Source organism: Pseudomonas sp. PP3 (genome assembly GCF_905336995.1).
Lineage (GTDB): Bacteria > Pseudomonadota > Gammaproteobacteria > Pseudomonadales > Pseudomonadaceae > Aquipseudomonas > Aquipseudomonas reinekei.
Genome location: NZ_HG995459.1, coordinates 5609688 through 5723350, shown reverse-complemented (window position 1 = coordinate 5723350; position 113663 = coordinate 5609688). Strand labels below are relative to the sequence as shown.

At 61.2% G+C, this 113663-nt stretch carries 102 protein-coding genes (1 of these 102 only partly in view); 32 read left to right on the top strand and 70 right to left on the bottom strand.

Going from position 1 to position 113663, the window contains the following annotated elements:
- Nucleotides 1-15 precede the first annotated feature (15 nt).
- Nucleotides 16-1143, bottom strand: a complete 1128-nt coding sequence (locus KHO07_RS25985; protein WP_212625906.1) for a HAMP domain-containing sensor histidine kinase — start codon at nt 1141-1143, stop codon at nt 16-18.
- A 248-nt stretch (nt 1144-1391) separates the two neighbouring features.
- Here KHO07_RS25985 and KHO07_RS25980 point away from each other — a divergent pair, with 248 nt between their 5' ends.
- Nucleotides 1392-6632 carry a DUF6543 domain-containing protein gene (locus KHO07_RS25980; protein WP_212625905.1) on the top strand — a complete coding sequence of 1747 codons (5241 nt, stop codon included), beginning with the start codon at nt 1392-1394 and terminating at the stop codon, nt 6630-6632.
- A 363-nt stretch (nt 6633-6995) separates the two neighbouring features.
- Entirely contained in the window at nt 6996-7391 is a 396-nt protein-coding gene (locus tag KHO07_RS25975; RefSeq protein ID WP_212625904.1) for a DUF6124 family protein, read from the top strand.
- A gap of 70 nt (nt 7392-7461) precedes the next feature.
- Here KHO07_RS25975 and ureC read toward each other — a convergent pair whose 3' ends face one another.
- From ureC to cbiE, 24 genes are all read right to left on the bottom strand, one after another.
- Nucleotides 7462-9162 carry an urease subunit alpha gene (gene ureC / locus KHO07_RS25970; protein ID WP_212625903.1) on the bottom strand — a complete coding sequence of 567 codons (1701 nt, stop codon included), beginning with the start codon at nt 9160-9162 and terminating at the stop codon, nt 7462-7464.
- A gap of 165 nt (nt 9163-9327) precedes the next feature.
- On the bottom strand, nt 9328-9636 hold the full coding sequence (locus KHO07_RS25965) for an urease subunit beta (protein ID WP_212625902.1): 309 nt from the start codon (nt 9634-9636) through the stop codon (nt 9328-9330).
- The gene (locus KHO07_RS25960; RefSeq protein WP_212625901.1) at nt 9636-10169 is read right to left on the bottom strand and encodes a GNAT family N-acetyltransferase; all 534 of its coding nucleotides are present in this window, start codon (nt 10167-10169) and stop codon (nt 9636-9638) included. Before KHO07_RS25960 ends, KHO07_RS25965 begins: the two co-directional genes overlap by 1 nt.
- A 7-nt stretch (nt 10170-10176) precedes the next feature.
- Nucleotides 10177-10710, bottom strand: a complete 534-nt coding sequence (locus KHO07_RS25955) for a GNAT family N-acetyltransferase (protein ID WP_212625900.1) — start codon at nt 10708-10710, stop codon at nt 10177-10179.
- Between the two features lie 9 nt (nt 10711-10719).
- Nucleotides 10720-11022, bottom strand: a complete 303-nt coding sequence (gene ureA, locus KHO07_RS25950; RefSeq protein WP_034149685.1) for an urease subunit gamma — start codon at nt 11020-11022, stop codon at nt 10720-10722.
- Nucleotides 11023-11177: 155 nt separating this feature from the next.
- A complete protein-coding gene (locus KHO07_RS25945; RefSeq protein WP_150735736.1) occupies nt 11178-12017 on the bottom strand; it encodes an urease accessory protein UreD in 840 nt (279 codons plus the stop codon).
- Between the two features lie 162 nt (nt 12018-12179).
- Nucleotides 12180-12878: an urea ABC transporter ATP-binding subunit UrtE gene (gene urtE / locus KHO07_RS25940; protein ID WP_075947796.1), complete on the bottom strand. Its 699-nt coding sequence runs from the start codon at nt 12876-12878 to the stop codon at nt 12180-12182.
- A gap of 77 nt (nt 12879-12955) precedes the next feature.
- Complete coding sequence (gene urtD, locus KHO07_RS25935) at nt 12956-13825, bottom strand: urea ABC transporter ATP-binding protein UrtD (protein WP_075947797.1); 870 nt, start codon at nt 13823-13825, stop codon at nt 12956-12958.
- Nucleotides 13822-14901: an urea ABC transporter permease subunit UrtC gene (gene urtC / locus KHO07_RS25930; protein ID WP_212625899.1), complete on the bottom strand. Its 1080-nt coding sequence runs from the start codon at nt 14899-14901 to the stop codon at nt 13822-13824. The genes urtD and urtC overlap by 4 nt, the downstream gene beginning before the upstream one ends.
- Nucleotides 14901-16403, bottom strand: coding sequence for an urea ABC transporter permease subunit UrtB (gene urtB, locus KHO07_RS25925; protein WP_212625898.1), 1503 nt, complete (start codon nt 16401-16403; stop codon nt 14901-14903). The genes urtC and urtB overlap by 1 nt, the downstream gene beginning before the upstream one ends.
- 124 nt (nt 16404-16527) lie before the next feature.
- Complete coding sequence (gene urtA / locus KHO07_RS25920; RefSeq protein ID WP_057712186.1) at nt 16528-17793, bottom strand: urea ABC transporter substrate-binding protein; 1266 nt, start codon at nt 17791-17793, stop codon at nt 16528-16530.
- A gap of 225 nt (nt 17794-18018) precedes the next feature.
- Entirely contained in the window at nt 18019-19029 is a 1011-nt protein-coding gene (locus KHO07_RS25915; RefSeq protein WP_212625897.1) for an iron ABC transporter permease, read from the bottom strand.
- Entirely contained in the window at nt 19026-19976 is a 951-nt protein-coding gene (locus KHO07_RS25910; protein ID WP_212625896.1) for an ABC transporter substrate-binding protein, read from the bottom strand. Before KHO07_RS25910 ends, KHO07_RS25915 begins: the two co-directional genes overlap by 4 nt.
- A complete protein-coding gene (locus KHO07_RS25905) occupies nt 19973-20761 on the bottom strand; it encodes an ABC transporter ATP-binding protein (RefSeq protein ID WP_150735731.1) in 789 nt (262 codons plus the stop codon). Before KHO07_RS25905 ends, KHO07_RS25910 begins: the two co-directional genes overlap by 4 nt.
- Nucleotides 20762-20925: 164 nt before the next feature.
- Complete coding sequence (locus KHO07_RS25900; RefSeq protein ID WP_212625895.1) at nt 20926-22305, bottom strand: PepSY domain-containing protein; 1380 nt, start codon at nt 22303-22305, stop codon at nt 20926-20928.
- A 108-nt stretch (nt 22306-22413) separates the two neighbouring features.
- Entirely contained in the window at nt 22414-24531 is a 2118-nt protein-coding gene (locus KHO07_RS25895; RefSeq protein WP_212625894.1) for a TonB-dependent copper receptor, read from the bottom strand.
- Between the two features lie 101 nt (nt 24532-24632).
- Nucleotides 24633-25079 (bottom strand): DUF2946 domain-containing protein, encoded by a 447-nt coding sequence (locus tag KHO07_RS25890; protein WP_212625893.1) that lies wholly within the window; start codon nt 25077-25079, stop codon nt 24633-24635.
- 21 nt (nt 25080-25100) lie between these two features.
- Nucleotides 25101-25580 carry a copper chaperone PCu(A)C gene (locus tag KHO07_RS25885; RefSeq protein WP_150735727.1) on the bottom strand — a complete coding sequence of 160 codons (480 nt, stop codon included), beginning with the start codon at nt 25578-25580 and terminating at the stop codon, nt 25101-25103.
- Between the two features lie 48 nt (nt 25581-25628).
- The gene (locus KHO07_RS25880; protein ID WP_212625892.1) at nt 25629-26027 is read right to left on the bottom strand and encodes a DUF2946 domain-containing protein; all 399 of its coding nucleotides are present in this window, start codon (nt 26025-26027) and stop codon (nt 25629-25631) included.
- 98 nt (nt 26028-26125) lie between these two features.
- The gene (locus tag KHO07_RS25875; RefSeq protein ID WP_075947808.1) at nt 26126-26416 is read right to left on the bottom strand and encodes an addiction module antidote protein; all 291 of its coding nucleotides are present in this window, start codon (nt 26414-26416) and stop codon (nt 26126-26128) included.
- A 3-nt stretch (nt 26417-26419) separates the two neighbouring features.
- On the bottom strand, nt 26420-26722 hold the full coding sequence (locus KHO07_RS25870; protein WP_212625891.1) for a type II toxin-antitoxin system RelE/ParE family toxin: 303 nt from the start codon (nt 26720-26722) through the stop codon (nt 26420-26422).
- Between the two features lie 192 nt (nt 26723-26914).
- A complete protein-coding gene (locus KHO07_RS25865; RefSeq protein ID WP_212625890.1) occupies nt 26915-27643 on the bottom strand; it encodes a cobalt-precorrin-6A reductase in 729 nt (242 codons plus the stop codon).
- Nucleotides 27640-28737 carry a cobalt-precorrin-5B (C(1))-methyltransferase gene (locus KHO07_RS25860; protein WP_212625889.1) on the bottom strand — a complete coding sequence of 366 codons (1098 nt, stop codon included), beginning with the start codon at nt 28735-28737 and terminating at the stop codon, nt 27640-27642. The genes KHO07_RS25865 and KHO07_RS25860 overlap by 4 nt, the downstream gene beginning before the upstream one ends.
- Complete coding sequence (gene cbiE, locus KHO07_RS25855; protein WP_212625888.1) at nt 28730-29941, bottom strand: precorrin-6y C5,15-methyltransferase (decarboxylating) subunit CbiE; 1212 nt, start codon at nt 29939-29941, stop codon at nt 28730-28732. Before cbiE ends, KHO07_RS25860 begins: the two co-directional genes overlap by 8 nt.
- A 213-nt stretch (nt 29942-30154) precedes the next feature.
- Here cbiE and KHO07_RS25850 point away from each other — a divergent pair, with 213 nt between their 5' ends.
- From KHO07_RS25850 to KHO07_RS25820, 7 genes are all read left to right on the top strand, one after another.
- Nucleotides 30155-30910, top strand: coding sequence for a hypothetical protein (locus KHO07_RS25850; protein ID WP_150735721.1), 756 nt, complete (start codon nt 30155-30157; stop codon nt 30908-30910).
- A gap of 148 nt (nt 30911-31058) precedes the next feature.
- On the top strand, nt 31059-32381 hold the full coding sequence (cobG, locus tag KHO07_RS25845) for a precorrin-3B synthase (protein ID WP_212625887.1): 1323 nt from the start codon (nt 31059-31061) through the stop codon (nt 32379-32381).
- Nucleotides 32374-33000 carry a precorrin-8X methylmutase gene (locus KHO07_RS25840; protein ID WP_150735719.1) on the top strand — a complete coding sequence of 209 codons (627 nt, stop codon included), beginning with the start codon at nt 32374-32376 and terminating at the stop codon, nt 32998-33000. Before cobG ends, KHO07_RS25840 begins: the two co-directional genes overlap by 8 nt.
- Nucleotides 33000-33731: a precorrin-2 C(20)-methyltransferase gene (locus tag KHO07_RS25835; protein ID WP_212627692.1), complete on the top strand. Its 732-nt coding sequence runs from the start codon at nt 33000-33002 to the stop codon at nt 33729-33731. The genes KHO07_RS25840 and KHO07_RS25835 overlap by 1 nt, the downstream gene beginning before the upstream one ends.
- Complete coding sequence (cobJ, locus tag KHO07_RS25830; RefSeq protein ID WP_212625886.1) at nt 33731-35428, top strand: precorrin-3B C(17)-methyltransferase; 1698 nt, start codon at nt 33731-33733, stop codon at nt 35426-35428. The genes KHO07_RS25835 and cobJ overlap by 1 nt, the downstream gene beginning before the upstream one ends.
- A 183-nt stretch (nt 35429-35611) precedes the next feature.
- Nucleotides 35612-36382: a hypothetical protein gene (locus tag KHO07_RS25825; protein ID WP_212625885.1), complete on the top strand. Its 771-nt coding sequence runs from the start codon at nt 35612-35614 to the stop codon at nt 36380-36382.
- Nucleotides 36383-36443: 61 nt separating this feature from the next.
- Nucleotides 36444-37202, top strand: coding sequence for a hypothetical protein (locus KHO07_RS25820; protein WP_212625884.1), 759 nt, complete (start codon nt 36444-36446; stop codon nt 37200-37202).
- On the opposite strand, the gene KHO07_RS25815 is transcribed toward KHO07_RS25820, so the two are convergent.
- From KHO07_RS25815 to gcbA, 14 genes are all read right to left on the bottom strand, one after another.
- Complete coding sequence (locus KHO07_RS25815; RefSeq protein ID WP_150735715.1) at nt 37171-37767, bottom strand: MarC family protein; 597 nt, start codon at nt 37765-37767, stop codon at nt 37171-37173. The genes KHO07_RS25820 and KHO07_RS25815 overlap by 32 nt on opposite strands.
- Before the next feature lie 64 nt (nt 37768-37831).
- Complete coding sequence (locus KHO07_RS25810; RefSeq protein ID WP_150735714.1) at nt 37832-40609, bottom strand: hybrid sensor histidine kinase/response regulator; 2778 nt, start codon at nt 40607-40609, stop codon at nt 37832-37834.
- Between the two features lie 99 nt (nt 40610-40708).
- Nucleotides 40709-42004 carry a phosphoribosylamine--glycine ligase gene (gene purD, locus KHO07_RS25805; RefSeq protein WP_150735713.1) on the bottom strand — a complete coding sequence of 432 codons (1296 nt, stop codon included), beginning with the start codon at nt 42002-42004 and terminating at the stop codon, nt 40709-40711.
- A gap of 156 nt (nt 42005-42160) precedes the next feature.
- The gene (gene purH, locus KHO07_RS25800; RefSeq protein WP_150735712.1) at nt 42161-43768 is read right to left on the bottom strand and encodes a bifunctional phosphoribosylaminoimidazolecarboxamide formyltransferase/IMP cyclohydrolase; all 1608 of its coding nucleotides are present in this window, start codon (nt 43766-43768) and stop codon (nt 42161-42163) included.
- An 81-nt stretch (nt 43769-43849) separates the two neighbouring features.
- Nucleotides 43850-44170: a DNA-binding transcriptional regulator Fis gene (gene fis, locus KHO07_RS25795; RefSeq protein WP_015093301.1), complete on the bottom strand. Its 321-nt coding sequence runs from the start codon at nt 44168-44170 to the stop codon at nt 43850-43852.
- Nucleotides 44167-45177 (bottom strand): tRNA dihydrouridine synthase DusB, encoded by a 1011-nt coding sequence (dusB, locus tag KHO07_RS25790; RefSeq protein ID WP_212625883.1) that lies wholly within the window; start codon nt 45175-45177, stop codon nt 44167-44169. Before dusB ends, fis begins: the two co-directional genes overlap by 4 nt.
- A gap of 185 nt (nt 45178-45362) precedes the next feature.
- Nucleotides 45363-46625 carry a DUF3426 domain-containing protein gene (locus tag KHO07_RS25785; protein WP_212625882.1) on the bottom strand — a complete coding sequence of 421 codons (1263 nt, stop codon included), beginning with the start codon at nt 46623-46625 and terminating at the stop codon, nt 45363-45365.
- A gap of 30 nt (nt 46626-46655) precedes the next feature.
- Nucleotides 46656-47534 (bottom strand): 50S ribosomal protein L11 methyltransferase, encoded by an 879-nt coding sequence (gene prmA, locus KHO07_RS25780; RefSeq protein ID WP_212625881.1) that lies wholly within the window; start codon nt 47532-47534, stop codon nt 46656-46658.
- 328 nt (nt 47535-47862) lie between these two features.
- Complete coding sequence (gene accC / locus KHO07_RS25775; protein WP_034149716.1) at nt 47863-49221, bottom strand: acetyl-CoA carboxylase biotin carboxylase subunit; 1359 nt, start codon at nt 49219-49221, stop codon at nt 47863-47865.
- Nucleotides 49222-49238: 17 nt separating this feature from the next.
- The gene (gene accB / locus KHO07_RS25770; RefSeq protein WP_150735708.1) at nt 49239-49703 is read right to left on the bottom strand and encodes an acetyl-CoA carboxylase biotin carboxyl carrier protein; all 465 of its coding nucleotides are present in this window, start codon (nt 49701-49703) and stop codon (nt 49239-49241) included.
- A gap of 48 nt (nt 49704-49751) precedes the next feature.
- Nucleotides 49752-50204, bottom strand: a complete 453-nt coding sequence (aroQ, locus tag KHO07_RS25765; RefSeq protein ID WP_075947828.1) for a type II 3-dehydroquinate dehydratase — start codon at nt 50202-50204, stop codon at nt 49752-49754.
- A gap of 132 nt (nt 50205-50336) precedes the next feature.
- Entirely contained in the window at nt 50337-52085 is a 1749-nt protein-coding gene (locus KHO07_RS25760; protein ID WP_212625880.1) for a protein-disulfide reductase DsbD, read from the bottom strand.
- A gap of 162 nt (nt 52086-52247) precedes the next feature.
- Nucleotides 52248-54194 carry a methyl-accepting chemotaxis protein gene (locus KHO07_RS25755; protein ID WP_212625879.1) on the bottom strand — a complete coding sequence of 649 codons (1947 nt, stop codon included), beginning with the start codon at nt 54192-54194 and terminating at the stop codon, nt 52248-52250.
- 52 nt (nt 54195-54246) lie between these two features.
- Nucleotides 54247-55917 (bottom strand): diguanylate cyclase GcbA, encoded by a 1671-nt coding sequence (gene gcbA / locus KHO07_RS25750; protein WP_150735705.1) that lies wholly within the window; start codon nt 55915-55917, stop codon nt 54247-54249.
- Between the two features lie 404 nt (nt 55918-56321).
- Between gcbA and KHO07_RS25745 the strand changes: the two genes are divergently transcribed.
- From KHO07_RS25745 to KHO07_RS25720, 6 genes are all read left to right on the top strand, one after another.
- Entirely contained in the window at nt 56322-57389 is a 1068-nt protein-coding gene (locus KHO07_RS25745) for a DUF2333 family protein (protein WP_150735704.1), read from the top strand.
- A 3-nt stretch (nt 57390-57392) separates the two neighbouring features.
- A complete protein-coding gene (locus KHO07_RS25740; RefSeq protein ID WP_212625878.1) occupies nt 57393-57950 on the top strand; it encodes an NUDIX hydrolase in 558 nt (185 codons plus the stop codon).
- Nucleotides 57951-58126: 176 nt separating this feature from the next.
- On the top strand, nt 58127-58498 hold the full coding sequence (locus tag KHO07_RS25735; RefSeq protein ID WP_007914613.1) for a translation initiation factor Sui1: 372 nt from the start codon (nt 58127-58129) through the stop codon (nt 58496-58498).
- Nucleotides 58499-58717: 219 nt separating this feature from the next.
- Nucleotides 58718-60631, top strand: a complete 1914-nt coding sequence (gene speA, locus KHO07_RS25730; protein WP_150735702.1) for an arginine decarboxylase — start codon at nt 58718-58720, stop codon at nt 60629-60631.
- 232 nt (nt 60632-60863) lie between these two features.
- Nucleotides 60864-62180, top strand: a complete 1317-nt coding sequence (locus KHO07_RS25725; protein ID WP_212625877.1) for a contractile injection system protein, VgrG/Pvc8 family — start codon at nt 60864-60866, stop codon at nt 62178-62180.
- A complete protein-coding gene (locus KHO07_RS25720; RefSeq protein ID WP_212625876.1) occupies nt 62177-62980 on the top strand; it encodes a DUF4123 domain-containing protein in 804 nt (267 codons plus the stop codon). Before KHO07_RS25725 ends, KHO07_RS25720 begins: the two co-directional genes overlap by 4 nt.
- 43 nt (nt 62981-63023) lie before the next feature.
- Here KHO07_RS25720 and KHO07_RS25715 read toward each other — a convergent pair whose 3' ends face one another.
- Both KHO07_RS25715 and KHO07_RS25710 read right to left on the bottom strand, forming a co-directional pair.
- Nucleotides 63024-64370, bottom strand: a complete 1347-nt coding sequence (locus KHO07_RS25715) for an MATE family efflux transporter (RefSeq protein ID WP_212625875.1) — start codon at nt 64368-64370, stop codon at nt 63024-63026.
- 161 nt (nt 64371-64531) lie between these two features.
- Nucleotides 64532-64825 (bottom strand): hypothetical protein, encoded by a 294-nt coding sequence (locus KHO07_RS25710; RefSeq protein ID WP_075947838.1) that lies wholly within the window; start codon nt 64823-64825, stop codon nt 64532-64534.
- 169 nt (nt 64826-64994) lie between these two features.
- Here KHO07_RS25710 and KHO07_RS25705 point away from each other — a divergent pair, with 169 nt between their 5' ends.
- The 5 genes from KHO07_RS25705 (at nt 64995) to KHO07_RS25685 (ending at nt 69367) form a co-directional block, all read left to right on the top strand.
- Nucleotides 64995-65297 (top strand): MazG-like family protein, encoded by a 303-nt coding sequence (locus KHO07_RS25705; protein ID WP_056852476.1) that lies wholly within the window; start codon nt 64995-64997, stop codon nt 65295-65297.
- Nucleotides 65297-66046 carry a methyltransferase gene (locus tag KHO07_RS25700; protein WP_150735697.1) on the top strand — a complete coding sequence of 250 codons (750 nt, stop codon included), beginning with the start codon at nt 65297-65299 and terminating at the stop codon, nt 66044-66046. The genes KHO07_RS25705 and KHO07_RS25700 overlap by 1 nt, the downstream gene beginning before the upstream one ends.
- A gap of 12 nt (nt 66047-66058) precedes the next feature.
- A complete protein-coding gene (locus KHO07_RS25695) occupies nt 66059-66682 on the top strand; it encodes a DUF4136 domain-containing protein (protein ID WP_150735696.1) in 624 nt (207 codons plus the stop codon).
- A gap of 54 nt (nt 66683-66736) precedes the next feature.
- Nucleotides 66737-67294 (top strand): DUF4136 domain-containing protein, encoded by a 558-nt coding sequence (locus tag KHO07_RS25690; RefSeq protein WP_150735695.1) that lies wholly within the window; start codon nt 66737-66739, stop codon nt 67292-67294.
- Between the two features lie 213 nt (nt 67295-67507).
- Complete coding sequence (locus tag KHO07_RS25685; protein WP_212625874.1) at nt 67508-69367, top strand: pilus assembly protein TadG-related protein; 1860 nt, start codon at nt 67508-67510, stop codon at nt 69365-69367.
- On the opposite strand, the gene KHO07_RS25680 is transcribed toward KHO07_RS25685, so the two are convergent.
- Nucleotides 69352-72105 (bottom strand): ATP-binding protein, encoded by a 2754-nt coding sequence (locus KHO07_RS25680; protein WP_212625873.1) that lies wholly within the window; start codon nt 72103-72105, stop codon nt 69352-69354. The two genes, KHO07_RS25685 and KHO07_RS25680, sit on opposite strands and share 16 nt — an antisense overlap.
- Nucleotides 72102-72542, bottom strand: coding sequence for a TadE/TadG family type IV pilus assembly protein (locus KHO07_RS25675; RefSeq protein WP_150735692.1), 441 nt, complete (start codon nt 72540-72542; stop codon nt 72102-72104). The genes KHO07_RS25680 and KHO07_RS25675 overlap by 4 nt, the downstream gene beginning before the upstream one ends.
- A 75-nt stretch (nt 72543-72617) precedes the next feature.
- Here KHO07_RS25675 and KHO07_RS25670 point away from each other — a divergent pair, with 75 nt between their 5' ends.
- Both KHO07_RS25670 and KHO07_RS25665 read left to right on the top strand, forming a co-directional pair.
- The gene (locus KHO07_RS25670; RefSeq protein WP_212625872.1) at nt 72618-73088 is read left to right on the top strand and encodes a prepilin peptidase; all 471 of its coding nucleotides are present in this window, start codon (nt 72618-72620) and stop codon (nt 73086-73088) included.
- Between the two features lie 115 nt (nt 73089-73203).
- A complete protein-coding gene (locus KHO07_RS25665) occupies nt 73204-73995 on the top strand; it encodes a response regulator transcription factor (protein WP_212625871.1) in 792 nt (263 codons plus the stop codon).
- A gap of 210 nt (nt 73996-74205) precedes the next feature.
- On the opposite strand, the gene KHO07_RS25660 is transcribed toward KHO07_RS25665, so the two are convergent.
- From KHO07_RS25660 to cpaB, 8 genes are read right to left on the bottom strand one after another with little or no spacing between them, the layout of a single operon-like run.
- Nucleotides 74206-74481: a DUF3613 domain-containing protein gene (locus KHO07_RS25660; protein ID WP_212625870.1), complete on the bottom strand. Its 276-nt coding sequence runs from the start codon at nt 74479-74481 to the stop codon at nt 74206-74208.
- A 12-nt stretch (nt 74482-74493) separates the two neighbouring features.
- A complete protein-coding gene (locus KHO07_RS25655; protein ID WP_150735688.1) occupies nt 74494-75207 on the bottom strand; it encodes a tetratricopeptide repeat protein in 714 nt (237 codons plus the stop codon).
- 10 nt (nt 75208-75217) lie between these two features.
- A complete protein-coding gene (locus tag KHO07_RS25650) occupies nt 75218-76108 on the bottom strand; it encodes a type II secretion system F family protein (RefSeq protein WP_212625869.1) in 891 nt (296 codons plus the stop codon).
- On the bottom strand, nt 76105-76989 hold the full coding sequence (locus tag KHO07_RS25645) for a type II secretion system F family protein (protein WP_212625868.1): 885 nt from the start codon (nt 76987-76989) through the stop codon (nt 76105-76107). Before KHO07_RS25645 ends, KHO07_RS25650 begins: the two co-directional genes overlap by 4 nt.
- A gap of 10 nt (nt 76990-76999) precedes the next feature.
- Nucleotides 77000-78280 (bottom strand): CpaF family protein, encoded by a 1281-nt coding sequence (locus KHO07_RS25640; protein WP_150735685.1) that lies wholly within the window; start codon nt 78278-78280, stop codon nt 77000-77002.
- Entirely contained in the window at nt 78277-79464 is a 1188-nt protein-coding gene (locus KHO07_RS25635; RefSeq protein WP_150735684.1) for a pilus assembly protein, read from the bottom strand. The genes KHO07_RS25640 and KHO07_RS25635 overlap by 4 nt, the downstream gene beginning before the upstream one ends.
- Nucleotides 79461-80723: a type II and III secretion system protein family protein gene (locus KHO07_RS25630; RefSeq protein ID WP_212625867.1), complete on the bottom strand. Its 1263-nt coding sequence runs from the start codon at nt 80721-80723 to the stop codon at nt 79461-79463. The genes KHO07_RS25635 and KHO07_RS25630 overlap by 4 nt, the downstream gene beginning before the upstream one ends.
- Before the next feature lie 22 nt (nt 80724-80745).
- Nucleotides 80746-81693: a Flp pilus assembly protein CpaB gene (gene cpaB / locus KHO07_RS25625; protein WP_212625866.1), complete on the bottom strand. Its 948-nt coding sequence runs from the start codon at nt 81691-81693 to the stop codon at nt 80746-80748.
- Nucleotides 81694-82017: 324 nt separating this feature from the next.
- Here cpaB and KHO07_RS25620 point away from each other — a divergent pair, with 324 nt between their 5' ends.
- Both KHO07_RS25620 and KHO07_RS25615 read left to right on the top strand, forming a co-directional pair.
- Nucleotides 82018-82215: a Flp family type IVb pilin gene (locus KHO07_RS25620; protein ID WP_212625865.1), complete on the top strand. Its 198-nt coding sequence runs from the start codon at nt 82018-82020 to the stop codon at nt 82213-82215.
- Between the two features lie 85 nt (nt 82216-82300).
- Nucleotides 82301-82714: a response regulator gene (locus tag KHO07_RS25615; RefSeq protein WP_150735680.1), complete on the top strand. Its 414-nt coding sequence runs from the start codon at nt 82301-82303 to the stop codon at nt 82712-82714.
- A 596-nt stretch (nt 82715-83310) separates the two neighbouring features.
- Here KHO07_RS25615 and KHO07_RS25610 read toward each other — a convergent pair.
- The 4 genes from KHO07_RS25610 to KHO07_RS25595 all read right to left on the bottom strand — a co-directional run bounded on the left by KHO07_RS25610 (nt 83311) and on the right by KHO07_RS25595 (nt 89223).
- On the bottom strand, nt 83311-84981 hold the full coding sequence (locus KHO07_RS25610; protein WP_212625864.1) for a ShlB/FhaC/HecB family hemolysin secretion/activation protein: 1671 nt from the start codon (nt 84979-84981) through the stop codon (nt 83311-83313).
- 138 nt (nt 84982-85119) lie between these two features.
- Complete coding sequence (locus KHO07_RS25605) at nt 85120-86658, bottom strand: collagen-like triple helix repeat-containing protein (RefSeq protein ID WP_212625863.1); 1539 nt, start codon at nt 86656-86658, stop codon at nt 85120-85122.
- A 355-nt stretch (nt 86659-87013) separates the two neighbouring features.
- On the bottom strand, nt 87014-87868 hold the full coding sequence (locus KHO07_RS25600; protein WP_212625862.1) for a MaoC/PaaZ C-terminal domain-containing protein: 855 nt from the start codon (nt 87866-87868) through the stop codon (nt 87014-87016).
- A 2-nt stretch (nt 87869-87870) separates the two neighbouring features.
- Entirely contained in the window at nt 87871-89223 is a 1353-nt protein-coding gene (locus KHO07_RS25595; RefSeq protein ID WP_150735676.1) for a 3-oxoacyl-ACP reductase, read from the bottom strand.
- A 262-nt stretch (nt 89224-89485) separates the two neighbouring features.
- On the opposite strand from KHO07_RS25595, the gene KHO07_RS25590 reads away from it, so the two are divergent.
- Together KHO07_RS25590 and KHO07_RS25585 are read left to right on the top strand one after the other, a co-directional pair.
- Nucleotides 89486-90763 carry an acetyl-CoA C-acetyltransferase gene (locus tag KHO07_RS25590; RefSeq protein WP_212625861.1) on the top strand — a complete coding sequence of 426 codons (1278 nt, stop codon included), beginning with the start codon at nt 89486-89488 and terminating at the stop codon, nt 90761-90763.
- Nucleotides 90764-90954: 191 nt separating this feature from the next.
- Nucleotides 90955-91746, top strand: coding sequence for a helix-turn-helix transcriptional regulator (locus tag KHO07_RS25585; RefSeq protein ID WP_212625860.1), 792 nt, complete (start codon nt 90955-90957; stop codon nt 91744-91746).
- A gap of 119 nt (nt 91747-91865) precedes the next feature.
- On the opposite strand, the gene KHO07_RS25580 is transcribed toward KHO07_RS25585, so the two are convergent.
- Entirely contained in the window at nt 91866-93812 is a 1947-nt protein-coding gene (locus KHO07_RS25580) for a methyl-accepting chemotaxis protein (protein WP_150735673.1), read from the bottom strand.
- A gap of 457 nt (nt 93813-94269) precedes the next feature.
- On the opposite strand from KHO07_RS25580, the gene KHO07_RS25575 reads away from it, so the two are divergent.
- Entirely contained in the window at nt 94270-95163 is an 894-nt protein-coding gene (locus KHO07_RS25575; protein WP_075947864.1) for a PA4780 family RIO1-like protein kinase, read from the top strand.
- Between the two features lie 148 nt (nt 95164-95311).
- Here KHO07_RS25575 and cueR read toward each other — a convergent pair whose 3' ends face one another.
- From cueR to KHO07_RS25560, 3 genes are all read right to left on the bottom strand, one after another.
- The gene (cueR, locus tag KHO07_RS25570) at nt 95312-95725 is read right to left on the bottom strand and encodes a Cu(I)-responsive transcriptional regulator (protein ID WP_212625859.1); all 414 of its coding nucleotides are present in this window, start codon (nt 95723-95725) and stop codon (nt 95312-95314) included.
- On the bottom strand, nt 95722-98115 hold the full coding sequence (locus KHO07_RS25565) for a heavy metal translocating P-type ATPase (RefSeq protein ID WP_212625858.1): 2394 nt from the start codon (nt 98113-98115) through the stop codon (nt 95722-95724). Before KHO07_RS25565 ends, cueR begins: the two co-directional genes overlap by 4 nt.
- 117 nt (nt 98116-98232) lie before the next feature.
- Nucleotides 98233-98616 carry a hypothetical protein gene (locus tag KHO07_RS25560; RefSeq protein WP_075947867.1) on the bottom strand — a complete coding sequence of 128 codons (384 nt, stop codon included), beginning with the start codon at nt 98614-98616 and terminating at the stop codon, nt 98233-98235.
- Between the two features lie 160 nt (nt 98617-98776).
- On the opposite strand from KHO07_RS25560, the gene KHO07_RS25555 reads away from it, so the two are divergent.
- Together KHO07_RS25555 and KHO07_RS25550 are read left to right on the top strand one after the other, a co-directional pair.
- A complete protein-coding gene (locus KHO07_RS25555; RefSeq protein WP_212625857.1) occupies nt 98777-98974 on the top strand; it encodes a cation transporter in 198 nt (65 codons plus the stop codon).
- Nucleotides 98975-99064: 90 nt separating this feature from the next.
- On the top strand, nt 99065-100261 hold the full coding sequence (locus KHO07_RS25550; protein ID WP_212625856.1) for a multidrug effflux MFS transporter: 1197 nt from the start codon (nt 99065-99067) through the stop codon (nt 100259-100261).
- A gap of 7 nt (nt 100262-100268) precedes the next feature.
- Here the strand turns inward: KHO07_RS25550 and KHO07_RS25545 are convergent, their stop codons facing one another.
- The 3 genes from KHO07_RS25545 to KHO07_RS25535 all read right to left on the bottom strand — a co-directional run bounded on the left by KHO07_RS25545 (nt 100269) and on the right by KHO07_RS25535 (nt 101951).
- Entirely contained in the window at nt 100269-100442 is a 174-nt protein-coding gene (locus tag KHO07_RS25545) for a hypothetical protein (protein WP_191635286.1), read from the bottom strand.
- 169 nt (nt 100443-100611) lie between these two features.
- On the bottom strand, nt 100612-101625 hold the full coding sequence (locus KHO07_RS25540) for a zinc-binding alcohol dehydrogenase family protein (RefSeq protein WP_212625855.1): 1014 nt from the start codon (nt 101623-101625) through the stop codon (nt 100612-100614).
- 32 nt (nt 101626-101657) lie between these two features.
- On the bottom strand, nt 101658-101951 hold the full coding sequence (locus tag KHO07_RS25535) for a putative quinol monooxygenase (protein WP_212625854.1): 294 nt from the start codon (nt 101949-101951) through the stop codon (nt 101658-101660).
- A 114-nt stretch (nt 101952-102065) separates the two neighbouring features.
- Here KHO07_RS25535 and KHO07_RS25530 point away from each other — a divergent pair, with 114 nt between their 5' ends.
- Nucleotides 102066-102995, top strand: coding sequence for a LysR family transcriptional regulator (locus KHO07_RS25530; protein ID WP_150735666.1), 930 nt, complete (start codon nt 102066-102068; stop codon nt 102993-102995).
- A gap of 314 nt (nt 102996-103309) precedes the next feature.
- Entirely contained in the window at nt 103310-104044 is a 735-nt protein-coding gene (locus KHO07_RS25525) for a helix-turn-helix transcriptional regulator (protein ID WP_150735665.1), read from the top strand.
- Nucleotides 104045-104107: 63 nt separating this feature from the next.
- Here KHO07_RS25525 and KHO07_RS25520 read toward each other — a convergent pair whose 3' ends face one another.
- From KHO07_RS25520 to KHO07_RS25510, 3 genes are all read right to left on the bottom strand, one after another.
- Complete coding sequence (locus KHO07_RS25520; protein ID WP_150735664.1) at nt 104108-105061, bottom strand: adenosine deaminase; 954 nt, start codon at nt 105059-105061, stop codon at nt 104108-104110.
- An 83-nt stretch (nt 105062-105144) separates the two neighbouring features.
- Nucleotides 105145-106110: a 2-oxoglutarate and iron-dependent oxygenase domain-containing protein gene (locus tag KHO07_RS25515; protein ID WP_150735663.1), complete on the bottom strand. Its 966-nt coding sequence runs from the start codon at nt 106108-106110 to the stop codon at nt 105145-105147.
- A 70-nt stretch (nt 106111-106180) separates the two neighbouring features.
- Complete coding sequence (locus KHO07_RS25510) at nt 106181-107263, bottom strand: BMP family ABC transporter substrate-binding protein (protein ID WP_212625853.1); 1083 nt, start codon at nt 107261-107263, stop codon at nt 106181-106183.
- Between the two features lie 286 nt (nt 107264-107549).
- Between KHO07_RS25510 and KHO07_RS25505 the strand changes: the two genes are divergently transcribed.
- Nucleotides 107550-108641, top strand: coding sequence for a calcium:proton antiporter (locus KHO07_RS25505; RefSeq protein WP_150735661.1), 1092 nt, complete (start codon nt 107550-107552; stop codon nt 108639-108641).
- Nucleotides 108642-108762: 121 nt separating this feature from the next.
- Here KHO07_RS25505 and KHO07_RS25500 read toward each other — a convergent pair whose 3' ends face one another.
- The 5 genes from KHO07_RS25500 to KHO07_RS25480 form a co-directional block, all read right to left on the bottom strand.
- Nucleotides 108763-110121, bottom strand: coding sequence for an 8-oxoguanine deaminase (locus KHO07_RS25500; RefSeq protein ID WP_212625852.1), 1359 nt, complete (start codon nt 110119-110121; stop codon nt 108763-108765).
- Between the two features lie 193 nt (nt 110122-110314).
- On the bottom strand, nt 110315-111004 hold the full coding sequence (locus tag KHO07_RS25495) for an SDR family oxidoreductase (RefSeq protein ID WP_212625851.1): 690 nt from the start codon (nt 111002-111004) through the stop codon (nt 110315-110317).
- Between the two features lie 104 nt (nt 111005-111108).
- Nucleotides 111109-112035: an ABC transporter permease gene (locus KHO07_RS25490; protein ID WP_075947880.1), complete on the bottom strand. Its 927-nt coding sequence runs from the start codon at nt 112033-112035 to the stop codon at nt 111109-111111.
- A complete protein-coding gene (locus tag KHO07_RS25485; RefSeq protein WP_150735658.1) occupies nt 112035-113141 on the bottom strand; it encodes an ABC transporter permease in 1107 nt (368 codons plus the stop codon). Before KHO07_RS25485 ends, KHO07_RS25490 begins: the two co-directional genes overlap by 1 nt.
- Nucleotides 113142-113152: 11 nt before the next feature.
- Nucleotides 113153-113663: the 3' portion of an ABC transporter ATP-binding protein gene (locus KHO07_RS25480; RefSeq protein WP_212625850.1), read on the bottom strand. It continues 1055 nt past the right edge of the window; the window shows 511 of its 1566 coding nt (coding positions 1056-1566); its start codon lies beyond the right edge, outside the window; the stop codon is at nt 113153-113155.

Below are 113663 nucleotides of genomic sequence, written 5' to 3'. Positions count from 1 at the left end.
CCAACCGTAAAGGCGTTACACCTTCCGTGGCAACACCACCGTAAACAACGTCCCATCCTCTTCGCTCGAGGTGACCTCAATCGTCCCCTTATGCGCGTTCACCACTTCCTTGACGATAAACAACCCCAACCCGAGGCTGGTTGAAGGCTGGCCCAGTTCTTCGTCGGCACTGCGCACCAGGGGATCGAAGATCGTGGCCATGGCGTCTTCTGGAATAGGCGCGCCGAAGTTATGCACTGTCAGGCGCACCGCCTGCGGTTCGCCCTTGAGGGTCACCGTCACGTCGCGTTTGTTCGAACCGTGCTGCAAAGCGTTGCCAATCAGGTTCTGCAAGAGCTGAGCGAGTCGCCCGGCATCCCACACGCCGCGTGTGTCACCGTGTATTTCCAGGGTCGGGTCGCATGCAGGGTTGCCGGCGCACGCTTCGGCAATCGCCGCATGGGCCACTTCGGCCAGGTCCGTGGGCGTCGGCTCGATCGGCAGGCTCTTGCCCAGGCGGCTGCGTACCAGCTCCAGCAAATCACCGACCATCACCGCCATGTGCCGCGTGCCCCGCTGGATGTGGGTCGCGCAGGCCAGCGCATCACCCTCCAGGGCCGTTTTGCGCAGCAGGAGCTCGATGGACATGCTGACCGCTTGCAGCGGCGCGCGCAGGTCGTGGCCGAGGATCGCGAGGAAGATGTCTCGCGAGCGATTGACTTGCTCGGCATAAGCCGCCGTGGATTCGGCCAAGGCTTCATCAACGGCTTCATTGAAGCGGATCATGTCCTGGAAATAAGCCATGTCCGGGGATTCCAGGCTGTCGACCCACAGGCGGATCACGCAAGCGCGCAGATGGCGAAATTCGCTGGTCATCTGCACCAGATCAAACCCTACGGTGTGGCGCAGTTCGCCGTGGCTGGCACCGGCCTCGTCCAGGCTCGGGGTTTTTTCCGGGCCTTCCCCCTTGGCCTTGGCGGCTTGTTCACTGGGCGTTTGCGGTTTGGACATGTCCCGCGAGGCAGCCAGCAGAATCGCCTTCGCGTGGTCGCGCAATGCGGCACTGTCCATGGATTCGGCGGCCGGGGTGATGGTTTTGGCGAACTGCTCCCACTCATCGACGATGCGATCAACGTTTGCTGCGATGAATTCGGAAAGACGCATAGTGGATACCTGAGCATGAATCGAAGGACCGCGATTCGAATAGTAGTCCCTTTGACGGGAAAAACACGACCACTCATACAGCGGCATAAAGCCCGGCTGCCGTGGCGGTAATTATGTATTGGCGGCTCTTTGATTTTCGAACGGACCGAGCGCTTTAGCGCGCTGGTTGAACAGTAATTTGCTCTTTTGTTTCGGGCGTCGGTGGATAAGTCTGTTGTCTCCTTTCCTGTCACCAAGGTGATTGAACAGTGTCTGATTTGCATGGAAGCAACTCGCTGGAAACGCCCGCCCAAACCAACGGCGTTCATTACGATCGTGTACTCGGCGCCCTCCCTGGCGCCATAAAAAATGCCTCGGTAGCGAGGTTGAAAACCCTTGAAACACTTCAGCCCGAGAGCCCCGGGTGGTACAGCGGCACCCGGGAACTCGACCGCCAGTACCTGAAAGAACTGATTGAAGAGCATGGACGCTTGCAAGGCGCACTGGACAAGACCCTGGGTGCCTTGCAGCACGACATCAACGCATTTGCCGAGCCACTACTGAGTGCGGCGCTGACGACGGAGTTCAATGGCGTCGAGAATATCGACACGCTCAGCGTACAACTCGTCGTGCCCAGCAAAATTGGCTTTGTCATTGATTCCGGGGCCAGTCACGTTCGACAGTCCACGCTACTGGAAGCGGCGCTGCACAATTTCGACGCGTCGGAAACCAACGACGATGCCTGGCGTAACAGCTCCGGCATCTACCGCAAGGATGCCCACGACAACCTCGCGCTTGAATCCGCCATCTCCTTGCCCGGGTTTGCCTCGATGTGCCGCCGCCTCGACATTGGCGGACAGTTCCAGCGGCATATCAAATCCATCCTGCTGCCGGCGACGGCTCAAGCGCGACGCGCCTTGCAGGACGAGTCGGTGTCCAGTGAAAAAGCCGCGTTTCAGCTGGCGTCACTGGTTGCCCGATTGAAAGGCGATATCAGCGACCATGCCTACGGCAAACTCGGGCAAATACGCGAGAGCCAGGCCAATACCACGCTGTACGACCGGCCGCTGCAATGTCACCGATTGTCGCTGATGGGCTTTCAATTGACGGGCATCGTGTTGTTCAGTGCCGTCAGCGAGCCGTCGCAGATCAAGCAGGCGATCGATGCCTTGACCCCCGACTCAGTGAAGTTCTGGAGCGAGTGGTCGCAGCGCCTCTCGATATTGCCGGGTACGGAGTACGAGCGATTCAAATTGCTGCAGGCGTTTTTTGCCAATGGGCCGCAGGGGCTCAACGATGAGCTTTTGCGCCGCGACGACATCTACCATCAAAGTCGTTTGTCCGGTCACGTGATCGCCTATGTGCCGGATGATCCGGAACATCCGCTCAAGGAATACCCCTCGCTCGCCGCGTTCATGAAGACCCTGATCGGTCAGCTGCGAGACACGCCATACCAGACTTTTTTCAGCCGGTTCGTGGCGCAAAAGGACAAGGGGCTGTTTTTCAGCCGGGTCAACGAACGCCTCAAGACGGTGACCTGGCAGCAACGCGAGCCATTGGACATGGGGCCATGGTGGCGTGAAACCGCGGTCGAGAATCCCGATGCAGAACCCATCACCAATCAGATCACGGGCGACCTGTGGGCGACCTTGTTCGTTGAGCGCCGCGACAAGGCCATCGCCGATGCCCGACGCATCGCGGTGCCGACCGACGATGAAGACGCCAGCGCCCGCTTCAAGCGCCTGACCAGTTACCTGAACATCGGCTGGAACGTGTTCAATTTCGCCGCGATGCTGGTGCCCGGTCTGGGCGAAGCGATGCTGGGCATCATGATTGCGCAGATGCTCGCCGAGGTGGCCGAAGGCATCGAAGATTGGAGCAAAGGCGACAAGGAGGAGGCCTCTGCCTACTTCAACGGGGTGCTGATCAATTTTGCGCAGTTAGCGCTCATGGGGGCGGCCCATGGGTTGCCTGGCAGGCCACTGACGCCGATAAAAGTCTCGCCCTTTGTCGAAGGGCTCAAGCCTGTGGAGGTCGCTGGCAAGCAACGTTTGTGGAATCCGGACCTGACGCCGTATCAACAATCGGTCACCTTGCCCAAGGAGGGCGTCGTTGGTGAAAAAGGCTTGTACCGGCACCTGGATCAGGACCTCCTGCGCCTTGACGACAAATGCTACGAAGTCAAACAGGACGCGGACACTGGTCAGCATCGCCTGCAACACCCTACGCGAGCCAATGCCTATCAGCCCTTGCTGGAACACAACGGCGCCGGCCAGTGGAAAACTGAACTCGATCGACCGCTGGAGTGGGATCGGCGTCAATTGCTCCAGCGTCTGGGCGCCTCGGTCGATGGGTTTAGCGATCAAACGCTGGAGCAGATCCTGACCGTCAGTGGTATTCACGAAAACGCATTGCGCCGGTTGCACGTGGAGCACGAAACCCCGCCCGCGCTGCTGACCGATACCCTCAAGCGCTTCAAGGCGTACGCCGACGCCGAGGCCTGTGCCGAACAGGTCCTGGCCAATCGGGTCGACCGGGAATGGGCCGATCTTGCCGTGCGCTTCATGACTGAGTTGCCGGGCTGGCCCGAGGGCAAGGCCATCGAAGTATTCGAGGAGCCAGGCCTGGCGGGGGCGGCTTTCAAGGAGGGATATGCCGACGCGTTGCCCGCCAATACCTTGCAGATGACCTGGCAGGATTTACTCGCCGGTGCGCTGCCTGCACGTGTGGTCGGGTTCCTCGATGAACCGGCCCTTCGCGAGATGCTTGGGCAATGGTTTTCCGCCGACTCAACGGCGCGCACCAAGGCCTTGCGCAATTGCCTTGCCGAACAGGCGCGGGGCAGTAAAAGGCGTTTGTTCGACAAGCTTTACGAGCGCCGCGAGCGTACAGACGACGCCCGTGTGAGCTTGCTCAAAGGGCACGAGCCGTCGCTTTCGACCCGTGTGGCACAAGCCCTTGTGGAGCACGCGCAACCCTCGGACCTGCAACATTTGGCCGAGAAAGAACGCGTGCCCCTGAGACTTTCCCAACAGGCGGCGGATGCGGCGCAGCAGCTACGCATGGCACGCGCGTATGAAGGCCTGTACCTGGGCGAGCTGCACAACAGCGACACCGAGCGCCTGGAGCTGCACTCCCTGGCCGCCCTGCCGGGCTGGCCCTCGGACCTGCGTCTGGAGATTCGTGAACGTTCTTTTTCAGGGACGCTGCACGACAGCGTCGGCGCTGAAGAGGCACCCATCCGCAAAGTATTGATCCGGGGCGGAGATGGCCGATATGAAGCGCGGGACGCGGGCGATGAACACCTGCACGGCGCGGACAATCTCTATGCCGCCGTGCTGCACGCATTGCCCGATTCACAGCGCGTCACCCTGGGTTTTGACATTCATGACGCGGCAGGCCTCGAGCAGGCGGTCAAGACAGCGCCACTGGATCGAGCTGTGTTCGAGCCGATCCTGCGCGACAACCCGGTGTTCAAACCGTCCTACGACCCGAGCGTCATGCGCTTGCGCGGCGGCATGCCAGGTTATGCGCAGGCCCCGCGCGGCATGGGATTGCGCCGGCGGGTCCGCTCGCTGTACCCGGCCTTCACCCCGGAAGAAGTCGAAACGCTGTTGGCCGGGTTCAGCCAGAACGGTGGCTCGGTTCATGAACGCCTGACTGCGCTGGAGGCCGAGTTCGATCAGTTGAACCGCACGATGCAAAACTGGATGAACTCATCGACGGCGTCCTGGCGTTTCACGCCGTCAGGGATTGCCGAATTGCGTGCCCGTGAGCGCTTCTGCAAGGCGATCCGGCAGAGCTGGCAACGCACCGGACCCGAGGGCATGCAAGGGGCGGGTGCGGTGCGTCCGCAATGGCTGAAACTCGACGATTTTCCCTTGATCCGTCGGCTGCTTGAGACGCTGCCGAAACTCGAGGCCAATTTCGACCATGTCACCAACCTGAGCCTGCGCAGCGGCGAATTGCGTAATGAGCATCTGTCGTTTCTCGCTGCGTTTCGCCGGTTGCGTTACCTCAACCTGCAGGACAACCTGCTGACCGCCATCCCAGAGGTGCTCGGTGAGATGAATCATCTCAGCGACCTGTCCCTCAGTGAAAATCGTATCGAGCTGGATGAAGTGGCGGTCGATCGCCTGAAAAGGCTGGTGCATCTGCGTTCGCTGGGCTTGCGTGGCAACCCGTTGAAGCTCATGCCGAACATCAGCCGGATGCCGCAGTTGCAGGTCATCCTGCTCAACGAAACCGGCCTGGACAGTTGGCCTGTCGGGCTGTTTTCCCAGTCGCGGCCGCGCAGTATTTACCTCGATCTGCGACACAACCCGATCACCCGCATCCCGACAGTCGCGCCGGGTTCGTTCCGCGCCGAATTGCTCGCGCGAACATTGATCAGCCATGAGCCGCGCTGGATTTCCCCGGAAAACCTCGAAACCCTCAAGTCTTACATCGAGTCGGTCGGCATGGATCCCGACCGGCCGTACCCGCCACGCGGCACGCTCGACAGCGCCGACTGGTGGATGGGCATGACCGAGCGCCAGTGGCAGGAAAAGAAGGAAGTCTGGAATCAGGTCGAGGACGAGTTCGACTCGGTGCCGTTTTTCGATGAAATCCGCAAGCTCACGCAATCCGCCGACTTCACGGCGGGCGGCGACTACAAGGTGGACCTGACCGGCAAAGTCTGGCGCATGCTCCAGGCCATGGCCAAAGACAGCGAGCTGCGGGTCAAGCTGTTTAACGAAGCCACAACGCCTACCGCGTGTGTGGACGGCAGTACGCAACTGTTCAATGCCATGGGCCTGCAAGTGCTGTTTCATGAGGCCCATGCGCTGGGCAGCGCGGACCTGATCGAGGCGCGATTGCTGGAGTTGGCACAAGGCAAATCGCGCATTCGTGAACTGGATGCAATCGCCCGTCGTCGGGTCGCCGCGCGAAGGGCAGCGGGGGAGCAGTTTCGACGAGTCGATGAGCAGGGCAATGTCACTGGCACCATTGATGAAGTGGAAGTTCACCTGGCCTACATGACCGATCTGGCTCAGCGCCTGGATCTGCCGTGGCAGGCGCGGGGCATGCAGTTTCGCAAGATTGCCGGGGTGACCAAGGAGATGATTGAAGAGGCGTACACCTATATTGCGGCGCTCGAAGAAGGGGAGTTGCTTGCGGACCGGATCCTCGAACAACCCGAATGGAGAGCCTGGCTGGAGTCTTCCAACCGCGAAGCACTGAGCGATTTACGGCGGCAGATCGATGCCACCACGGATTTGCAGGAGGCGTTGCAGCGTCGATCCGAGGCCGTGGAACCGGCCGCCAAGGCGGCTTTGGAAGCGGAAATAAAATCCCTGTGTGGTGAATTGGGCAAAGACGAAAAAACGTTCGCCGAGGGGCAGGTCATGAGTGATGAGGACTATGCACAGACACTGGCTGAGATCGCCCGACAGATCGATCAAAAATTGAAATCGTTAACACAACAAGCGATCGAGCGTGCCCGGTTGCGGCGGCTCCAACGTCGTTGATTAAACGGCATTTGCCCGGGCCTGTTTAACCGCTGTCAGGGTTACTTCCCGAAAGCTACAAAACCTTGTGCCATTGCCTACAGGTGCGCCAGAATCCGCCGGCTTGTGCGCCTTGCGGCCACTCGGTAGCTTGATTCGCGTCACTGGTTGTCAGTGATCGGGTTTAGTAGCCCGTGGTGTTATCAGCAAGGTGCAGAGGCTCTGTCAGTCAGGTATCCCATCCCTGAACTTGATGGCAGCTGTGCGCAGGGCGCTTCGGCGCGCCGGTAAATGCTGATCTCCCCGGTCTACTAACCTGCGTACAGCCGCCACCCTTCTTTTAGTAGGGAAGTGTTGGCGGCTCCATTCAGGAGAAATCAGCGTATGTTCAAAGTAACGCCAAACCCGCCAGACACCGATCTCGCATCGCCCTACGATTCCCTCGATTCCAGCAAACTCCACGAAGCCGCCGAACGCGCCCTCGACCACCACTTCCCGCCCGTACAAAAGAAACCGCCGAAACGTGCAGGCCAACTCTTCAGCGTCTGCCCGGACGTCAACACTGAATCACTCCTGGCCAATGCCTCGGAGGATCTGCTGTCCATCAGCGCCATCGCCGCCGACCTCGCCGAACATGTGCAGGGCTCAAGCCGCTCCGTTGCCCTGGCACTCAGCCGCATGGCCGACAGCGTGCATTTGTTGGTGGACAAAGCGCTGGATCATCTGGATGAACCGGAAATGGCGGCGATAGTCGCCAGACAACAACGTCGAGCCAGTTGATTCACAACGCATGAAAAACCCGATGGCAGTCAACCGCCATCGGGTTTTTCTTTGGGCAATACGCAGGCACTCAGAACAGGAAATACCGCTGCGCCATCGGCAGCACATCCGCCGGCTCACACCACAACAAAACGCCGTCAGCCTTGACCTGATAGGTCTGCGGATCGACGTCGATGTCCGGCAGGTAGTCGTTGTGGATCAGGTCGGTTTTCTGCACGTCGCGGCAGCCTTTGACCACGGCGATTTTCTTCTTCAGGCCCAAGGCTTCGGGCAGGCCGGCTTCCTGCGCCGCCTGGCTGATGAAGGTCATGCTGGTGGCGTGCAGCGAGCCACCGTAGCTGGCGAACATCGGGCGGTAGTGCACCGGTTGCGGGGTCGGGATCGAGGCGTTGGCATCGCCCATCAAACTGGCGGCGATGGCGCCACCCTTGAGGATCAGCGTCGGTTTGACACCGAAGAACGCCGGGCGCCACAGCACCAGATCCGCCCATTTACCCACTTCCACCGAGCCCACCTCATGGCTGATGCCGTGGGTGATCGCCGGGTTGATGGTGTATTTGGCGATGTAGCGTTTGGCGCGGAAGTTGTCGTTGCCTGCGCCGTCACCGGGTAGCGGGCCGCGCTGTTTTTTCATTTTGTCGGCGGTCTGCCAGGTGCGGGTGATGACTTCGCCGACGCGGCCCATGGCCTGGCTGTCGGAGCTGATCATCGAGAACGCGCCGAGGTCGTGGAGGATGTCTTCGGCGGCAATCGTTTCGCGGCGGATGCGGCTTTCAGCGAAGGCCACGTCTTCGGCAATGCTTGGGTCCAGGTGGTGGCAGACCATCAACATGTCGAGGTGTTCGTCGATGGTGTTGCGGGTGAACGGCCGGGTCGGGTTGGTCGAGCTCGGCAGCACGTTGGCAAAGCCGCAGGCCTTGATGATGTCCGGCGCATGACCGCCCCCGGCACCTTCGGTGTGGTAGGTGTGGATGGTGCGACCCTTGAAGGCGGCGAGGGTGGTTTCGACGAAGCCCGATTCGTTGAGGGTGTCGGTGTGGATCGCCACTTGTACGTCGTACTCATCGGCAACGCTCAGGCAGTTGTCGATGCTTGCCGGCGTGGTGCCCCAGTCTTCGTGCAGTTTGAGGCCGATGGCGCCGGCCTTGACCTGTTCGATCAGCGGTTCCGGAAGGCTGGCGTTGCCTTTGCCGGTGAGGCCGATGTTCATCGGGAAGGCGTCGGCGGCTTGCAGCATGCGCGCCAGGTGCCACGGCCCGGAGGTGCACGTCGTGGCGTTGGTACCGGTGGCCGGGCCAGTGCCGCCGCCGATCATGGTGGTGACGCCGCTCATCAGCGCCTCTTCGATCTGCTGCGGGCAGATGAAGTGGATGTGGGTGTCGATGCCGCCGGCGGTGAGGATCATGCCTTCACCGGCGATCACTTCGGTGCTGGCGCCAATGGCGAGGGTGACGCCCGGTTGCACGTCCGGATTGCCCGCCTTGCCGATGCCGGCAACACGTCCGTCCTTGAGGCCGACGTCAGCTTTGACGATGCCCCAGTGATCGATGATCAGTGCGTTGGTGATCACCGTGTCGACCACTTCGGCGGCCAATAATTGGCTTTGGCCCTGGCCGTCACGGATGACTTTGCCGCCGCCGAATTTCACTTCTTCGCCGTAGGTGGTGAAGTCCTGTTCCACTTCGATCCACAGTTCGGTGTCGGCCAGACGGACCTTGTCACCGACGGTGGGGCCGAACATGTCGGCGTAGGCCTGACGGGAAATTTTCATTTCAATTCCTTGCACAAATTTATTGTGGCGAGGGAGCTTGCTCCCGCTGGCTGCGTAGCAGCCCCAAAACCTGCCAATGATTTCTTTCAGACATACCGCGTTCCCCGGGTGTGCGAGCGCTGCGCACTCGAGCGGGAGCAAGCGCCCTCGCCACAGGGGATCATTTCAGTCGAGGTCACCCATGATCCGCCCGGCAAACCCGAACACCCGCCGCTGCCCGGCGTAATCCACCAACTCGACCTCGCGACTCTGCCCCGGCTCGAAGCGCACGGCGGTGCCGGCAGGAATGTTCAGGCGCATGCCGCGGCTGGCGGCGCGGTCGAAGTTCAGGGCGTCATTGGTTTCGAAAAAGTGGTAGTGCGAACCGACCTGAATCGGCCGGTCACCGCTGTTGGCCACCGTCAGGCTGATCGTGCGGCGGCCGGCGTTGAGTTCGATGTCGCCGGGCTGGATCTGGTATTCACCGGGAATCATCAATGAGCTCCTTGGAGAATCTTGTAGAAGAAGGCTGTGGGTTTGTAACGACCACTCGGGTCGCAGGCGTAATCGGGAATTTCCCCGGCGCGGGTGTAGCCCAGGGCTTTGTAGAAATCTTCAGCGGGCGAGCCTGCCTCCGTGTCGAGGAAGAGCATGCCGCGCTTGTGTTGCAGGGCGGCCTGTTCCAGCGCACTCATCAACTGTTGGCCCAGACCACGACGCCGGGCATGCTCGCGCACCAGCAGTTTCTGCACTTCGCCGCGGTTCAATCCGTTGGCCTTGCGGCACAGGGCCAATTGCACGCTGGCTTGCACCTGTTCGTCCTTGACCACCACCCACAGCAGCACATTGCCCTTGATCAGATTGTCCTGAACCTCATCGAAATAGGCGTGGGCCTGCGTCGCATCGAGATCGGCCATGAAGCCGACGCTGGCGCCATAGCCGACGGCGTCGAGCAGCAGATCGATCAGGCCCTGACGGTAGTGCGCGAAGCTTTCTACGTTGACGCGTCGCAGTTGGGCGGGGTTCATGGGGCGATCACTCCTTGTTGGCGGCAGGTGGTTGTGCGCCAGGATTGAGGGTCAGTTGCATGAAGGTCAGGTCCAGCCAGCGACCGAACTTGGTGCCCACCTGTGGCATCTGCCCGGTGGTGATAAAACCGATGCGTTCATGCAGGCGAATCGAGGCAGCGTTGCCGCTTTCGATGGCCGCGACCATGACGTGTTTGCCACAGCCTCTGGCGCGCTCGACCAGCTCGTCCATCAGCTTTGGCCCCAGGCCATTGCCGCGTTGATCGCTGCGCACGTAGACCGAATGCTCGACGGTGTGGCGGAAGCCGTCGAACGGACGCCAGTCGCCGAAAGAGGCGTAACCCAGCACGGTGTTGTCTGCGTCGACGATCACCAGGATCGGATAACCCTGGGATTGCCGGGCGCTGAACCAGGCCTGGCGGTTGCCAAGGTCCACGGCCTGTTCGTTCCAGATCGCGGTGGTGTTGAGCACGGCGTCGTTGTAGATGTCGCGGATCGCCGGCAGGTCGGCATGCACCGCATCGCGGATGGGGTAAGTCATGGCGTGACCTCAGGCGATCGGTTGGTGGACGGTGACCAGTTTGGTGCCGTCAGGAAACGTCGCTTCGACCTGGATCTCCGGAATCATTTCCGGGATGCCGTCCATCACTTGTTCGCGGCTGAGCAGGGTGGTGCCGAAGTGCATCAGTTCGGCCACGGTCTGACCATCGCGCGCGCCTTCGAGCAGCGCCGCGGAAATGTAGGCCATGGCCTCCGGGTAATTGAGTTTCACACCGCGAGCCAAACGCCGCTCGGCGACGAGGCCGGCGGTGAAGATCAGCAGCTTGTCTTTTTCGCGTGGGGTCAGGTCCATTGTTGGAATCCATCTGGGCAGATAAAAAGTTCGGAACTGTTAATACATCACCTGTAGGAGCCGGCTTGCTGGCGATGGCGGCGTATCTACCGACATCGATATTGCCAGGCCCACCGCGATCGCCAGCAAGCCGGCTCCTACAGGGGGGATTGTGTTCAGGTGTTCCAGATTCGCGGTGGCATGGCTTCGCGGCCAAGCAGTGTCGGGCGCAGCAACCTCCATAAATCAATCAGCCAGCCACGGGCCAGAAGCGCCTCGCTGGCCAGGCACCGGGCGACCAACAGCCCCGGTAATTGCGTCAGATCCCCGCGCACATCGTTGGGCAATGAACGGCAACGCTCCAGCAAGTCACTATCGATCTCCCCGGTCACCAGCAAGGTGGCAAACACCGGTTGCCCATCCAGCCCAATCGGCGAGTCGAGCAAACCGTCAGCCCCGACAATGCGCTGGCGTTCGTGCCAGAGCAACTGGCCGTTGCGGCGGATATCCAGTTGCGCCTGAAAATGCCCGAGGTCGAAGCGCTCGCCACTGGCCGGACGGCCCAGGGCCACGACGTCCCAGTAGAACAAACGGGCATCGCCTTCAAGGTCGATAGCGGTGCTGAGTTCGGCCTGCGCCGCACTGAAAATGATCGTCTCCTGGGGCAGCCATTCCAGTGTCGCACCGGCTGCCACCTGCAAGCTCAGCCGCTGCCAGGCGGGGCCGGCCGCGCGGTACCATTTGGCGGCTCCGGGGCTGGTGATCTGCGCCCAGGCGTCGGTGCCGACGCTGGCCGAGATGTCCAGCCGGTCACCGCCGGCAATCCCGCCTGGCGGGTGGACGATGATGTGCTGGCAGACTTCAGGCCCTTCGGCATACAGGTGCTTTTGCACCCGCAGCGGGCCTTTGTGTCGACGCTGGACCGGGCGAGTGGTGTTGTCGAATCGGGCGTAGCCCAGTTCCAGTTCGGCATGCCAACTGGGGGTAAACAAAACGCCGGATGCAGGAAGAGTCATGGTCAGTGCTTATCGAGGGGGGCCTCAGGAGGGTTGCAAAGGCTGTGCCGCAGGGCATTGGCGGCAGCAGGGGGCTATGAACCGTCGCCGCGCACCAGTTGAGAGCACGGCGTGGAGGGTGGTGCGACAAATTGGTGCCTGGGGCCTGCCATCAACAAAGACTCAGATCGTGACCAGCCCGCGCACCCCTTCAGCTTCCATGTTCTCGCCGCGGCCCTGTTGCACGATTTCGCCCCGGGACATCACCAGGTATTGATCGGCCAGTTCGGCGGCGAAATCGTAGAACTGTTCCACCAGCAGAATCGCCATGTCACCACGGGCGGCGAGTTTCTTGATCACCGCGCCGATCTCCTTGATCACTGAAGGCTGGATGCCTTCTGTGGGCTCATCGAGGATCAGCAGACGAGGGCGGCTGGCCAGTGCGCGACCGATCGCCAGTTGCTGTTGTTGGCCGCCGGACAGGTCACCGCCCCGACGTTGCTTCATTTGCAGCAGCACCGGGAACAGCTCGTAGATGAACGCCGGGACTTCTTTCGCCTCGCTGCCGGGAAAGCGCGAGAGGCCCATCAGCAGGTTTTCTTCCACGGTCAGGCGGCCGAAGATTTCCCGGCCTTGGGGCACATAGGCGATTCCGGCGTGCACGCGCTGGTGTGGCTTGAAGGCGGTAATCGCTTTGCCTTCCCAATTGACCGCGCCTTCTTTGGCCGGCAGCAGTCCCATCAGGCACTTGAGCAAGGTGGTCTTGCCCACGCCGTTACGCCCGAGCAGGCAGGTGACTTCACCGACCTTCACGTCAAACGTCAGGCCGCGCAGGATGTGGCTTCCGCCGTAGTATTGGTGCAGTTTTTCGACTTGCAGCATTCTCAAATTCCTTCTGTTCCACACAGAACCCTGTGGGAGCTGGCTTGCCAGCTCCCACAGGTTTTGTATTTGCAGAGCTATCGACCGAGATAAACCTCGATCACCCGCTCGTTATCCTGCACCTGTTCCAATGAGCCTTCGGCCAATACGCTGCCCTGGTGTAACACGGTGACGTGGTCGGCAATCGAGCCGACAAAGCCCATGTCGTGTTCCACCACCATCAGCGAATGTTTGCCGGCCAGGCTTTTGAACAGTTCGGCGGTGAATTCGGTTTCGGCGTCGGTCATGCCCGCCACCGGTTCGTCGAGCAGTAGCAGTTGCGGGTCCTGCATCAGCAACATGCCGATTTCCAGAAACTGCTTTTGCCCGTGGGACAGCAAACCGGCGGGGCGATTGACCGAGGCGGTCAGGCGAATGGTGTCCAGTACTTCGGCGATGCGATCCTTCTGCTCGCCATTGAGCCGCGCCCGCAGGCTGGCCCACACCGACTTGTCGGTTTTCTGCGCCAGTTCCAGGTTTTCAAACACGCTCAATGCTTCGAACACCGTCGGCTTCTGGAACTTGCGACCGATGCCAGCCTGGGCGATCTGCACTTCGCTCATCTGCGTCAGGTCCAGGGTTTCACCGAACCAGGCTTTGCCATGACTGGGCCGGGTCTTGCCGGTGATCACATCCATCAGCGTGGTCTTGCCCGCGCCGTTGGGGCCGATGATGCAGCGCAGTTCGCCGACGCCGATGTACAGGTTCAGATTGTTCAGGGCCTTGAAGCCGTCGAAGCTGACGCTGATGTCTTCCAGGGTCAGGATCGTGCCGTGCCGAGTATTGAGGCCTTTGCCGGCACGCTGGCCGAGGCCGATCGTGTCGCGGCTGGTGCCAGCGTCCTTGTTGGGCTCCACGGGAAAAAACGCCGGTTCGAGCATGAACTCAGCGGTCGCAGTGGTTCTCATTGTTCACCTCTTTTCTTCAGCAAACCGATCACACCCTTGGGCAGGTACAGGGTCACGACGATGAACAGCGCGCCGAGGAAGAACAGCCAATACTCGGGGAACGCCACGGTGAACCAACTCTTCATGCCGTTGACCACACCGGCGCCGAGCAAGGGGCCGATCAAGGTGCCGCGTCCGCCGAGGGCCACCCAAACAGCCGCTTCGATGGAGTTGGTCGGCGACATTTCGCTCGGGTTGATGATGCCGACTTGCGGCACATACAACGCACCGGCCAAGCCGCATAGCACCGCGCTCAACACCCACACAAACAGCTTGAAACCGCGCGGATCGTAGCCGCAGAACATCAAGCGGTTTTCCGCATCGCGCAGTGCGGTCAGCACCCGGCCAAACTTGCTTTGCGCCAGACGCCAGCCAATGAACAGGCTCGCCACCAGCAACAGCACCGTGGCGAAAAACAGCACCGCGCGGGTGCCCGGTTCGGTAATGCCGAAGCCGAGAATCGTGCGGAAGTTGGTGAAGCCGTTGTTGCCGCCGAAGCCGGTTTCGTTGCGGAAAAACAGAAGCATGCCGGCGAAGGTCAGGGCCTGGGTCATGATCGAGAAGTACACGCCCTTGATCCGCGAACGGAAGGCGAAGAAGCCGAACACCAACGCCAGCAAGCCCGGCGCCAGTACCACCAGGCACAAGGTCCAGAGGAAGCTGCTGGTGCCGGTCCAGAACCACGGCAGTTCGGTCCACGACAGGAACGTCATGAACGCCGGCAAGCCATCGCCCGAGGCCTGGCGCATCAGGTACATGCCCATCGCATAGCCACCGAGGGCGAAGAACAGGCCATGGCCCAGGGACAGCAGCCCGGCATAACCCCAGACCAGATCCAGTGCCAGGGCGACGATGGCGTAGCAAAGAATCTTGCCCACCAGCGTCAAGGTGTAGGCGGACACATGCAGTGTGCTGTCCGCCGGTAACAGTGACAGCAGCGGCAGCGCCAACAGCAGCACAAGGATCACTGCACCGATGGCTATCGAGATTGTCGGGCCGGCTTTCTGTGTAGCGGTAACGAGCAGGGGCTGGTTCATCAGTCGATCACCCGTCCTTTGAGCGCGAAGAGGCCTTGCGGACGTTTCTGGATGAACAGAATGATCAGCGCGAGGATGAGGATCTTGCCGAGCACGGCACCGATTTGCGGCTCGAGAATCTTGTTGGCGATCCCGAGGCCGAACGCGGCGAACACGCTACCGGCCAGTTGCCCGACACCGCCGAGCACCACCACCAGGAACGAGTCGATGATGTAGCTCTGGCCGAGGTCCGGACCGACGTTGCCGATCTGGCTCAGGGCCACGCCGCCAAGGCCGGCGATGCCCGAGCCAAGGCCAAAGGCGAGCATGTCCACGCGTCCGGTGGGCACGCCGCAGCAGGCAGCCATGTTGCGGTTCTGGGTGACGGCGCGCACGTTCAGGCCCAGGCGCGTTTTGTTCAGCAGCAGCCAGGTCAGCACCACCACAAACAAGGCGAAGGCGATGATGACGATGCGGTTGTACGGCAGCACCAGATTGGGCAGCACTTGAATCCCGCCCGATAACCACGCAGGGTTGGCCACTTCGACGTTCTGTGCGCCGAACACCAGTCGCACCAGTTGAATCAGCATCAGGCTGATGCCCCAGGTGGCAAGCAGGGTTTCCAGCGGACGGCCATAGAGGTGGCGAATCACCGTGCGCTCCAGCGCCATGCCGATGGCGGCGGTGACAAAAAAGGCCACTGGCAGCGCGATCAGTGGATAGAACTCGATGGCCTGCGGCGCGTAGCGTTGAAACATCAGCTGCACGACATAGGTCGAGTAGGCACCCAGCATCAGCATCTCGCCGTGGGCCATGTTGATCACGCCGAGCAGGCCGAAAGTGATCGCCAGGCCCAATGCCGCGAGCAGCAGAATCGAGCCCAGGGACATGCCGCTGAAGGCCTGGCCCAAGAGCTCGCCGACCAGCAGTTTGCGTTTGACTTGAGCCAGGCTGGTTTCGGCGGCGGTGCGGACTGTGGCATCGGCTTCGACGCCAGGGTCGAGCAAGCCTTCGAGACGGGTGCGGGCCAGCGGGTCGCCGGTCTCACCGAGCAGGCGTACGGCGGCAAGGCGCACGGCCGGATCGCTGTCGACCAATTGCAGGTTGGCCAGGGCAAGACTCAGGGCGCTGTGGACGCCTTCGTCCTTTTCGCCCGCCAGTTGCTGGTCGAGGAATTTCAACTGTGCCGGTTTGGCACTTTTCTGTAGTTGTTGTGCAGCGGCCAGACGCAGCTTGGCGTCGGCGGCGAGCAGTTGGTGGCTGGCGAGGGCGGTGTCGATCAAGCCCCGCAAGCGGTTGTTCAGGCGCAAGGTTTTCGGCTGGCCGTCGACGGTCAATTGGCCTTGTTGCAGGGCGTTGATCAGTTCGACGCGGGCCGGATCGGGCTGCGCGGCCCAGGCTTCCAGCAGCTTGGCTTGCTGCACGGGATTGGCCGCGACGAAGTCTTCGGCGTCGCCGGCGTGGGTGGCCATCGGCAACAAAAGTGCGATGGCGAGGATGAAGCGGTAAAGGGCAGTGGGCATATCGAACGTCCTGGTCATACGCGGACCCTGTAGGAGCTGGCTTGCCAGCGATGGCGGTCTGTCAGACAGACCGCGTGATGCGGATCGCCAGCACGCCGGCTCCTACAAAGGTGTTGTGTCGCGCTTAGTTGCTCTTCATCGCGTAGTCCGGCTTCTTGTCGTTACCCGGGATGAACGGGCTCCACGGCTGGGCGCGGATCGGGCCTTCGGTCTGCCATACCACGTTGAACTGACCGTCCGCCTGGATCTCGCCGATCATCACTGGCTTGTGCAGGTGGTGGTTGGTCTTGTCCATGGTCAGGGTGTAGCCGGACGGCGCGGCAAAGGTCTGGCCGCCGAGGGCTTCACGGACTTTGTCGACGTCGGTGGACTTGGCTTTTTCAGCGGCCTGCGCCCACATGTGGATGCCGACGTAAGTGGCTTCCATCGGGTCGTTGGTCACCGCTTTGTCGGCGCCCGGCAAGTTGTGTTTCTTCGCGTAGGCTTTCCAGTCAGCGACGAATTTTTTGTTCGCCGGGTTCTCGACCGATTCGAAGTAATTCCACGCCGCGAGGTTGCCCACCAGCGGTTTAGTGTCGATGCCGCGCAGTTCTTCTTCGCCCACCGAGAACGCCACGACCGGCACGTCGGTAGCCTTCAGGCCCTGGTTGGCCAGTTCTTTATAGAACGGCACGTTGGAGTCGCCGTTGACAGTGGAGATGACCGCCGTCTTGCCGCCGGCCGAGAATTTCTTGATGTTGGCGACGATGGTTTGATAGTCGCTGTGACCGAACGGGGTGTAGACCTCTTCGATGTCCTTGTCGGCCACGCCTTTGGAGTGCAGGAACGAACGCAGGATTTTGTTGGTGGTGCGCGGGTAGACGTAATCGGTGCCGAGCAGGAAGTAGCGCTTGGCGCTGCCGCCTTCCTCGCTCATCAAATATTCAACGGCCGGGATCGCTTGCTGGTTCGGCGCAGCGCCGGTGTAGAACACGTTCGGCGACATCTCTTCGCCTTCGTATTGCACCGGGTAGAACAGCAGGCCATTGAGCTCTTCGAACACCGGCAACACCGATTTACGCGACACGGACGTCCAGCAACCGAATACCACGGCGACCTTGTCCTGGGTCAGCAGCTGACGGCCCTTTTCGGCGAACAACGGCCAGTTGGACGCCGGGTCGACGACCACCGGTTCCAGCATCTTGCCGTTCACGCCGCCCTTGGCGTTGATCTCGTCGATGGTCATCAGCGCCATGTCTTTGAGCGACGTTTCGGAGATCGCCATGGTGCCGGACAACGAATGCAGAATACCGACCTTGATGGTCTCGGCGGCCTGGACAGTCCAGGTCATGCCCATCGCGGCAATCGATGCCGAGAGTGTGAAAGCCTTGATCAAACTGCGACGCTTCATTGTGCGATCTCCATGAACTTATGAATTTTCTTGGTGGCAGATGCGGACTACTGAAGGGTCTTTAGCAAGGGCTGTGCCCGGTCGGGCAAAGGCAGGGAAATGTCGTTCTAGAGCGGTTGCACAGTTGGACGGCGCACCATGAAGGGACGTGTCTGGCGCATTGGTGCGTCGTGCTGCGCCAGATTAGGGCGAGCAGCGCCGCTCCCACATTTTGATTGGGGTGAGTCAGCGGCGGCGCATCAGGCCGATGAAAAACAGGCCGCCGATGGCCGCGGTGGCGACGCCGATGGGCAGGTCTTCGGGGGCGATCAGCGTCCGGGCGGCGACGTCGACCCACACCAGAAACACGCTGCCAAGCAACACGCACACCGGCAGCAATCGGCGGTGTTCCGCACCGACCAGCCGCCGCGCAATGTGCGGCACCATCAACCCGACAAAACCGATTGAACCGCTGATCGACACCAGCACCCCGGTCATCAGCGAGGCGATCACAAACACCCGCAAGCGCACCGATCGCGCATTCAACCCCAGGGTCACCGCCGTCTGTTCGCCCGCCATCAACGCGTTAAGCGGTCGCGCCATGCCGAGCAGCAGCGCCAAGCCGAGCAACACACTGGCGGCCGGCACCGCGAGCAACTCCCAACGCGCCAGCCCGAGCCCGCCGAGCATCCAGAACATCACCGCGGAACTGGCGCGATGGTCGCCCATGAACAGCAGCAAGTTGGCCACCGCCATCATCACGAACGACACCGCCACGCCACACAGCAGCAGGCGATCACTGTCCAGGCGACCATGGCGGCTGGCGATCATCAGCACCACCAGCATGCTCAGCAATGCACCGATGAACGCGGCAAACGGCAGCGTCAGCAAGCCAACGATTTCACCAACGTGCAACACCACGATCACCGCACCCAAGGTTGCGCCGGAGGTGACCCCGAGCAAATGCGGATCGGCCAGCGGATTGCGCGTCACGGCTTGCAGCACCGCGCCGATCAACGCCAGTCCAGCGCCGACCAGCGCACCGAGCAACATGCGCGGCACACGGATCAGCCAGACGATATGTTGCTGCCCGGCGCTCCAGTCCGGCACACCGAAACCGAACAGTTTGTGCAGCAGAATCCGCCACACCACGTCCACCGGCACCCGCGCCGGGCCGAAGCCCAGCGACACCACGCACGAAACCAGCAACAGCGCGCCGAGGGCAATCAGCAACAGGGCGTAGCGACGATTGATCATGCGCCGTGGAAGCCCTTGGCCAGGGTTTCAACCGCCAGCACGTTATCGATCCCGGGCGTGGCCTGCACGTAGGGGATGACGATGAAGCGCTGGTGCTTGATCGCGTCCACCGATTGCAGCGCCTTGTTGCTGCGCAGGAATGCAATTTTCTGTTCGGCAGTGACTTCGCCGTAGTCGACGATCACGATCACCTGCGGGTTGCGCTCGACCACGTTCTCCCAGTTGACCCGGGTCCAGCTCGCCTCGACATCGTCGAGAATGTTGCGCCCGCCCGCGGCGTCGATCAGCGCTTGCGGCATGCCCAGGCGACCGGACGTCATGGCCCGGTCTTCACCGCTGTCATACAGGAAAACCCGGGGTTTATCGGTCGGCAGGTCTTGGCGAACCTTGGCAACTTGCACCTGCATCTGACTGATCACGGCATTGGCGCGATCCTGCACGTCGAAGATTTTGCCGAGGTTACGCAGGTCGTTGTAGGTGTCTTCAAGGCTGGCCGGTGGACGCTTCATCACAAAGGCGCAGGACTCGGTCAGCTCGTAGACATTGATGCCCAGCGGTTGCAGGGTTTGTGGCGTGAGGTCGCCGCCCACGCGCATGCCGTAATCCCAACCGGCGAAGAAGAAGTCGACGTTGGCGTTGAGCAGGGTTTCCACCGACGGGTATTTGGCCGCCAGCTCCGGCAAGCCATCGAGGATGCTCTGCATCTGGGGCGTCACCGCTTTCCAGCCACTGACACCGCTGTAGCCGACCATCTGCGGCTTGAGGCCGAGGGCGAGCATCATCTGGGTCATGTTGATGTCGTGGCTGACCGCGTGTTTCGGCGCCTGCTGGAAGATCACTTCGCGGTTGCAGCTCTGGATCGTCAACGGGTAGTGCGTCGCCTGGGCAAATGCCTGGGCGCTACCCAGCAACAGAACGAGGAAAAGACTGGAGCGCAGCAGATTCATGGTTGGGTTATCCAGGTCATTCGAGGGTAGCCGTGCAAGGGGTGCTCATCGATCAGCGCTTCGACGCCGAAGACGTTGCGCAACAACGACGCATTGAGGACTTCTTTGGGAGTGCCGCTGGCCACGATGCGGCCGTGATTGATCACGTACAGGCGATCGCAGAATGCGGCGGCCAGGTTGAGGTCATGGATGCTCGCGAGGGTGCCGATCTTCAAGCGCTTGACCAACTGCAACAACGCCAGCTGATAGCGCGGGTCGAGGTGGTTTGTCGGCTCGTCGAGGATCAACAGTTGCGGTTGCTGGGCCAGCGCGCGGGCCAGGATCACCCGCTGTTTTTCGCCGCCGGAAAGGGTGGTGAACGCGTGGTCTTCGAAGCCCTTGAGGCCGACTGATTCCAGGGCCTGGCAGGCGAGGTTTCGATCCTCGGCCGTGTCGCCATCGAACAGGCCTTTGTGTGGCGTGCGGCCCATGGCGACCACTTCTTCGACGGTCAGGCCGAAGGCATCGGGAAACTCCTGCAGCACCACGGCGATACGTTGCGCACACCAGCGTGAAGATTGCTTCCAGACGTTTTGATGGTCGAGCCGGACCTCGCCGCTTTCCGGTTTGCTGAAGCGCCAGGCACAACGCAACAGGCTGGTCTTGCCGCTGCCGTTGGGGCCGATCAACCCGACAAACTCACCGGCGGCCACGTGCAGCGAGGCATCACGCAGCTGGAACTGGTGGTGACAGTGGCCGTGACCGAGGGGTGTCCAGGCGAGGTTTGTGAGGTTCAGCGAGGTCATGCAATGGCTCTGAAGGTGAAGCTAATGGCGCCATCGCTGGCAAGCCAGCGCCTACAGGGGACGTGCACTTCCTGTAGGAGCTGGCTTGCCAGCGATGAGGCCCGAAAAGGGTGATGAGCGGGGGGAAGTCTACATGGCTGATCCTCCCGCGCATCTCAGCTGCTTCAAGATGATGATGAAGCCGACTCAGTTTGTCGGGTGAAGCGCGACAGCACCAGTCGATCGAGCAACCACACCACCACCAGCGAAGCCCCCACCAACGGGAATGCGACCGCCAGCGCGAACATGATGACCATCGCGGTTTTCCACTTCGGCAGGTCGTGGCGCAGCGGCGGCACACCGAGCTTGCCTTGCGGGCGACGCTTCCACCAAATCACCACGCCGCTGACGGCGCTGAGCAGGATCATCAGGCAAATCAGCAGCACGATGATCTGGTTGACCACACCGAACATCTTGCCCTCGTGCAACATCACGCCGATTTCCGTGGCGCGGGCGACGGCGCCGTATTGCTCGTAGCGCACGTCGGCAAGGACCTTGCCGGTGTACTGGTCGACGTGCAGGGTGGCGTCGTTGCGAGGGTCGTCGGCGAACACGGCGATGGTGAAGACGCCGGTGGCGGTGGTCGGGAAGGTGATGCTGTAACCCGATTCGACCTTGCTCCGGGTGGCGATGTTTTGCACGTCTTGCAGGCTGATGGTCGGCGCGGCCGGGCCGGCGTGTGCACCGCCATGGGCCATGTGTTCGGCGTGATCGCCGGACATCGGCATCGGCGTGTTTTCCATCGCCCAAGGCACGGTCTGGCGGGTGGCGCTGTTGAGGCTGCGCGCTTCGACGTCGGACTTCGGTACGTCATTCCACATCGCCGCCGGAAAGACGTTCCACACCGCCGCGTATTGCTGGCCCCAGAACCCGGTCCAGGTCATGCCGCTCAACAGCATCACCAACAGCAGGGACGCGCCCCAGAAACCGGTGACAGCGTGCAAGTCGCGCCACAGAATGCGGCCGCGACTGTTCAGGCGTGGCCACAAGATGCCGGCCGCCTGACCCCGCGGCCACCACAGGAACAATCCGGAAACCACCAGCACTACGCCCCACCCGGCAGCCAGTTCCACCAGCCGGTCACCGACGGTACCGATCATCAGCTCGCCGTGGATCGCCCGGGCAATGGCTTGCAGGTTCTTCTTGGCATCCTGATCGCCAAGGATGTCGCCGTGGTACGGATCGACGAACACATTCAGCTCGGTACCGTCATTGATCACGACAAACTGGGCGCTGCGTTCGGCGCTGACCGGTGGCAGGTACTGCTTGATCGTGGCTTGTGGATATGCCGCTTTCACCCGGTTGAGCAGGTCATCGGCCGGTACCGTGTGATGCCCCGCCGGGACATTGAGCAGGCTGCTGTACATCAGCGAGTCGAGCTGCGGCTTGAACAGGTAAATAGTGCCGGTCAGAGCCAGCATCACCATGAATGGCGCAACGAACAATCCGGCATAGAAATGCCAGCGCCACGCCAGGTTGTAGAAATTCACTTTGGGCTGTTTCATCACGTGTGCTCCGCGAGGCTGGATCTTTTCGTTGTTGGTTTGCGGTTGCCGCGCAACCGATCGCGAGCAGGCTCGCTCCCACAGGGGAGCGGGCTTGCCGCGGTGTTCTTAAAAGCTCATGTCCACCTTGGTCCAGAGCGTGCGCCCCGGCTCCTTGATGGCTTGCGGGTCATTGGCCGGATAGCCGAAACCGGCGTTGCCGGCCAGGTTCAAGTGTTCGGCGTAAGCCTTGCCGAACAGGTTGTCGACGCCGCTGCTGACCTTCCAGTGCTGGTTGATCCGATAGGCGCCGTTGAGGGAGAACACGCCGAAGCCCGGCGTTTTGTCGAAGTCCTTGCCGACCACGTTGCCCTTGTTCTGGTCGATACGGTTTTGCGCGGCGACCACTCTCCACAGTGCGCCGGCGCTCCAGTTATCTTCGCTGTAGGTCAGGCCGAAACGTGCATCCAGCGGTGGCATTTGCGGCAATGCACTGCCATCGCTGCTGTTCTTGCCCCAGGCGTAGGCCAGGGTCGCATCGGCTTTCCAGTGGTCGGTGAAGTTGTAGGCGGCGCCCAGTTCGCCACCCATGATTCGCGCGTCGATGTTCTCGGCTTGCGAGGTCATGCCCATCATGCCGGGCGTGTAGTTGAACAGGATGTAGTCGCGGACCTGGCCGACATAGCCCGAGGCCCAGGCTTCGAGGGCTTCGGTCTTGTATTGCAGGCCGAAGTCGAGCTGGGTGGTTTTTTCCGGTTTGATCGAGTCGAAGGCATTCACCGATCCGACAGGGCCGGAATTGGGCGAAAACAGCTCCCAGTAATCCGGGAAACGCTGGGTGTGTCCGACGCCCGCGTACAACGTGGTCGGGCTGTCAGCCAGGTCGTGTTCGTAGCGGACGAAGCCGCTGGGCAGCGTGTCAGCGCGGGTGTCATCGGCAGTCGGGTTCGGGCGGGTCATCATTCCCGAGCCGGTGGTCTGGCGAAAATCCTTGGCTGAAGCGCGATCCAGGCGTGCACCGCTGATCAAGCGATCACGCTCGGCGGCGTACCAGGTCAGTTCGCCGAACACCCCGTAGTTATGGAAGTCGGCATCTTTGGTGTAGGGCAGGTCCTTGTAGGTATCGACGCCCATGGCACTGCGCTGACGGTGTTCGTTGGTCTGCGCATCGATGCCGCTGATCAACTGCACATCGGCCCAGCGCCAGGTGCCCTTGATTCGCGCGCCGAGGGTACGGCGGTCGACGCTGGACGCCATAGGCCCGGCCATCATCCCGGTGCCGGACGGCGTGCGCAGGGTGTAGTTGTCCATCACATGGTCGGCGTAGCTGTAGTAGACCTGCGCCTCGAGTTTTTCCAGCACATCGCTGATGTTGGATTTCTCGAATCGCAGGCCCAGGCTTTCGCGCTTGAATTGCGAGCCGTCCATGCCGCGACCGGCGTACCGTGCCTCGCCGTCGCCCTTGCCGGCGGTCAGCTCCAGCAGGGTATCGGCGTCCGGGGTCCAGCCCAGTGCGACGTCGCCGTTCCATTTGTCATAGCGCGAGGCGACGGTGTCGTTGTTGCCGTCCTTGTAATCGTCGGCCTGGGCGGTGTTGCCGATCACCCGCACGTAACCCAATGGCCCGCCCGCAGCGGCGTCCACCACTTTGTCGAAACGGCCATTGGAACCGGCCAGCACGCTGGCGTTAACCCGCGTGCCGAGTTCGCCGAAGCTTTCCGGCTCGCGGTCGAAGAGGATGGTGCCGGCCGAAGCGCCCGGGCCCCAGAGTACGGTTTGCGGGCCTTTGATGACGGTCAGTTTGTCGTAAGTCTCCGGCGAGATGTACGAGGTGGGTGCGTCCATCCGGCCGGGACAAGCGCCGAGCATCATGCCGCCGTTGGTGAGGATGTTCAGGCGCGAACCGAACATGCCGCGCAGCACCGGATCGCCGTTGGTACCGCCATTGCGCACCTGGGCGAATCCCGGGATGGTTTTCAGATAGTCCGAGCCATCGCTGGCCGGCACCGGTTGGCGCGGGTCTTTCGGGTTGGTGACGATGGTCAGCGGTGAACTGGGGGCAATGGCGGTGATGACCGTCGGGCTCAGTTCTTCAGGGTGACCGGCGTGTTCATCGGCCAGCACCGAAGGTGTCAGCAAGGCCCCGCACAGAATGGCGGTGGCGTGCCGGAAACGAATGCTGGATTCGTTTTGGGTAAAAGAGGCTTGGGCAGGGCTCAAGCGTGTGTCAGCAGAAAACCTGGACATGACAATTTCCATCGAACAGTCGTAAACGACACGGCGGACAACCGATGCAATCCCTGTGGGACCGGTTGTCTTGCGGACCGTGTGAAATCAGCGGTGGCTGTTTACGTGACGATGGGCGGGGCGCGGGTGCGGGCGCCGGGGAAGAAGGTTTGCCGGGCATGGCCCAGGCGCGGGGAGGGTGTGGTGAACGTGATGACGGGCGGGATATTGAAGGCGACGAAGGACCCGCCGCCGGTCAATGCCGGGCAATTGAACAGCAGGCTGCAATAGCCGCATTTTTCCCAGATCGCATGGTGCCCGGACGCTGGCGGGCAGTGTTCGGCGGTCGGTTGTGCACCGTGGTCGGCGTGGTCCATCGCCGACATGTCCATGCTCATGTCCATCGACATGCTCATCGACATCGGGGTGCTCTGACCCATCGGCATCGACTGAGAAATCAGTGGACCGATAAAGATCATCAGCATGGCAAACAGGCTGATCCAGCTGCCGCGCGTCAGATTTGATAGCTGACGACGGTGTGCGGATGACCTGGCGCTTGGCGGGCGCATGGACGGATTCGGCTCAGCGGGTTACTGAGCGTGAGCGTGCTGTTGCATGCTTTCGGGCGGCTGCTTCTGTACCGCCACTTCGACCGTCACGTCACCGGACTTCTCGAAATGCAGGGTCATCGGGAAGCGCTTGCCGTCGACGAGCAGGCTACGGTCTTTCAAGTTCACCAGCATCACGTGGTAGGCCATCGGTGCAAACGAGACGTTGCCACCGGCAGGGATATCCACGCCAGGAACCGGCTGCATTTTCATCAGGTCGTTTTGCATCACATGTTCGTGCAGCTGCGCTTCACCCGCGATCGGCGAGTCGACGCTGAGCAAGCGGTCGGCGGTTTTGCCCGCGTTGTGAATGACGAAATACGCGGCGACGGTAGGGGCGTTGGGCGGCAGCTCCTGCGACCACGGGTGAGCGATTTCCAGTGCGCCGACTTTGTATTCGTGGGCATTGGCAAAGCAGGCAGGCAGCAGCAACGCGGCCAGAACGATGAGTTTGTTCAACATGGCAGTTCTCCAGAGCGATTCAAAACGCAGGTCAATTGCGAGAAGGAATCACACCAGAGGGGAGGCACGGGGATTGAGGCTTGGCCATTGCTGGCGCGGTGTCGGCGTGCTGAGCGCCGAAGGTGGCAGGCTTCGATTGAACTCGAACTGCGCAAAATACAGTTGTGGCTCATGGCCGGGCAACGCCACCAACGGGGCGGAGCCTGAGCAGCACCAGCAGTGCTGCATGTTGGAATGATCGTCGTTTTGCGGAGCTTTCTGTTCGATGTCGCCCAGGGAAATCGCCACCATCCTGGTGCCGCTGGACGAGCAGAAACTACCCCACAACAATTGTTCGGCCGGCGATTTTGCCGCCTGCGCCATCGCACCGGTCATCGGCATGGCGAGCATGTTGAACAGCACTGCGAAGCAGGCGATCCAGGCAATTGCGAGCCGTTGTCGGGACATGGGACAAAATCCGGTGGGTGGGCGATCAGGCGCGAGCTATTTAGCCTGATCAGGGCCGATAAGTAAAAAGAGTGCGTGCGGTGTGGTGTCGCATCTCATCAGACAACAGTGGCATGCAAACGCAGACCGAGCGCCTTCATAACCTTCATGATAGTCGCGAATTCCGGATTGCCAGTGCTGCTCAGAGCTTTATATAGACTCTCACGTCCCAAGCCGGCATCACGGGCAATTTGTGTCATGCCCTTTGCTCTGGCGATGTCGTTGAGAGCCGCTCGAATCAGGACGCCGTCACCGGCATCTTCTTCAAAACAGGCATCCAGATAAGCCGCCATTTCTTCCGGAGTCTTGAGAAACTCGGCGGCATCAAAACGGGTGAATTGTTCGGCCATGATCTACTCCTCATTACCGATGTTTTGTGCCATTTGAATGGCACGTTTGATATCTCTTTTTTGAGTCGACTTGTCTCCGCCTACCAGCAGCAGATAAACCCTTTCGCCTTTGCGTGTGAAATAGATCCGATAGCCGGGACCATGATGCACGCGCATTTCATAGACCGTTGCACCAATGGAGTCACAGTCACCAAAGTTTCCATGTTCGGCAGCGCGGAGTCTGGCAATGATGCGAGCCTTGCCAAGGGTGTCCCTCAGTGAGCCGAGCCAATCGGCAAATATTTGGGATCGTTTGAAGTCGATCATGTCTGAATCGTATTCCTTGGGATACAAACTGACAAGCGCCGCTTTTCTCTGGATGAGGCTGGCCACCCACTGTGAATGTCGGGCTTGTACTTGCTCGGATTAAAGGAGCTTGAATATGGGCTTGAGATATAGAGAGGAACAGCCAGCATTTTCCTGGAATATTGCCAGCAAATTCGTAGGTTTCTGCAGTCCTTAGGAAAGGTCCGGCAGGGATAGGTTTTCCAGTAGTTGTCGGACCGATTCAAACTCCCGCTCAACCCCCGGCAACACCGGCCGCTTCAAAACAATCACCGGCACCCCACGCTCGCGCGCCACTTCCAGCTTCGGCTCTGTCGCGGTGCTGCCGCTGTTCTTGCTGATCAGCACGTCGATCTGCCGACGTTCAAACAACGCTCGTTCATCGTCGATCAGGAACGGCCCTCGTGCGCCGATCACTTCGCAGCGTGCGTTGCCGGGGTAAACGTCGAGTGCGCGCACGGTCCAGAATTGTTCAGGGGGAATTTCGTCCAAGTGTTGCAACGGCTCGCGGCCGAGGGTGAACAGTGGGTGGCGGAAGGGTTTCAAGGCTTCGATCAGTTCGGCCCAGTCGCTGACTTCGCGCCAGTCATCGCCAGCCTGCGCTTGCCATGCCGGACGTCGCAGCGCCCAGCAGGGAACCCCGCTCAAGTGCGCTGCAGTCGCGGCGTTCTGGCTGATTTGCGCGGCGTATGGGTGAGTGGCGTCCAGCAACAGACCGATGCCCTCATCGCGAATGAATTGCGCGAGCCCCTCGGCACCGCCGTAACCGCCGACGCGAACCTGGCATTGCAGATCCGTCGGCACGCGGCCGATCCCGGCCAGGCTGTAAATGTGCTCCGGCCCCAGCGTGCGGGCGATGGCCAGCGCCTCGGTGACGCCGCCGAGCAGCAGAATGCGTTTCATTGAAAAGCTCCCGCATGCCCGACGATCCCGCCCTGGCGGTCGATGGCAAACACTTCGACCTGAACCTGCGCCGGGACAACGCTGCGGGCGAACGCCAGGGCGTGCTGGCACACCGCGTCGCCGAGGGCGATGCCGGCGGCGCTGGCCATGGCCAATGCCTGCTGGCTGGTGTTGGCCTCGCGGATGCCGTGCTGCAACGCGGCATCGGCACCCACCGCAGCGGCCCATTCGGCCAGTTGCGGCAGGTCGATGCTCGAATGCCGGCTGTGCAAGTCCATGTGCCCGGCGGCCAGTTTGCTGATCTTGCCGAAGCCGCCACAGAGGCTGAGTTTATCCACAGGCACCTTGCGCAGATGCTTGAGTACCGCGCCGACGAAATCGCCCATCTCGATCAGGGCGATTTCCGGCAGGTTGTACACCCGGCGCATGGTGTCTTCGCTGGCGTTGCCGGTGCATGCGGCGATGTGCAGGTAACCGTTGGTTTTCGCGACATCGATGCCTTGGTGGATCGAGGCAATGTAGGCCGCGCAGGAAAACGGCCGGACGATGCCGCTGGTACCGAGGATCGACAGGCCACCCAGAATTCCCAGGCGCGGGTTCATGGTTTTCAAGGCCAGTGCTTCACCGTTTTCGACATTGACTGTCACCTCGAAACCGCCGCTGTAGCCGTGCTCTGCAGCGAGTTGGGTCAGGTGATCGCCGATCATTTTGCGCGGCACCGGGTTGATCGCCGGTTCGCCGACGCCCAGGACCAGCCCGGGGCGGGTGACGGTGCCGACGCCGCGTCCGGCATTGAAGCGCACGCCGGGCTCGCCGAGCAGTCGCACCTGGGAGTAGAGCAGGGCACCGTGGGTGACGTCGGGGTCGTCCCCGGCATCCTTGATCGTGCCAGCCTCCGCACCGTCGTCCGTCAGTCGACAGAACTCAAGACGCATCTGCACCTGTTTGCCCTTGGGCAAGATAATTTCCACCGCGTCCGCCGCCGTGCCTGTGAGCAACAGGCGGGCCGCCGCGAGGCTGGTCGCCGTGGCGCAGCTGCCCGTGGTCAGGCCACTGCGCAGGGGGGCAGGTTGTTCGGCCGTTTCGTCACGCATCGAGAGGTTTCGTCGTGTCCAGTAACGTAATCGGCAAGGCTTGGCGCCAGGTGTCGAATTCACCCAGCGGTTGCGCCTGGGCGATGTGGATGCGCGTCAGTTCCCCGCCGCGCTGTTCACGCCATGCCATCAGGGTCATTTCACTTTGCAGCGTGACCGCATTGGCGATCAGCCGGCCACCGGGTTTAAGGGCAGCCCAGCAGGCGTCCAGCACGCCTTCGCGAGTGACGCCGCCACCGATGAAAATCGCGTCCGGGCGCTCGAGGCCTTCAAGTGCTTGCGGCGCACGGCCTCGGATCAGTTGCAGGCCGGGCACGCCGAGGGTGTCGCGGTTGTGCTCGATCAATGCCTGGCGCCCCTCATCGGCCTCAATGGCCAGTGCCCGGCAGCTGGGGTGGGCACGCATCCATTCGATGCCGATCGAGCCGCTGCCGGCGCCGACATCCCACAGTAATTCGCCGGGAGTCGGGGCCAGGCGTGCGAGGGTGATCGCCCGGACGTCACGCTTGGTGATCTGACCATCGTGCTTGAACACCGAGTCTGGCAGGCCGGCCAGTCGTGACAGGCGAAGCGTGGTCGGTTCGGCGATGCAGTCGATGGCGATCAGGTTCAAATCGGCGATGGCCGGGTCGGTCCAGTCGCTGGCGATGCCTTCGATACGCCGCTCGGCTTCACCGCCCAAGTGTTCCAGAACAGTCAGGCGGCTCGGCCCGAAACCGCGCTCACGCAGCAGCGCGGCGATGGCGGCGGGGCTGTTTCCATCATTGCTCAATACCAGCAGGCGCACGCCGCTGAATAATTGCGCGCTGAGTGCGGCGATGGGGCGGGCAACTACCGACAGCGTGACCACTTCCTGCAATGGCCAGCCCATTCTGGCGGCGGCCAGCGAGCAAGAAGAGGGCGCGGGCAGCGTCAGCATTTCTTCGCCGGGCAAGTGCCGGGCGAGGCTGGCGCCCACGCCGAAGAACAGTGGGTCGCCGCTGGCCAGCACACAGACAGGCTCGCCGCGCAGGGCCAGTACCGGCTGGATGGAGAACGGGCTCGGCCAGCATTCACGCTCGCCGCGAATGCACGGCGGCAACAAATCCAGGTGCCGTTGGCCGCCGAAGATCCGTGAGGCACGCAGCAGCGCATGCCGGGCGTTCTTGCCCAGACCTTTGAAACCGTCTTCACCGATGCCTACTACTGTCAGCCAGGGCGACATGCCTGCTCCTTGATAAATTGCCCCATGACCGGGTTCGGGACTGGGCGCAATGATACCGCGCCGCTGCGGTTTTTTACGCATTCCACGCAGCTCGAGCCGCGACCGTTACATATCCTGTGTTACTCGGCAGATTGTTGGTCGGGCCGGCATCTGCTTAGTTGTCCTGGTGGGTTGACGCTGGATCAACCCAACCAACATACAAAAAGGAATTTTATGTTCGAGACACCTATCGATTTTCCGGCGCTGGAGCAGCGCCTGGCCTTTCTTGGATTGACCGCTGCCGCGCCGGTCACTGCACGCTTGCAGACCGTCACTTTGCCGCTCAGTCAGCCCGCCCCTGTCCGGGCCGCCATCGCTGGGAGCAGCATTGTTTCGGTGGCCGAGGGGGTATCGGCAGACGATGAGCAAGATGCCCTCGACTGCGCGCTGTACCTGGAGCAATACACCGACACGCGTTACGACCGGCAAACCCAGTGGTACGAGTGGTTGCAACATTTCACCTTGGGGCTCTGGCATTTTGGCTGGATTCATCAGCGTCCGGTCATGCTCGACAGTCGGCATATCGAGCTGCATGAACCCATTTCCAGTGCGATTCTCGAAACGCTCAGGCCCAATGTCAGCGACAGCCTGTACAGCGCCGCGATGTATGCTTTCGAGGCGTTGAAAGACAACCTCCAGGCATCGATGCTGCTGGCGCAGAAAAGCGCAATGGAGCGTGGACGGCAGTTTCAAACGATGCCTTGCGCCTACGATGCCAACGGGCGACTGACCCTCATGCTGATCCACTCATGGTATGTCGCTGCCGTTAACCCGGCGCAGTTTCTGTTTCTGAAGTGGCTGGATCACGATGTCACGCTGATTCAGCATTACGGGACATTCACCCTGGACAGGAAACGTTTCGACCCGTTGGCGGCGGCCATGCGCGACAAAATCACCGAGCGCAGTCGCGAGTATCTGCTGCGCCTGTGAGGCGTGGGGCGTTCGTTCGAGCGTGTCGGACTTCTGCAGGGGTTTACCTTCCCGTCGTCCGACAAGCTTTTCATCCCCCGTTGCAAAGCAGGCATAATACCGCCCGCTTCGCCCGCGAAGTGCCTCGCCACCTGAACGGGTCATCCCCTTGAACGAACGCCCAGTATCCTCTGCCTTACGCCCCTCGGCCTGTCCGGGGTTGCTGCGTATCGTTTCGGCACTGGATGGCGGGATCTGCCGGATCAAACTCAGTGGGGGTTCGATCAGCAGTGCCCAGGCCAATGCCGTGGCGGATGCCGCCGAGCGCTTCGCCAGCGGTGCGATCGAGGCGACCAATCGCGCCAATCTGCAAATCCGCGGCATCGGCCTTGAGCCAGCGGCATTGATCGAGCGCTTGCTGGACGCCGGGCTCGGGCCGCAAAACGCGGCGGGCGATGATGTGCGCAACCTGATGCTCAGTCCGGGGGCCGGGATCGATCGCAAGATGCTGCTCGACACCCGTCCCTTGGCCGGGCAGATTCTCGCCACGCTGCAAAGTCACCCGCCGTTCCACGACCTCAGCGCCAAGTTCGCCGTCCAGCTCGATGGCGGCGAGGCATTGGCGATGCTCGAACATCCCCACGATCTGTGGCTCTCGGCGTATGCGGGTGACGGCGACGTGCGGCTGGCCTTCGGCCTCGCGGGTTGCCCGCTGGGTACGCCTGAAGGTTCGGTGTCGCTCGACGATGGCCACCGCCTGGTGGTGGCGGTGCTTGAGTTGTTCCTGGAGCTGGCACGTCCTGAGCAAACCCGGATGCGTCATTTGCTCTGCGAGTACTCGGTCGAAGATTTCCTGGCGCGACTGGCTGGCCGCGTCTCCATTCAGGTCATGACCGGTTGGCGGCGCACCGCGGATTCGAGCGTTCTGCACATCGGCGCACACCCCCAGGCTCAGGTTGATCTTGTCTACGTGGGCGCCGTACCGCCACTGGGACGGCTTGACCCGACGATGCTGCGGGGCGCGGCACAACTGGCCGATGAGTTCGGCGACGGCAGCCTGCGGTTCACCCCGTGGCAAACGCTGTTGTTGCCCAATGTCCGTAGCGAGCACGCCGCTGAAGTCACCGCACGCCTTGGACAGCTGGGCCTGTTGTGTGACGCCGGGCATTCGTTGAGCCGGTTGATTGCCTGCACCGGTTCCAACGGCTGTGGCAAAGGCCTGGCCGAGACCAAAGGCGATGCCTTGCAACTGGCCGCTTTGCTGCAACGTCACGGGCACGTGCTGAATGTGCACTTGAGCGGTTGCCCGCGTTCCTGTGCCGCCGCGCACAAGGCGCCAGTCACATTGCTGGCCGTCACCCACGGTCACTACGATCTCTATTTTCGCGATGCCGCGCAGCCCGGTTTCGGCGCGCTGCACGCACGCAACCTTACTATTGAAGCGGTCGCGACCCTGCTCGACGCCCGCTCACGGAGTCCCCTTGATGCTTGATTACATCCGCGACGGTCAGGAGATCTATCGCAACTCCTTCGCGATCATCCGCGCTGAAGCCAACCTGGCGCGAATCCCTGCCGATCTGGAAAAACTCGCGGTTCGGGTGATTCATGCCTGCGGCATGGTCGAGGCCATCGACGGTTTGCAGTTTTCCAAAGGCGCGGGCAAGGCCGGGCGCGATGCGCTGGCTGCTGGCGCGCCGATCCTGTGTGATGCGCGGATGGTGTCCGAAGGCATTACCCGAGCGCGCCTGCCGGCGAACAATCAGGTGATCTGCACCCTGCGCGACGAGAGCGTTCCGGAACTGGCTCGTGAATTGGGTAACACCCGTTCAGCCGCTGCGCTGGAGTTGTGGCGCCCGCATCTGGAAGGCAGCGTGGTGGTCATCGGCAATGCGCCGACCGCACTGTTTTACTTGCTGGAAATGCTCGACGCCGGCGCTCCGAAACCGGCGCTGATCCTTGGCTTCCCGGTAGGCTTCGTCGGTGCCGCCGAGTCCAAGGCAGCGTTGGCGGCGGACAGCCGTGGCGTGCCTTTCGTCATCATGCAAGGTCGCCTGGGCGGAAGCGCCATGGCCGCCGCGGCCGTCAATGCCCTCGCCACGGAGATCGAATGATGCACAAACCAGGACGTTTGATCGGCCTTGGCGTGGGGCCCGGTGATCCGGAACTGATCACCGTAAAGGCCCTGCGCCTGCTGCGCGAATCGCCAGTGGTGGCGTACTTCGTCGCCAAGGGCAAAAAGGGCAATGCATTCGGCATCATCGAGGCGCATCTGCAAGCAGCGCAGAACCTGTTGCCACTGGTTTACCCGGTGACCACCGAGGCGTTGCCGGCGCCGCTGTCCTATGAACAAGTGATCAGCGACTTTTACGATGACGCCGCCGCCGAACTGGCGACGCATCTCGATGCCGGTCGCGACGTGGCAGTGATCTGCGAAGGCGATCCGTTCTTCTACGGCTCCTACATGTACCTGCACGACCGGCTCGCCGAGCGCTATCAAGCCGAAGTCGTCCCAGGCGTGTGCTCGATGCTCGGCGGCGCCTCGGTACTGGGTGCGCCGCTGGTGTATCGCAATCAGAGCCTGTCGGTGTTGTCCGGCGTGTTGCCCCACGACGAGCTCAAGCGTCGCCTGGCCGATGCCGACGCAGCGGTGATCATGAAACTGGGGCGCAACTTTCCCAAGGTTCGTCAGGTGCTGGAAGAACTCGGTCTGGCCGAGCGTGCGTTGTACGTCGAACGCGCGACCATGGCCAATCAGAAGATTGTGCCGCTGGATCAGGTGGAGCCCATGTCTTCGCCGTACTTCTCGCTGATCATCGTTCCTGGCGAAAGGTGGCAAGGCTGATGACCCGATCCGATCCGGCGATTGTCATTCTTGGCAATGGCAGCCTCGCCACCGCGCGCGTGCTTCAACAGGTTTACCCCGGCGCCCTGATCCATGGGCTGGCCGAACGGGTCGATGGCGCGGACCGTGTCTATCACGACTTCGGCGCGACCCTGCGCGAGCTGTATCAACAGGGCACGCCGATCATCGCGTTGTGCGCGGCCGGAATCGTGATCCGCACACTGGCGCCGTTGCTGCTGGAAAAGGGCGCCGAGCCACCGGTGCTGGCCGTGGCCGAGGACGGTAGCGCGGTGGTCCCGTTGCTCGGTGGCCTGGGCGGCGTAAACGTGATGGCGCGAGAGATTGCCGCGCATCTCGACGTCGCGCCGGCCATCACCACCAGTGGAGAATTGCGTTTCGGCACTTGCCTGCTCAACCCGCCCAGTGGCTATACCTTGGGCGATCTGGAACTGGGCAAGCGTTTCGTTTCCGATCTGCTCGCCGGCGAAACGGTGCGCATCGAAGGTTCGGCGCCCTGGCTGGCGCAAGCGCAATTGCCCGAGGATGCACAGGCGCGGCTGGCGGTGCATGTCAGCCATGCCGAACGCAGCCCTGCGGCCAACGAATTGCTGATCTATCCACGCAGTGTGCTGGTGGCGGTCAGTGCCGACGTAGCCGATGTGCCGAACGTGGTGCGCGAGGCTCTGCATCGGTCCAAAATCGCTGTGCAGTCGCTGGCGTGCCTGCTGGCTCCCGACAGCGCAATGGCCAGCCCGGCGCTGCGTGAGGCTGCACTCGAACTGGGTGTGCCGGTGCGTTTTGCCGCTGCTGTTGGCGGTGCCTGCGAACTGGCGCGCCAGGCTATCGGATCGGGTGTTTGCGTCGTGGGTGATGATGCCGTTGCCGTTGCACTGGCCGAGCAGCCACTGGACCCGATGCACATTGGCCGTGCGCGCGGTCGCCTGGCGGTGATTGGTCTGGGGCCGGGTGCTGCCGAGTTGATGGTGCCGGCGGTGAAGACCGAACTCGCCCGCGCCAATGATGTGCTGGGTTACGAAACTTATGTGCGTATGGCCGGGCCCTTCCGTGCGGATCAGGTGCTGCATTGCACTGACAACCGTGAGGAAATGCAGCGAGCACGGCACGCGTTCGAACTGGCGGCCCAAGGGCGATCAGTAGTGGTGGTGTCGTCTGGTGACCCGGGTGTGTTCGCCATGGCTGCCGCGGTGCTCGAAGCGCTTCATGAATCCACGGATGCTCATTGGCACAGCGTCGACCTCGAGATCCTGCCGGGCGTATCGGCGTCGCTGGCAACCGCGGCCCAGGCCGGTGCACCCTTGGGTCATGACTTTTGCGTGCTGTCGCTATCGGACAACCTCAAGCCGTGGTCGATCATCGAGAAACGCCTGGACCTGGCCGCTCAGGCGGACCTGGCGCTGGCGTTCTACAACCCGATCTCCCGTTCACGGCCGTGGCAACTGGGGCAAGCCCTGGACATCGTCGCCCGGCACCGCGTGCCTGAAACACCCGTGGTGCTGGGGCGCGATATCGGTCGTCCGGGGCAGACACTGCGGGTGACGACGCTGGGGCAACTCACCCCGGATCAGGTTGATATGCGAACTATGGTGCTGATTGGCTCGTCGACGACGTGTGTGTTTGCTCGAGCAGATGGCGGAACTTGGGTTTATACGCCTCGCTGGTACGGTAATAAGCCGTAAGTTGGATAAAAGGCCGGCGCAATGCCGGCCTTTTAGTTTGTTTGGTTTTCTTTGATTGAAGTGCGGCGAATTAGTCTTTCAATATCTTGTGGTTCTTTCTGGTTTGACCGATTTTGGTCTGGTTGCTAAGTTTTGTTCACCTGCAGGAAGCAGGCTCAACTAAATGACAAGGAAGTCAATTATATGAATATCAATGAAGTAATGGACGATTCGTTCGACTATGCCGCTCAGCGGGAGTATTTCAAGTCGGCTGAGATATTTCAGCCGAGGGCGCGTATGGCGCGAATGAGTCTGGCCTCGGAACAACAGGGTAGCGATTCGGCTGCGGTGCTGGGGACAACGGTTGCTGCCTATGATGAGGAACTGTCATATGAGGATCGCGAAGCCTTCGACGACACGATTCTTTATGCGGAAATACGTGCGGACAAACTCTTCTATCGCGAAACCCAGCGCCGCGAATGGTATGCCGAATACAGCAAGGCACTGACCATGTGTGGCTGGCCGACCATGAGCGACCCTTACAAGGAGTTCATCAGCCGGGAGCTGAACTTCACTTTGGATGAGGCTGCATTGCAAATCATCGCCCTGGCCGCCGGTGCCGACAAACTGAAGGTTTTGCCGCTGATCTCCGCAGCCTTCAATTCGCTGGAAAAGAACGACGGGGCTCTAAAACTGATAGAGCTGAAAAGTAAACAGAATAAGTCCGGCAACTTTCAGGCCACTCCCTGTCTGTTGTTGGGTGGGCGGGCAACTATGATTGCGTGTGCCATACAAATGGAAGCCAAGGAGTTTATTACAAAAATTTTATTCTTCAAGTATCGAGGTGAGGAAGTCAGGATCTACAATGCAGCTACTCGGCGCGTATTGAATCGACGTGCTTACAATGTCGTTAAGGATGTTGTTCAGGCGGCAGTCGATAAAGCCCGTCTCAATTACTTTAAAACACCGCTGTAAATATTCTTGAGAACTTCCACGCTGGAAGTTCTCTTTTTTTATTCGAGTTGCAAGGTGAAACATGGAAAGTTTTCGTCAGGAATCATTTGTCGACTCCGGGCTTCTCGGTGTCTTGTCGCTTTCATTGGATCAGCAGATGAAATGCGACACTTTGTATTCTTTGCTGGCTGCTCGGGTGATGGCTTCAAACAGTTTTCCCGACGTCGGTGACTTCCCGCCATGGCACAGCAGGTTTGTCCAGGCCCTCGAGCGATGCGGGTGGACGCTCAGGCGTGAGCAAGACCTGAAACCCGTGTTTGATCAGCCATCCACGGTGACGCTGCACAATGTGTTTGCGCATGCGATGGCCGGCGAGGCGCTGCAGGAACCGTGTGAGCTTGCGCTCGAAGCATTGGATGCTTTCGCGCAGCTGTCGACGGATGCGCCACCGGCGGTGCGCTTTCGCGAGCGGTCGTTCAGTCAGCGCAGGGTGAAGGTAGAAGATGGAAAGGAAGAGCAACGCTTCACCGTGCATTGGCTTCTGGCAGTGAGCGTCCGAAAAGCCTGCATCGATCTGTTCCATCTTGAGTTTGAAACGACCCAATGCGTGGATGAGCAATTTCTGCAGCAGGCCTTTCTGCCGTCCAGCTTCACTTCACCCGTACTTGTGAAGCATCACGCGTTCGAGATGGCGGCGAGGGCATTCGCCCGAAGCAGGGCGCAAATCGTCGCTTTTGTGCAGGGGCATCAGCTGATGCCAATCAAGCCCGGTATCGGTTTGACACCGGCGAGCCTGGCCTGTGGCGCCGTCATGGCACCAGATAACCCTTCACTCCGGTGAAAATAATCTGCGCCGCCAATGCACACACGAACAACCCCATCAATCGGCTGACGATTTGCAAACCCTGGTCGCCGAGAATGCGCTCGATGTGATTGGACAGGTACAGCACAACGCCTACGGTGAAACTGGCCAGGGCGATGCTGACGATGGCGGTGAGCTTGTCGTCCCAGTGCGGCTGGCTCACGCCCATCACCAGCAATGCACCGATGGTGCCGGGGCCGACCGTCAGCGGAATGGTCAGCGGAACGATGGTCACGTCCTGCTGCACGTTGTCGGTCTGTACCGCCGACTTGCCTTGGGCCATGCCCAGCGCCGAGATGAACAGTACGCTGCCGGCGCCGATGCGAAATGCATCCACGGTGATGCCGAAGACACTGAAAATCACCCGGCCAAACAAGTACAGCAACACGCTGGAGACCAGCGTGGCAATGGCCACTTTCCAGGCCAGCCGCCGTTGTTCCTTGCGTGAGTAACCGCGGGTCAGGCTGATGAAGCAGGACAACACGAAGAACGGGCTGTAGAGCACCAGCATCTTCAGGTAAACGCTGAACAACACGTGGAGCATGGTGCAGGCTCACTGGCGAGGGAAGTCGAGGGGGAGTCTATCAGGCGTCGCAGCGTCTGTCGGCTCAGGACGTTGAGGTCGCGTTGCGGTTTTGCAGGTCACGCTGGGCCACCCAGTGTTCGATCAGTTCGCGCAATTGCGAAAGCTCCACCGGTTTGGCCATGTGTCCGTCCATGCCGGCCTGGCGTGCGCGCTCCTTGTGTTCGGCGAGGATATGCGCAGTCAACGCCACCACCGGAGTGCGAATGCGCTGGTTGCCGACTTCCCAGGCACGCAGTTGCTGGGTGGCCGAGAAACCATCGAGGATCGGCATTTCGCAGTCCATCAGCACCAGGTCATAGCGCTGGGCTTTCATCGCCTGTAGCGCTTCTTCACCATTGCTGGCGGTGTCCGGTTGCAGATTGAGCTTGCCCAGCATGCCGCGGATAACCTTGGTCGAGATGCTGTTGTCCTCGGCGACGAGAATGCGGAAATCGCTTGGCACCTTCACCGGCAGGGTCGCGCTGGATGACGAGTGCGGCACCACGGCGAGCCCCTTGTTGCGCTGGGTCAGTTCGTCGGCCAGGGTCGTTTTGAGGGTGTAGCCGGCCACCGGTTTGGCGAGGATGCGTTTGACCCCCGAGTTGCGCGCAATGATCTTGCTGGGGGCGTTGCTGATGCCGGTGAGCATGATCAGCAGGATGTCGTGATTGAGGCTCGGATCTTCCTTGATCTTGGCGGCCAGCTGCATGCCGGTCATGCCGGGCATGTTCTGGTCCAGCAGGACCACGTCGAAGTAGTCGCGCAAGTGCGCTTTGGTGCGCAACAGCGCCAGCGCTTCCTTGCCGGATGGAGCCGCGCTGACGTTCAGGCCCCAGGCGCTGCATTGTTGCACCAGGACTTTGCGGCAAGTGTCGTTGTCGTCCACCACCAGCACCCGCGCACCTTGCAACGGGCCGTCGAGATCGGAGGTCGGGTGTTCGAGACGTTCCGGGTCCAGTGGCAACGTCAGCCACAGGGTGCTGCCCTGCTGGGCACCACTCTTGATGCCGAACTCGCCTTGCATCAGGCGAATCAGCTGACGGGCGATCACCAGCCCCAGGTTTCCACCCAGGCGGTTGGCCGAGAGGAAGTGCTTGCTGTGCAGTTCGGCGTGCATCAGCGCATCGCGTTCTTCGGCATCCATCGGCTCGCCGCTGTCCTGTACGGCGATGCGCAGGCGCGGTTTGGCGCTGCGCTCATCGAGGGCAACGACAATCAGGACCTCGCCTTCGTCGGTTTTCTTCAGGGCGTTTTCAAGCAGGCTCAGGAGAGTCTGGCGCAGACGTGTCGGGTCACCACTGATGACCCGCGGCACTTGCGGCTGGATGAAACTGATCAGCTCGACGTTCTGCTGTTCGGCCTTGGCGCGGAAGATACTCAGGCAGTCTTCGATCAGCGCGTTGAGGTCGAACTGCACATCATCCAGTTCGATCTGTCCGGACTCGAGCTTGGAGATGTCGAGAATTTCGTTGATCAGCGTCAGCAGTTCGTTGCCGGCGCTATGGATGGTTTGTACGTAGTCGCGCTGCTTGACCGACAAGGGGGTGCCCAGCAACAGCTCGGTCATGCCCAGCACGCCGTTCATCGGTGTGCGGATTTCATGGCTGATTTTCGCCAGGAACTCGGCCTTCGCGTTGATCTCGGCGTTACTGGCGGCCAGGTCGCGACTGATGCTGAAGCGGTCTTCGGTGATGCTGCGTTGGCGTTCGCTCAGGGCAATGCTCATCAACAGGCCACTGATGCAGATGAACACCAGCAGCGTGGTGATCAGGCCGTGGGGCTCGACCAGTGTCAGCCCCAGCAAGGCCGGCAGGATAATCAGCGTACCGAGGTTGAACGCCACCATGGCCGCAACGAACAGCCGCGCAGGGCGATAGCCTTTTTGCCAGTGAAAGGCACTGACGAACAGCATGGTCAGGCCCGCAAGGGCGACCAGGCCGTAGGTAATGATGTTCAAAGGCAATGTATTGACGAACAGCAGCAACAAGCCGCAGATCGTGATGACCAGGATCTCGCCCAGCAACAGCCGGTTCAGCGGGTGTGGGCCGAGGGGGGCAAAAAAGCGATAGGCGAGCATCAGGCCGCAGGGGGCGGTCAGCAACAACGCGAGGTAAGCGCCGGGCGTTTGCACGGCTTGCCAGCTTGGCAGCCATGGCCCTGCGAGGTTCAACAACAGCACCAGGCTGAGCATCAGCAGGACTTCACAGGCCGCCAGCCACAGACTGCTGCGCGAGCGGGTGTACGCGTAGCGGATGAGGTTGTGCAGGATCAGCATGGCGATGCAGCCCAGCAGCAGTCCGTAGACCAGCGTCTGGGTCTGATTGGCTGCGGTCATGGCCGCCGATTGCAGGGTGATGTAGGGCCGCAGCTGGTTTTCGGAGACCAGTCGCAGGTACACATCCAGTGATTTGTCGCTCTGTGGCAACGGCAACATGAAGTCGCTGCTGGGCAATGGCCGATCAGTCTGCGGTTGTTTGTTGCCGGTACTCGATTGATCGATCAGGTTGTCGCCATCGAGCACATACAGGTTGAGATGCGACAAGTCGGGAGCGAACACCCGCAGCAACTGTTCATGCTTGCCGGGTGCGAGACGGAAACGGATCCAGAGTGCGCCGTCGGGCTCGGCTGCGGTGAGGCGGTCGAGTTCGATGGGGCTGAATTGGTTGGTGTAGCGGGCGGAACGGATGTCGCTCAGTTGCAGATCGCCCTGTTCGTCGAGCAATACCGCCCAGCCACTGCCTTGCGCGGCCTGGGCCGGGAGCATGCAGAGCAAAGTCAGCAGAGTGACGGTGAAACCTATGGCAATCCTGAGCCAGCGCACGGCGAAATCCCTTCGTAGGTTGATGCCAGAATATAACTATGCGCGGCGCCGGAATAGTCAGGCAAGGGCTCGAAGCCCTTGCCCGGCTCAAAGGATAGCTTATTCCTGATTTTCGCCACGCTCGCGGGCAATGGCGCGGTAGCCAATGTCCTTGCGATAGAAACAGCCTTCCCAATCAATCCTCGCCGCCAGCTTGTAAGCCTGCTGCTGGGCAGCATCAACGCTGGCGCCCATGGCCGTGGCGCAAAGCACCCGACCACCGGCCGTTACCACCTGACCGTCCTTGAGCGCAGTGCCGGCGTGGAAGACTTTGCCTTCCAGCGCAGCCGCTGCGTCCAGGCCATTGATGGCCACGCCTTTGGCGTAATCACCAGGATAGCCGCCCGCAGCCAGCACGATACCGACGCTTGGACGTGGATCCCATTGTGCTTCGACCTTGTCCAGCGCCTGCGCCAGAGCGGCTTCAACCAGCAGTACCAGGCTCGACTGCAAACGCAGCATGACCGGCTGGGTCTCAGGGTCGCCGAAACGGCAGTTAAATTCGATCACTTTTGGGTTACCAGCCTTGTCGATCATCAGGCCGGCGTACAGGAAGCCCGTGTAGACGTTGCCTTCCTCGGCCATGCCGCGAACGGTCGGCCAGATAACCAGGTCCATGACGCGCTTGTGCACTTCGGCAGTGACCACCGGAGCAGGGGAGTAGGCACCCATGCCGCCGGTGTTCGGGCCGGTGTCGCCGTCGCCGACGCGCTTGTGATCCTGGCTGGTGGCCATCGGCAGGACGTTCTTGCCGTCGACCATGACGATGAAGCTGGCTTCTTCGCCGTCCAGGAACTCTTCGATCACGACCCGCGAACCGGCGTCACCGAAAGCGTTGCCGGCGAGCATGTCGCGTACGGCGTCTTCGGCTTCGGCCAGGGTCATGGCAACGATCACGCCTTTACCGGCGGCCAGGCCATCGGCCTTGATCACGATCGGTGCACCTTTTTCACGCAGGTAAGCCAGGGCCGGCTCGATCTCGGTGAAGTTCTGGTAGTCGGCGGTCGGGATCTTGTGGCGCGCCAGGAAGTCCTTGGTGAAAGCCTTCGAACCTTCCAGCTGCGCAGCGCCAGCGGTCGGGCCGAAGCAATCCAGGCCGCGGGAGCGGAACAGGTCAACGACGCCGGCAACCAGCGGCACTTCCGGGCCGACGATGGTCAGGGAAACGTTTTTCTCGGCGAAATCCGCCAGTTGTTCAAGAGCCAGCACGTCGATGGCGACGTTCTCGCACTTGGCTTCAATGGCCGTACCGGCATTGCCCGGGGCCACGAAAACCTTCTGCACACGCGGATCCTGAGCCACTTTCCAGGCCAGGGCGTGTTCACGGCCACCGCTGCCAATGATCAAAACATTCATTTCAAAAACCTCGGATGACGCAAATTCTGTGGGCAGCGCTGAAGCTGCTTTTCTGTGGAAGCTGGCTTGCCAGCGATGCAGGCGACTCGGTTCATCAGTTAGACCGAGGGGATGCTATCGCTGGCAAGCCAGCTCCCACATTTGGATCGAGTTGAATCAGTGACGGAAGTGGCGCATGCCGGTGAAGACCATGGCGATGCCGGCTTCATCCGCCGCAGCAATCACTTCAGCATCACGCATCGAGCCGCCCGGCTGGATCACCGCCGTGATGCCGACCTTGGCCGCGTTGTCCAGGCCATCGCGGAACGGGAAGAACGCGTCGGAGGCCATCACCGAACCTGCCACTTGCAGGCCAGCATGTTCTGCCTTGATTGCAGCGATACGCGCCGAGTTCACGCGGCTCATCTGGCCGGCGCCGACACCGATGGTCTGACGGTTCTTGGCGTAGACGATGGCGTTGGACTTGACGTACTTGGCGACTTTCCAGGCGAAGATCAGGTCGTTGATTTCCTGTTCGGTCGGAGCACGCTTGGTCACGACTTTCAGGTCGTCTGCACCGATCATGCCGATGTCGCGGCTCTGTACCAGCAGGCCACCATTGACGCGCTTGTAGTCCCAGGCCGCCGCGCGGTCAGCCGACCACTCGCCGCAGGCCAGCAGGCGTACGTTGGCTTTGGCGGCGACGATGGCGCGGGCTTCTTCGCTGACGCTTGGGGCAATGATCACTTCGACGAACTGACGCTCGACGATCGCCTTGGCGGTCTCGGCATCCAGTTCACGGTTGAAGGCAATGATGCCGCCGAACGCGGATTCGGTGTCGGTGGCGTAGGCCAGGTCGTAGGCCTTGCGGATGCCGCCTTCGGCATCAGGGCTGACAGCCACGCCGCACGGGTTGGCGTGCTTGACGATCACGCAGGCCGGCTTGACGAAGCTCTTCACGCATTCCAGCGCGGCGTCGGTGTCGGCCACGTTGTTGTACGACAGCTCTTTGCCCTGCAGTTGGGTCGCGGTGGCAATGCCGACTTCGGCAGGCTTGGCTTCCACGTAGAACGCCGCGCTCTGGTGCGGGTTCTCGCCGTAGCGCATTTCCTGGGCCTTGATGAACTGGCTGTTGAAGGTGCGCGGGAATTCGCTGCGCCCTTCGGTGCTCAGTGTGTCGGCAGCCTGGTTCACGGTGCCCATGTAGTTGGCGATCATGCCGTCATAGGCAGCGGTGTGTTCGAAGGCCTTGAGCATCAGGTCGAAACGCTGAGCGTAGGTCAGGCCACCGGCCTTGAGGTTTTCGAGGACGCTGGCGTAGTCGCCGGCATTGACCACGATGGCCACGTCTTTGTGGTTCTTGGCAGCGGAACGGACCATGGTCGGGCCGCCGATGTCGATGTTCTCGATGGCGGTCGGCAGGTCGCAGCCTGGCTTGTTGATGGTGGCTTCGAACGGGTACAGGTTGACCGCAACCAGATCGATCGGCTTGATGCCGTGCTCGTTCATGATGGCGTCGTCGATACCGCGACGACCGAGGATCCCGCCGTGGATTTTCGGGTGCAGGGTTTTCACCCGACCGTCCATCATTTCGGCAAAACCGGTGTAATCAGCGACTTCCACAGCGGCAACGCCGTTGTCCTGCAGCAGCTTGAACGTCCCGCCGGTGGAGAGGATCTCGACGCCCAGTGCTTCAAGCTCTTTGGCGAATTCAAGGATCCCGGTCTTGTCGGAAACGCTGATCAAGGCGCGGCGGATCGGCAGGCGGGTAGTCTGGTCGGTCATTTCAATTTCCATCAAAAGCAAAGGAGTCAGCAAAAAAGGCGACCGGTTTTACGCGGGCGCCTTTCTGGTTTGATTGAATGCTTACAGCAAATCGTACTGCTTGAGTTTCTTGCGCAGCGTGCCCCGGTTGAGTCCGAGCATCTCGCTGGCCTTGGTCTGGTTGCCCTTGACGTAGTTCATCACGCACTCGAGCAGGGGAGCCTCGACTTCGGAGAGCACCAGGTTGTACACATCCGTGACGGCAGCGCCCTCAAGGTGGGCGAAATAATTGTGCAGCGCCTTCTCGACACTCCCGCGAAGGGTCTGACCTTCTTCGCTCGGGGTATTGAGGTGCTGTTTCAAATTCACGTTGTCGCTCACGGGTGTTGTTCCACTCACTAAAGTCTCGGTCATCATCGTCATGCGGCCACCCCCTCTCCGTCCCCTGTCAGGCTCTTGTAACGCTCAGCGAAGAAGCCCTGAACGTTGGCGCATTGTGCTTCCGTATCTTCCAAACGATTGAAGTGGGCGCGAAACTCCCTGGCGCCCGGCAAGGTTGCGAGATACCAGCCCACATGCTTGCGGGCAATGCGTACGCCCATCACGTCTCCATAGAAGGCGTGCAGCGCAGCCAGATGCTCTAGCAGAATGCGTTCCACTTCGATCAGTTCCAGCGCCGGGAGCTTCTCGCCGGTGCGCAGGAAATGGTCGATCTCGCGAAAAATCCATGGCCGCCCCTGGGCAGCCCGGCCAATCAGCAGGCCATCGGCACCGGTCGCGTCGAGCACGTATCGGGCCTTTTCCGGCGAATCGATATCGCCGTTGGCAAAAACCGGCATCGACACGGCCTGCTTGATCGCGGCAATGGTGTCGTACTCGGCTTCACCGGTGTACAGATCGGCACGGGTGCGGCCATGCACCGCCAGCGCCGTAATGCCTGCCTGCTCGGCGATCTTCGCCACCGTCAGGCCGTTCTTGTTGTCCCGGTCCCAGCCGGTCCGGATCTTCAGGGTCACCGGCACATCAACCGCAGCCACGACGGCTTGCAGGATCTCGGTGACCAATGCCTCATCCTTCAACAATGCGGAGCCGGCGGCCTTGTTGCAGACCTTCTTTGCCGGACAGCCCATGTTGATATCAATAATCTGCGCGCCCAGTTCGACGTTGGCCCGGGCCGCATCCGCCAGCATCTGTGCATCACCACCGGCGATCTGTACCGAGCGTGGCTCGGGATCACCCTCGTGGATCATGCGCATCCGCGACTTGCGGGTGTTCCACAGACTCATGTCGCTGGTGACCATTTCCGAGACGACCAGCCCCGCGCCCAATCGCTTGCACAGCTGACGAAAGGGTTGGTCGGTGACCCCCGCCATCGGGGCGAGAATCAAGCTGTTATGTAATGTATATGGACCGATGCGTACCGCCGACATAGGACTTCCCTGTTGTGGGGCCGGATCATGAGAGTTCGAAAAAGGGTTGGCATGATACCCGCTCTCGATGACTGGATAAAGGTCGAATTGAACAAAATCTGAACAGTTATTCTGTTATCGCCAGCGGTTTGGTCCGGACAGGAGAAGTCAGAAAGCTGCCGTCAATTGAAGAGCGATGAACCGTTTCACTCGGGCGAGTGGAAGCTCAGGCTGTAGTTCACCGCTTTGGCGCCTGGGTCGAGAATGTCCAGTGCGATGTGGATCGGCGTTTGCGGAGGCATTTCTGCCATGCCTTCGAGGTCACCGCTGAGGTATTCACCGGGTTTGAAGCGGCGGCTGGCGATCAAGTGCCCATTGAGATCGGCAAAACGCAGTTCCAGGAGCGGGAAGGGCTGGGAGAAGGGCGCGCGGTTATAAATGATGGCGTCCACCACCAGTGCACCACTGAACTCCGGGTGACTACGGACCACCAGGTTGCTGCTTTTGATTTTGGCGATGTCGACCTTGGACGGCACCGTGCAGCCGATTTGCGGGCACAGTTGCTGGAACCATGGGCGATATTGGTCCTGGCGCGCCAGTTCGTCGAAGTGATAGGCGACGTACTGGCCGACCAGTGCGCCGGCGCCCAGCAGGATCAGCAGGAACCAGAAGAGTCGGCGACCCCATGGCGAGCGGCGTTTTTGCCAGTCCAGTTGCAGCGGGTCATCGGTCAGGTCTTGCAGGACTTCGTCACGAACGCCCGCTTCGCTGCGTTCGCGACGCTTGCGCAGCGGTTCGATCGAGGGCAGGTCGTCGTCGGGTTCTTCAGGCACCGTAGCCGACAGACGTTCGTTGCGCGTTGGTGCATCTATGGGGTCATGCAGGCGCAACTGCGGTGGCGGCAGTTCGTCGTCGAGGTCTACCGGTTCCAGCGACAGCGACGGTTCGGTGCGCGCGAGGATGCCCGTTTCTTTCAGCGGTTCCGCTGGGGCAGGCGTGTCGAGTCGGTCGAGGTCGTCAAGATCGTCGATCGCCTGTGCACGGTCGGCGGCCGATTCGCTGAACAGACTGTCGCTGGTCCAGGGTTCTTCCTCGTTTTCGACGCTGTCGCGGCGGGCACTGAGGCTGTCTTCGCGGGGGCGGCCGAATTCCGTGGTGGGCTGGATTTCCCGCTGTTCGAGCCGGGCCAGTTCCTCGTCGAGGTCGAGGCTGTCCAGATCCAGTTCGGCAGCGCTCCATTGCTTTTGGCTGATGGCGCGCGGTTCTGCGGGCTCCGGCACTTCGACGACCGCAGGTGCAACCGGTGCGACAGGTTCTTTGCCGGCTTGCTCAAGCAATTGCTTGGCGGCATTGAAAACCTGCAGGCATGAGCCACAGCGAACGACACCGCGCGCCACGCTCAACTGGGCATGGCTGACGCGGAAGCTGGTTTGGCAATGCGGGCACTGAGTGACGAAGCTATCGGTCATGCGGCGATCCGGATTATGCAGACGCTCATTCTAGCGCCGACGGCCTGTAATGCGCACCCAGCCATCGCGATTGGCGATCGGATCCAGATCGAAGTCTTTGGCGTAGGCCGCAGCGACGTCCTCGCCTTGCTCGGCAAGAATGCCCGAGAGCGCCAGGCGACCCCCGGATTTGACCAGGCCGGACAACTGCGGCGCCAGGGACACCAGCGGGCCGGCGAGGATATTGGCCACCAGCACATCGGCCTGAACCTGCGGCAGATCTTCCGGCAAATACAGTGGGAACAATTCATCGGCGATGTTATTGCGCCCGGCATTATCGCGGGAGGCTTCCAGCGCCTGCACGTCGATGTCGGTGCCGACGGCTTCCTTGGCGCCCAGCAGCAGGGCGGCAATTGCCAGAATCCCCGAACCGCAGCCGAAGTCCAGCACGTTGCAGTCTTTGAGGTCCTGACCGTCGAGCCATTCCAGGCATAGCGCGGTGGTCGGGTGAGTGCCGGTGCCGAACGCCAGGCCCGGGTCCAGCAGCAGGTTTACGGCGTCGGGCTCGGGAGCCGCATGCCAGCTCGGCACGATCCACAGGCGCTGACCGAAACGCATCGGCTGGAAACCGTCCATCCAGCTGCGTTCCCAGTCCTGGTCTTCGATCACTTCACTGTGGTGTTCGGGCAGCGGGCTGCCGGTCAACAGCTCAAGGTGGGCCAGTACCGGGCCGGGCTCGGTGCCGCCTTCGAACAGGGCCAGCAGGTGGGTGTGGGACCACAGCGGCGTGGTGTTGAGTTCCGGTTCGAAGATCGGCTGATCTTCGGCGTCCATGAAGGTCACCGACACGGCGCCCACTTCAAGGAAAGCGACTTCGTAGGTTTCGGCTTGTTCTGGGCTGATGGCGAGACGGACTTGCAGCCAAGGCATGGCGGGCACCTTTGAAAAATATTGATTGCAGCCTAGCGGGCTGCGAGAAGCGCGCAAGTTTACGCGAGCGCGGGGCAGATGACGACCGGGTTGGTAGGGTTCCGGTGTGAACTAAAGACCTGTGGCGAGGGAGCTTGCTCCCGCTGGAGCGCGAAGCGGTTCCAAAATGGCAGAGCTGGAGCTGTCTGAATCGGCACGTCGGGATAATCTGGCGGTTGCTGCGCAACCGAGCGGGAGCAAGCTCCCTCGCCACAGGGTTTTGCATTGAGCAGCTTCCAGAAACAACAAAGCCGCCCGAAGGCGGCTTTGTCAGGTGCAGGTTCGAAGCTTAGTGCTTCTCGCCAGCCAGCTTGTGCTCGAGGTAGTGAATGTTCACGCCCCCTTTGCAGAAGCCTTCGTCGCGGGTCAGGTCGCGGTGCAGCGGGATGTTGGTCTTGATCCCGTCGACCACGATTTCGTCCAGCGCATTGCGCATGCGCGCCATGGCTTCGTCACGGGTTGCCCCGTAAGTGATCAGCTTGCCGATCAACGAATCGTAGTTAGGCGGAACGGCATAGCCACTGTACAGGTGCGAATCGACGCGAACGCCGTTGCCGCCTGGCGCGTGGAAATGCTTGACCGTGCCCGGGCTCGGCATGAAGGTTTTCGGGTCTTCGGCGTTGATCCGGCATTCCAGTGCGTGACCGCGGATGACCACGTCATCCTGGGTGAACGACAGCTTGTTGCCGGCGGCGATGCTGAGCATCTCCTTGACGATGTCGATACCGGTGACCATTTCCGAAACCGGGTGCTCTACCTGGACACGAGTGTTCATCTCGATGAAGTAGAAGCGACCGTTCTCGTACAGGAACTCGAAAGTGCCGGCGCCACGGTAACCGATGTCGATGCACGCCTTGACGCAGCGAGCGAAAACTTCCTGGCGAGCCTTCTCGTCGATGCCCGGTGCCGGCGCTTCTTCGAGAACTTTCTGGTGACGGCGTTGCAGCGAGCAATCGCGGTCGCCCAGATGGATGGCGTGGCCCTGGCCGTCGGAAAGCACCTGAACTTCCACGTGACGCGGGTTGGTCAGGAATTTTTCCAGGTAGACCATCGGGTTGCCGAACGCCGCGCCTGCTTCGGAGCGGGTCAGTTTGGCCGAGGAAATCAGGTCTTCTTCTTTATGCACAACGCGCATGCCGCGACCACCACCGCCGCCAGCGGCTTTGATGATCACCGGGTAACCGACTTCGCGACCAATGCGCAGAGCGGTTTCTTCGTCTTCCGGCAACGGGCCGTCAGAGCCCGGAACGGTCGGTACGCCAGCGGCGATCATGGCGTGCTTGGCCGATACCTTGTCGCCCATCAGGCGAATGGTTTCGGCTTTCGGGCCAATGAACGCGAAGCCGGAGTTCTCGACCTGCTCGGCGAAGTCGGCGTTTTCCGCAAGGAAACCGTAGCCTGGGTGAATGGCGGTGGCGCCAGTCACTTCGGCCGCGGCAATGATTGCCGGAATGTGCAGGTAGGAGTGGGCGGCCGATGCCGGGCCGATGCAGACGGACTCATCTGCCAGACCCAGGTGCATCAATTCCTTGTCAGCCTTGGAGTAAACGGCGACGGTCTTGATGCCCATCTCTTTGCAGGCGCGCAGGATCCGCAGGGCGATCTCACCGCGGTTGGCGATCAGAACTTTTTCCAACTTCGCAGTCATCAAAGGCTCTCCGCGGTTCAAACGATGGTGAACAGCGGTTGGTCGTACTCAACCGGCTGGCCGTCTTCAACGAGGATGGATTCGATCACACCGCTGGTTTCAGCTTCGATGTGGTTCATCATCTTCATGGCTTCAACGATGCACAGGGTGTCGCCTTTCTTCACGGTCTGGCCGACTTCAACGAAGGACGGCGAGGTTGGCGAAGACTTGCGATAGAACGTGCCGACCATTGGCGAACGGGCAACGGTGCCGTTCAACGCTGGTGCAGCAGGCGCGGCGGGTGCGGCAGCGGCAACCGGAGCAGCGGCAGCGGCAGGCGCGGCAGCCGGAGCTGGCATTGGAGCCGGTGCGTAGTACTGCTGGGCCGGGGTTTTGCTATGGCGGCTGATGCGTACGGACTCTTCGCCTTCCTTGATCTCGAGCTCGTCGATGCCGGACTCTTCCAGCAATTCGATCAGTTTCTTAACTTTACGGATATCCATGAATCATCAACTCCCAAGGGTCGGTCAGGGGCGTTTAACGCTTGTTGTTCAAGCTGTTGCCTGTATTTCAAGCTGCTCTAGTGCGGCCTCCAGGGCCAGTCGATAACCGCTGGCGCCAAGGCCGCAGATCACTCCCACCGCTACGTCGGAGAAGTAAGAGTGATGGCGGAAAGGTTCGCGTTTGTGCACGTTAGACAAATGCACTTCGATGAATGGGATGCTCACCGCCAGCAGCGCGTCACGTAATGCGACACTTGTATGTGTAAAAGCTGCTGGATTGATCAGAATGAAGTCCACGCCTTCGCTGCGAGCGGCGTGGATGCGGTCGATCAATTCGTACTCGGCATTGCTTTGCAGATACAGCAAATGGTGGCCGGCTTCGCGGGCACGGCGTTCCAGATCCTGGTTGATCTGCGCCAGTGTCGTGGCGCCATAGGTGCCCGGTTCACGGGTGCCGAGCAAGTTCAGGTTGGGTCCGTGCAGAACGAGTAGCGTCGCCATCGGCGGTTCCTTTGTTATCTGTGTGCAATTGTCAGAACCCGGCGACTATGCCGCAAAGCCTTTGTGACTGTCCAGTTCTCTGCAATAGCCAGCACGATGACCGATGTTTGCGCGAAATATATGACTGCTTGATTAAATCCGGTCATTCGCCCTGGCAACCCGTTCGGCGAAGTCCCGGGCATTGATCTCGCCAATCACCCGCACATCGACACGTTCGACGCCGTCCTTGCCGAAAAACATCAAGGCCGGGGGGCCGAACAGTTTGTAGCGGTCGAGCAAGGCGCGTTGTTCGGCGTTGCTGTCGGTGATATCGAAGCGCACCAGCCGATAGCCCTTGAGGCGTTCGACCACGTCAGGGTCGTTGAGCACTTCACGTTCGATGACTTTGCAGCTGATGCACCAGTCGGCATACCAGTCGAGCAGCAGCGGAGTGTTGGCCGTGCGGGCCTCGGCAAGTGCACGGTCGAGGTCCGCCGGGGTGTTGACGGTTTGCCAGGTGCCGGTGTCTTGCGCTGGCGCGTTATTGGCAATGAGGCGCGGCTGGCCGATGGGATTAAAGGGATCGCTCTGGCCACTGAACGCGCCGTACCAGCACGCCAGCGCGTAAAACAGCAGGAACATCCCGAGTAACTGGCCAAGCCGTTTGCGCGGCGGTTTGTAAACGAACTCCAGCGCACCCAAAAACAAGCCGACGCCACCGGCCAGCAGGCCGATCAGCAGCAGGGTGATCTGGCCCGGCAGTACCCGGCTGAGCAAGCCGATCGCCAGTCCCAGCAACAGGACGCCAATCGCATTTTTTACGTAGATCAGCCACGGTCCGCTCTTCGGCAGCCACGCCGCGCCACCGGTCGCGACCAGCAGCAATGGCGCGCCCATGCCGAGGCCGAGCATGAACAGTTTCAGGCCGCCGCCCAAGGCATCGCCGCTGGCGCTGATGTACAGCAACGCGCCGGCCAGCGGCGCCGATACACAGGGCGAAACCAGCAGGCTGGAAACCACGCCCAGTACCGCCGCCCCCAACAGCGAGCCACCCTCGGTGCGGCCGGCGATGCGGTCGAGCCGGCTGCTGATGGCGTGCGGCAACTTGAGTTCGAAAACCCCGAACATCGCCAGCGCAAACACTGCAAAAAACATGGCGAAGGGCACCAGTACCCATGCTGATTGCAGGCGCGCCTGAAGATTGAGTTGTGCGCCGAACATGCCCATCAAGGCGCCGAGCAGGGCAAAACACGCCGCCATCGGCAGCACGTACGCCAGCGACAGGTTAAAGCCGCGCAAACCGCCGACCTGGCCGCGCAACACCACGCCGGAAAGGATCGGCAACATCGGCAGCACGCAGGGCGTGAATGTCAGGCCAAGGCCGGCGAGGAAGAACAGTGCCAGTTCGCGCCAGCTCCAGTGACGGGCTGTGGTTGTGGTGTCGCTGCCGCCATTGATGCTCAGGCGCTCGGTTTCCGGCGGATAGCACAGGCCCTTGTCGGCGCAGCCCTGATAGGTCACCGCCAAGGTAAAAGCGCGTTGATCGGTGCGCGGCAGCTCTACATCGAGAATGCCGCGATAGACCTCGACATCGCCGAAGTACTCGTCGTGCTTCTTTTGGCCGTCGGGCAATTGCGCGGCCCCGAGGGCGACATCGGCCGGCTCGGCGCGAAACTGGAAGCGGTGACGGTAGAGGTAATAACCCTCGGTGGCGACGAAGCGCAGTTTGATCGATTGCGGTGTGCTTTCTACCAGGCTCAGCTGAAAGGCTTCGCGCACCGGCAGGAAGTCGGCGCTGTTGTTGATCGAGCCCAGGGTTGAATTGGGGCGAGTCTCCAGCAACCCGGCGGCGGTAGCCGGCAGGGCGAGCACTAAAAGCAGCAGGCAAAGCAAACGGCGCATGACAATCTCGCGTATCGGAATTGGGGGGATGATAGCGGACGCCGGGCGGGTGTGCAGTGTAGGTAGTTCCAGGGTGGATGTTTCGACGCCATCGCTGGCAAGCCAGCTCCTACGGGTACGGTGTAATCATGTAGGAGCTGGCTTGCCAGCGATGGCAATCTTTCAGACGCGGAAGGCTTGGACGGCTGTGTGTAAACGTCCGCCCAGCACCAGCAGGTTTTCCCCTTGCTCACGTCCTTCGCCAATACGCAGCAGGTTATCCCCACCCAGCTGATGAATCCGCTCACTGTGATCGCGGATCTCGCTGACAGCGCCGCTCTGCTGCGCGGTGACATCGGCGATGCGCACGGCGGTGTCGGAAATGGTCTGGATCGCCCCGACGATTTTATCCAGCGCGCCGTCGGCCGCCTGCGCCTGGTTGGCGGTGGCTTCGGCGTGTTCGACCTGGGCGCGCATGCCTTCGACCGATTGGCGCGCGGCGGTTTGCAGGCCGGCGATCAACGTCTGGATCTCGGACGTGGCGCCGGCGGTGCGTTGTGCCAGTGAGCGGACTTCTTCGGCCACCACGGCAAAGCCTCGGCCCATTTCCCCGGCGCGTGCCGCTTCAATGGCTGCGTTCAGCGCCAGCAGGTTGGTCTGGTCGGCAATCGAGCGGATCACCGTCAGCACGCCGCCGATGGTCGCGGACTCTTCGGCCAGGTGCTCGATCATCTGCGCATTGCCCTGTACTTCGTCCACCAGCGCATGCAGGCCGGTGAGGCTCAGACCGATGACTTTCTGCCCGTGTTCCACCGCCAGGCCAGCATGACGACTGGCCTCGGCCGCCTGGCTGGCATCGCCGGCCACTTGCTGAATGGTCGCTTCCAGTTCGCCGAGGGAATCGCGGATCAGCGCGGTGTCGCCTGCCTGGTGCTCGGCGCCGCTGTGCAGATCGTTGCTCAATTCGGCGAGGGTCCGGCTGCTGCCGGCGACTTGTTCGGCATTGAGGCGAATGGTCCCGACCAAGGCCACCAGATACGCACGCAAGCGATTGAGCGACGCTTCGATGTCATGCAGTTCGCGGTTGGTTTTGCCCAGCTGGATATCCTGGCTGAAATCGCCTTCGGCCCAGGTCGACAGCGCCGGGGCGAGGTTGGTCAGGGTCCGGGCGAGTTTGCGTTGCAGGGTGTCGATCAGCAGTGCGATCAGCAAAATCAAACCGATCATCACGCCTTGCATCAGTCGAACTTCGCCTTGTATCTGTCCGTGCTGGGCGCGGACCACCGGTTCCAGCCCGGCGATGGCTTGTTGCACATCAGCGATCTTGAGGTGGGTGGCAGTGCTGAGATCGGCGCGTTTCTGGATCTGGTCACGGGTACGTGCCAGTTCCGCGGGGTAGCGGGTGAGCAGGCTGTTGAGTTCACGCTTGAAACTGACGCCGGCATCTTCGGCGACCGCTTTCTCGGTGTTTTCCAGGCCCATCATCGCGGCGAAATCATCGGTGTTCGATTCGCTGCTGGCGGTTACGCCGAGCAAGGGCAGGGCGTCCAGCAGCGCGGCCTGGGCACGAATGTTGGCGACTTCGCGCTCGACATCGGCGGCCAGTTCACTGCGGCCACTGCTGACCAGTTTGTCCCGGGCCAGCGACAGTTTGCCCAAGTGCTGCGATGCCGTGAGCAACGGCGCCAGATAGGCCGCGTTAGCGCTGGCGTACTGGCTGAGCTGGTCGAGGCTGGCGCTCAGTTCGCGCTCGGCTTGCAGCAGCAGGGCCTGGGGATCGCCCGCGAGCTTGCCCGCGGCGAGCAGGTCGGTTTTGCTGAAATCACTGAGGTTCGACAGGCTTGGGCGCAGGGTCTCGGCCAGCGCCGGAGGCAACTCGCCGAGTTCTTTTTGCAGGTCGTCAATGGTCTGGCTGGCGCTGCTCAGGCGCAGGGCATCGCCGCTGGCGAGGTAATCCTCGATATTGCGTGCCACTTTATTCTGAAACTGTTGCGACAAACCCAGGTACCGCTCCATTAATAGATAGGGGCGTTCGAGGGCCTTTTGCGACCACCACAGCGTGGCGCCAAGGGCCACGCACACGGCGACTAAAAGGAGGGTGTTGAGATTGGTCAGCAGCTTGAGGCGCATCACGGACTACCAACGGCAGAAATGGTAAGCGCCTGAAGTTATTGCGTTTCTATTACAAGGTTATGACCGTAGGGGTCAATTGCGATGAAAAAGTGGCACTTTGCTTTGACGTCTCCGCGGCCTGGACACGGTTGCGACCGGCCCCTTTGGCACGGTAAAGCGCCTCATCCGCCTGGCTGGCCATCGACAGGCTGTCGGAGGTTTCACACAGCTGCACGACACCGGCGCTGAAGGTGCACCACAGGTCGTGGGGTTGGGCCGGGTAGTGAATTTCGGCAAAGCGCTGACGGATTTCATCGAGGACGTTGTAGGCCGCCTCAAGGTCGGTGTCCGGCATGACGATGGCGAACTCTTCGCCACCGTATCGTCCGATGAAGTCGGTCTTGCGCAGGCGCTGCTTGAGAAACAGCGCCAGGCTCTTGATGACCCGGTCGCCCATGGGGTGGCCGTGGCTGTCGTTGACTCGCTTGAAGTGGTCGATGTCGAGCATGGCAAAGCTCAGCGGCTTGTTCTCGCGTCGGGAGCGGAACGAACAGTCTTCAAGCAGTTGCAGGATGTGGGTGTGATTGTACAAGCCGGTAAGGCTGTCGCGGACCATCCGCGCCTTGAGGTTACGCGCCCGCGCCGCGCGATTGCGCACGGTGGTGATCAGGTGCCGGGGCTTGATCGGCTTGGTCAGGAAGTCGTCGCCGCCTTCGCTCATGGCGTCGAGCTGCTTGTCCAGGTCGTCTTCGGCAGACAGGTAAATGATCGGCACGCTGACATAACGGTCGTTGTGGCGGATCACCTTGGCCAGTTCCGTACCGGTGCAGGCCGGCATGTACATGTCGAGGATGATCAGGTCGGGCTGGAAGTCCGCCAGTTCGGCCATGGCCTGGATCGGCTCGATAAGCGTGCGGGTGACGATCCCGGCGCTGTTGAGCAGGCGCTCGGTGTGCAGGGCCTGGGCGCGCGAGTCGTCGATGATCAGCACTTTATAAGGTTCGTACTGGGCCACGCAGGTCAGGACTTCGATTTTCTCCAGCAGGCTCGACGCTTCGAGGGTGCCGGTGAGGAATTCCTGGCCGCCGGCACGCACGGCGGCGAGTCGGGTCGGGGTATCGGTTTCGTGCAGGCTGAAGAACAGCAGCGGCAGTTGATGATCGAGGCCTTCCTGGGCTTCTGCGGCCAGTTTCAGGCCGATGCCGGGGCCACTGAAGTCGACGTCCATGACAATCGCCGCCGGCAGGCGCTCGACCATCGAAGAGCGAAACGCCGATACGCTGTCCAGGGACTGGGCGCTGAGCCCGAAAAATTCCAGTTGCTTGGCCAGGCGCTCGCCACGGTCGTGATCCTGCAGCATCACGTAGATCGGCTTGCGCAGCGGCGGCAGGAACGTCTGGTCGAGTTGGTCGCCATGGCGCAGGCCAGTGCGGGAAAGGCGCTGCATCAAGCGGTTGAGGTCAGTGATCAGGCTACTGCTCAAGCGTCCGCGGTTGGCGTCGACGGCTTCCAGTGACTGACTGATGTGGCGTGCCAGTTGCGTATGTTCCGGCTGTTCGAAACGCTCGGCGAAGCGCAGCAGGCGCAGGTTGGCCTCGCTCAATTCCGACAGATCGGTGATGGACCACTCGCTGCGTTGCAGGCGTTGCCATATCTCAAGAATCTGACGTGCCTGATGAATGACCCGCTGGGCAAAGTGGTGCTTGAGACGCTCGCGGTTGGGATCTTCTGGCTCGGTCATATCCTGACTACTATTAGGGGGGACGCTGAGATCGAATGGTGGCTCTATGCTAGCACCACTTTGCGATGACATGAGTGCTGTACGTCAATAATCTGCAAAGCGACCCGATTCAGTTTGTGACCGATGAGTCGGTTTTGGCCTTTAAAGTCGACGTGGTGGCGGTGTAGAGCCCCATCCACAGTGGTTGCGCAAGCGGTGTGGTGATTCGCCAGTTGCAGGTTGATTTTCAGGGGGGCTGGGCTAGGGGATTCCCTGATGCGGCTCCTACAGGTTTCCCGAAACGGCTTTTTGTCCGCTGACGCGGTAATTTTCCGTATCCACGCAACGGCGGGTGCCGGGCAAAGGCACGTTGTTGTATGGTTGTGGTCGAACCGATGAACTCAAGTGATTGAAAGGATATCGCCATGCTGGACTGGAAAAACCGCGCAGGCAGTGCGCCTGAACGTGCCGCCGAACCGAAGTCGGCCACCCGCAGTTATCTGGGCGGCCTGCTGTTCAGCCGCGCGCTGGCCACGCTGATCGGTCTCTACCTGCTGGTGGCGATTGCCCTGGGCTGGTACTGGAGCCAGGAACCCGCACTGTTCCCGGTGCAGCAGACTGCACAAATGGCTGCCGAGAAAGAAGGCAAGCAAATGGTGGTCGGCTACACCACGGTCGAAACCCTCAAGACCGTTGCCGGCACGTTGCTGACCAAGCAGGGCGGCTACATTTCCAACGACCGCTTCCCGCCGGGCTTGTGGATGGACAACATGCCGAGCTGGGAATATGGCGTGCTGGTACAGGTCCGCGACCTGAGCCGCGCGTTGCGCAAAGACTTCGCCCGCTCCCAGTCGCAGTCCGCCGAAGACGCCGATCTGGCCAAGGCCGAGCCGCGTTTCAACTTCGACAACAAGAGCTGGGTGCTGCCATCCAGTGAGTCCGAGTATCAGGAGGGCATCAATTCCCTGAGCCGTTATCAGGCGCGTCTGTCCGATCCGAACCAGAAGAGCGCGCTGTTCTATGCCCGCGCCGACAACCTGAACAACTGGCTGGGCGACGTGGGCACACGTCTGGGTTCGCTGTCGCAACGCCTGTCGGCCAGTGTTGGCCGGGTCAAGCTCAACACCGCGCTGAAGACCGAGGTTGTGGTCCCGGGTGTGGCGCCGCAGGTCGACGAAGAAGTCGTCGAAACCCCATGGATGCAGATCGATAACGTGTTCTACGAAGCTCGCGGCCAGGCCTGGGCTTTGTCGCACTTGCTGCGCGCTATCGAAGTCGACTTCGCCGATGTGTTGGCCAAGAAGAACGCCACGGTCAGCGTGCGTCAGATCATTCGTGAACTGGAAGCGTCGCAGGAACCGGTGTGGAGTCCGATGATCCTCAATGGCAGCGGCTTCGGCGTATTGGCCAACCACTCGCTGGTCATGGCCAACTACATCTCCCGGGCCAACGCGGCGGTGATCGACTTGCGTCAGCTGTTGAATCAGGGCTGAATCATGGTCGATAGCGCCAAAGAGGCTGCCCACCGGGCGGCCTCGGATGCCGAACAAATCGCCTGGGTCGATGAACAGGACAACCTGCTCGGCGCGTTGGTACGCAGCGATCTGCGCGAGCGCGGGCTGATCGGCCGCGGCACCTACATTATGTTGTTCAACTCCGCCGGTGAGTTGTGCGTGCACCGGCGCACCCTGAGCAAGGCTATTTATCCAGGCTACTGGGACGTGGCGGCGGGCGGTATGGTGCTGGCGACCGAAACCTACGCCGAATCGGCGGCCCGGGAGCTGGAAGAGGAATTGGGCGTGAGTGGCGTGGAACTGACGGCCCATGACCACTTTTTCTTCGAGGACACCGGCAATCGCCTGTGGTGTTCGGCGTTTTCCGCGGTGTGGGATGGCCCGTTGATCCTGCAACCGGAAGAGGTGCTGGAAGCGCGCTTTATCCCCATCGATCAGGTCATGCGCGAAATCGGGCAAAAGCCTTACTGCCCGGACTCTTTGGCCGCGCTGAAGCGCTATCTGCGCTCACGTGGCGACGACGTCGCAAAAGAGGCATAAATTGGCGCCGATTGGCTCTTAGCAATCGGCGTTTTTGCCGTTACACTGCGCGACCTTTTCAAGCTGAACCGGTATTGCCTGGCTCAGTAGCGCTGCCCCTGCCTGAGTGGGGCTTCGCGGTCGAGGGCACTTCCCGAGTGCCGCGACCAGTCTTTGTCCTCCCAAGAGGATTGCCGGTGGCCAAAAAAGCCGCATCCTTCGCCGCCCTTGGTGGCCTGGTATTTTCCACCGACGCAGGTCGTCATTGCCCGGAATGCAGTAAACCGGTGGACGCCTGCATCTGCAAACAGACCGTTATCCCGGCCGGCGACGGCATCGCTCGCGTGCGTCGCGAAAGCAAGGGCCGTGGCGGCAAGACGGTGACCACCATCACCGGCGTGCCGTTGGCTGAAGACGCGCTCAAGGAACTGGCCACGACGTTGAAGAAACGCTGTGGTACCGGCGGGGCGTTGAAAGACGGGATCATTGAAATCCAGGGCGATCATGTCGAGCTACTCTTGGCGGAGCTGATCAAACACGGTTTCAAGGCGAAGAAGTCCGGCGGCTAGCAGCCTCTGTGAAAACCACCTGCGGCTTGATCCAGCCCTGATTGCCTTCAGGCCTGGCGTCGTCACCATGGTTTTCACAGAGCCTGTTCATGACCGGTTTCTAAACTCGTTGCGGTCGGCGGGGTCTACCCCCTCGTTGACGAACCGTCATTTTCATTCTTTAGACTGCGCCGGCCTGAATCCAGGCGACGCACTATGACTTCTTTATAGGGGACTTCGATGTCCGTACGACGCACACGCAAAGACGATGGTAGCCAATGGACAGTTGCGGACAGCCGCAGTGTTTACGGGATTCGCCATTGGGGGGCCGGGTATTTCGCGATCAATGACGCCGGTCGCGTCGAAGTTCGTCCGAACGGTCCGAGCAGTTCGCCCATCGACCTGTTCGAGCAAGTCGACCAACTGCGCAAGAGCGGCTTGTCGCTGCCATTGCTGGTGCGCTTCCCCGACATCTTGCAAGACCGCGTGCGTCAGCTGACGGGTGCGTTCGACGCCAACATCGAGCGCCTGGAATACCAGAGCAAGTACACCGCGCTGTACCCGATCAAGGTGAACCAGCAGGAAGCGGTGATCGAGAACATCATTGCCACCCAGAACGTATCCATCGGACTGGAAGCCGGCTCCAAGCCAGAACTGCTGGCGGTGCTGGCGCTGGCGCCGAAGGGCGGCACCATCGTCTGCAACGGCTACAAGGACCGCGAATTCATTCGTCTGGCGCTGATGGGCCAGAAGCTTGGCCACAACGTGTTCATCGTGATCGAGAAAGAATCCGAAGTCGGCCTGGTGATCGAAGAAGCCAACTCGCTCAAGGTCAAGCCTCAGGTCGGTCTGCGCGTGCGTCTGTCGTCCCTGGCCTCGTCCAAGTGGGCGGACACCGGTGGCGAGAAATCCAAATTCGGTCTGTCGGCGGCGCAGTTGCTGTCGGTGGTCGAGCGCTTCCGCGCGGCCGGTCTGGACCAGGGCATTCGTCTGCTGCACTTCCACATGGGGTCGCAGATCGCCAACCTGGCCGACTACCAGCACGGTTTCAAGGAAGCGATCCGCTATTACGGCGAACTGCGCAACCTCGGCCTGCCGGTGGATCACATCGACGTCGGTGGTGGCCTGGGCGTGGACTACGACGGCACGCACTCGCGTAACGCCAGTTCGATCAACTACGACATGGACGACTACGCCGGTGTCGTGGTCGGAATGCTCAAGGAGTTCTGCGACGCGCAGAGCCTGCCGCACCCGAACATCTTCTCCGAAAGCGGCCGTTCCCTGACCGCGCACCACGCCATGCTGGTGATCCAGGTGACTGACGTCGAGAAACACAACGACGACGTGCCGCAGATCGAAAACAAGGAAGCGCTGCCGGAAACCGTGCAGTGGCTGGTGGACCTGCTGGGTCCGACCGATATCGAGATGGTCACCGAAACCTACTGGCGCGCCACGCACTACATGAGCGATGTCGCGGCCCAGTACGCCGACGGCAAGTTGACCCTGGCCGAGAAAGCCCTGGCCGAGCAATGCTACTTCGCCGTGTGCCGTCGCCTGCACAACTCGTTGAAGGCGCGTCAGCGTTCCCACCGTCAGGTGCTGGACGAACTCAACGACAAGCTGGCCGACAAGTACATCTGCAACTTCTCGGTGTTCCAGAGCCTGCCGGACACCTGGGCCATCGACCAGGTGCTGCCGATCATCCCGTTGCATCGTCTCGACGAAGAGCCGCTGCGTCGGGCGGTGCTGCAGGACCTGACCTGTGATTCCGACGGCAAGATCAACCAGTACGTCGACGAGCAGAGCATCGAAACCAGCCTGCCGGTGCACGGTTTGAATGAAGGCGAGGACTACCTGCTGGGCGTGTTCCTGGTGGGCGCCTACCAGGAAATTCTCGGCGACATGCACAACCTGTTCGGTGACACCGATTCGGTGAACATCTACCAGAACGCCGACGGCAGCGTGTACCACGCCGGTATCGAAACCCACGACACCATCGAAGACATGCTGCGTTACGTGCACTTGTCGCCGGAAGAGCTGATGACCCACTACCGCGACAAGTGCGCCAGTGCCCGCATCAGTGCCTCCGAGCGCACCCAGTTCCTCGATGCCTTGCGCCTGGGGCTGACCCGTTCGTCTTACCTGTCTTCCTGAGGTAAGCACCACGCTCATCAGGTTGTCTGAAAATTTCCCGCTCGCTGCGGAAATTTCAGATTACCTGGTGCGGCGACTCTCTTTTTCCAAGCGAAACGGCCTACGTCCTCGGCTATCCAAGTCATTTGGTCTTCTTTTCGCGTAGGTCATTTCCTAAGTTGTACTTCGCCTCTCTACTCGGCCATGTCTCTCGGCGAGAATCCCCGGCCGCCCCTCCTGTAGAGAATCGCCGATGTTCGATCCAGTCAACGAACCTGAATTTCGTCTGGACGTAGCAGGTCTGTCCGACGCCTTCGAGGTCCTGGCCTTTACCGGTAGAGAAGCCATCAGCGAGCCCTTCGTGTTCGACCTGCAATTGCTGGTCGAAGACCCGGCGCTCGACCTCGCCAGCCTGTTGTACCGTTCGGCCTCCCTGCATTTCGGGCCGCAGGGAAACAGTATCCATGGCCAGTTGCAGGAACTTGTCCAGCGCGACCATGGGTCAACGCTCAGGCTCTGTCACGTGCGTCTTGGTCCGAGGCTGGCGTGCCTGGCCCAGCGTTTCAGCCAGCGGATTTTCAGCGCCAGGACGGTGCCGCAGATTCTCGATCAGGTGCTCAAGGAGCACGGCATTGTCGGCCAGAACCGGCGCTTCGAACTGGAGCGCGATTACCCGCTGCGCGATTACTGCACGCAGTACCGCGAATCGGATCTGCAATTCATTCAACGTTTGTGCGCCCAGCAGCGGCTGCATTACCACTTCGAACACCGGACGCATGGGCACTGCGTGGTGTTTGCCGATGGCCAAGGGCATTTCTGCAAGAGGGAGGCGGTTGATTTTCGCGCCGAGGGCAATCAACCGGCGCTGCGTCGATTCGAAGTGCAACGTTGCGTGGACAGCACATTGCAGAGCGCACAAGGGCATTCGGATCTGGCGACGCTGCGCAGTGGTCAGCTGATGCCGTTGTATGGTCATCCCGTGCGCCAGTGGAATCATTTGTGGTTACTCACTCACGTTGAGCATCAGGGCAGCCAGGATTGGTTGGTGCCTTACAGCAACCATGTGCGGGCGATCCACTGCGAAGCTCCGTTCGAACCACCGCATTGCGTGGTCAAACCCCGCATGCACAGCCTGCAGCGTGCCTGGGTGGTGGATGTCGATGAAGACCGGCCTGATCCATCCCGACCGGTGGCGGTGCAGTTTGACTGGCTCTATCAGGGCGAAGGGGCGGCGCCGAGCCACTGTTGGTTGCCGTTGGCGCCGGAGCTTGCATCAGCCGGCGTCGGGCCATTGAGCGAGGGTGCGGAGGTGGTGGTGAGCTTTATCGAAGGCGATCCGGACCAGCCGTTGATTACCGGGGTCATTCACGCGAGTGTGATGAAAGAGCAAGCGACGGAGGCGTCGACCCGCGATCAAGACCCACCCGAAGGCGTGCAGGACTGGCTGCGCTCAGGTGAGCCCTTGTTATTGCTCTGTCTGCTGCCCGGTGGCGGTAGCTTCAATCATTGTGCGCAGGCGCTCTGTACCTGTCGGGCATTGACGCAATCAGGCCGGAGCGGAGTCGCATGACCGACGTGCACATGCCCGATGCGATTGCGCAATGGTTGCTGCTGGACAGACCGGGCGCACCGCAGGCGAGTGTGACCTTGCAACAGACGTTGGCGCAGGCGAATCAGTTTTCACTGTTCGAGGGGACTGAATGGCATGCCTTGCGTGATCACGGTCCGCTGTTGATCGACCTGCGCACCTGCCCGGCGCTGGCAGAGGCTTGCCGACACGATGTGCGGCAGTGGCGAGGTTTGCTGCTGACCAGTGAGGCTGGCGCGACGACATTGCTCGCGCACTTGCGGCGCATGCTGACAGTCTCGTTCGGGTTGCATCATCGGGCCTTGCTGAGCTTCTACAACCCGCAGACCGCCAGTTACTTTTTCGACGCCTGCGATGCCGGGGAGCTGACACGCTGGCTGGGCCCGGTCAGCCAATTGCGTTGGTTCGGCGGGACTTGGGCTGACCGGGCGATCGGCAGTCTGGGCTGGCAGCAGTTGCTTAACCCGGGACTGGCCGTGCGCCCTTTGGCGCAAGAGGAGGACCTCAGTCCGCGGCAACGGGAAACCCTGCAAACCTGCCTGCTGGAGCATCATGCCTGGCACTGGAGCCAGGCCACCGGCTCTGATTATTCCCGCTTGTGGTCGCATCTGCAGGAGGGCCTGGCGCTGGGTTTCAGCGAACGGCCGGTATTGGACGGTTGGTTGTGGCTGCGCTTGCAATACCCTGTTGCCGCGCCCCGGTTGCCGCTGCTGGGCAACACTCAACAGGAGCGCCTGGATAACCTGCGCAACCGCTGGCAGGGCGACGATCCCCGGGCATGACGCTCGAGGTTGACGTCGCACCAGTACCCAGCACGACAGCGGCTCAATGAGCGCGGGCGAACCAGCCATCGTTGCGGCGCAGGCGCCAGGCGATAGCGCCGAGGGTCAGGCTGCGCAGCAACATGAACAACAGAAAGGTTAGCCACAGGCCGTGGTTGCCTAGCCCTTGCAGCGCCCAGGCGAAGGGCACCAGCAAGGCCACTGTCAGCAGCATGCCGTTACGCATTTCACGGGCACGGGTGGCACCGATGAAGAGGCCGTCGAGCAGGTAACTCCAGACCGCGATCAATGGCAGCGCGGCGAGGTAAGGCAGGTAAACGAAGGCGGTATCGCGCACGCTGGCAATGTCGGTCTGCATCGCGATGAACAGGTGTCCGGCAAACAGGAACAACACGGCGAACCCCAGGCTTGCCAGCAACGACCAGCCGCAAGCCACCACCAGAGAACGACGCAGCGCCTCGCGGTCGCGGGCACCGATGGCATGCCCGCACAGGGCCTCCACGGCGTGGGCCAGGCCATCGAGTGCGTGGGCGGTCAGCAGCAAGCCATTGAGCAGCAGGGCGTTGGCCGCGACAGTGGCGTCACCCAATCGCGCACCTTGTACGGTGATCAGGAAAAACACCGATTGCAGGGCCAGGCTGCGGATAAAAATGTCACGGTTAACCGCCAGCAACGGGCGCCAGCTCTGCCACCAGCCCAAGGCCGCCCAGACGATATGGCCGGGGTAGGCGCGCAACGCCTGACGGGTCATCAACAGGCCGATCAGCGCGCCGGTCCATTCGGCGATCACCGAAGCCCGGGCGGCACCGACCACGCCCCATTCCAGGCCCAGCACAAACCACAGGTTCAGGGCGATGTTGACCAGGTTGGTGCTCAGGAGAATCGCCAGCGGCGCGCGGGCGTTTTGCGTGCCGAGGAACCAGCCGACCAGTGCATAACTGGCCAGCGCCGCGGGCAGCCCGAACAACCGCGTATGGAAAAACTCGCGGGTCATCTGATCCAGTTCTGCCGACGGCTGCATGAAATGCAGCGCGACCCCGCTTAACGGCACGCCCACGGCGCCCAGCACCACCGCCAGTCCCATGGCCAGCAACAGGCCCTGCAACAAAATCTGTCGCAGTGCCGCACCATCCCCACGCCCGGCAGCCTGGGCGGCAAACCCGGTGGAACCCATGCGCAGAAAGCCCATGGCCCAGGCCAGGAAGGTGTACAGGCTGGCGCCGACCGCGACGGCACCGAGCTGATGGGCATGGGGCAAGTGACCGATGACGGTGCTGTCGACCAGCGCCACCAGCGGTACGGAAATATTCGAGAGAATCATCGGCGCGGCCAGCGCCCAGACCCGACGATGGGTAGGACGGTCGCGCCAGTCGGCAATCAGCTTGGACATGCAGGCTCCTTGGGGAGCAGGCATTGTAGCGACACATCTGCATGTACCGCGATCCGATGCAGGGGCGAGCCTGCCCGCGATGGCGGCGTGTCAGGCGACATCAATATCGACTGGACTGCCGTCATCGCGGGCAAGCCCGCCCCCACAGGGAAATGAGGGTGTCAGTGCATGATCCAGCTGAGCAACCACAACCCCAGCATCAACCAGATGATCCCCATGATGATCGACGCATTCATGAACGCGCGGATCGCTGACCACAGCAACAACAACCCCAGGATCAGGATGGCGATGCTGATGATCGACGTGTCCATGCCCAGCGCCCGGGACAAGCCTTCGACAAAATTGCTGCTGGCGCGGCTCACCAACTGGAACAGGCCGCTGAGGGCGTCAACGATAAAACGGATGACTGAGCCGAGGGCCTGACCGAGCCATTCGAAAAAACCTTCTACCTGCATGGAATGATCGTCCTGATAAGTTCGAGCGTTGGGCCATGGATCGCGGTGGCGAGTTCCCCACAAGCATAGAGTGTTGTGCATGTCCTGTGGGCGCGAGCCTGCCGCCCGATCTTTGTCACTTGCCTTCACCTGTGATCCCCCCGAAGCTATACGCCTTCAGGAGAGCCCGATGAACCTTGTTGAATTGACCGAACGCCTGCACGCCATCCGTGACCGCAATGACTGGCAGCCATTTCACAGCCCGAAAAACCTGGCCATGGCCGCCAGTGTCGAAATGGCCGAGCTGGTGGAGATTTTCCAGTGGCTGACCGAAGACCAGTCGCGGCAGTTGCCGGCGGACAAACTGGCCCATGCCGGCCAGGAAATCGGTGACATCGTGCTCTATCTATTATTGCTGTGCGGGGAGTTGGGGCTGGACATGAATGACGTGGTGCGCAGCAAACTGGCCGACAGCGAGCGGAGATTCAGCTGATGAGCGACCGTCATTTCGATCAACTGGCGACCCGCTTCGCAGAAAAAATCTACGGCGGTGCCAAAGGCGCAATTCGTCTGGCGGTGCTCCAGGCCGACCTGGCCGAGGCCCTGCCGGACCGGCCGCTGCGAGTGCTGGATATCGGCGCCGGCCTGGGCCACATGTCGTTGTGGCTGGCCGAGCGCGGGCATGAGGTGACGCTGGCCGAGCCCGCCGAACCGATGCTTGAAGGCGCCCGCCAGCGCTTCGCCGAAGCCGGGCAGAGCGCAACGTTCATTCAGGCGCCGTGGCAGGACCTGTTGGGCCAACTCAGCGAACCTTACGACCTGGTGCTGTGCCACGCCGTGCTGGAATGGCTGGCCGAACCCCACGCGATCCTGCCGGTGCTGCATCAACTGACCAAGGCCGATGGCTGGCTCTCCCTGGCGTTCTACAACCGCGATGCGTTGATTTATCGCAATTTGCTCAAGGGCCATTTCCGTAAGATGCGCAAGAACGACATGGCCGGCGAGAAGCAGAGTCTGACCCCGCAACAACCCCTTGATCCACGGGAATTGGCGGCGCAACTTGAAGGTCTGTGGCAGGTCGAAACCCAGAGTGGCGTGCGGGTTTTTCACGATTACATGCCGGTGGAGTTCCAGGCCCGCGCCGAATTGGTGGACTTGCTGGAAATGGAGCTGGCCCACCGTCGCCACCCAAGCTTTGCCGGGCTTGGGCGTTACTTGCACTGGATCTGCCGGCCGGTCTGATCGGAGCGCGAAATGAAAACTCGTTCAGGGTTGCTGTTGTTGTGTCTGGGGTTGGCTGCCTGTCAGGGCAGCAACCCGTATGTGGCGTCCTCCAAACCCATCCCGCCGGCGCCACCGCAGGCGGCCAACACCTTTGACCGCAGCGCCTACCCGGCACCGCCGCGTGACTACGGGCGCTACCGCAGCTGGGCCTGGCTCAACGGCGAGATGCCGCCGGGCACCGCGTGGGCAGATTCGGCCCAGGTCGCCGAAGCGGTCAGCAGCGCGCTTGATCAGCGTGGCTTGCGCCCGTTGCATGACAATCGCGCGGCGGACTTGTTCGTCAGCGCCGATTTGCGCATGGAAACCCGTTTGCGTCAGGTTCGGGACGATTATTACAACGGTGGCTATTACGGCGGTTATGGCGGTTACAACCGCTACAACAATGGCTACGGCGGCGCCTATGCCACAGTACCGATCATCCGCACCTACCAGGAACAGGTCGTGGTGGTGCGTGTCGATCTGTTCGATGCGCAAAGCGGCCAGCCGGTGTGGAGTTCCAGCGCGGAAACCAGCAACCGGGGCACCCAGAGCCAGCAAGTGGATGCCATACGGGAGGCTGTAGAAAAGGCCATGTCGGCGTATCCTCCCAGTTAGCCTCTGTAGATAAGAAGCCTTTCGCAGGTTCATGTCTTCAACCGGAGAATCATCATGTTCCGCCGTTTCGCTTTACTGGCAGTGATCGCTCTGCTCAGTGCCTGCGCCGCCAACCAGGTCAATCATGACTTCGACGCCAGCCGCGATTTCGCGGCCTATCGCAGTTGGAGCTGGAAAGAACCGGTCTTGCAATATCGCCCCGATGACCCACGCATCAAGAGCGACCTGACTGAGCAACGCATTCGCCAGTCGGTCAGCGAACAGTTGGATCAGCGCGGGTTGCGCCAGGCTGCCGCCGGCGCCAAGGGTGACTTGAGTGTGCAGACCTACCTGATTGTCGAAGAGCGTCAGCAACAGGTGACCACCAACTACGGCGGCGGTTGGGGTAACCCGTGGAACGGCTACTGGGGCGCGCCGATGTACAACGAAACCCGTCTGGTTAACTACAAGGTGGCGACCCTTCAGATCGACCTGCTCGACGGCAAGGACGGCAAACTGGTGTGGCGCGGCAGCGACGAACAGATGCTCAGCCGCACGCCAAATCCTACGGATCGCAGTAATGCGATTCGCGAAACCGTCACCCGGATCCTGGCCAACTATCCACCCAGGTAAAAACACCAGGCAAACCTTGTAGGAGCGAGCTTGCTCGCGATAGCGATGTATCAGTCAGCATTTGTGTCGACTGGCACGCCGCTATCGCGAGCAGGCTCGAGTTGTTTTTCGGTCGCAGAAATGGCGAGTTGCCAGCAGCCTCGCCAACCCTTGTCTACACTGTTTTTACCTATGGAGGTTGCGCTCGGCAACGCGCCGGCAAAGGAGTGCGCCATGTCCCCCCGCATGCAGTTTCGCGGCCCGGCCCGGCAACGGGGGGCAATCGGTTTGATGGCGGCCGGCACCCTGGCGCTGGCGCTGGGGTTCACGCTGCTGGTGATCGATACCGGCAGGCTGTACATGGAGCAGCGAAAGCTGCAACGGGTGGCGGATGTTGCTGCCCTGGAGGCTGTCAGTCGTGGCGGTAACTGCGTGGCCGGGTTGAGTGCCGCTGCGTTTGCGACGCAAAGTGCGGCTCGCAATGGTTTCGTTGTGAATGGCGACAGAACGCTTGTTACCGAGTGCGGATCCCTGTTGACAGGCGCCGACAACTTGCGCGCTTTCACCGTCGATGCGGGCAAATCGTCGGCTGTCCGGGTGATAGCCAGCAACACCGTTGACGCCAGCGTCGCTGTCGGTATCTGGAATCTGTTTTCCGGTGCGCCAGTGAGTCTCGGCAAGCAACTCAAGGCAACAGCCGTAGCCGCATTGCCCTCACCTGCGCTCGCGCAGCTGAGTATTCGAAGTACCGTCGCCAATGTCAGTTTGTTGAACCCGCTCTTTTCAGCACTGCTCGGAAGTTCGGTGAACCTGACGCTTGCCAGTTGGAATGGCTTGCTGTCGGCCCACCTCAATTTGCTTGAGTACTTGAATCAACTGGCGATCGATCTCGGCGTTACGGCGGGTAATTACGAGCAACTGCTGACCGCTGATGTCACCATCGGCGAGTTGATAAAAGCCGCCGCCAAGGTCGCTTTGCGCAATGGTGCAACGGCTGAAGTAATAACAGGGCTCAATGCATTGGCCGCGGCCGCCATCAGCCCCACCACCGTTCATTTGGGTGACTTCCTGAAGCTCCAGACTGGCGGGGGCGCTTCTGGGTTGAATGCGGATTTGAACGTGTTCCAACTGATCCAGGGCCTTGTTCAGTTTGGCAGTAGCCAAAATGCGCTGGCGGTGAACCTGCCTGTCAACCTGCTGGGCCTGGGGTTGGGAGCTACCGCGCAAATCAAAGTGATTGAACCGCCGCAGTTCTCGGTCATTGGTAACCCGGCATTGGCAAAGCTCGACCCATTGGGCGTCAACAAAATTTATGTGCGTACCGCACAGGTCCGGATACTGGTGACTGTGGATCTATCCTTGGCGACCACGTTGGTGGGTGTCGTGACGGATCTATTATCACTGGTCACAGGATTGCTTGGTCTAGATTTGCGGGTACTCCCCAATCCCAACCTCGATATCAGTCTTGAGGCAGGTGGAGGTAATAGCTATGTCACCGATTACACCTGCATCAGCGACACCAACAAAAGTTTGACGGCCAGAACGACAACCGAACTCGCCAGGTTGAGAGTCGGTCGAGTCAATTCGGATTGGGCATCGTCCACGGCTGCGCTGACAGTAGCGCCGTTGCCGCTTCTGGATATTGGCTACAAATCCTGCCCAAGCTGCGCGCGTACAGCCTACGCTGGTGGGGGGGCGGATATCAGGATCGATAGCCCGGCGCTGCAAAATTCTGCTAATTACACCTTCATCAACCCGCCCAAAGTGGGTCTGCCGGGATCTGAGCCGCCGTATACATTGACAGCCTCCAACGCTGTGGCAGGGATGTCTCAAGCGGTCAGTGGAATACAACTGATCGTTCATGCCCCGACGTTCAATCCAGGCGTGTTACTGGGTTTGGTGTTCAATACACTGCTTGGCCTGGTTAATCAGGTGCTGGCGCTACTGGTCACGACGCTCAGTAATATCCTCAGTCCATTGCTAGATAGTCTATTGAACAATGTATTGCTGACGCTGGGCATCGAGGTTGGCAAGATTCAGGTCAGTGGCAACCTGAGCTGTGGTCAGCCAGGCAAAGCCTACCTGGTGATCTGATCCGCCGGCACAACCGGCAGCTCGATGCAGAACCGCGCGCCCTCGGTGGAATTCCTGACGCTGAGTTTGCCGCCCATGTTCTCGACAATGCCGTAACTCACCGACAACCCCAGGCCGGTGCCGACACCCACCGGTTTGGTGGTGAAGAAGGGTTCGAAAATCCTTTCCAGCAAGCGCTCGTCTATGCCTCCGCCATTGTCCTCGACCCACAGTCGTACCGACTGCTCGTCCCGTTCGGCGTACACCGCAATCCACGGTTTGAATTCAGGATGGCTTTCGCGTTTGCCGAGCAACGCATCCCGCGCGTTGACCATCAGGTTGATCAGCACTTGTTCGAGCTGATCGACATACCCGCGCACCTGCACTTCAAACGCGGTTTCGCTGATGCGCAGGTCGACGCCTTTACCGCGCATGCCTTCGGCCAGCAGTGACAGCGTGCCTTCGATGGCCTGGGCCGGGTTGAACGGGTGTTGTTCGATCTCCGAGCGACGGCCGAACACGCGCATGTGGTCGACCACGCGCGCGGCGCGTTGCACTTGCGTGTCGATGCGGTTGAGCTTGTCGGTCAGGTAGTCGACCTGCACCTCGCCATTGCTCAGGCGTTTGAGCACATTGACGATGGCCATGCGCATCACGTTCAGCGGCTGGTTGATTTCATGGGCCAGGCCTGTGGCCATTTCGCCCAGGGTGGCCATTTTCGCGCTTTGCGTGAGTTGCTGCTGGGCGCGGCGCACTTCGGTGTTGTCGCGGCCCACGGCCTGCACTTCGAGCAACTGGCCGTGCGCGTCGAACACTCCGCGATCGGACCAGACCCACCAGGCGTGTTCCCGGCCCGGCAGTTGCAGATTGATTTCCGCGGTGCTGACCGGGAACTCCGGGCTCAGCTGGCTGAGGCGCTGGAGGAAGGACTCACGCTGTTGCGCTGACATCCAGCTACCGAGATTAACCCCCGGCAATTGCTCGGCCGCACACTCCAGATAGGTCGCCAGTGGCCGGTTGCCAAAGGTCAGCGTCAGGTCCGGCCGGTAGCGGCAGATCATCGCCGGCGAATCTTCCACCAGAATCCGGTAGCGCTCTTCGCTCTGTTTGATTTGCTCGGTGGCCAGGGTGACTTCGGTGACGTCCAGCCACAGGCCGACGGCCTCCACCGGCAGGCCCAGGTCATCACGCAGCAGCTTGGCTTCGTCGAGGATCCAGTGGTAATCACCACGATGGTCGCGCAACCGATAACGGACGCGCACCGACCCTTCGCGCAACAGCAAACGGCTACGTTCGAAATAGCGGTCACGGTCTTCGGGATGCACCTTGTCCACCAGCGCGGCGCCGGCACAATCGGCGAGCGCCCAGCCGAGCAGCGGCAGCAGGCTGTCACTGTAGAAAGTCGGTTGCAGCGCGCCTTCGACATACTGCTGCACGTAAATCACGGCCGGGGAACTGGCGATCAGATTGTCCAGCCGCGCATGAGCGGTTGCCGCTTGTTGCTCCTGGTTCTTGATATCGCTGATGTCGAGCATGAACCCTACGAGGCGACGATTTTTGCCGACACCCAGCGCCTGGCCTTGCAGGCGATACCAGACCGGGGTGGTCGCCGCATCGGGGCGATACAGGCGCACGCACAGCAACAGAGGGAGGCTTTCGTCCTGCAACGCTTGCAGGCGACTGCGCAATTCTTCACGGTCGGCGGGATGCACTTGATCAAGCCAGTCGTGCAACGGCAAGCGTGTATCGACAAGATTCAGGGCGCTGGCCAGGGAGGGGGCCAACTGCACCTGAGCGGTGTCGCTGAACATCTCCCACCAACCCGTGCCGAGCAGGGCTTGCAGCGATTCCAGACGCTCCAGTTGCAGATGATGGCGGTGCTCGCGCAGGCGCTCCAGCAAGGGGCTGGCGAGGGCCGCGGCAAACTGCAACCAGTCGCGCTCGCCGACGTCCGGCGCCCGTTGTTGCACCGCGTAGCAGCCGCACAGCAGCCAGGCGACCACGCCTTGGGCATCGTGATAAGGCACGGCGAAACCCTCGGCATTGCCAAAGATGCTTTGCAGGCGAGGGTGTTCAATAGGGATCAGCGCTTGAGGCGTGGAGCCGTTCAGGCTATCGAGGCCGGTGCCCAGGCGCTGAGCGTTTTGCCACAGGCGGGGCGCGTCGAACGCTGCATAGTGCTGATGGATCTGCCAGCCCTGTTCATCTTCATCGAGCAACGCCAGGGCGATGCACGGGATGTGAAAACGCTGGGCCAGGCTTTGCAGGTGATCGGTCAGTACATCGGGTAAACGCGACAGGCTACACAGGCGCAATTGCTCGCCGATTTGCACCGCGAGCAACTGGCATTGCTCGCGCAAACGCGATTGACGGCGGTCAACCAGCAGGTCACCGATGTCCAGCAATTGCAGGAGCCAGGCGTCGGCCTGGGGCTGAATCCAGCCGCGCAGGTGCAGCGGTTGGCCGCTGAGGCTGTAAAAATCCAGATCCAGGTTCTGCCCCTGCCAATCAGCAGGCACGCCCTCGACCACCAGGCTGCAATGGGGCAACAGAAAATCGAGCAGGTGCGGCGCGCGCGCGGTGGGCGTCTGCTGCGCCAGCGCATGCCGTAACGAGCCGGTCAAATTCAACACGCGCCCTTCGGCATCCAGATGCATCTGCAGGCCGATGCCGTGCACGCTCAGCGGCTCCGGGAGCGGCTGAGGCACTGGCGGATGGCGATTGAGCAGACGCCCGAAAAGTTTGTCGCCGGCACTCAAAATTGCAGGCTCGAACTGGCAGTGAGCGTCGCTGGCAAATCAGGCACTTTACCGATCCCGGGCAGCGTCAGAAACGGAATGACCGCACTCAATTTGTTGGTGGGGTAATTGATGCTGACCTGCAGCACGCCAGCCGTGTAGGTGGTGGTGGCATCTGTATCGACATTGAAGTTCAGCCCGGCAGGAATCCACGCCAGTTGCCGGGTCAGTTCCTCTTTGACGACGGTTTTGAGTGCCGCTTCATAACCGGGCGTGTTCGGGTCCAGCGCCACGCTGCGGCGTATGGCTTCGGCGGTCGACTGGTTGAACGACTGCATCAGCAACAGCGGCAGGCTGTACGTGACAATTCCGTAGAACACCGCGAAAAAGATGACGAACACCAAGGCAAATTCAATCGCGGCGGCGCCTTTTTGTTTGCGGGGGAGGCTGGTTTTCATGAGTGCGTCTACCCTGACCATCACGAGGTAATGTCAGCATAGAATCATTCAGCCAAAACGGACGTTTTTTACCGGATGCAGAGCATTGTCTTACTGATCTGGCTGACGCTATGCGCAGCGCAGGATGCACGACAACGACACATCGCCAATGGATTGACCGTGGGCGCAGGGGCATTCGCATTGGCGTATTTGCTGTGGAGCGGCAGCACCTGGCTGGGCGCGCCCGCGGAGCAGGGCGGCTGGGCGGCGTTGCTCGCGCTGGCATTCACGCTACCCGGTTACGCGCTGCGAAGGCTCGGTGGCGGTGACGTGAAACTCATGATTGCGTTGGGGCTCGCGACCGACGGTCGGCATGTATTGGGCGTATTTATCGGCGCAGGGTTGGCCAGTGTGTGTTGGCTGCTGCTGGCGCCAAGAGTCTGGCTTCATATCGGTCAAGGGCTTAGAGATCGTCTGCTTTATCTGCAACCCGGAATGTCAAAAAAACAACCCTTCGCGCCCTTTCTGTTGGTGGGGTTATTGCTCACATTTGCCTGGCTCCGCTAGACGTGCGGATTTGTACAGAGTCGAAAAGTACAGCTACTTTCATACTACTAACAGTTGTACAGCCATTGGCTGTGGGTACAGGAATGGTCAGTCTTGACCTTGCAGGGAGTTGCACGTGAACAAGCGTACCTCGGCAGTAAAAGTCCTTGTGGTCGACGATGAGCCATTGATCGTTGAAGAACTCTGCGAATTTCTGGAGAAAAGCGGTTACCGCTGTGTTCCATGTGACTCCGGTCATGAAGCCATCGAACGTTTCAATGAAGACACCGACATCGGTTTGGTGCTCTGCGACTTGCAGATGCCCGGACTCGACGGGATTCAACTGGTTCAGGAGCTGCAACGCCTGTCCGGCAAGCACCGTGCGTTCGAAGCAATCATGCTCACCGGGCGTGCGGACAAGCAGGATGTGATCAAGGCGCTGCGCGCCGGGATTGCCGATTACTACCAGAAGCCGATTGACCTGGACGAGTTGCTCGAAGGCTTGCGGCGTCAGGAAGTGGCCTTGCAGGAGCGGCACAAGACGTTGCAACTGGGGCATCTGAATCAGAAGTTGCAATACCTGTCTGAATCGATCGATGACCTGTATCAGGACCTCGACCGGGTTCGGCGTGCCCCGTTTGTGTCGGGCACTGTGGATTCGGAAGATGGCGCGGTCAGTGAGGCCGATCGGGTGGAGATCCCGGCGATTTTCAATCAGCTGTCGCCTCGCCAGCTGGATGTGGCGCGGCTGGTGGGCAAGGGGCAGACCAATTATCAGATTGCCTGTGAGCTGGGCATTACCGAGAACACGGTGAAGTTGTATGTGTCGCAGGTTTTGCGGTTGACGCATATGCATAATCGGACGCAGCTTGCGTTGGCGTTGTCGCCTAGTAATTCGGGGATGCGGCAGAGGGTTACGGCGCACTGATTTCTTGTTTGTACACAGATCAACTGTAGGAGCCGGCTTGCTGGCGATGGCGCACCGACAGCCAACATCTCTATTGGATGTGCCGCGCTCATCGCCAGCAGGCTGGCTCACACGATAATTCCTGCCGCCCACAAATTCCGCACACACCACCAATCCCTGTAGGAGCCGGCTTGCCGGCGATGGCGGCCTGCCTGGCACCGCCATCCCGGTCTATTGCCCCGACCCACTGTCCACCGCCCCCCCGGCATCCTGATCAAAGAACTCCGGAATCTCATGCTGATAGCTCTTGAGCCAGCGTTGCATGCTCAGTTCCCGTTCAGTCGCGGTGGCCGTCTGTTTTTTTTGTGAGGCGGCCGCGTTGCTGCTTTGCAGTTGCAGCCAGCCTTCGGTTTCCTGTTGTTGCGGTGAGGCCGGGCCGGGGTCGATGGCGTGGGTGGTGAAGGGCAAGGCCAGGAGGCCGAGGCAGCAGAGGGTGGCGGGTTTCATCCGTGGTTCTCCCTACTGAAGGGTCGGAGGGGTGACAGCAGCGACTTGCGCGGCGGCGGTCGAGGCGGGTTTGGCTGGGGTCTTGAGTTTTTCCGCGCGGGCCTGGGCCTCGGTGACCTGGGCCGGGCTCAGGCCGAGGCGGCTGACCAGTTCGGCGGCGCGACTCCAGTCATCCTGGTAGATCAGCAGCGCCACCAGATTCTGCGCGGCCAGGGTGTCGGCCTGCTTGAGCTCCATGGCGGTGAGGAATTCGAATCGGGCGTCTTCCACCCGCAGTTGGTTGAGGTACACCACGCCCAGGTCATTGCGGATTTTTTCGTCGGTGGGGGCCAGTCGCGAGGCCCGTTGCAAGTGCGCCTGCGCCAGGCCGTTGTCGCCCCGGGCGGCGGCGAGTTGGCCCAGGCCGTGTTCGGCTTCGGCGGCCAGGCAGCTGCCGAGCAGGCTACGGTACAGTGGCTCGGCTTCGCTGCGGCCGAGTAATCGATAGACCTTGGCTTTGCGCAGGCGCACGTCGGCGAGGTTGTCCGGCAGGCTTTGCAGGTTGGCCAGGCTGGCGTGCAGTTTGCCTTCCTTGGCCATGTCATCGGCCAGGTTCAGCGACAGCTGTTGATCGGAGCTCAGCTTGCCACAACTGGCGGAGTCGGTCAGCGCGCTCCAGGGTGTTTGACCGGTGCTCGCGCAACCGCTGAGCAACAGCAGACTCAAACCGGCAATCATTGCTTTCATCACGATCCCTCTACGAAGCAAAAGCCCGGGCCAGGGCAGTGAGCCCCGGGCCGGCCAGGACGATCAATAACGCCGGGAAGAGGAACAGCATCATCACGACGGACATTTTGGCGGACATCTTGGAAATGTATTCCTGCAGGCGCGTCAGGCGCCGGTCATCGAGCAGCAGCTTGAGCGCCAGCAGCGATTTCATCGCGCCGCCACCCTGATGAATCAGCTGTTGCAGGATCACGCAGGTGTCGGTGAACTCGTCCACCGCGAGCAGGCGCGAGGCCTTGTTCAGTTCCTCGGCCAGTTCCAGACCAGAGTCGACGCGGGTCAAGACCAGGCGCAGTTCATGGGTCAGGATCGGCAGCAGTTGCTTGCCTTCATTGCTCAGGACGCGCAGCGATTGCTCCACGGCCATGCCCGACTCAAACAGAATGCGCAGCAGCGGAATGAAGGTGGAAATCTCGATCGCCAGTTTTTTCTGCCGATGGTGGGCGGCGGCGGCGAGCAGGCGTTTGGGCAACAGATAACCGATGCCGAGGGCGAACGCCGGGACGATCCACGGGTTGGCCACTTGCGGGAAGAACAGCCCCTGGACCAGCGCACTCAGGGCCAGTGCCAGCACCGGCACACCCACCTGGCACGCGGCGAAGATCGCGCGTTTGCGTGCGGTTCGCCAGCCGAGGGCGTTGAGCAGTGTTTGGGTTTCGTTATCGAGGCTGACCGATTGCTGGCCGACGCGGCTGCTGCCCAGCGCCTGCAGCCATTGGCTGAGGCGGTTGTCGACCGGGGGCTTGCCATCCAGCCTTTGCACCACCTGGCGAGCACGCCGACGCAGTTCCAGCACGACACTGAACAGCATCAGCGATGCCAACAGAAACAGCAGCGAGCTCAGCAGCATTGACGGGTTCATAGGCTTCGCAACATCCGCCACAGCGCCACACAGCCGAACACCTGAAAGCCCAGCGCGGCGATCAGCATCGTTTGCCCCGAGCCGTCGTTCCACATGGCCAGCAGGTACGTGGGATTGGAGATCAGGAAGTAACCGGCGAGTGCCACCGGCATCGCCGCCAGAACCACCGCCGTGACGCGGGTTTCGCCGGTCATGGCGCTCAGTTGGCGCGCCGCCTGCTCGCGTTCGCGGATCATCTTGATCAGGTTCTCCAGCAGCTCGCTGGCATTGCCGCCGTAGCGATGGTTGACCTTCAGCCCGAGGGCAAACAGACGCAGTTCATCTTTGTCGTAGAGCTCGGCGAAGTCCGAGGTGGCGTCGGGCAGGCTGACGCCCAACTGCACGTTGCGCTGCACCCGCCCCAAGGCATTTTTCAGCGGATCTTCGGCGGCATTGATCGCACCCAGCACGGCGTCGGCGAGGGTGCGTCCGGATTTCAGGCTGCGCACCGTGTGATCGAGCAGTGGCGGCAGCTGTTCGATCATGCGCTTGAGCCGGCGTTGATAACGCCATTGAACAAACACCCTCAGCAGCAGGGGCGGCAGCAACGACGCCAGCAGCAAACCGATCCAGCCGCCCGCCACTACACCGATTAAAGCCAGCAGCCCCCAGAGCGCCAGCCACTGTCCAATCCGTTCAGTCGGCCGCCCCAGGCCGGCGCGCAAAAAGGCCCGCTCCAGCGCCGTCCATGAGGTTTTCTGCACAACCCGTTCCGGTTGCCCCTGACTCAGGCGCTCCAGCACGCGCTGGGTGCCGGGCTGACGCAAGCCGCGATAAAGGAGGCGCGCCGACAGTCCGAGCAAGACCAGGCAAACGAGGATGAGCAGCAGCGGTTTGAGCATGCCGTGGCCTTCAGTACGCCGTAGGGGAAAACGCCGACTCGCGACGCAGTTTGTCACCGGCAGGGTTGATCGCCTCGCGCAGAAAACCGAAGCCGTTGCGTCGGTCGAGGCGGAACAGCGTGTTGGTCACGTACACGTCTTCGCGGATGCCGATCACCTCCACCACTTCGCTGACGCAGCGACGGCCGTCGGGCATGCGTGTCAACTGAATCACCACGTCGAGCGCTGCGCAGATCATCTGGCGCAAGGTCCGTTCGGCGATGCTGCGCCCCGTCAGGCCGACCAGGGTTTCCAGACGCAGCAAGGCATCCTGGGCATTGTTGGCGTGGACGGTACTCATCGAGCCGTCGTGGCCGGTGTTCATCGCGGTCAGCACATCGACCACTTCGACACCGCGGATCTCGCCGAGGATGATCCGGTCCGGGCGCATCCGCAGGGCGTTGCGGATCAGGTCGCTGGCCTTCACTTCGCCATGGCCTTCGGCATTCGGCGGACGGGTTTCCAGGCGCACCACGTGCGGGTGGCCCAGTTGCAGTTCGGCGACGTCTTCGATGGTGACCAGGCGTTCATGAGGGTTGATCAACTGGCTGAGAATGTTCAGCAATGTGGTCTTGCCGGTGCCGGTGCCGCCGCTGATCAAAATATTGCAGCGCTTGCCCACGGCCTCTTGGAGGAACTCGTAAATCGACTGATCGATGGTTTGCATGGCCATCAGGTCGGTGCTCTTGAGCATGTCCTGGCGGAATTTTCGAATCGACAGGCAAGGACCGTCCAGCGCAATCGGGGGAATGATCGCATTGACCCGGCTGCCGTCCGGCAGGCGCGCATCGACCATCGGTGATGACTCATCGAGCCTGCGCCCCAGTGGCGCAAGAATGCGCTGGATGACACGCTCGACGTGGTGCGCATCGATGAAACGCAAGTCGCTCTGGTGCAGCACGCCGTCACGCTCGATGAACACCCGGTGGGGGCCGTTGACCAGGATTTCGGTCACCGCCGAATCGCGCAGCAGCACTTCCAGCGGACCGAAACCGGTGAGCTCGTCGACGATTTCTTCGGCCAGACGCTCCATCTCGTAGCGGGAAATCGCCAGGTGCAGGCGCGCGATGTACTCGGCGACTTTGTCGATGACGAACTGCGACAGCACTTGGCGCGAACCTTCCAGCAGGTTTTTGCCCGACTCTTCGATGGCATCGATGATGTAGCGGTGCAGCACCAGTTTCAGGCCTTCGTGATCGGTATTGCCGGTCACCGCGCGCGGGCTGGCGCCGAACAGTTTCTCTGCGTTCATTGCGCACCTCTCAAGCGACTGAACCAGGACTTGGGTTTGGCCAGGCTTTCGGAGCGTTTGGCCAAGCGCTCACCGAGGGCGCGCAGGCTTTGGGTGAGGACTTCTCGCGGCGCCAGTTCGAACAGGGTCACGCCCTGGTTCTTGGCGTTCAGGCGCACCTCGGGGCTGTAGGCGAGGGTGGCGATGATTTCCATGCCGAAGCTTTTGCCCAGGGCTTCCGAGTCCGGCGCCACGGTGCGCAAGTAACGATCGACCAGCAGCCGGGCGTGATCGAGCTTCATGCCTTTTTCACGCCACAGGTTGAGCACCGCCAGGTTGCGGCGGCAGTCGAGCACGTTCTGATCGGTGTACCACAACAGCTTGTCGCAGTGGCTGACGAAGGTGCGCAGGGCTTCACTGTCGGGCTGGCCGGTGAGGTTCACCACGATGTGCTGGAAGTGTTGGCGCAAGGCGCTGAGCAGCATGTACAACTCGGCGGCGCTGGTGTGTTCCAGCGGTTCATCGTTGCTGGCGTAGGCGAGGATACTCAACCCGACTTCGCAGCGGGTGAAGGCGCTGTCGATCAGCGTCGCATCGAGGCGGCGGACATGGCGCAAGGCATCACCGAAATGAAACGAACTCTCCAGGCCGAGCAAGGCCAGACTGTCGCCGCGAGGCAGTCCAAGGTCGAGCAGCAGCGTTTGCTGGCCGCTCTTCTGCACCACTTGCGCCATATGGTTGGCCAGCAGCGCACCGTCGGCATTGCTCTGTACGCCGTACAACACGGTCAGGCCGCCCAGGTGGTTGCTCGGCGCCACGGCGGGCAGGCGCTTGCTCAGGCGCCTGACCAGCCCGGCGACTTCACTGGAGCGTGAACCATAAGCGACAAAATCCCGGGCGCCGGCGCGCATGGCGTTGAGTACCAGTTGATTGTCCATGCCATCGCCCAGCGCGACGATGGCCAACATCGGTTTGGCTTCCAGCGCACCTTCGATCAATGCGCACTGCGCGACCAGGTGTTCACGGTCAAGGCCGACGAACACCAGGTTGGCGCAGGTCACATCCACCAGCGCCAGCAATTCGTCGAGGCTGCCGGCACCGGCACTGACGACCTGGCCCAACGGGGCGAGGGCGCCCTGCAGCCACTCCAGATCGGTGCTGTTGCGCGTGATCGCAAGAAAGGTCTGACTGAGGTTCTGGCTCATTGCGATAACCCGCTGCGTTTATCGAAGTCGCCGTTTTCAAGGAAGTACAGGCGATACCAATTCGGATCGTAGTTGCGCAGTTTTTCGCCGGGCAGCGACGGCAGCTGTGCATTCACGGCCAACGGCTGTACCAGATGCGGGGTGACGATCATCAGCAATTCCCGTTCTTCGCGATTGATCGAGGAACTGCGAAAGAACGCGCCGAGGATCGGAATGTCGCCCAGCCCCGGAAACTTGTTTACCTGCGAGGTGTTTTGCGTGCTGATCAAGCCGCTGATGACGAAACTCTCACCGTCGGCCAGGGAGATGCTGGTGTCGGTGCGACGAATGGTGAAGGCCGGCACCGTGGTGCCGCCGATGGTCACGGCGTTGTTGTAGTCAAGTTCACTGACTTCGGGAGCGACCTTGAGTGCAATCTGGTCGTTCCCGATCACGGTCGGCGTGAGCGTCAGGCGGATGCCGAACTCCTTGTATTCGATGGAGTAGCTGTCGCTGTTGGCGCTGGGAATCGGGATCGGAATTTCACCACCCGCCAGGAAGCTGGCGCTCTGTCCGCTGAGCGCAACCAGGCTTGGCCGGGCCAGGGTGTAGGCGAAGCCACTGCCCTCCATGGCGTTGATGATCGCGAGGAAGTTACCGCCACCGGCGACGATGTTGAACATGTCGTTGGCCAGCGGAATGCTCGGCACGGCAATGCGCGGGTCGAGGTTGCGCAGCGGGAAGACCCGTGGTGTCACCGCCGTGTTCGGCACTGTGCCCGGGGAGCCGAACAGGAAGTTCGAGGATTTGCCGTAGATCGAAGTGGCGGCTTCCTTGAGTTTGGTGCGGCTGACTTCTACGAAGCGAATGTCGGTTTGTACCTGCGATGGCAGCGAGGGGTCAGCGGACGGTAGTTGTCGTGCGGAGGTCATGGCCGTCGTCGCGCGCCCCTGGACGAACACCATGCTTTGGCGCGGTGCGCTGGCACAGGCTGTCCAGACCATCAGGCTGGTCGTGCCGGAGGCGACGCCGGTTAGCAGGAACGCCTGATTGCCATTGACCCGTACGTCGGCGATTTTCGGGTCCCCGACGGCGATCCGGGTAATGGCCACGGGCGATTGCAATTCCTGTTGCTGCCCTTCGCCAACTTCCAGTGCGGCCGGCAAAGGGCCGAGCGAAGCGCAATTGCCGGTTGCAGCGTTGACCGACGCCAGCGGCAAGCCGCTCAGTAAGGTGGCCCAGATCAAGCCGTTGAACAACGGCGTAAAATGTCTGCGCATTAAAAGTGCGTCCTTGCTCGATTCAGGGGGTCTGTTGAGTGATTTCGTTACCGCGGATCACTTCCACACCGGACTTGCGTGGTGCGGCTGCGCCACTGCTGGTGATCGGTTTGGGCGGTGCTGTCATGGCCAGTTGGTTGAACTGCACCAGTTCGCGATTGGCGTTGGCGATATTGGCCGGTGATTCGCTCTCTCCGGCCCAGTAGCGCGACAAGCGTTTTTCATCTGCGCTGCGCACGGCCAGGCGCAATACCCCGGCCTGCGCGGCGAGCATCAGCCGACTCATGAGTTGTTCGGGCACCGCGAGCAGGACGGTGCGGGCGCTGGCGCGCTGTTCCTGGCGAGTTTTTTCATCGCTGTTGTGCGTCGGGCTGGCGGGTTGCCCGTCATTGGTCAAACCCATCTGTTCGCCCACCCCCAGCACACGCAAGGCAGGCACCACGAGTTGCGCCGAGGGCTGCAGGTTGTTGGTGTCCATGCGCAAAAACAGCAGCACATCGACATAGTCGCCCGGTGTCAGTTGCCCGCCGGCATTGATCACTTCATCCACGGCGACGGCCAGGGCGCGTTCGTCGGGGCGAATCATCCGCGCCAGTTTGCTGCCGGCGTCAAAGCTTTCGTCACTGAGCCAGCTGCCGGCGCTGAGGGCGCGCCACGGCGCGCGGCCGATGGCCTGATCGAGGCGGGTCAGGCTGCCTGCCGGGACGGTGAGGAGTTTTTCCAGGGCCACGTCGGCGGCGGTGATTTGCACATATGGCGCGACGTCCCGCTGCAGCACCACGACCGGTTTGCGGGTGGTGTCTTCTTCGAGGGGCACGGGTGGTTGAACGCTGGAAGTGGGCGTAACGCTCCCGGTTTGCGCAACGGGTGCGGCGACGGGTTGGCGGGTCAGTGTGAAACCCCAATACCCGGCAATGACAGCACCCACCAGAGACAATCCGGCAAGACCCAGGATGACACGGCTGTTCATGACGGCTCTCCCTTTCCTGCTGCTCAAAGACTCGTTGTATATCAACGAGAAAACTTCGCAATCAGGCAGCTATGAACATAAAACTATTTCGCTATTTGACCGTAGTCCAGCTAGAGCAAAACGCCATTACCCAGAGCGAAAAATCCATTGAAAGTAAAACATTACGATGAAATGCAAGGTTTTTTGACGTCAACGAAACGACTAATACTTTCGTATTAATGCGTTTTTACAGTTGTTGGTACCCGGAATGCCGACAATGCTGGTGCTGGCATAGGGGAATCATGTTGCGACCGTGCAACACCCGTGGTCTCTGGGAGAACTGTCATGTCTTTTGCCAAGCTGATTCAGAAGGTCAAATCCGAAGTCGCTTTTTACAAAGGTCTGGCCAAGGATACTGAGGGCGCCTCGGGTATTGAGTATGCGATTGTGGCCGCCATGGTCGCGGTGGTTATCGCCGGACTTAGTGGCGACATCGGCACTGAAATCACATCGGTGTTCGGAAAAATCAAAGACGCCTTGTGAGTGATTACGCGAGTTCGTTTCGGCAATTTTGCATTGCTGAAGGCGGGTTCCGATGTCCGTGCTTAATCCATTTCAGGTGTTGCCCATGAGTGCTCCAGGACAGTCACGCCAACAACTTCTTCTGGTCGATGACGAGGAGGACGCAGTGCTTGAGTTGGCGGAACTGCTGGAGGGCGAGGGGTTCAATTGCTTCACGGCGACATCGGTCAAGCTGGCGCTGCAACACCTGACGCGGCATCCGGATATTGCGCTGGTCATCACGGATCTGCGCATGCCGGAGGAGAGTGGCATGTCGTTGATCAAGCGGCTGCGAGAGCATACGTCGCGTCAGCATTTGCCGGTGATTGTGATGTCGGGGCATGCGGATATGGACGATGTCAGTGATATGTTGCGGTTGCAGGTGCTGGATTTGTTTCGCAAGCCGATTTATCACGTGAGGTTGTTGGAGACGTTGAATAATCTTTTTCCTTTGCCGCAGGTTTATTTGGTCAAGGGGTGATTGCGGTTTTGGCCTTGGCGGCCTCTGGGCCGACCAGGCTCTTGGTTGATTGAGTACATATCCGTTGCTGCGGTAAAGGCGGCTTATGGTTTCGCCCTTACGGCGAGTCCCTTTTGTCAAACGCCACAAAAGGAACCAAAAAGTCTCGCCCCTTTCGTACGGCCCCTCGCTTAGGCTCGGTGTTCCTTCGCTCCGGCATTCATCCGGGGGCATCGCCTCCGGTCTGCTTCGCGACGACCTCCTCTCGATGTGTGCGGCTTCGCCGCACGGCGCTGCGCGCCCACCCCCCGGATAAACGCCTCCACTCAGCCTGCCGAGGGGGCGGGTGGATCAAGATCGGCAGGCGAGCTAACGCTCGGCCTTTGGAGTGGTGAAGAGCGTGGGTGTGCTCGGAACCGGCTTGCTGGATGGCGGCCTGATTGCCGACCAGTTTCTCGTAGATACGCCCAGGAATCTGTAGGAGCCGGCTTGCTGGCGATGGCGTCCGAGCATCCAACCAATCTCTCCACATGCACCCATTCCAACTGTGGGAGCCAGACTGCTGGCGATGGCGTCCTGACAACCAACCAATCCCTCCCGGATACACCCCATCCACCCTACAACTGATAACTGAAACTAATGCTGTACCGCGGCTTGCGATTGAAGGTGTCCAGCGCTTCATCGGACATGGGTTTGGCTGCTTCCAGTGCAATGTTGTAGTACCTGGCATCGCCAAACCTTAATCCCACCGCCGCCGATGACATGTCATTACCTTTGACCGGCAGTTCGTTGAACCAGGTTTTGGCCCGGTCCAGGACCACATAGGGTTGTAGGACCCTGAGCCATTTCCAGTCGCGGTTGAAGCTGTAGTTCACTTCGTAAGCCACCCCCCAGCCCTTGTCACCTGAAGCCTGGTCGTCGGGGTAGCCGCGGCCGAAGTTTTGTCCGCCGAACACGGCGCGTTCGCTGTCGGGCAGGGTGTCGTCGCTCCAGTACAGCGCGGCCGATACCACGCCTTGCCAGTTGTCGAAGAATTTATCGCTTTGCACCCCCGACAAACGCAGCCGGAAGAAGTCCAGGTCCAGAGCGCTGTTGTTGGTTTCGGCGCCCATGCTGTCGAGGCCCTGATACAGCCCGCCACTGAGGATGCGCAGTTGTTGCGCATCGGCTTTGCGCCAGTCGCTTTCGAACGCCAGGGCGCGGATGTCGGTGCGTTCTTCGACGCTCAGCGGGAAGCCCACCACTTTGTAGCGGGTCTTGTCGTTGACGGCGTATAAGCGCGCGCCGGCGCTGAGCAGTTCGTTGGGCGAGGCGATGACCGGATGGTTGAAGCCGATCGAGTAGCGGTCGTTTTCCCGATGGGGTTTGAGCTCAAGGCCGTTGTCGAGTTGTACATTCGTGCCCGGGTCGGCGCGGTAGCGTGAGGCGGATAGCGCCAGTTGCGTGCCTTCGGCATTGAGGAACTGGTTGTAGTCCAGACGGTAGTAATGCTCATCGTCATCCCCCGGGGGAAACAGGCCGCTGAGGCTCAGTTGTTCACCCATGGCGGTTTGTGAATTGCTGCTCACGCCGAGCAGGGCCTGGGTGCCGTTGCGGTTGTCGTCGGTGGTGCTCAGGCTGCTGGTGAAGGGTTTGCGGCTGGCCTGGGCGATGAGGTCGGTTGCGCCATCGGTGGTGCCCGGTGGTGGTACTTGTGCTTGCAAGGTCACGCCGGGGATGCGGCTCATCAGCGTGGTGTAGCGTTCGAAGGTCTTGCGGGTCAGTGGCCGTTCGGCCTGGAGTTTGGCCACCAGTTTGTCGAGCAGGCCCTTGACCCGACCGACGTCGCCCTGCAGTTGATAATTGCGGATATAGCCTTCCACCAAGACCACCCGCGCCACGCCGTTATCGAACGTCTGCTGGGGCAGAAACGCGTAGGACAGCAGGTAGCCATCCTGTTGATAGCGACGGGTGATATTGCGCGTCGCTTCGATCAGGTCGGCCAGGCTGGATTCGTGGCCCAGCAGCGGTTGGTAGATCGCGGCCAGTTCGCTGAGCGGGTAGATGGTCCCGCCTTCAATCTGCACGGTCTTGAGATTGACTTTGGTGCCCATCATCAACGGCTGCGCTTGCGCGGCGCCGGGTTCCGGCACTTGCAGGGGCGCGGCCGTCGGGCGGTAAGCGTCGGCGGGCAGGTTCGGTACGGGCAGGTTGCGGATGGTGTCGTTGCTATTGAGAAAGCTGGGGAGGGTATCGGCGAAGGCGGTGCAGCTGAGGGGCAGTAACAGCAGGCAAGCAACAATGCGCATAGGACACTCCCTGTTCAATCCGCGGTATGGCGAGGATCTCCGTTATCCAAAGAAAAAGGCGGAAGACTGATTAGAATCTTCCGCCTCCAACCAAGCGTAGGCGCTGTAGGTAAGGCCGTCGAATCGGCCAGGTGCAATTCAGCGATTGTTTCCTCCCAGTGCGCCGGTCAGCCCACCCAACACACCGCCCAGGCCACCTGTGGTGCCAGTGCCGGTGCCGCCGTTGACCAGCCCGCCGACTGCCGCGACGGTGCCGCCCACGGTGGTGACCGTGTTGCCGACTGCCGTCACAACCGGGTTGGCGGTGCTGCCGGCAATCGCTCCGCCGAGGCTGGCGACGGCGCCGCCTGCCTGGCCAGTGAGGCTGGCGACCGGAGCGCCGATGCCGGTGGCGCTGCCGATGGTTTGGGTCAGCCCGGACACGCCAGTAGTGACTGGATTAACGGCACCACCGACGAAGGTGCCGACGCTGGCAAGCGCTGCGGTCGGGCCAGTGTTGGCGATACCGCTACCGCCCAGTGCGCCTCCCACCGACGCGATCAGATTACCGCCGGCAACGCCGTTCACACCGACTGCGCTGACCACGCCGTTGGTATTGCCGATGTTGAGTCCGCTGCCGACGTTGACCACCGCGCCACCGACGGTTTCCAGCAGGCCGGTGCCACCCAGGCCGCCGCTGCCGCCAGATCCGCTGCCGTTGGCCACCAGGCCTCCGACTTTGCCAACCGTAGTGCCAGTGTTGCTCAGCGCGCCACCGACGGTGTTGGTCAGTGGGTTGCCATTGCCGGCATCGGTAACTTTGTCACCTACGCCATCCACGGTGTCGCCGACTTTCTGAACGATGCCCTTGAGCGGATCGCCCAAACCGGTGGCGTCGCCGACCTTGTCGGTGGTGCTCTCGACCATGGCGATCACCGGCACCAGTTTGTTGCCGACTTCCTGGGTCACCGAGCCCAGCGGGCCGCTGGTGGTCGCGGTGCTCAAGGTGTCGCCGAGCATGGTGACTTTTTCGCCGACGCCATCGAGCACCGGGGCCACCCGGGTCACCACGCCACCCACTACCGGCACGCTGCTGGTGGTGGTCGCGAGTTTGCCGCTGACATCGGAAACACCGTTACCGAGATCCTGCACCACGCCACCCACCGATGAGGCGGTAACGCCCAGGCCGTTCGGGTCGGTGCCCAGTTGGCCCAAGCCATTGGCCACGCCGTCACCCAGTGTGCTGACCACATTGCCGGTGGTGTTCACCACGCTTTGCACGACACCACCGACCACCGGAACCGAGCCCAGCGAATCGCCGATCTGCCCGACACCGTCACCGACGCCACCGACGGTGGTGCCGACATCCTTGACCAGGGTGGTGGTCACCAGCGGCGTGACTGTTGGATTGGTCGGATTGGTCGGGTCTGTCGGGTCTGTCGGGTTGGTTGGATTGGTTGGGTCAGTGGTGCCGCCACCGCCCGTGCCTCCGGTACCTCCGGTGCCTGTCCCGCCTGTGCCAGCGGTGCTGTCTGAACCACCGGCTGCACCACCCGCGCCCGCAGCGGTCTGGCCATCGGGTGAGGCGCTGTCGGAGCTGCTCTTATGACCGCCACCGCCGCTGCTGCAGCCGGCGAGGCCGAGGGATAGAACGAGCGCCAATGCGGTTGCTGATTTGCACCAAACTTGAGTTTTCATAAGTAAAATTCCTTGCACCTGTAACAACGTCGTTGTCTTCGATGGCTGACCGGTTCTGTCGCCGGCCATGCCTTCGTCCGTTGTCCACATAACAATCGCAAGGGCTCTACAACACCATTCTCCACTTGGTATTAAGCCGTTTGATAAACACGCGCGCGTGCTGCCTAAGGGCTAATACCTTGGGTATAGCCGCGGATAAAAATGCTTTTGAAATCAACGAGGATGTAGTTGGAGAGGGCAGAGGCGGGGGCGCTGAAAACTTAAGTGATATATACACAATTAACGATGTTCCGGCAGCGCCTGCAGAGGATGCGTTCCACTGCAGGTATCGCCGAAAGCTGCAATTTTTTATCTGTCAGGCGACCGGCCGCCAGTGCCCGACCATGTGTTCAAGATCTCCAGCGCCGATCAACTGCAATTCACCACTGGACCCCGCAGCGCTCGCCAGCAGCGCCACTTCGCTGGGCAGGCGTACCGGTTTTTTGAATTGCACCGCGATCTCGATGTTCGCCGCCGGCAGATGATCGGCCAACGCGGCCAGTGTGCGTGCCTTGTTCCATAGCCCATGGGCGATGGCCGATGGGAAACCGAACAATTTGGCGCTGGCCGCGCTCAGGTGAATCGGATTGTAGTCGCCGGAAACCTTGGCGTATTGCCGGCCGATATCCACAGGTGATTTCCATTGCGCCACTTGCGTGAGCGTCAACGTCGACGCGAGTAAGTCCTCCACGGACTCGCCTTCGAGCTTGACCCCTCGGCACAGCATCTGGCTTTCAGCTTCCCATAGAGTCCCGAGTTGATCATCCAGGGTGGTCACCAGATCGAACGTCGCACCCTTGGCGTGAGGTTGCAGGTTTTGCACATGCACACTGACCCGCACCCGATTCACCCCGCCCATGGGACGCAACACGCGAATGCGATTGCTCAGGTGAATCAGCCCCAGCAGCGGGAACGGAAAGTCCTTGGCGGTGAGCAGTTGCATCTGCAAAGCGAAGGCGAGGATGTGTGGGTAAGTGGGAGGCAGCAGGCTGTTGTCGGTAAAACCGCAGACCTTGCGATAGGCCGCCAGACGTTTCGCATCGACATCCACCCAGCAGCGCAAGCCCGAAGTCGGCAGGGTGGTGCCGGTGATTTTCCGTCGCGTTGCCGCGTGTGCATACAGCCCCGGCAGGCTGGGTTCGCGATTGAGGGTGTGCCAGTCGATAGTCATGCCTAAGCCCCCAACACACTTTGTCCGCAAACCCGCAAGGCTTGCCCGGTGAATGCGCCGGTGCCCGGTTGAGCCAGCCAGGCCACCGCTTCGGCGACGTCTTGCGGCAAGCCGCCCTGGCCCAGAGAGCTCATGCGCCGCCCGGCCTCGCGCAGGCCGAACGGGATGTGGGCGGTCATCTGGGTTTCGATAAAACCGGGCGCCACCGCGTTGATGCTGATGCCCCGTGCCTGCAACAGCGGTGCCCAGGCTTGCGCCAGCCCGATAAGGCCAGCCTTGCTCGCGGCGTAGTTGGTTTGCCCGCGATTGCCGGCGATGCCGCTGATCGAAGCCAGCAGAATCACCCGACCGTTGTCGCGCAAGGTGCCATTGTCGAGCAAGGCTTTGGTCAACACTTGTGGCGCGTTGAGGTTGACCGCAAGCACCGCGTCCCAGAATTCCGGGGTCATGTTGGCCAGGGTTTTGTCGCGGGTTATCCCGGCGTTGTGCACCACGATATCGACGCCGTCGGGCAACTGTTCAACCAGTTGCGCGGCAGCGTCTTCAGCGCAGATGTCCAGCGTGACGCTGCGTCCACCCAGGCGTGCGGCGAGGGCTTCCAGATCATTTTTGGCCGGTGGCACGTCAAGCAGGATGACGTCGGCACCGTCCCGGGCCAGCGTCTCGGCAATGGATGCGCCGATGCCCCGCGCTGCGCCGGTGACCAGTGCCTTGCGTCCAGCCAGCGGTCGCGTCCAGTCCGTCACGGGTGTGTCGCAGGGGTTCAGGCGGATCACTTGCCCGGAGACGAACGCGCTTTTCGGTGAGAGGAAAAACCGCAGCGGACCTTCGAGTTGATCCTCGGCGCCTTCGCCGACGTGGATCAGTTGCAAGGTGCCGCCGCTGCGCAATTCCTTGGCCAGTGAGCGACTGAAACCTTCGAGCGCGCGTTGGGCGCTGGCGGCGAACGGATCGCTCAGGGTCTGCGGGTCACGACCGAGAATCACCAGATGCGCGCAGTGATCGAGGTTTTTCATCAGCGGCTGGAAGAACTCGCGCAGCTGTTTGAGCTGATCGGTGTGCAGCAGATCGCTGGCGTCGAACACCACCGCTTTGAGTTTCGGGCCGTGGCCGGGAATCCATTGCGTCGCCATCGAAGGTTCGGTTCCGTAGCCGTAGATCGCATCGGTCAGGCGATTGGCGAAGGCGCTGACTTTCTCCGCCAACGGCCCGCCACCGATCAGCAGCGCACCGTCGACCGGGCGCAGCCGGCCTGCTTGCCAGCGTTCCAGCCGGGTGGGTGCAGGCAAGCCCAAGGCCCCGACCAGACGATGGCCGATGGAGGAATTGGCAAAGTCGATATAGCGGTCAGACATGGAACGCGCTCCGAAAGCTGGGGTTCAAAGTGTGGACCACGAATGGCAATCAGTCGTTCGATCCACGAGATAAGGCCTACGCTTGATCACAGCAGCGTAGTTTGAATAGCGGATTTTGTGGCAATGCATCCCCTGTAGGAGCGGGCTTGCCCGCGATAGCGATTTAACGGTCACATCAATGCTGAATGTGCTGCCGCCATCGCGGGCAAGCCCGCTCCTACAGGGATCGCTCTAACTTTTGGATGTTTATTGGGAGCTTTTCATGACTCAACTGCGCCGCGTCGCGATCATTGGTGGTAACCGGATTCCTTTCGCCCGGTCCAACGGGCCTTACGCCACGGCCAGTAACCAGGTGATGCTCACCGCCGCGCTCGAAGGCTTGATCGAGCGCTACAACCTGCACGGTCAGCGCATCGGCGAAGTGGTCGCCGGCGCGGTGCTCAAGTTGTCGCGAGACATGAACCTGACCCGCGAATGCGTACTCGGTTCGCGCCTGTCTCCCGCCACCCCGGCCTATGACATCCAGCAGGCGTGCGGCACCGGGCTGGAAGCGGCGTTGCTGGTGGCGAACAAGATTGCCCTGGGACAGATCGAGTGCGGCATCGCCGGGGGCGTCGACACCACCTCCGATGCGCCGATCAGCGTCAGCGAAGGGCTGCGCCAAATCCTGCTGCAGGCCAACCGCGCCAAGAGCACCGGCGACAAACTGAAAACCTTCCTGCAATTGCGGCCGCACCATCTGATCCCCGAGTTTCCGCGCAACGGCGAGCCACGTACCGGTTTGTCGATGGGGCAACATTGCGAGTTGATGGCGCAAACCTGGAACATTCCCCGCGAAGAACAGGATCAACTGGCCCTTGAAAGTCATCAGAAACTGGCGGCGTCCTATGCCGAAGGCTGGCACAACGATCTGATGACACCGTTCCTTGGCCTCACCCGCGACAACAATCTGCGTGCGGATTCGACCCTGGAAAAGCTTGCCTCGCTTAAACCGGCCTATGAAAAAAGTGCCAAGGGCACGCTGACCGCGGGCAACTCCACACCATTGACCGATGGCGCGTCTCTGGTGTTGCTGGGCAGTGAGCAATGGGCCAATGAGCGCGGCTTGCCGATTCTGGCGTACCTGCGTGACGGCGAGGCGGCGGCGGTGGATTTCGTCAACGGTGCCGAAGGTCTGTTGATGGCGCCGGTCTACGCGGTACCGCGTTTGCTGGCGCGCAATGGCCTGAGCTTGCAGGACTTTGACTACTACGAAATCCACGAAGCGTTCGCCGCGCAAGTGCTGTGCACCTTGAAGGCCTGGGAAGATCCCGAGTACTGCAAAACCCGCCTCGGACTCGACGCTGCGCTGGGCGCCATCGACCGCAGCCGACTTAACGTCAAAGGCAGTTCACTGGCAGCGGGGCATCCGTTTGCTGCCACGGGTGGGCGGATCGTTGCCAACCTGGCGAAGTTGCTGGATGCGGCCGGGAAAGGCCGGGGACTGATCTCGATTTGTGCGGCGGGTGGGCAGGGCGTGACCGCCATTATCGAGCGTTGATTTCTGATTCGGAATGGAATCCTGTAGGGGCTGGCTTGCCAGCGATGGGGACGGCCCATTCAACATCCCTGTTGCCTGGCACACCGCTATCGCTGGCAAGCCAGCTTCTACAGAGATTGCGGTGATTGAATAGACGGGCGACATGGCCTAACGTCGGTCCCACCAGCCGTCTCGCAACACAAGGCCAGTCAATGCCGACTAACGGACAAATGTCCCTCGAACGAACCATTCCGCCCCTTACAGTCTTGCCGCGTCCACTGTTTGCCCGGGTCGAAAGCCTGAACGCCGGTTCTTGGACCCCGCCCCATCGTCACGATTGGGTGCAGTTTTCCTACGCCATCAGTGGCGTTCTCGGCGTGCACACGGCGGAGGGCAGTTTTTTTGCGCCGCCACAATGGGGGATCTGGATTCCGGCGGATCTTGAGCATCAGGTGGTGACATCGATGCGCGCCGAGATGCGCAGTCTGTATGTACGACGTGAGGATTGCCAGTGGGCCGACGGGCGTTGCCGGGTGCTGGAAGTGACACCGCTGGCGCGGGAGTTGATCAAAAGTTTTTGTTCGATGCCGGTGGAATATCCGCAAGGCGACAGCCAGGAAGCGCGACTGGTGGGGGTGTTGCTGGATCAATTGGCGACATTGCCGGAAGTCGGGTTTTCCCTGCCGTTGCCCCGCCATGAACGGTTGCTGGGGCTATGCAACGAGCTGATTGAAAGTCCCGAGCGTAACGTGACATTGCAGGCGTGGGCGGAACGTTTGGGAACGTCGGAGAAAACCCTGATGCGTTTGTTTCAGCGGGAAACCGGGTTGAGTTTCCGCGGCTGGCGCCAGCGCGCGCGCCTGTTGTCGTCGTTGAGTTTGCTGGAGGAGGGCGACAGTGTGACCAATGTCGCGCTGGCGTGTGGGTATGACTCGACCTCGGCGTTTATTGCGGCGTTCAAAAGTCTGTTCGGGTTTACCCCGGGAGAATTGTTCCGGCAGTGAGGGCTCCATCGCTGGCAAGCCAGCTCCCACAGAGAATGATCTGTGCCGCATGATTTCGGCTCGACGCATAACCTGTGGGAGCTGGCTTGCCAGCGATTGACCGCGCAGCGGTCCGCCGGTCAGGTGCGGAAGCGGCGCACCAGGCCATCCAGTTCATTCGACAACCCGGCCAGGCTTTGCGAATCCAGCCGCGCCGAGTTCGCCAGCTCCGCCACCAACTGCGCATCGCCATGGATCTGGCTGATGTGCCGGTTGATGTCTTCGGCGACCTGATGCTGCTGTTCCGCCGCCGTTGCAATCTGCGTGTTCATGTCGCGAATCACATCCACCGACTCGCGGATCTGCCCGAAGCTGCTGCGGGCTTCGCCGATGCGTGACACCGACTGTTGCGACACTTCCAGGCTCGCGTGCATTTGCTGTGTCACCTGGCTGGTGCGCTTGGCCAGGTTGCCCAGCAGCCCGTCGATCTCCGCGGTGGAATCAGCTGTGCGTTTGGCCAATGCCCGCACTTCGTCCGCCACCACCGCAAAACCACGACCCTGCTCACCGGCCCGCGCCGCTTCAATGGCCGCGTTCAGCGCCAGCAGGTTGGTCTGTTCGGCGATCGAGCGGATGGTGCCGAGAATCGACTGAATGTCATTACTGTCGCGCTCAAGCTGTTGCATCGATTGCGCGGATTGTTCGATCTCCTGGCTCAGGCGATCGACGCTGCTCACCGCCGCGTCGATCTGTTGCTGGCCTTCGCGGGCCTGACGCTGGCCGCTGTCGGCGGACTCGGCGGCCTGGCTGCACGAACGCGCCACTTCGTTGGCGGTGGCGACCATTTCGTGGAACGCCGTGGACACCATGTCCACTGCCTCACGCTGGCGACCGGCGGCTTCGGCCATGTCACTGGATACCTGGGTCGAGCTTTTGGACGTGGCGAGAATCTTCGTCGCGGCACCGCCGATGCTCTGGATCAGGTTGCGAATCGCGGTAAGGAACTGGTTGAACCAACTGGCCAGTTGCGCAGTTTCGTCGCTACCACGGATCTGCAGGTTTTTCGTCAGGTCGCCTTCACCCTGGGCGATGCCTTCCAGGCCATCCGCCACGCTGCGGATCGGACGCACGATGACGCTGGCGAAACTGGCGCCGACCACGGCGAAGATGACGGCTAATACCGCGGCGATGATCGCGATCAACCAGGTCAACTGGGTCGCCGTGCTCATCACGTCGCTTTGCTTGATCAGGCCGATGAAGGTCCAGCCCAGTTGCTCCGACGGCCAGACGTTGGCCATGTAGCGCTCGCCGTTGAGTTCGACTTCAACCAGGCCTTTGCCGGCCTTGGCCAGTTGCGCATAACCTTCGCCGAGGCTGCCCAGGGCCTTGAAGTTGTGTTCCGGTTGCTTCGGGTCGACCAGCACGGTGCCGTTGTTTTCCAGCAGCATCAGGTAACCGGTTTCGCCGAGCTTGATCTGTTTGACCAGTTCGGTGAGCTGTTTGAGCGACACGTCGATACTGACCACGCCGCCGTTGGTGCCCAGCTTGTTGTCGATGGTGCGGACGGTGCTGACGTAGGACGTATCGTTTTCGGCCCAGTAATAGGCTTCGGTACGGAACGGCTTGCCCGGTTTGGCCTGGGCCGCCTTGTACCACGGACGCTGGCGCGGGTCGTAGTTGGCCAGCTTGGCATCGTCCGGCCACGACACGTAGCCGCCGGCGGCGGTGCCGAGTATCGCGTAGGCATAGGACGGGTGAGCGTTGCCCAGGTCCTGCAGGAAGCTGAAGAGTTTCTTGTCCGCCTCACCTTGAGGAACGCTGGCGGCGTTGGCGCTCATGTAGGTCTTGAGGCTGTCGTCGGAATTGGTGATCAGCGGTTGCTTGGCCAGGTACTCGACGTTCTGGCTGATGCCGTCGAAAAACAGTTGCATGGCATTGCTGACCTGACGGATTTCACGACCGCTGCTGTCGACGAATCCGTCCTTGGCATCACTGCGCAAGTTCAGCACAACGAGGGTGGCGACCAGTACCACGGGCAAGCAGGCGATGATTGCAAACGCCCAGGTCAACTTCTGTTTGATGTTCATCCGCGCTCCAGATTTTCTTGTAGGCCCACGCAGTGCAGATGACTCGCGGTTTTTTGGCAGCCGTAAACGTTCTTGGTCAACCCGGATCCTTGAGTGCGGCATCGCTATTATTGGGGGAGCGATTGTCGGACAAATCACTTTGTCACTTAGGACTTCGGCTGTTGTCGGAGGAAATTGAGGCTTGCCAGGAAAAATCCTTCGCAGTGCAGGGCGCGAGATGTCAGCTTCTGTCACAAATGCCCTCGCAGGCCTTGCAGAACAAGTGACGCAGGCTCGGCTATGATCGTTGGCGCCCGACGAAGGACGTCAGGTTTTTGTGAGGAATCCGGCACATTGTGTGCTTCTTGTTGTTCCTGGCAGTGTTCATAGGTCGGCACCCCCTCCCCCCCGTGAGTGGATTGCCGTATAACGAATGACTTTCGCGTGTTTGGTAATAAAGGACCCACAATAAAAGCTGATGAAGACTCCAAAACGCATTGAACCCCTGATCGAGGACGGTCTGGTCGACGAGGTGCTGCGCCCACTCATGAGTGGTAAAGAAGCAGCTGTTTATGTAGTGCGCTGCGGCAACCAGCTACGTTGCGCGAAGGTCTACAAGGAGGCGAATAAACGCAGTTTCCGTCAGGCGGCCGAGTATCAGGAAGGTCGCAAGGTTCGCAACAGCCGCCAGGCCCGGGCCATGGCCAAGGGTTCCAAGTTTGGCCGCAAGGAAACCGAAGACGCCTGGCAGAACGCCGAAGTGGCGGCGCTGTTCCGTCTGGCCAGTGCCGGTGTGCGAGTGCCCAAGCCGTATGACTTCCTTGAAGGCGTGCTGCTCATGGAGCTGGTGGCTGACGAGTACGGCGATGCCGCGCCGCGTTTGAACGACGTGGTGCTGGAACCGGACCAGGCGCGCGAGTATCACGCGTTTCTGATTTCGCAGATCGTGCTGATGTTGTGTACCGGTTTGGTGCACGGAGACCTGTCCGAGTTCAACGTACTGCTGACGCCGACCGGCCCGGTGATCATCGACTTGCCGCAAGCGGTGGATGCCGCGGGCAACAACCACGCCTTCAGCATGCTGGAGCGGGATGTGGGCAACATGGCGTCGTACTTCGGGCGGTTTGCGCCGGAGTTGAAAAAGACCCGTTATGCCAAGGAAATGTGGGCCTTGTACGAGGCCGGCACCTTGCACCCGGCCAGCGTCCTGACCGGTGAATTCGACGAACCGGAAGAGTTGGCCGACGTGGGCGGCATCATGCGTGAGATCGAGGCTGCGCGCCTGGATGAAGAACGCAAGCAAGCGGCCCGTGCCGCTGACGATGCGCCCGCCAACAAAACCGAAGAACCGCCTCCGCCATGGATGCAGTGATCGGCTAAAAAAACCCGGCTTCGGCCGGGTTTTTTGTTGTGCAATGCAAATCCTCTGTAGGAGCAAGCTTGCTCGCGATAGCATCGGCACATTCAAAATCAAAGTGTCAGGAGCACCGCCATCGCGAGCAAGCTTGCTCCTACAGGAGTTAGGCACTGGTCGAAGGAGCACAACACCCAGACTCAAGGTTCTTGAGAATCGGGCAATCCGGCCGATGATCCCCCTGGCAATGCTCAACCAGATCCTGCAACGTATCGCGCAGTTGCCCCAGCTCGCGGATCTTCTGGTTCAGCTCATCTATATGTTGCCGGGCCAGGGCCTTCACATCGGCACTGGCGCGCTGGCGGTCCTGCCAGAGGGTCAGCAGCTTGCCGACTTCTTCCAGCGAAAACCCCAGGTCCCGCGAGCGCTTGATGAAGGCCAGGGTATGCAAGTCGTGATCGCCGTAGATTCGATAACCGCTGTCGGCGCGATTGGCCGCCTTGAGCAAACCGATGGATTCGTAATAACGGATCATCTTCGCGCTCAGGCCGCTGTGACGGGCCGCTTGGCCGATGTTCATCGGTTTTCCTCCAGATCCTCGGGTTTCCAGGTTTTCAACAGTAACGCATTGCTCACCACGCTGACGCTCGACAAGGCCATCGCCGCGCCGGCCAGTACCGGGTTGAGGAAGCCGAACGCGGCCAGCGGAATACCGATCAGGTTATAGACAAAGGCCCAGAACAGGTTTTGGCGGATTTTCGCGTAGGTCTTGCGACTGATCTCCAGCGCCGCGGGAACCAGACGCGGGTCACCGCGCATCAGGGTGATGCCGGCTGCGTGCATGGCCACGTCGGTGCCGCCGCCCATGGCGATGCCGATGTCGGCGGCAGCCAGTGCCGGGGCGTCGTTGATGCCGTCGCCGACCATCGCCACCACCCCGGTTCGTTTCAGTGCCGCCACCGTCGCGGCTTTGTCCGCTGGCAACACTTCGGCGTGTACGTCACGGATGCCCAGCGCCTCGGCGACCACTTTGGCACTGCCGCGGTTGTCGCCAGTCAGCAAATGGCTGCTGATGTGCCGTGCGTTCAGTTGCTGCACCGCTTGCAACGCACCGGGCTTGAGCGTGTCACCGAAGGCAAACAGGCCCAGTACCCGTGGCGCGGGGCTTTGCTCGATCAGCCAGGACAAGGTCCGGCCTTCGGTTTCCCACGCGGTGGCGGAATCCGCCAAGGTCCCGGCGTTCAGGCCGCTTTCTTCCAGAAGACGCCGGTTGCCCAGCGCCAGTCGCCGTCCCTCAAGGGTGCCGGCAATGCCACGCCCGGTCAGGGATTGGCTGTCGCTGACGTCGTCCACCTGCAACTCGCGCTCAGCGCAGGCGTCCAGGACCGCTTTGGCCAGAGGGTGCTCGCTGCCCCGCTGCAGGGCGCCGGCCTGTTGCAGCAGGGTGGCTTCGTCACCGTCGAGCGCACTCAAGTGCGCGATGCGCGGGGTGCCCGAGGTCAGTGTGCCGGTTTTGTCGAACACCACCGAACTGACTTCATGGGCACGCTCCAGCGCTTCGGCGTCCTTGATCAGAATCCCGTAACGCGCCGCCACCCCGGTGCCGGCCATGATCGCCGTGGGGGTGGCCAGGCCCAGCGCACAAGGACAAGCGATCACCAACACCGCCACGGCGTTGATCAGCGCGGTTTCCAGCGCAGCGCCATACAGCCACCAGCCGACCAGTGTCGCCAGGGCCAGCAGCAGTACCACGGGTACGAAAATCTGGCTGACTTTATCCACCAGTTTCTGGATCGGCGCTTTCGCGGCTTGAGCGTCCTCCACCAGTCGAATGATGCGTGCCAACACGGTTTCAGCGCCAAGTGCCTGGGTGCGCACCAACAGCCTACCTTCACCATTGATCGCGCCGCCGGTCACTTTGTCACCGGGTTGTTTCGGCACCGGCAGGCTTTCTCCGCTGATCAACGCTTCATCGGCGTGGCTCTGGCCCTCGATCACTTCACCGTCCACCGGGAAGCGTTCGCCGGGTTTGACCAGCACCTGATCATTGAGACGCAGGGCGCTGATGGCGACGTCCTGTTCACGACCGTCTATCACTTGAATCGCCCGTTCCGGGCGCAGCGCTTCGAGGGCGCGGATGGCGCTGGCGGTCTGGCGCTTGGCACGGCTCTCCAGATATTTACCGAGCAACACCAACGCGATGACGACCGCCGAGGCTTCGAAATACAGGTGCGGCATGCGTCCGGCAGCGGTGGCCCACTCGTAGACACTCAAGCCATAACCGGCGCTGGTGCCGAGCGCGACCAGCAAATCCATGTTGCCGGCGCCGGCGCGCACGGCTTTCCACGCGGCCACATAAAACCGCGCGCCGAAGATGAATTGCACTGGAGTGGCCAAGGCAAATTGCGCCCACGCCGGGAGCATCCAGTGCACACCGAACGGTTGCAGCAGCATCGGCAGCACCAGCGGAAAGGCGAGGGCAATGGCCGCGATCAAGGCCCAGCGTTCGCGTTGCAGGCGGGTCTGTTGACTGTCGGTTTGCGGGTGTTCGGCTTCCCAGACGCTGGCGGCGTAGCCGGCCTTGGTCACGGCGGCGATCAAGGTTTGCGGGTCGACCTGCCCGAGCAATTCAAGGTGAGCGCGTTCGTTCGCCAGGTTGACGCTGACGCTCTTCACCCCCGGCACTTTATTCAGCGCACGCTCGACGCGGCCGACGCAGGACGCGCAGGTCATGCCGTCGATACTCAATTCAAGGGTCTGCTGCGGCACGCTGTAACCGGCCTTTGCCACGGCATCCATCAAGGCCGGCAGGCTATCGGCCGGCGCCTGGACCCGCGCCTGTTCGGTGGCGAGGTTGACGCTGACGGCGCTGGCACCGATGACCTTGCTCAAGGCGCGCTCGACACGGCCGGCGCAACTGGCGCAAGTCATGCCGGCAATCGGCAGATCGAACGTTGTGGAATCGGACATCGGTCGTGCTCCCTGTAGTGGATGCCTACAGGATCAACCTTGCCATGTTGGCAAGGTCAAGCGCCATTCTGAAATTCACCGAAAATCCGATTGCAGGAGCGAGCAGGGGGATTTGTGTCAGTAGCCGAGGCCTGCGCGCTTCAGGTACATGCCTTCCTGCGTCATCGCAATCCGGTACTTGAGCACATCGCCCGCCCGGAGCTGGATGTCCTGCGAGCCCGGCGCCAACATGCCCGGGTTGCAGCCCGGCACCTGGCCCGGCAGCAGTTTCAGGCGCAGGGACACATTGCCCGGCGGCAAATTGAACGAGGTGCTTTGTTCCTGGAACAGCCGCGCGGCCAACTGGTCCTGGATGTACACGCCGATTTCGCAGCTGGTCGCGACTTCCAGCCGCTCGCGGGAAATGATCAGCACGCCATAGTCCTCCCCGGCGGCACTGGCCGACGGCATGGCGGCGAAAAGGCTGAGGAAGCCAAACAGGCTGAAAACTGACCAGCGCATGGCTGAATCTCCTGAGATCGAGTCATTGATGATCGCAGCTTGGCCGAGCGCGGCGCCGATTGCCAGCCCGGCAGATCACTTCAGAACTTGACCTTGCCATGGTGGCAAGCTCAAGACTGTACTCAACCTCATTCAAGAGCCTCATCAAGGGAGTCTTTCCATGCAAGTGTTCAATGTTGAAGGTATGTCCTGCGGTCACTGCGTCAGAGCCATCACTCAGGCCGTTCAGGCCAAAGACCCGGCGGCCAGCGTGCGCGTCGATCTGGCTGCCAGAGAAGTGGGCGTCGAGAGTTCACTGACTGAGCAGCAGGTGATCGAGGCCATCAGCGAAGAGGGCTATGGCGTCACGCTGGCTTGACCTTTTTAATAGTTAGCGAGCTATCGTAATGTTCAAGGCGTCCATGCGCGGCTAGACTGTCGGGCTGCCGACTATGCTCCTGGATGCCTGATGAACTTCCGTACCATTCTGATTCTTGGCGCGTTGAGCGCTTTCGGTCCGCTGGCGATCGATTTCTACCTGCCGGCGTTCCCGGCCATGGCGCTCGCGTTCGGTACGGACGAAAAACATGTTCAGCTGACATTGGCGGCGTATTTCCTCGGCCTGTCCATCGGTCAACTGGCCTACGGGCCAGTGGCGGATCGTTTCGGGCGGCGCATTCCGTTGCTCATTGGCGTGGGGCTGTTCACGGCCGCTTCGCTGGCGTGCGCCTATGCGCCGAACCTGGAGTGGCTGATCGGTGCCCGTTTCATCCAGGCCTTGGGCGGGTGCGCGGGAATGGTGATTTCCCGGGCGATCGTCAGCGACAAATGCGACGCGGTGGGTTCAGCGAAAGTCTTTTCACAGCTGATGCTGGTGATGGGCCTGGCGCCGATTCTGGCGCCGATGCTCGGCGGCCTGTTGGTCAATACCACAGGCTGGCAGTCGATTTTTCTGGCGCTGACCGGTTTCAGCGCATTGGCGGGTCTGGCCGTGGCACTCGGCTTGCCGGAAAGCATGCCTGCGCATGTACCGCGCCAACCGTTGTCGGGGGCGTTGCGTCAATACGCTCTACTGGTGAAGGAACCGATTTACCTCGGCCACGCGCTGACCGGTGGTATCGCTATCGCCGGAATGTTTTCCTACATCGCCGGTTCACCGTTCGTCCTCATCAAGCTCTACGGCGTGCCGGCCGAGCACTTCGGCTGGTTCTTCGGTGCCAATGCGGCGGGTTTCATTCTGGTGGCGCAGGTCAACGCGCGTTTGCTGGCCAAGCGCGGGCCGGCATTCCTGCTGGCGCGTGCCGTGTGGGTTTATCTGGGTGCCGGCCTTGCCCTGCTGGGCGTGAGCGCATTGCACACGGCGCAACTGTGGCCGTTATTGATTCCGCTGTTCGTCTGCATTTCCAGCTTGGGCTGCATCCTTCCCAATGCATCGGCCTGTGCCATGAACGGCCAGGGTGCTCGGGCAGGCAGCGCTTCGGCGATGCTCGGGTGCCTGCAGTTCAGCGTGGCCGCCGGTGCTGCCGCGCTGGTGGGTGTTTTGCACGACGGCAGCGCCATGCCGATGGCTATGGTCATCAGCCTGTGTGCCGTTCTGGTGGTGAGCGTGGCGATGTTCACCCGGCGCTTGCAAAATGCCCGGGCACTGGCGAACGCCCAGGTCTGACGGCGTATCAGCCGGCAGCGCGCTGCGGGTGAAGGACTGGAATTTGGTGAGGGGCCTGAATACGCCCTTCAAGGATGCGCGTGAAGGCCAAGGCTTCGGCTTCGCTACGGAACGTTACGGCATGCTGGTCCAGGCGGACTTGCCACTGGGATTTTGCCAGTTCTTTTATCAGGATCTTCATAGTCGAACTCCTCTAGTAAAAGATGTTTCGTAGAAGGATGCCTCGCAGGAGATTCGATTGTAGACCTGAATACGATCGCTAATGTGACAAGGGAAAACTGTCGGACTGACGGTTTGTAACAAAAAACATCGCAGGCTCTAGCACGGCCTGCGATGTTTTTTTCAGGGTTTTAAAACCCTTCAAGCACGATCTTGCCCTTGGATTTTCCACTCTCCAGCAGGGCATGTGCACGACGCAGATTCGCCGCATTGATGCGGCCGAAATGCTCGCCAACCGTGGTTTTCAGCGTGCCGGCATCGATCAACTGCGCCACGCGGTTGAGCAAATGGTGCTGCTCTATCATGTCCGCCGTTTCAAACAGCGAGCGGGTGTACATGAACTCCCAGTGCAGCGACAGGCTCTTGCGCTTGAGCTTGGTCACGTCGAGGGATTTGGGGTCATCGATCAGCGCCAGCTTGCCTTGCGGTGCCAATGCCTCGACCAATTGATCCAGGTGATGATCGGTCTGGGTCAGGCTGGCGACGTGGGTGACCTGATCAAGGCCTGCACGTTTGAGTGCTTCGCTCAGCGGCTGACTATGGTCGATCACATGATGGGCGCCCAGGTCCTTCACCCAGCTCTGGGTTTGTGGGCGTGAGGCGGTGCCGATCACTTTCAGTCCAGTGAGCTGCGTGGCCAATTGCGTGAGGATCGAACCTACGCCACCGGCCGCGCCGACGATCAGCAGACTCTGGCCGTCATCGGTTTTACCTTCGCGCACCTGCAGGCGTTCGAAGAGCAATTCCCACGCGGTGATCGCGGTCAGCGGCAGGGCAGCCGCTTCGGCGAAACCCAGGGTTTTCGGCATGTGGCCGACAATCCGCTCATCGACAACATGCAGTTCGCTGTTGCCGCCAGCGCGGGCGATGGACCCGGCGTAGAACACGTTGTCGCCAGCCTTGAACAGTGTCACCTCGCTGCCGACCGCCTTGACCACACCGGCCACATCCCAACCCAGCACCTTGGCTGCGCCGCCTTCGGGCTGGACGTTCTGACGGACCTTGGTGTCCACCGGATTGACCGAAATGGCTTTGACCTCCACCAACAGATCTCGCGGTCCGGCGACCGGCTCAGGCAGTTCGATGTCTTGCAGGGATTTTTCGTCGCTGATCGGCAGGGACGCGTAATAGGCGATGGCTTTCATGTAGGGCTCCGCAACAGTTATAGAAGAAGGAATCAGGCGATGGAGCGCAGGCGCGTGAGTTCGAAGTGCTCGAGAAAGTCAGGAGCCTTGGCGCGAAAGTTCTGGATGTGCGCGCTATCGTCATGTGCTTGCAGGGCTTCGTCGCTGCTCCACTGTTCGATCATGTAGAAGGCCAGCGGATTGGCCAGGTCCTGATGCAGGTCATATTGCCCGCAACCGGCCTCGGCTCGGGTCGGTTCCACCAATGCCCGCAGGTGTTGCTCAAGGGCATCCTGTTGGCCAGGCTTGGCGATGAGGGTGGCGATAGCGGTAAAGGGCTGGGACATCGGCGACTCCGGAGCGGGTGATTTCGATGGGCAGATGATTGGCTATTTCTCCTGAAGATAAAACCCGTTAAAAGAGCAGTCTCTTTCAATATTTTTTTGATAATCGGGTGTGGGATGCTGCGTTTCGATGACTTGCAGTTGTTTGTTCGGGCGGCGGACCTGGGCAGTCTGTCGGCTGCGGCTCGGGGTATGGACATGTCGGCGGCGGTGGCCAGTGCGGCTTTGAAGCGCATCGAGCAGCAACTCGGCGCCCGCTTGCTCGCCCGCTCGACCCGCAGCCTGCGCCTGACCGCTGAAGGTGAAGGCTTTCTCGAGTACGCCCGTGCGGCCCTGAGCAACCTCGACGAGGGCCGGCGTTTGTTGGCCAGCGGTCAGGATCAGGTCAGCGGCGTGCTGCAGCTTTCGGCGCCGTCGGACTTCGGTCGCAACCTGCTGCTGCCGTGGCTGGACGAGTTCCAGCGCGAGCACCCGAAACTCACGGTGCGCTTACTGCTGGGTGACCGCATCGCCGATCTGTTTCGGCAACCGGTGGACATCGCCCTGCGTTACGGCGAGCCGGAGGACTCAAGCCTGGTGGCGCTGCCCATCGCCGCGCAAAACCGCCGCGTGCTGTGTGCCGCGCCGGGTTACCTCGCCCGGCATGGCGAGCCGCGGCAGCTGGAGCAATTGGCGCAGCACAATTGCCTGCTGTTCATGCTGGGCAGCCGCGTTCACGACCATTGGAGTTTTCACGACGGCAAGCGGGAGGTCAGCCTGACTGTCAGCGGCGACCGTTTCAGCGACGACGCCGATGTCGTGCGGCTATGGGCGGTCGCCGGGGCGGGCATCGCCTACAAGTCGTGGCTGGATGTGGCCGGGGATGTGCTCGCCGGTCGTTTGAAAGTACTGATGCCTGAGCTGCTTTGTGAGCGCGCACCGCTGAATCTGTTGTGCGCCCATCGCGCACAATTGAGTAAGCCAGTGAACCTGTTGCGGGAAATGCTTGCCAGCCGATGCGCTCGATTGAGCAGTCATTTTCCGCGGTTGGCGGGTATTGATGATTAGTCGCAGTTAAAAAGCGAAATTTCCCTCAGGAACTATCACCACCAACGGTTTGCGAAGGGCAGGAACCGGCGGTTATCCCGCCTATACTAGCGCTCGCCCGAAATACCTACCGTCGATTGAAATGGCGAGGCCCCGCTGGCGTCGTTCCGCTCCCGTGTGCCTACGCCTGCCCTCTGCGACAGACGCCCGGTGATGGCATGGGTGAGCAAAGACTTTGCCCGGTTCATGGCGGTTTCTGCGTCTTGGCCGACGACACATTACTGGTCAAGATGTCTCTGAGCAGTAGACGAAACGATTCAACAGGGAGTGAATACATGGAACATGCACCTTGCATCAGCCAGATAGCCACCTTGCTGGCTGACCCAAAGCGCAGCGCAATGATGTGGGCCTTGATGGATGGGTCGGCGCGCCAAACCGAAGAGTTGGCCTTGTTGGCCGGCCTGTCACCGTCTTCGGCCAGTGCACACTTGGGACGTCTGTCCGCCGGGGGGCTATTGAAAGTCGAGTCCCGCGGGCGCAAGCGGTTTTTCCGTCTGTCAGCCCCTGAAGTCGGCGCCGCGATCGAGGCTCTGGCCAGTGCAACGCTGGCCAGCACGCCGCAAGACATTCCAGACATTTTCAAACGCCCCGTACCCCTGGCCAAACCGCAGGCACTGCGCTCATCCATGTTGCGCGCACGACTGTGCGACGATCATTTGGGCGGAACCCTGGCGGCGGATCTTTATCAGCGGTTACTGGATGCGGGGTGGATCGAGCAGTTCGATCAGCGAGTGACGATCACCCTCAAGGGCTCCACAGAACTGGCGACACGTGGCGTCTACATCCAGGCGCTCGCCCATCGTCGAGGCAAAGCGGCGTGTGCCTGCCCGGACTGGAGCGAAAGACGTCCCCACATGGGCGGCGCATTGGGCGCAGCGTTGTTGCAGCTGTTCATGCAGTCAGGCTGGTTGAATCTGCCCAACGATTCGCGTGCCTTGCAGGTCACCGCCGCGGGGCAGCGTGAAATCCACCGTTTCGCCGAACAATCCGAACTGGAAATGGCGCTGTAGAGCTCACTTGACACAAAACCCTGCAGGCGCTGGCAGGCCAGCGCCTGCAGGGAAATGTGATGCTTACGGTTTTACCAACCGCGCATCGAGGCTGTTCTGCGCCAGACGCTTGGCCTGATCCTGGGTCATACCCAGATCGGTATACAGCGCATGGAAGTTTTCGGTGACATATCCGCCGAAGTACGCCGGGTCATCGGAGTTCACAGTCACCTTCACGCCACGCTCGAGCATGTCGAGAATATTGTGCTGCGACATGTGATCGAACACGCAGAGCTTGGTATTCGACAGCGGGCACACGGTCAGTGGAATCTGCTCGTCGATGATCCGCTGCATCAGGCGCTCGTCTTCGATGGCGCGCACGCCATGGTCGATGCGCTGGATTTTCAGCAGGTCGAGGGCTTCCCAGATGTACTCGGGCGGGCCTTCTTCACCGGCGTGGGCGACGGTCAGGAAGCCTTCGTCACGGGCACGGTCGAACACGCGCTTGAACTTGCTCGGCGGGTGGCCCATCTCGGAACTGTCCAGGCCCACGGCGACGAACGCATCGCGGAACGGCAGCGCCTGGTCGAGGGTTTTCTGCGCTTCGTCTTCGCTCAGGTGGCGCAGGAAGCTCAGGATCAAACCGCTGGTGATGCCCAGTTGCTGCTCGCCATCCTTGAGCGCGGCGGCGATGCCGTTGAGCACCACTTCGAACGGGATACCCCGGTCGGTGTGGGTCTGCGGGTCGAAGAACGGTTCGGTGTGAATCACGTTCTGTTCTTTGCAGCGCAGCAGGTAGGCCCAGGTCAGGTCGTAGAAATCCTGGGAGGTGCGCAGCACATCGGCACCCCGGTAATACAGGTCGAGGAATTCTTGCAGGTTGTTGAAGGCGTAGGCCTTGCGCAAGGTTTCGACATCGCTCCACGGCAGGGCGATCTTGTTGCGGTCAGCCAGGGCGAACAGCAACTCGGGCTCGAGCGAGCCTTCCAGGTGCAAGTGCAGTTCTGCCTTGGGCAGGGCGTTCAGCCAGTCATACATAATTCTTTTCTCATCAGGTGCAGATGGCGGACATTCTACAGGTGCTGGTGGAAACAATTGGCAAAACCTGACCAGGCGGTTCACTACACCGCTTCTTGCTCCCGTCGATAAGCGTAGGTGTCGGCGAAGCGCGACAGCAGAAATTGTGCACAGGTGGTCGTCGGATATTTCGCTGGATGTAGCTCATCCTGGCAACCCGGGAGGCATTCGATGCGCGTGTCCGGGTGCGGTTCGGCGAAGAACGGCATCGAATAGCGGTCCACGCCGAGGGGACTGATCACCCGGTGGGGCGTCGACAGGTAACGGTCGTTGCTCCAGCGCGCCATCATGTCGCCCAGGTTGACCACGAACGTGCCTTCGATCGGCGGCGCATCGATCCACTCGCCTTTGACATTGCGCACTTGCAGGCCGCCGGCAGCATCCTGGTAGAGCAGGGTGATGCAGCCGTAATCGGTATGGGCACCGGCACCTTGCTGTTCTTCAGAGCTGGCGGTGTGGCGCGGCGGGTAGTGAATCATGCGCAACACGCTGACTGGCTCATTGAAGCGTGAATCGAAAAAGTCCCGCTCGATGCCCAGTGCCAGGGTCATTGCCCGCAACAAGGTTTGCGCCAGGGCTTGCATGTCGACGTAGTGCTGCTCCATCAGCGCTTCCCAACCGGGCAGCGACGGATGACGGTTCGGCCCGCGCAAGGGTTTTTCCGCCAGCACGTCCGGGTGGTCGGCGGGCAGGTGCAGGCCCATGTCGAAGGTTTCTTTCAGGTCGCTGGGTTTGCTCGGGTCCAGTTGCTCGGTGGCAATGGCGCCGTAACCGCGATGATGGCGGGTCTGGGTGATGTCGATCTTGAGCTTTTCGGCGCCGGGTTGGGCGAAGAAGCGCTTGGCACTGTCGAGCAGCGCATCGATACGTCCGGCGCTGATCGGGTGCCCCTTGATGTAGAAAAATCCCCACTCGCGGCAGGCGCGGTCGATTTGTTGCGCCACGGCGGGCCAGGCGGATTGATCATCGCTGTAGAGCGGGGCGATGTCGATGATGGGAAGGCTGTTCATACACAATCCTTAAAAACGCAGAGGGTCCCTGCAGGAGCCGCCTGCGGCAGCGCCTGCAGGGTGCGGTGTTTTACTTCGGCATTTCGGCCTTCATGCCTTCCACGTAATAGTTCATCGAGGCCAGTTCCGGATTGGTCGCGCTCACACCGGCGGGGATTTTCTCGACCCCGGCCTGATCCTTGATCGGCCCGGTGAACGGATGCAGCGCACCGCTCTTGATGTCGGCGATGATCTGCTCGGCTTCGGATTTCACCGCGGCCGGCACCAGGTCGCTGATTGGCAGTTCAACCGTGCCTTCCTTCAAACCGCCCCAATAATCCTGGGACTTCCAGGTGCGGTCGATCACGCTTTGGGTCGCCTGAATGTAGTGCGGAGCCCAATCGTTGACGATGGACGTCAGCACCGCTTTCGGCCCGAAGTGCGCCATGTCCGAAGCGTAGCCCACGGCATACACGCCGCGACGCTCGGCAGCCTGGATCGGCGCCGGGCTGTCGGTGTGCTGGAATACCACGTCCACGCCCTGGTCGATCAGCGCGTTGGCGGCATCCGCCTCTTTGCCCGGATCGAACCACGAGTTGACCCACACCACCTTGATCTCGGTGCCGGGGTTGTACTTGTTCAAGGCCAGTTGAATGGCGTTGATGTCGCGGATCACTTCCGGGATCGGGAACGAAGCGACGTAGCCGATTTTCTTGGTCTTGGTCATCTTCGCCGCGAGGAAACCGCCAACGTAGCGACCTTCATAAGTGCGCGCCAGGTAGGTGCCCAGATTCTTGTCCTGCTTGTAGCCGGTGGCGTGTTCGAAAATCACGTTGGGAAACTGCTTGGCGACTTTCAGTGTCGGGTTCATGTAGCCGAAAGACGTGGTGAAAATCAGGTCGTACTTGTCCTTGGCCATGTTGCGGATCACCCGCTCGGCGTCGGCACCTTCAGCGACGTTTTCCACGTAGTTGGTGGTGATCTTCGAGCCGAGTTTTTCCGCCAGTGCCTTGCGCCCCTGTTCATGCTGATACGTCCAGCCGTGGTCACCGATCGGACCGATATAGACGAAGCCGACTTTCAGCGGATCGGCAGCACTGGCGGACAGGCTGGCGCCAAGACCGATGGCCGCGACAACGGCGCAAAGCAGCTTCTTCAACGGACGTTTGTGCATGAATTCGAACTCCATTTTGTTGTGTGTGGGCAGAGGCAATGCAAATTGCTGACCAACAAGACAACAAACGATTTGTCATCGGAGTGAGGCCATCGCTGGCAAGCCAGCGCCTACAGACGTTGCGCGAATTCTGTAGGCGCCGGCTTGCCAGCGATGGCGTCGGTAAGGCCGATAAAAGGGCACCTGCCAAACCGGCTGCATGCTGTTGGTGCGCTAAGGTGTAACGAAACGTTAGCGCCGCCTCGCAGTCAGTACCTCATCCGCTCCCCACGGCAAAAGGCCCGACATGCTCACCGTTATCAAGCAAGAAACCTTTCTGCTGCTGGCCCTGATCGCCGCTATCGTCGCCTTCTCGCTGGAGCACTGGCTGCTGCACAGCGGGCAGGTCGTCGCGTTGACGGCCGGGCTGGTGCTGATCGCATTCATCGTCGCCGCGTCCATGCGTGTCGCCCATCAGGCGGAACTGCTCGCCGAAAAAGTCGGCGATCCCTACGGCACCATGATCCTGACCCTGGCCGCCGTGCTGGTGGAAGTGGTGATCCTGGCGATCATGATGAGCAACGAAGCCTCTGCGACGTTGGTGCGCGACACGATTTACTCGGCGGTGATGCTCGACATCAACGGGATCCTCGGCCTGGCGGCGTTGATGGGTGGGCTCAAGCATGGCGAACAGTCGTACAACGACGACTCGGCACGCAGCTACAGCGTGATGATCCTCACCGCCATGGGCGTTTCCATGGTGGTGCCGGAGTTCATTCCCGAGGCTAACTGGAAACTGTATTCAGCATTCACCATCGGCGCGATGGTGGTGCTCTACACGTTGTTCCTGCGAATGCAGGTCGGGCCGCACAGTTATTTTTTCAGTTACAGCTACCCGGACAAACGCCGCAAGAAAACGCCTCTGGACGAGGAACCGACGCCGGTCAATCTGACGCTGTCGATCGGCCTGCTGGTGTTTGGTGTGGTGGTGATTGGCGCGTTGGCCGAAGTGATGTCCAAGACCCTTGATCTGGGCCTGGAGGGAACCGGAGCGCCGCCGGTGATCACGGCCATTCTGGTGGCGGCGATTTCGGCGGCGCCGGAGATTCTGACCGCATTGCGCGCGGCACTGGCCAACCGCATGCAGTCGGTGGTCAACATCGCCATGGGCGCATCGCTGTCGACGGTGATTCTGACGGTGCCGGTGATGGAAGCCATGGCGCTCTACACCGGCCAGCCGTTCCAGATGGCCATGACTCCGGTACAGACTGTGATGATCTTCCTCACGCTGATCGTCAGCGCGATCAACCTCAACGATGGCGAAACCAATGCCATCGAAGGCATGACTCACTTTGTGCTGTTTGCGACGTTTATCATGTTGTCGCTGCTCGGACTTTGAATCTCCACAAATCCCTTGTGGGAGCGGGCTTGCCCGCGATGAGGCCGTCACATTCAACATTTCTGTCGGCTGACAGTCCGCTATCGCGGGCAAGCCCGCTCCCACAGGGACGGTGGTCGGATCAGGTCCCGGCAATCAACTGCCGAGCCGCCTGGCTGTGATCGGCAATCAACCCCTTCAGGTCCAGCCCTTCGACCTGCCCGTCGATCACTCGCCACTTGCCGCCAATCATTACCCGATCCGCACGGTCAGCGCCGCACAGCAGCAATGCCGAGACCGGGTCATGACTGCCGGAGAACCGCAGTTCATCGAGCTTGAACAGCGCCAGGTCAGCTTGCTTGCCCGGCGCAAGTTCGCCGATATCGGTACGGCCCAGCAGGCCGGCCGAACCTTTGGTTGCCCAACCCAATACACGCTCCGGGGTGATCTTTTCCGCACCGTAACGCAAGCGCTGGATGTACAGCGCCTGGCGCGCTTCAAGCATCATGTTCGAGGCGTCGTTGGACGCCGAACCGTCCACGCCCAAGCCGAGCAAGGCGCCGGCGTCAGTCAGGTCGATGCTCGGGCAAATGCCGGAAGCCAGGCGCATGTTCGAGCTCGGGCAGTGGCAAATACCGGTGCGGGCGGCGCCCAGGCGAGCGATTTCGTCCGGGTTGAAATGGATGCCGTGGGCCAGCCAGGTACGCGGGCCGAGCCAGCCGACGCTGTCCAGATAATCCACGGTGCGCAGGCCGAAGCGTTGCAGGCAGAAGTCTTCTTCGTCGAGGGTTTCGGCCAGGTGGGTGTGCAGGCGGACGTCCAGTTTGTTCGCCAGTTCGGCGCTCGCGGACATGATTTCCGGGGTCACCGAGAACGGCGAGCAAGGCGCCAGGGCAATCTGGATTTGCGCACCGTCGCCGCGCTCGTGGTACTCGGCGATCAGGCGCTGACTGTCGTCGAGGATCACTTGGCCTTCCTGTACGGTCTGCTGCGGCGGCAGGCCGCCGTCCTTTTCGCCGAGGCTCATGGAACCGCGCGTCAGCATCGCCCGCATGCCCAATTCGCGAACGCTTTCGACTTGCACGTCAATCGCGTTTTCCAGGCCTTCGGGGAACAGGTAATGGTGATCGGCCGCGGTGGTGCAGCCGGACAATAGCAACTCGGCCAGCGCGACTTTGGTGGCGAGGGCGAGTTTTTCCGGAGTCAGTCGAGCCCACACCGGATACAGGGTTTTCAGCCACGGGAACAACGGCTGGTTGACCACCGGCGCCCAGGCGCGGGTCAAGGTTTGATAGAAGTGGTGATGGGTGTTGATCAGGCCTGGGAGGATCACGTGCTCGCGGGCATCGAACACTTCATTGCACGGCGCGGACGGTTGTTGGCCGAGGCCGAGCACTTCGACGATTACCCCGTCTTGCAGCACAAGGCCGCCACGGGCATCGAGCTCGTTGGAGGTGAAAATGGCGAGGGGATTTTTTAACCAGGTGCGGGTCGCAGGCATGTTGGCCGGCTCCTCTGAAAGTTGGGTTCAGGGTTGCCAGCTCAGTGTTGCCCTGTCTGCTGATCCAGGGTCGCCGGGGAGGCGAGGTGCGGAGTTTCGATCAAAACGCCCGTGCGGGCAAGCCCGTCCCGACCGGACAACACAAAACCTTTGCAGGAGCGAGCAAGCTCGCTCCTGCAAAGGTTGGCGGTGTTTACCAGGGAATGGTTTCGCCCCGGTAGTTGATGAAGTGATGCCCACCCTTGCCGACATACGCGTTCACCTGATCCACCAAGCCGCGCGTGCTGGTCTCGACATCAATGTCCGCGCCTTCACCGCCCATGTCGGTTTTCACCCAGCCCGGGTGCAGCGACAGCACGGTCAAAGTCTGTTCGCCCAATTGCGTGACGAAGCTGTTGGTCATGGAGTTCAGTGCAGCCTTGCTCGCCTTGTACAACGCCAGTTCCGGCGCATCCGGCATGGTCACGCTGCCCAGCACCGAACTCATGAATGCCAGTACACCTGTGCCCGGGCGGATTTGCCCGACAAAACGCTGGGCCAGGTTAATTGGCGCCACCGCGTTGGTGAAGAACAGTTGCCCGACTTCGGCCAGGGTCGCGCCACCGTTGGGTGTCTGCACTTCAGGGCCTTTGACCCCGGCGTTGACGAACAGCAGGTCGAACACCTCGCCCTTGAGTTGCTGGCTCAAGGCGATGACCGCTTGCTGATCGTCCATGTCGAGTTTCTCGATCCGCACCTTGCCCAGCGCCTTCAGCGCATCGGCGTTCTGCGGGTTGCGCACGGTGGCGGTGACTTGCCAGCCATCGGCCAGAAGGGTCTTCACCAGGCCGAGGCCCAAGCCGCGGGAGGCGCCGATGATGAGTGCGGTTTTTGCCGTAGACATGAGTGGCTTCCTTGGTAAAAGAGGTTCAGTGGAGAACGTTGACGAGGCCTATGCTGCATCGCTTGATGTCGGGCGTCGAGCCCGTTGTTGTCTGTTTGTGGCGACTAATGCCCGGCCTGCCATGGCTGCCCCAACGACACCGGCGCATACAGCCGCGTACGCAGCGCATCCCGGGACAGCAACACCAGCACCACAATCGTGGCCACATACGGCAGCATCGCCAACAGACTCGAAGGAATCGCCAGCCCCAACCCCTGTGCCACCAGGTGCAGGATGCTGGCGAGACCGAACAGATACGCGCCGAGCAGCAGGCGCCACACCCGCCAGCTGGCAAACACCACCAGCGCCAGCGCAATCCAGCCGCGGCCTGCACTCATGTTCTCTGCCCACATTGGCGTGTAGGCAAGGGACAAATAAGCCCCGGCCAACCCGGCCATGGCGCCCCCGAACAACACCGCCAACGTGCGCACGCGCAACACCGGCAAGCCCATGGCACTCGCGGCATCCGGGCTTTCCCCGACGGCTTGAATGATCAGGCCGATGCGGCTTTTCAGAACTACCCAGGCCACCATCGCAAACAGCGCGAACGACAGGTACACCAGCAGATCCTGGGCAAACAGCATCCGCCCGATCAGCGGAATTTCACTCAAGTACGGAATCGCCAGCGGCTCGAATCCCGTCAGCGGCTTGCCCACCCACGCCGCACCGACAAAGGTTGAAAGACCCACGCCGAAAATCGTCAGGGCCAGGCCGGTGGCCACTTGATTGGCGTTGAACACCAGCGCAACCAGCGCAAACAGTGATGACAACAACATCCCGGCGAGCATCGCCAGTACCACACCCAGCCACAGGTTGCCGCTGTTGAAGGCGACAATAAACCCGATCACCGCACCGAACAGCATCATGCCTTCCTGACCCAGATTCAGTACGCCGCTTTTTTCGCAAACCAGTTCGCCCAGTGCCACCAGCAACAACGGCGTACCGCAGCGCACCATGGCGTAGAAAATATTGCTCAGCAAATCGATATCCATCACAGCGCTCCTGCGTGTACGGCGGTGGCGGGTGCGCGGCGTGTCCAGCGCAGGTTCAAACGCGGTCGATAGAGAATCAGCACATCGCTGGCCAGCAGGAAAAACAGCATCATCCCCTGGAACAGTTGGGTGATTGCCTGCGGCAGATTCAGGCTCATTTGTGCACTCTCGCCACCGATGTACAGCAGCGCCATCAACAGGCTGGAAAGCAGGATGCCGACGGGATTGAGCCGGCCGAGAAAGGCCACGGTGATCGCCGCATAGCCGTACCCCGGAGACACTTGAGGGACCAATTGGCCAATGGGGCCGGTGACTTCGCAAACCCCCGCCAGGCCCGCCAGGCCACCGCTGATCAACAGCGCCAGCCAGATCAGGCGTTTCTCGCGAAAGCCCACGAAACCAGCCGCGCGCTTGTCCAGCCCGAGCACTTTGATCTGAAAGCCGACAAAGCTCTTCTGCAACAACACCCACACCGCCACCAACGCGAGCAGGGCGAAATACACCCCGGCGTGCAACCGGCCATCTTCCGTCAGCAGCGGCAACCGGCTGGCATCACCGAACATCGCCGATTGCGGAAAGTTGAACCCTTCGGGGTCTTTCAGCGGCCCGTGAACGCAATACAACAACAGGTTCAGGGCAATGTAGTTGAGCATGATGCTGGTCAGGATTTCATTGGCGTTGAAGTGCGTTCGCAGCCAGGCCGTCAGCCCGGCCCATGCCGCGCCGGCCAGAATGCCGGCGAGCAGGATCAACGCCAGTGCCCAGCGGCTTTGCATGTCGATGATATTCACCGCCAGCGCACTGCCGGCCAACGCACCGAGCAACAGCTGACCTTCGGCGCCGATGTTCCAGATGCGCGCCCGGTATGCGACTGCCAGGCCCAGTGCGCACAGCAGAATTGGCAGTGCCTTGACCAGCAACTCGCAGACGCCATACAGGTCACTGACCGGCGCGATCAGCAGGGTATGCAAGGTCAGCAAGGGGTCATGTCCCAAGGCAAGAAACAGCAACGAGCCACAGCCCAGCGTCAGGACCGCCGCCAGCAGTGGCGAGCACCACAACATCACGCGCGATTGCTGGCCACGGGGTTCAAGAGAAAGCAGCATGTGACACTCCGTTAAAGCGTGGCGGGTACAAGGGATTGAGGGGTATCGAGCTGGCCGGCCATCCAGCCTCCGACATCGGTCAGGCGGGTATCGACGGTGGCCTGGAGTGGCGACATTCGTCCGCTGCACAAGGCGCCGAGGCGGTCGCTGATCTGGAACAGTTCGTCGAGGTCTTCAGAGATCACCAGGATCGCCGCTCCCGCCTCTCGCAAGGCAATCAGGGCCCGGTGGATCGTCGCGGCGGCCCCAACGTCCACGCCCCAGGTCGGGTGCGCGGCCACCAATAATTTGGGTTGCTGGAGGATTTCCCGACCGAGGATGAATTTCTGCAAGTTGCCACCGGACAGGCTGCGGGCCGGTGCTTGAGCGTCCGGTGTCTTGACCCCGAAGCGTTCGATGATGGTGTTGGCCAGCGCCTGGACTTTGCCGCGCTGGATCAGGCCGTTGCTCACCAGGCCTTGCTGGAAAGCAGTGAGCAGTGCGTTGTCCGCCAGGCTCAATTCCGGCACGGCACCATGCCCC

What these genes read in the sequence shown, in the direction of transcription:
- KHO07_RS25985 (WP_212625906.1), bottom strand. Translation starts at nt 1,143, where the DNA reads ATGCGTCTTTCCGAATTCATCGCAGCAAACGTTGATCGCATCGTCGAT.
- KHO07_RS25975 (WP_212625904.1), top strand. Translation starts at nt 6,996, where the DNA reads ATGTTCAAAGTAACGCCAAACCCGCCAGACACCGATCTCGCATCGCCC.
- ureC (WP_212625903.1), bottom strand. Translation starts at nt 9,162, where the DNA reads ATGAAAATTTCCCGTCAGGCCTACGCCGACATGTTCGGCCCCACCGTC.
- KHO07_RS25965 (WP_212625902.1), bottom strand. Translation starts at nt 9,636, where the DNA reads ATGATTCCCGGTGAATACCAGATCCAGCCCGGCGACATCGAACTCAAC.
- KHO07_RS25960 (WP_212625901.1), bottom strand. Translation starts at nt 10,169, where the DNA reads ATGAACCCCGCCCAACTGCGACGCGTCAACGTAGAAAGCTTCGCGCAC.
- KHO07_RS25955 (WP_212625900.1), bottom strand. Translation starts at nt 10,710, where the DNA reads ATGACTTACCCCATCCGCGATGCGGTGCATGCCGACCTGCCGGCGATC.
- ureA (WP_034149685.1), bottom strand. Translation starts at nt 11,022, where the DNA reads ATGGACCTGACCCCACGCGAAAAAGACAAGCTGCTGATCTTCACCGCC.
- KHO07_RS25945 (WP_150735736.1), bottom strand. Translation starts at nt 12,017, where the DNA reads ATGACTCTTCCTGCATCCGGCGTTTTGTTTACCCCCAGTTGGCATGCC.
- urtE (WP_075947796.1), bottom strand. Translation starts at nt 12,878, where the DNA reads ATGCTGCAAGTCGAAAAACTGCACCAATACTACGGCGGAAGCCACATC.
- urtD (WP_075947797.1), bottom strand. Translation starts at nt 13,825, where the DNA reads ATGAGAACCACTGCGACCGCTGAGTTCATGCTCGAACCGGCGTTTTTT.
- urtC (WP_212625899.1), bottom strand. Translation starts at nt 14,901, where the DNA reads ATGAACCAGCCCCTGCTCGTTACCGCTACACAGAAAGCCGGCCCGACA.
- urtB (WP_212625898.1), bottom strand. Translation starts at nt 16,403, where the DNA reads ATGCCCACTGCCCTTTACCGCTTCATCCTCGCCATCGCACTTTTGTTG.
- urtA (WP_057712186.1), bottom strand. Translation starts at nt 17,793, where the DNA reads ATGAAGCGTCGCAGTTTGATCAAGGCTTTCACACTCTCGGCATCGATT.
- KHO07_RS25915 (WP_212625897.1), bottom strand. Translation starts at nt 19,029, where the DNA reads ATGATCAATCGTCGCTACGCCCTGTTGCTGATTGCCCTCGGCGCGCTG.
- KHO07_RS25910 (WP_212625896.1), bottom strand. Translation starts at nt 19,976, where the DNA reads ATGAATCTGCTGCGCTCCAGTCTTTTCCTCGTTCTGTTGCTGGGTAGC.
- KHO07_RS25905 (WP_150735731.1), bottom strand. Translation starts at nt 20,761, where the DNA reads ATGACCTCGCTGAACCTCACAAACCTCGCCTGGACACCCCTCGGTCAC.
- KHO07_RS25900 (WP_212625895.1), bottom strand. Translation starts at nt 22,305, where the DNA reads ATGAAACAGCCCAAAGTGAATTTCTACAACCTGGCGTGGCGCTGGCAT.
- KHO07_RS25895 (WP_212625894.1), bottom strand. Translation starts at nt 24,531, where the DNA reads ATGTCCAGGTTTTCTGCTGACACACGCTTGAGCCCTGCCCAAGCCTCT.
- KHO07_RS25890 (WP_212625893.1), bottom strand. Translation starts at nt 25,079, where the DNA reads ATGCGCCCGCCAAGCGCCAGGTCATCCGCACACCGTCGTCAGCTATCA.
- KHO07_RS25885 (WP_150735727.1), bottom strand. Translation starts at nt 25,580, where the DNA reads ATGTTGAACAAACTCATCGTTCTGGCCGCGTTGCTGCTGCCTGCCTGC.
- KHO07_RS25880 (WP_212625892.1), bottom strand. Translation starts at nt 26,027, where the DNA reads ATGTCCCGACAACGGCTCGCAATTGCCTGGATCGCCTGCTTCGCAGTG.
- KHO07_RS25875 (WP_075947808.1), bottom strand. Translation starts at nt 26,416, where the DNA reads ATGGCCGAACAATTCACCCGTTTTGATGCCGCCGAGTTTCTCAAGACT.
- KHO07_RS25870 (WP_212625891.1), bottom strand. Translation starts at nt 26,722, where the DNA reads ATGATCGACTTCAAACGATCCCAAATATTTGCCGATTGGCTCGGCTCA.
- KHO07_RS25865 (WP_212625890.1), bottom strand. Translation starts at nt 27,643, where the DNA reads ATGAAACGCATTCTGCTGCTCGGCGGCGTCACCGAGGCGCTGGCCATC.
- KHO07_RS25860 (WP_212625889.1), bottom strand. Translation starts at nt 28,737, where the DNA reads ATGCGTGACGAAACGGCCGAACAACCTGCCCCCCTGCGCAGTGGCCTG.
- cbiE (WP_212625888.1), bottom strand. Translation starts at nt 29,941, where the DNA reads ATGTCGCCCTGGCTGACAGTAGTAGGCATCGGTGAAGACGGTTTCAAA.
- KHO07_RS25850 (WP_150735721.1), top strand. Translation starts at nt 30,155, where the DNA reads ATGTTCGAGACACCTATCGATTTTCCGGCGCTGGAGCAGCGCCTGGCC.
- KHO07_RS25840 (WP_150735719.1), top strand. Translation starts at nt 32,374, where the DNA reads ATGCTTGATTACATCCGCGACGGTCAGGAGATCTATCGCAACTCCTTC.
- KHO07_RS25835 (WP_212627692.1), top strand. Translation starts at nt 33,000, where the DNA reads ATGCACAAACCAGGACGTTTGATCGGCCTTGGCGTGGGGCCCGGTGAT.
- cobJ (WP_212625886.1), top strand. Translation starts at nt 33,731, where the DNA reads ATGACCCGATCCGATCCGGCGATTGTCATTCTTGGCAATGGCAGCCTC.
- KHO07_RS25825 (WP_212625885.1), top strand. Translation starts at nt 35,612, where the DNA reads ATGAATATCAATGAAGTAATGGACGATTCGTTCGACTATGCCGCTCAG.
- KHO07_RS25820 (WP_212625884.1), top strand. Translation starts at nt 36,444, where the DNA reads ATGGAAAGTTTTCGTCAGGAATCATTTGTCGACTCCGGGCTTCTCGGT.
- KHO07_RS25815 (WP_150735715.1), bottom strand. Translation starts at nt 37,767, where the DNA reads ATGCTCCACGTGTTGTTCAGCGTTTACCTGAAGATGCTGGTGCTCTAC.
- purD (WP_150735713.1), bottom strand. Translation starts at nt 42,004, where the DNA reads ATGAATGTTTTGATCATTGGCAGCGGTGGCCGTGAACACGCCCTGGCC.
- purH (WP_150735712.1), bottom strand. Translation starts at nt 43,768, where the DNA reads ATGACCGACCAGACTACCCGCCTGCCGATCCGCCGCGCCTTGATCAGC.
- fis (WP_015093301.1), bottom strand. Translation starts at nt 44,170, where the DNA reads ATGACGATGATGACCGAGACTTTAGTGAGTGGAACAACACCCGTGAGC.
- dusB (WP_212625883.1), bottom strand. Translation starts at nt 45,177, where the DNA reads ATGTCGGCGGTACGCATCGGTCCATATACATTACATAACAGCTTGATT.
- KHO07_RS25785 (WP_212625882.1), bottom strand. Translation starts at nt 46,625, where the DNA reads ATGACCGATAGCTTCGTCACTCAGTGCCCGCATTGCCAAACCAGCTTC.
- prmA (WP_212625881.1), bottom strand. Translation starts at nt 47,534, where the DNA reads ATGCCTTGGCTGCAAGTCCGTCTCGCCATCAGCCCAGAACAAGCCGAA.
- accC (WP_034149716.1), bottom strand. Translation starts at nt 49,221, where the DNA reads ATGACTGCGAAGTTGGAAAAAGTTCTGATCGCCAACCGCGGTGAGATC.
- accB (WP_150735708.1), bottom strand. Translation starts at nt 49,703, where the DNA reads ATGGATATCCGTAAAGTTAAGAAACTGATCGAATTGCTGGAAGAGTCC.
- aroQ (WP_075947828.1), bottom strand. Translation starts at nt 50,204, where the DNA reads ATGGCGACGCTACTCGTTCTGCACGGACCCAACCTGAACTTGCTCGGC.
- KHO07_RS25760 (WP_212625880.1), bottom strand. Translation starts at nt 52,085, where the DNA reads ATGCGCCGTTTGCTTTGCCTGCTGCTTTTAGTGCTCGCCCTGCCGGCT.
- KHO07_RS25755 (WP_212625879.1), bottom strand. Translation starts at nt 54,194, where the DNA reads ATGCGCCTCAAGCTGCTGACCAATCTCAACACCCTCCTTTTAGTCGCC.
- gcbA (WP_150735705.1), bottom strand. Translation starts at nt 55,917, where the DNA reads ATGACCGAGCCAGAAGATCCCAACCGCGAGCGTCTCAAGCACCACTTT.
- KHO07_RS25745 (WP_150735704.1), top strand. Translation starts at nt 56,322, where the DNA reads ATGCTGGACTGGAAAAACCGCGCAGGCAGTGCGCCTGAACGTGCCGCC.
- KHO07_RS25740 (WP_212625878.1), top strand. Translation starts at nt 57,393, where the DNA reads ATGGTCGATAGCGCCAAAGAGGCTGCCCACCGGGCGGCCTCGGATGCC.
- speA (WP_150735702.1), top strand. Translation starts at nt 58,718, where the DNA reads ATGTCCGTACGACGCACACGCAAAGACGATGGTAGCCAATGGACAGTT.
- KHO07_RS25725 (WP_212625877.1), top strand. Translation starts at nt 60,864, where the DNA reads ATGTTCGATCCAGTCAACGAACCTGAATTTCGTCTGGACGTAGCAGGT.
- KHO07_RS25720 (WP_212625876.1), top strand. Translation starts at nt 62,177, where the DNA reads ATGACCGACGTGCACATGCCCGATGCGATTGCGCAATGGTTGCTGCTG.
- KHO07_RS25715 (WP_212625875.1), bottom strand. Translation starts at nt 64,370, where the DNA reads ATGTCCAAGCTGATTGCCGACTGGCGCGACCGTCCTACCCATCGTCGG.
- KHO07_RS25710 (WP_075947838.1), bottom strand. Translation starts at nt 64,825, where the DNA reads ATGCAGGTAGAAGGTTTTTTCGAATGGCTCGGTCAGGCCCTCGGCTCA.
- KHO07_RS25705 (WP_056852476.1), top strand. Translation starts at nt 64,995, where the DNA reads ATGAACCTTGTTGAATTGACCGAACGCCTGCACGCCATCCGTGACCGC.
- KHO07_RS25700 (WP_150735697.1), top strand. Translation starts at nt 65,297, where the DNA reads ATGAGCGACCGTCATTTCGATCAACTGGCGACCCGCTTCGCAGAAAAA.
- KHO07_RS25695 (WP_150735696.1), top strand. Translation starts at nt 66,059, where the DNA reads ATGAAAACTCGTTCAGGGTTGCTGTTGTTGTGTCTGGGGTTGGCTGCC.
- KHO07_RS25690 (WP_150735695.1), top strand. Translation starts at nt 66,737, where the DNA reads ATGTTCCGCCGTTTCGCTTTACTGGCAGTGATCGCTCTGCTCAGTGCC.
- KHO07_RS25685 (WP_212625874.1), top strand. Translation starts at nt 67,508, where the DNA reads ATGTCCCCCCGCATGCAGTTTCGCGGCCCGGCCCGGCAACGGGGGGCA.
- KHO07_RS25675 (WP_150735692.1), bottom strand. Translation starts at nt 72,542, where the DNA reads ATGAAAACCAGCCTCCCCCGCAAACAAAAAGGCGCCGCCGCGATTGAA.
- KHO07_RS25670 (WP_212625872.1), top strand. Translation starts at nt 72,618, where the DNA reads ATGCAGAGCATTGTCTTACTGATCTGGCTGACGCTATGCGCAGCGCAG.
- KHO07_RS25660 (WP_212625870.1), bottom strand. Translation starts at nt 74,481, where the DNA reads ATGAAACCCGCCACCCTCTGCTGCCTCGGCCTCCTGGCCTTGCCCTTC.
- KHO07_RS25655 (WP_150735688.1), bottom strand. Translation starts at nt 75,207, where the DNA reads ATGAAAGCAATGATTGCCGGTTTGAGTCTGCTGTTGCTCAGCGGTTGC.
- KHO07_RS25650 (WP_212625869.1), bottom strand. Translation starts at nt 76,108, where the DNA reads ATGAACCCGTCAATGCTGCTGAGCTCGCTGCTGTTTCTGTTGGCATCG.
- KHO07_RS25645 (WP_212625868.1), bottom strand. Translation starts at nt 76,989, where the DNA reads ATGCTCAAACCGCTGCTGCTCATCCTCGTTTGCCTGGTCTTGCTCGGA.
- KHO07_RS25640 (WP_150735685.1), bottom strand. Translation starts at nt 78,280, where the DNA reads ATGAACGCAGAGAAACTGTTCGGCGCCAGCCCGCGCGCGGTGACCGGC.
- KHO07_RS25635 (WP_150735684.1), bottom strand. Translation starts at nt 79,464, where the DNA reads ATGAGCCAGAACCTCAGTCAGACCTTTCTTGCGATCACGCGCAACAGC.
- KHO07_RS25630 (WP_212625867.1), bottom strand. Translation starts at nt 80,723, where the DNA reads ATGCGCAGACATTTTACGCCGTTGTTCAACGGCTTGATCTGGGCCACC.
- cpaB (WP_212625866.1), bottom strand. Translation starts at nt 81,693, where the DNA reads ATGAACAGCCGTGTCATCCTGGGTCTTGCCGGATTGTCTCTGGTGGGT.
- KHO07_RS25620 (WP_212625865.1), top strand. Translation starts at nt 82,018, where the DNA reads ATGTCTTTTGCCAAGCTGATTCAGAAGGTCAAATCCGAAGTCGCTTTT.
- KHO07_RS25615 (WP_150735680.1), top strand. Translation starts at nt 82,301, where the DNA reads ATGAGTGCTCCAGGACAGTCACGCCAACAACTTCTTCTGGTCGATGAC.
- KHO07_RS25610 (WP_212625864.1), bottom strand. Translation starts at nt 84,981, where the DNA reads ATGCGCATTGTTGCTTGCCTGCTGTTACTGCCCCTCAGCTGCACCGCC.
- KHO07_RS25605 (WP_212625863.1), bottom strand. Translation starts at nt 86,658, where the DNA reads ATGAAAACTCAAGTTTGGTGCAAATCAGCAACCGCATTGGCGCTCGTT.
- KHO07_RS25600 (WP_212625862.1), bottom strand. Translation starts at nt 87,868, where the DNA reads ATGACTATCGACTGGCACACCCTCAATCGCGAACCCAGCCTGCCGGGG.
- KHO07_RS25595 (WP_150735676.1), bottom strand. Translation starts at nt 89,223, where the DNA reads ATGTCTGACCGCTATATCGACTTTGCCAATTCCTCCATCGGCCATCGT.
- KHO07_RS25590 (WP_212625861.1), top strand. Translation starts at nt 89,486, where the DNA reads ATGACTCAACTGCGCCGCGTCGCGATCATTGGTGGTAACCGGATTCCT.
- KHO07_RS25585 (WP_212625860.1), top strand. Translation starts at nt 90,955, where the DNA reads ATGCCGACTAACGGACAAATGTCCCTCGAACGAACCATTCCGCCCCTT.
- KHO07_RS25580 (WP_150735673.1), bottom strand. Translation starts at nt 93,812, where the DNA reads ATGAACATCAAACAGAAGTTGACCTGGGCGTTTGCAATCATCGCCTGC.
- KHO07_RS25575 (WP_075947864.1), top strand. Translation starts at nt 94,270, where the DNA reads ATGAAGACTCCAAAACGCATTGAACCCCTGATCGAGGACGGTCTGGTC.
- cueR (WP_212625859.1), bottom strand. Translation starts at nt 95,725, where the DNA reads ATGAACATCGGCCAAGCGGCCCGTCACAGCGGCCTGAGCGCGAAGATG.
- KHO07_RS25565 (WP_212625858.1), bottom strand. Translation starts at nt 98,115, where the DNA reads ATGTCCGATTCCACAACGTTCGATCTGCCGATTGCCGGCATGACTTGC.
- KHO07_RS25560 (WP_075947867.1), bottom strand. Translation starts at nt 98,616, where the DNA reads ATGCGCTGGTCAGTTTTCAGCCTGTTTGGCTTCCTCAGCCTTTTCGCC.
- KHO07_RS25555 (WP_212625857.1), top strand. Translation starts at nt 98,777, where the DNA reads ATGCAAGTGTTCAATGTTGAAGGTATGTCCTGCGGTCACTGCGTCAGA.
- KHO07_RS25550 (WP_212625856.1), top strand. Translation starts at nt 99,065, where the DNA reads ATGAACTTCCGTACCATTCTGATTCTTGGCGCGTTGAGCGCTTTCGGT.
- KHO07_RS25545 (WP_191635286.1), bottom strand. Translation starts at nt 100,442, where the DNA reads ATGAAGATCCTGATAAAAGAACTGGCAAAATCCCAGTGGCAAGTCCGC.
- KHO07_RS25540 (WP_212625855.1), bottom strand. Translation starts at nt 101,625, where the DNA reads ATGAAAGCCATCGCCTATTACGCGTCCCTGCCGATCAGCGACGAAAAA.
- KHO07_RS25535 (WP_212625854.1), bottom strand. Translation starts at nt 101,951, where the DNA reads ATGTCCCAGCCCTTTACCGCTATCGCCACCCTCATCGCCAAGCCTGGC.
- KHO07_RS25530 (WP_150735666.1), top strand. Translation starts at nt 102,066, where the DNA reads ATGCTGCGTTTCGATGACTTGCAGTTGTTTGTTCGGGCGGCGGACCTG.
- KHO07_RS25525 (WP_150735665.1), top strand. Translation starts at nt 103,310, where the DNA reads ATGGAACATGCACCTTGCATCAGCCAGATAGCCACCTTGCTGGCTGAC.
- KHO07_RS25520 (WP_150735664.1), bottom strand. Translation starts at nt 105,061, where the DNA reads ATGTATGACTGGCTGAACGCCCTGCCCAAGGCAGAACTGCACTTGCAC.
- KHO07_RS25515 (WP_150735663.1), bottom strand. Translation starts at nt 106,110, where the DNA reads ATGAACAGCCTTCCCATCATCGACATCGCCCCGCTCTACAGCGATGAT.
- KHO07_RS25510 (WP_212625853.1), bottom strand. Translation starts at nt 107,263, where the DNA reads ATGCACAAACGTCCGTTGAAGAAGCTGCTTTGCGCCGTTGTCGCGGCC.
- KHO07_RS25505 (WP_150735661.1), top strand. Translation starts at nt 107,550, where the DNA reads ATGCTCACCGTTATCAAGCAAGAAACCTTTCTGCTGCTGGCCCTGATC.
- KHO07_RS25500 (WP_212625852.1), bottom strand. Translation starts at nt 110,121, where the DNA reads ATGCCTGCGACCCGCACCTGGTTAAAAAATCCCCTCGCCATTTTCACC.
- KHO07_RS25495 (WP_212625851.1), bottom strand. Translation starts at nt 111,004, where the DNA reads ATGTCTACGGCAAAAACCGCACTCATCATCGGCGCCTCCCGCGGCTTG.
- KHO07_RS25490 (WP_075947880.1), bottom strand. Translation starts at nt 112,035, where the DNA reads ATGGATATCGATTTGCTGAGCAATATTTTCTACGCCATGGTGCGCTGC.
- KHO07_RS25485 (WP_150735658.1), bottom strand. Translation starts at nt 113,141, where the DNA reads ATGCTGCTTTCTCTTGAACCCCGTGGCCAGCAATCGCGCGTGATGTTG.